The sequence below is a fragment of the Bacteroidota bacterium genome (assembly GCA_018816945.1).
Classification (GTDB): Bacteria; Bacteroidota; Bacteroidia; order Bacteroidales.
Window position 1 is genome coordinate 1 of the sequence record JAHIVC010000011.1, and the last position, 92,036, is coordinate 92,036.

At 35.2% G+C, this 92,036-nt stretch carries 82 protein-coding genes and 2 tRNA genes; 59 read left to right on the top strand and 25 right to left on the bottom strand.

The genetic code is table 11. From position 1 onward, the window contains the following. The 15 genes from KKG99_01970 to KKG99_02040 all read right to left on the bottom strand — a co-directional run. On the bottom strand, positions 1–1,176 hold a 1,176-nt coding region (locus KKG99_01970; protein ID MBU1011748.1), incomplete at its 3' end, for a hypothetical protein. Continuing rightward, on the bottom strand, positions 1,173–2,549 hold the full coding sequence (locus tag KKG99_01975) for a sigma-54 dependent transcriptional regulator (protein ID MBU1011749.1): 1,377 nt from the start codon (positions 2,547–2,549) through the stop codon (positions 1,173–1,175). The genes KKG99_01970 and KKG99_01975, both read right to left, overlap by 4 nt. A 9-nt stretch (positions 2,550–2,558) precedes the next feature. Beyond that, positions 2,559–4,103 carry a hypothetical protein gene (locus KKG99_01980; GenBank protein ID MBU1011750.1) on the bottom strand — a complete coding sequence of 515 codons (1,545 nt, stop codon included), beginning with the start codon at positions 4,101–4,103 and terminating at the stop codon, positions 2,559–2,561. A 60-nt stretch (positions 4,104–4,163) separates the two neighbouring features. After that, positions 4,164–5,144, bottom strand: coding sequence for an aspartate/glutamate racemase family protein (locus tag KKG99_01985; GenBank protein ID MBU1011751.1), 981 nt, complete (start codon positions 5,142–5,144; stop codon positions 4,164–4,166). Between the two features lie 225 nt (positions 5,145–5,369). Continuing rightward, a complete protein-coding gene (locus tag KKG99_01990) occupies positions 5,370–6,740 on the bottom strand; it encodes a SusD/RagB family nutrient-binding outer membrane lipoprotein (protein MBU1011752.1) in 1,371 nt (456 codons plus the stop codon). A gap of 32 nt (positions 6,741–6,772) precedes the next feature. Next, a complete protein-coding gene (locus KKG99_01995; protein ID MBU1011753.1) occupies positions 6,773–9,955 on the bottom strand; it encodes a SusC/RagA family TonB-linked outer membrane protein in 3,183 nt (1,060 codons plus the stop codon). Positions 9,956–10,021: 66 nt separating this feature from the next. Continuing rightward, the gene (gene pgsW / locus KKG99_02000; GenBank protein MBU1011754.1) at positions 10,022–11,080 is read right to left on the bottom strand and encodes a poly-gamma-glutamate system protein; all 1,059 of its coding nucleotides are present in this window, start codon (positions 11,078–11,080) and stop codon (positions 10,022–10,024) included. Then, positions 11,077–11,502, bottom strand: coding sequence for a poly-gamma-glutamate biosynthesis protein PgsC (pgsC, locus tag KKG99_02005; GenBank protein MBU1011755.1), 426 nt, complete (start codon positions 11,500–11,502; stop codon positions 11,077–11,079). Before pgsC ends, pgsW begins: the two co-directional genes overlap by 4 nt. Further along, positions 11,499–12,647, bottom strand: a complete 1,149-nt coding sequence (pgsB, locus tag KKG99_02010) for a poly-gamma-glutamate synthase PgsB (protein MBU1011756.1) — start codon at positions 12,645–12,647, stop codon at positions 11,499–11,501. The genes pgsC and pgsB overlap by 4 nt, the downstream gene beginning before the upstream one ends. Positions 12,648–12,662: 15 nt before the next feature. Beyond that, on the bottom strand, positions 12,663–14,354 hold the full coding sequence (gene ggt, locus KKG99_02015) for a gamma-glutamyltransferase (GenBank protein ID MBU1011757.1): 1,692 nt from the start codon (positions 14,352–14,354) through the stop codon (positions 12,663–12,665). Positions 14,355–14,395: 41 nt separating this feature from the next. After that, positions 14,396–14,932: a hypothetical protein gene (locus KKG99_02020; protein MBU1011758.1), complete on the bottom strand. Its 537-nt coding sequence runs from the start codon at positions 14,930–14,932 to the stop codon at positions 14,396–14,398. Between the two features lie 5 nt (positions 14,933–14,937). Further along, positions 14,938–16,053, bottom strand: a complete 1,116-nt coding sequence (locus tag KKG99_02025; protein ID MBU1011759.1) for a succinylglutamate desuccinylase/aspartoacylase family protein — start codon at positions 16,051–16,053, stop codon at positions 14,938–14,940. A gap of 170 nt (positions 16,054–16,223) precedes the next feature. Next, positions 16,224–17,489: a TRAP transporter large permease subunit gene (locus tag KKG99_02030; GenBank protein MBU1011760.1), complete on the bottom strand. Its 1,266-nt coding sequence runs from the start codon at positions 17,487–17,489 to the stop codon at positions 16,224–16,226. Between the two features lie 447 nt (positions 17,490–17,936). Then, on the bottom strand, positions 17,937–18,725 hold the full coding sequence (locus KKG99_02035) for a LamG domain-containing protein (GenBank protein ID MBU1011761.1): 789 nt from the start codon (positions 18,723–18,725) through the stop codon (positions 17,937–17,939). Positions 18,726–18,951: 226 nt separating this feature from the next. After that, positions 18,952–19,278, bottom strand: coding sequence for an ORF6N domain-containing protein (locus tag KKG99_02040; GenBank protein ID MBU1011762.1), 327 nt, complete (start codon positions 19,276–19,278; stop codon positions 18,952–18,954). Between the two features lie 637 nt (positions 19,279–19,915). Here KKG99_02040 and KKG99_02045 point away from each other — a divergent pair. Continuing rightward, complete coding sequence (locus KKG99_02045) at positions 19,916–21,040, top strand: Fic family protein (GenBank protein MBU1011763.1); 1,125 nt, start codon at positions 19,916–19,918, stop codon at positions 21,038–21,040. Positions 21,041–21,282: 242 nt separating this feature from the next. On the opposite strand, the gene KKG99_02050 is transcribed toward KKG99_02045, so the two are convergent. From KKG99_02050 to KKG99_02075, 6 genes are all read right to left on the bottom strand, one after another. Further along, a tRNA-Glu gene (locus tag KKG99_02050) sits at positions 21,283–21,354 on the bottom strand. A 54-nt stretch (positions 21,355–21,408) separates the two neighbouring features. After that, a complete protein-coding gene (locus KKG99_02055) occupies positions 21,409–22,122 on the bottom strand; it encodes a hypothetical protein (GenBank protein MBU1011764.1) in 714 nt (237 codons plus the stop codon). A 15-nt stretch (positions 22,123–22,137) separates the two neighbouring features. Then, a complete protein-coding gene (locus KKG99_02060; protein MBU1011765.1) occupies positions 22,138–22,914 on the bottom strand; it encodes a PorT family protein in 777 nt (258 codons plus the stop codon). A 62-nt stretch (positions 22,915–22,976) separates the two neighbouring features. Next, positions 22,977–23,690 (bottom strand): bifunctional demethylmenaquinone methyltransferase/2-methoxy-6-polyprenyl-1,4-benzoquinol methylase UbiE, encoded by a 714-nt coding sequence (gene ubiE, locus KKG99_02065; protein ID MBU1011766.1) that lies wholly within the window; start codon positions 23,688–23,690, stop codon positions 22,977–22,979. A gap of 7 nt (positions 23,691–23,697) precedes the next feature. Continuing rightward, positions 23,698–24,702 (bottom strand): D-glycero-beta-D-manno-heptose-7-phosphate kinase, encoded by a 1,005-nt coding sequence (locus tag KKG99_02070; GenBank protein ID MBU1011767.1) that lies wholly within the window; start codon positions 24,700–24,702, stop codon positions 23,698–23,700. A 93-nt stretch (positions 24,703–24,795) separates the two neighbouring features. Continuing rightward, a complete protein-coding gene (locus KKG99_02075) occupies positions 24,796–26,004 on the bottom strand; it encodes a pyridoxal phosphate-dependent aminotransferase (GenBank protein ID MBU1011768.1) in 1,209 nt (402 codons plus the stop codon). 197 nt (positions 26,005–26,201) lie between these two features. Here KKG99_02075 and KKG99_02080 point away from each other — a divergent pair, with 197 nt between their 5' ends. From KKG99_02080 to KKG99_02110, 7 genes are all read left to right on the top strand, one after another. Continuing rightward, complete coding sequence (locus tag KKG99_02080; GenBank protein ID MBU1011769.1) at positions 26,202–26,990, top strand: DUF2520 domain-containing protein; 789 nt, start codon at positions 26,202–26,204, stop codon at positions 26,988–26,990. Then, positions 26,987–27,508 carry an HAD-IIIA family hydrolase gene (locus tag KKG99_02085; protein ID MBU1011770.1) on the top strand — a complete coding sequence of 174 codons (522 nt, stop codon included), beginning with the start codon at positions 26,987–26,989 and terminating at the stop codon, positions 27,506–27,508. The genes KKG99_02080 and KKG99_02085 overlap by 4 nt, the downstream gene beginning before the upstream one ends. Before the next feature lie 23 nt (positions 27,509–27,531). Next, complete coding sequence (maf, locus tag KKG99_02090) at positions 27,532–28,116, top strand: septum formation protein Maf (GenBank protein MBU1011771.1); 585 nt, start codon at positions 27,532–27,534, stop codon at positions 28,114–28,116. 80 nt (positions 28,117–28,196) lie between these two features. After that, a complete protein-coding gene (surE, locus tag KKG99_02095; GenBank protein MBU1011772.1) occupies positions 28,197–28,979 on the top strand; it encodes a 5'/3'-nucleotidase SurE in 783 nt (260 codons plus the stop codon). Next, positions 28,960–29,241: a hypothetical protein gene (locus KKG99_02100; protein MBU1011773.1), complete on the top strand. Its 282-nt coding sequence runs from the start codon at positions 28,960–28,962 to the stop codon at positions 29,239–29,241. The genes surE and KKG99_02100 overlap by 20 nt, the downstream gene beginning before the upstream one ends. Positions 29,242–29,248: 7 nt before the next feature. Continuing rightward, a complete protein-coding gene (lpxB, locus tag KKG99_02105; protein ID MBU1011774.1) occupies positions 29,249–30,361 on the top strand; it encodes a lipid-A-disaccharide synthase in 1,113 nt (370 codons plus the stop codon). Between the two features lie 56 nt (positions 30,362–30,417). Then, positions 30,418–32,511 (top strand): ComEC family competence protein, encoded by a 2,094-nt coding sequence (locus tag KKG99_02110; protein ID MBU1011775.1) that lies wholly within the window; start codon positions 30,418–30,420, stop codon positions 32,509–32,511. Between the two features lie 145 nt (positions 32,512–32,656). On the opposite strand, the gene KKG99_02115 is transcribed toward KKG99_02110, so the two are convergent. Beyond that, complete coding sequence (locus tag KKG99_02115) at positions 32,657–33,415, bottom strand: N(G),N(G)-dimethylarginine dimethylaminohydrolase (GenBank protein MBU1011776.1); 759 nt, start codon at positions 33,413–33,415, stop codon at positions 32,657–32,659. Between the two features lie 277 nt (positions 33,416–33,692). Between KKG99_02115 and KKG99_02120 the strand changes: the two genes are divergently transcribed. The 40 genes from KKG99_02120 (at position 33,693) to KKG99_02315 (ending at position 78,896) form a co-directional block, all read left to right on the top strand. Beyond that, positions 33,693–33,766: transfer RNA gene (locus tag KKG99_02120), tRNA-Asp, on the top strand. Positions 33,767–33,999: 233 nt separating this feature from the next. After that, positions 34,000–35,220: a site-specific integrase gene (locus KKG99_02125; GenBank protein ID MBU1011777.1), complete on the top strand. Its 1,221-nt coding sequence runs from the start codon at positions 34,000–34,002 to the stop codon at positions 35,218–35,220. Between the two features lie 400 nt (positions 35,221–35,620). Further along, on the top strand, positions 35,621–36,373 hold the full coding sequence (locus tag KKG99_02130; protein ID MBU1011778.1) for a hypothetical protein: 753 nt from the start codon (positions 35,621–35,623) through the stop codon (positions 36,371–36,373). Between the two features lie 25 nt (positions 36,374–36,398). Further along, positions 36,399–37,463 carry a nucleotidyl transferase AbiEii/AbiGii toxin family protein gene (locus KKG99_02135; GenBank protein MBU1011779.1) on the top strand — a complete coding sequence of 355 codons (1,065 nt, stop codon included), beginning with the start codon at positions 36,399–36,401 and terminating at the stop codon, positions 37,461–37,463. Positions 37,464–39,191: 1,728 nt separating this feature from the next. Beyond that, a complete protein-coding gene (locus tag KKG99_02140; protein MBU1011780.1) occupies positions 39,192–40,214 on the top strand; it encodes a histidine kinase in 1,023 nt (340 codons plus the stop codon). After that, the gene (locus KKG99_02145) at positions 40,211–40,936 is read left to right on the top strand and encodes a LytTR family DNA-binding domain-containing protein (protein MBU1011781.1); all 726 of its coding nucleotides are present in this window, start codon (positions 40,211–40,213) and stop codon (positions 40,934–40,936) included. The genes KKG99_02140 and KKG99_02145 overlap by 4 nt, the downstream gene beginning before the upstream one ends. A gap of 172 nt (positions 40,937–41,108) precedes the next feature. Then, positions 41,109–41,417, top strand: coding sequence for a hypothetical protein (locus KKG99_02150; GenBank protein ID MBU1011782.1), 309 nt, complete (start codon positions 41,109–41,111; stop codon positions 41,415–41,417). After that, positions 41,418–41,798, top strand: a complete 381-nt coding sequence (locus KKG99_02155; protein MBU1011783.1) for an isochorismatase family protein — start codon at positions 41,418–41,420, stop codon at positions 41,796–41,798. Positions 41,799–42,045: 247 nt separating this feature from the next. After that, on the top strand, positions 42,046–42,795 hold the full coding sequence (locus KKG99_02160) for a hypothetical protein (GenBank protein ID MBU1011784.1): 750 nt from the start codon (positions 42,046–42,048) through the stop codon (positions 42,793–42,795). Between the two features lie 315 nt (positions 42,796–43,110). After that, positions 43,111–45,030, top strand: coding sequence for a hypothetical protein (locus tag KKG99_02165; protein ID MBU1011785.1), 1,920 nt, complete (start codon positions 43,111–43,113; stop codon positions 45,028–45,030). 79 nt (positions 45,031–45,109) lie between these two features. Then, positions 45,110–46,993: a hypothetical protein gene (locus tag KKG99_02170; GenBank protein ID MBU1011786.1), complete on the top strand. Its 1,884-nt coding sequence runs from the start codon at positions 45,110–45,112 to the stop codon at positions 46,991–46,993. A 65-nt stretch (positions 46,994–47,058) separates the two neighbouring features. Continuing rightward, a complete protein-coding gene (locus tag KKG99_02175; protein MBU1011787.1) occupies positions 47,059–47,865 on the top strand; it encodes a hypothetical protein in 807 nt (268 codons plus the stop codon). Between the two features lie 4 nt (positions 47,866–47,869). Continuing rightward, on the top strand, positions 47,870–48,895 hold the full coding sequence (locus KKG99_02180) for a hypothetical protein (GenBank protein MBU1011788.1): 1,026 nt from the start codon (positions 47,870–47,872) through the stop codon (positions 48,893–48,895). 144 nt (positions 48,896–49,039) lie between these two features. Further along, positions 49,040–50,875 (top strand): beta-lactamase family protein, encoded by a 1,836-nt coding sequence (locus tag KKG99_02185; protein MBU1011789.1) that lies wholly within the window; start codon positions 49,040–49,042, stop codon positions 50,873–50,875. A 9-nt stretch (positions 50,876–50,884) separates the two neighbouring features. Next, the gene (locus KKG99_02190) at positions 50,885–51,769 is read left to right on the top strand and encodes a carboxypeptidase-like regulatory domain-containing protein (protein ID MBU1011790.1); all 885 of its coding nucleotides are present in this window, start codon (positions 50,885–50,887) and stop codon (positions 51,767–51,769) included. Positions 51,770–51,865: 96 nt separating this feature from the next. Then, positions 51,866–52,777, top strand: coding sequence for an alpha/beta hydrolase (locus KKG99_02195; protein MBU1011791.1), 912 nt, complete (start codon positions 51,866–51,868; stop codon positions 52,775–52,777). 109 nt (positions 52,778–52,886) lie between these two features. After that, positions 52,887–53,399 carry a DUF4440 domain-containing protein gene (locus KKG99_02200; GenBank protein ID MBU1011792.1) on the top strand — a complete coding sequence of 171 codons (513 nt, stop codon included), beginning with the start codon at positions 52,887–52,889 and terminating at the stop codon, positions 53,397–53,399. Positions 53,400–53,583: 184 nt separating this feature from the next. Then, positions 53,584–53,733 carry a hypothetical protein gene (locus KKG99_02205; GenBank protein MBU1011793.1) on the top strand — a complete coding sequence of 50 codons (150 nt, stop codon included), beginning with the start codon at positions 53,584–53,586 and terminating at the stop codon, positions 53,731–53,733. A gap of 116 nt (positions 53,734–53,849) precedes the next feature. Further along, positions 53,850–54,086, top strand: a complete 237-nt coding sequence (locus KKG99_02210; protein ID MBU1011794.1) for a hypothetical protein — start codon at positions 53,850–53,852, stop codon at positions 54,084–54,086. An 18-nt stretch (positions 54,087–54,104) separates the two neighbouring features. Next, positions 54,105–54,500, top strand: coding sequence for a TlpA family protein disulfide reductase (locus KKG99_02215; protein MBU1011795.1), 396 nt, complete (start codon positions 54,105–54,107; stop codon positions 54,498–54,500). A gap of 221 nt (positions 54,501–54,721) precedes the next feature. Next, the gene (locus tag KKG99_02220; GenBank protein ID MBU1011796.1) at positions 54,722–57,169 is read left to right on the top strand and encodes a carboxypeptidase-like regulatory domain-containing protein; all 2,448 of its coding nucleotides are present in this window, start codon (positions 54,722–54,724) and stop codon (positions 57,167–57,169) included. A 69-nt stretch (positions 57,170–57,238) separates the two neighbouring features. Then, a complete protein-coding gene (locus tag KKG99_02225; protein ID MBU1011797.1) occupies positions 57,239–58,588 on the top strand; it encodes a hypothetical protein in 1,350 nt (449 codons plus the stop codon). Positions 58,589–58,793: 205 nt separating this feature from the next. Next, entirely contained in the window at positions 58,794–60,539 is a 1,746-nt protein-coding gene (locus KKG99_02230; protein ID MBU1011798.1) for an MBL fold metallo-hydrolase, read from the top strand. A gap of 195 nt (positions 60,540–60,734) precedes the next feature. Beyond that, complete coding sequence (locus KKG99_02235) at positions 60,735–61,274, top strand: isochorismatase family protein (GenBank protein ID MBU1011799.1); 540 nt, start codon at positions 60,735–60,737, stop codon at positions 61,272–61,274. A 119-nt stretch (positions 61,275–61,393) separates the two neighbouring features. Further along, positions 61,394–62,776: a tetratricopeptide repeat protein gene (locus tag KKG99_02240; protein ID MBU1011800.1), complete on the top strand. Its 1,383-nt coding sequence runs from the start codon at positions 61,394–61,396 to the stop codon at positions 62,774–62,776. Positions 62,777–62,796: 20 nt separating this feature from the next. After that, the gene (locus KKG99_02245; protein MBU1011801.1) at positions 62,797–65,505 is read left to right on the top strand and encodes a M20/M25/M40 family metallo-hydrolase; all 2,709 of its coding nucleotides are present in this window, start codon (positions 62,797–62,799) and stop codon (positions 65,503–65,505) included. A 158-nt stretch (positions 65,506–65,663) separates the two neighbouring features. Next, on the top strand, positions 65,664–66,563 hold the full coding sequence (locus KKG99_02250; protein ID MBU1011802.1) for a hypothetical protein: 900 nt from the start codon (positions 65,664–65,666) through the stop codon (positions 66,561–66,563). A gap of 29 nt (positions 66,564–66,592) precedes the next feature. After that, positions 66,593–67,507, top strand: coding sequence for a hypothetical protein (locus KKG99_02255; protein MBU1011803.1), 915 nt, complete (start codon positions 66,593–66,595; stop codon positions 67,505–67,507). Between the two features lie 32 nt (positions 67,508–67,539). Then, the gene (locus KKG99_02260; GenBank protein MBU1011804.1) at positions 67,540–68,394 is read left to right on the top strand and encodes a gluconolaconase; all 855 of its coding nucleotides are present in this window, start codon (positions 67,540–67,542) and stop codon (positions 68,392–68,394) included. A gap of 246 nt (positions 68,395–68,640) precedes the next feature. Then, positions 68,641–69,408: a class I SAM-dependent methyltransferase gene (locus KKG99_02265; protein MBU1011805.1), complete on the top strand. Its 768-nt coding sequence runs from the start codon at positions 68,641–68,643 to the stop codon at positions 69,406–69,408. A 150-nt stretch (positions 69,409–69,558) separates the two neighbouring features. Further along, the gene (locus KKG99_02270) at positions 69,559–70,584 is read left to right on the top strand and encodes a hypothetical protein (protein ID MBU1011806.1); all 1,026 of its coding nucleotides are present in this window, start codon (positions 69,559–69,561) and stop codon (positions 70,582–70,584) included. A 186-nt stretch (positions 70,585–70,770) separates the two neighbouring features. Beyond that, on the top strand, positions 70,771–72,228 hold the full coding sequence (locus KKG99_02275) for a beta-lactamase family protein (protein MBU1011807.1): 1,458 nt from the start codon (positions 70,771–70,773) through the stop codon (positions 72,226–72,228). Between the two features lie 77 nt (positions 72,229–72,305). Next, on the top strand, positions 72,306–73,037 hold the full coding sequence (locus KKG99_02280) for an MBL fold metallo-hydrolase (protein ID MBU1011808.1): 732 nt from the start codon (positions 72,306–72,308) through the stop codon (positions 73,035–73,037). Positions 73,038–73,124: 87 nt separating this feature from the next. After that, positions 73,125–73,337 carry a hypothetical protein gene (locus KKG99_02285; GenBank protein ID MBU1011809.1) on the top strand — a complete coding sequence of 71 codons (213 nt, stop codon included), beginning with the start codon at positions 73,125–73,127 and terminating at the stop codon, positions 73,335–73,337. Between the two features lie 27 nt (positions 73,338–73,364). Then, entirely contained in the window at positions 73,365–74,015 is a 651-nt protein-coding gene (locus KKG99_02290; GenBank protein ID MBU1011810.1) for a hypothetical protein, read from the top strand. Positions 74,016–74,088: 73 nt separating this feature from the next. Next, complete coding sequence (locus tag KKG99_02295; protein ID MBU1011811.1) at positions 74,089–75,132, top strand: hypothetical protein; 1,044 nt, start codon at positions 74,089–74,091, stop codon at positions 75,130–75,132. Positions 75,133–75,176: 44 nt separating this feature from the next. Next, positions 75,177–75,845 carry a hypothetical protein gene (locus KKG99_02300; GenBank protein MBU1011812.1) on the top strand — a complete coding sequence of 223 codons (669 nt, stop codon included), beginning with the start codon at positions 75,177–75,179 and terminating at the stop codon, positions 75,843–75,845. Positions 75,846–75,908: 63 nt separating this feature from the next. Continuing rightward, the gene (locus tag KKG99_02305; GenBank protein MBU1011813.1) at positions 75,909–76,145 is read left to right on the top strand and encodes a hypothetical protein; all 237 of its coding nucleotides are present in this window, start codon (positions 75,909–75,911) and stop codon (positions 76,143–76,145) included. A gap of 1,082 nt (positions 76,146–77,227) precedes the next feature. Further along, on the top strand, positions 77,228–78,376 hold the full coding sequence (locus KKG99_02310) for an XRE family transcriptional regulator (protein ID MBU1011814.1): 1,149 nt from the start codon (positions 77,228–77,230) through the stop codon (positions 78,374–78,376). A gap of 1 nt (position 78,377) precedes the next feature. Beyond that, complete coding sequence (locus KKG99_02315; GenBank protein MBU1011815.1) at positions 78,378–78,896, top strand: DUF4411 family protein; 519 nt, start codon at positions 78,378–78,380, stop codon at positions 78,894–78,896. Positions 78,897–79,400: 504 nt separating this feature from the next. Here KKG99_02315 and KKG99_02320 read toward each other — a convergent pair. Continuing rightward, complete coding sequence (locus KKG99_02320; GenBank protein MBU1011816.1) at positions 79,401–79,598, bottom strand: hypothetical protein; 198 nt, start codon at positions 79,596–79,598, stop codon at positions 79,401–79,403. A gap of 29 nt (positions 79,599–79,627) precedes the next feature. On the opposite strand from KKG99_02320, the gene KKG99_02325 reads away from it, so the two are divergent. From KKG99_02325 to KKG99_02335, 3 genes are all read left to right on the top strand, one after another. Next, complete coding sequence (locus KKG99_02325; protein MBU1011817.1) at positions 79,628–80,275, top strand: hypothetical protein; 648 nt, start codon at positions 79,628–79,630, stop codon at positions 80,273–80,275. A 307-nt stretch (positions 80,276–80,582) separates the two neighbouring features. After that, positions 80,583–80,843, top strand: a complete 261-nt coding sequence (locus KKG99_02330; GenBank protein ID MBU1011818.1) for a GIY-YIG nuclease family protein — start codon at positions 80,583–80,585, stop codon at positions 80,841–80,843. Between the two features lie 223 nt (positions 80,844–81,066). Beyond that, on the top strand, positions 81,067–82,761 hold the full coding sequence (locus KKG99_02335; GenBank protein MBU1011819.1) for an ankyrin repeat domain-containing protein: 1,695 nt from the start codon (positions 81,067–81,069) through the stop codon (positions 82,759–82,761). A 39-nt stretch (positions 82,762–82,800) separates the two neighbouring features. On the opposite strand, the gene KKG99_02340 is transcribed toward KKG99_02335, so the two are convergent. Both KKG99_02340 and KKG99_02345 read right to left on the bottom strand, forming a co-directional pair. Beyond that, positions 82,801–84,156 (bottom strand): hypothetical protein, encoded by a 1,356-nt coding sequence (locus tag KKG99_02340; GenBank protein ID MBU1011820.1) that lies wholly within the window; start codon positions 84,154–84,156, stop codon positions 82,801–82,803. Then, a complete protein-coding gene (locus KKG99_02345) occupies positions 84,146–85,519 on the bottom strand; it encodes a sigma-54 dependent transcriptional regulator (GenBank protein MBU1011821.1) in 1,374 nt (457 codons plus the stop codon). Before KKG99_02345 ends, KKG99_02340 begins: the two co-directional genes overlap by 11 nt. A 169-nt stretch (positions 85,520–85,688) precedes the next feature. Between KKG99_02345 and KKG99_02350 the strand changes: the two genes are divergently transcribed. The 8 genes from KKG99_02350 to KKG99_02385 all read left to right on the top strand — a co-directional run bounded on the left by KKG99_02350 (position 85,689) and on the right by KKG99_02385 (position 91,678). After that, positions 85,689–88,076 (top strand): ABC transporter permease, encoded by a 2,388-nt coding sequence (locus KKG99_02350; protein ID MBU1011822.1) that lies wholly within the window; start codon positions 85,689–85,691, stop codon positions 88,074–88,076. A 113-nt stretch (positions 88,077–88,189) separates the two neighbouring features. Beyond that, the gene (gene rpsT, locus KKG99_02355; GenBank protein ID MBU1011823.1) at positions 88,190–88,441 is read left to right on the top strand and encodes a 30S ribosomal protein S20; all 252 of its coding nucleotides are present in this window, start codon (positions 88,190–88,192) and stop codon (positions 88,439–88,441) included. 96 nt (positions 88,442–88,537) lie between these two features. Next, entirely contained in the window at positions 88,538–89,233 is a 696-nt protein-coding gene (gene radC, locus KKG99_02360) for a DNA repair protein RadC (protein MBU1011824.1), read from the top strand. Between the two features lie 169 nt (positions 89,234–89,402). Then, on the top strand, positions 89,403–89,759 hold the full coding sequence (rpsF, locus tag KKG99_02365; protein ID MBU1011825.1) for a 30S ribosomal protein S6: 357 nt from the start codon (positions 89,403–89,405) through the stop codon (positions 89,757–89,759). A gap of 24 nt (positions 89,760–89,783) precedes the next feature. Next, complete coding sequence (gene rpsR, locus KKG99_02370) at positions 89,784–90,053, top strand: 30S ribosomal protein S18 (protein MBU1011826.1); 270 nt, start codon at positions 89,784–89,786, stop codon at positions 90,051–90,053. A 12-nt stretch (positions 90,054–90,065) separates the two neighbouring features. Next, positions 90,066–90,515 (top strand): 50S ribosomal protein L9, encoded by a 450-nt coding sequence (gene rplI / locus KKG99_02375; GenBank protein MBU1011827.1) that lies wholly within the window; start codon positions 90,066–90,068, stop codon positions 90,513–90,515. 71 nt (positions 90,516–90,586) lie between these two features. After that, positions 90,587–91,360: an RNA methyltransferase gene (locus KKG99_02380; protein ID MBU1011828.1), complete on the top strand. Its 774-nt coding sequence runs from the start codon at positions 90,587–90,589 to the stop codon at positions 91,358–91,360. Between the two features lie 132 nt (positions 91,361–91,492). Continuing rightward, positions 91,493–91,678 carry a membrane or secreted protein gene (locus tag KKG99_02385; protein MBU1011829.1) on the top strand — a complete coding sequence of 62 codons (186 nt, stop codon included), beginning with the start codon at positions 91,493–91,495 and terminating at the stop codon, positions 91,676–91,678. Positions 91,679–92,036: the final 358 nt, after the last annotated feature.

Here is a 92,036-nt window from a genome sequence, read left to right on the forward strand (position 1 = left end):
ATGATTTCTAAGATCAACATTCAATCTGTTGGATTCAGATATACTTCGGCTATAGATGATTGCACCCAGACAATTATATATTACGACTTTCGAATCTCTTTTCAGGTCGATCTGAAAATACCCATTACTTGGGTTTGGCGAAATCTTAATTTCGTCCTTTTCCGGATATTTTTTTATGCCCGTGGTGATAGTATCTATACTGAAAACACTTTTTAGAGCAGAATACATCTTATACCAACCTGTTGAGTCACTCCTGAACTTTGTACGCTCCTGTTCAATATGAATAAATCTTCCATCACAGGATGAGGCATTTTCATAACAAGGATCAGTGCTCTTGTTGATCAATCTTCCCTGGGTATTTGTGAAAGCTGTCAATCTTGTCCAGTCCAGATCAATATTTGCTAATTTAAACGTAATGGATGGATCATCCTGCAAGAATGCTTCTTCAATTAATGAAAGATAGTCGATGGAGGGAGTGATCCTCGTTCCATTACTCATAATCAGATCAGGATCACCCGAGTCTTGAGCAAATCCATGAAGTTGTAAAAAAATACTATTGTCAAATTCATTAAAAAACGCTTCGGTAGTTTTTTGAAAAACAGAGTTGCTATTGTGGGCATTGTCTGAGATTCGGTAAGGCGACGATGGGCCACAAGCTGTTGTTGTACCCGAACATTCCGAATATTCTGAATTATTACAACGATGGGTTCCGCTGATAAAAAGTGCCCTTGGAATTAATCTCTTAAAACAAAATATCGCCTGATATCCGGTTTGTGAATCATAAACAGGATGGGGTGCCTGAATAATCAAATTATTCCGTAATGGATTAATACTAATAACGTAAGTACCCCAATAATGGATCTGTGAACTATTTTCCTTTATGACATAAAACCGATTGTTCGATGCTATTGTTGTATCCTGAAAATCAATAATCTGATAATTTAATGAAGCAGCCAAACCATTCGCCGATTCAATATTCCCGTCAAAAATGGCATCCATCATATTGCCCCACGAATTTAATTGAGCCACAGTTGGAGCCTGATAATCATTACCGTTGCTACCCGGCAGACTTTCAACCATTTCATTCAAATAGACTTCAATATTGCCTTCAATGCTTTGTCCATATGAAAAGCTGAAAAGCAAACAAACCAAGAGTAGGACAAGAATCTTTTTCATTTTATGATGATTGAATGTTCATTAACCTTTGAATAAAGCAATCTTCTATTCATTTTTAAGTAGTCGGCAGTTTTTGATTGATTATAATTATTGATTTTTAATGCTTCGGTCAATAATTTCTTTTCAATATCTGCAATTATACTTTTAAACGAATATTTATCATTTAAGTATGATTGTAAAGTTGCATTGAGATTGGTACGTCTGTTTGTTTCGTGAGGTAGTTTATCAATTCTGATAATATTATCGGTTGTCATAATAGATGCCCTATGAATGGTATTTTCCAGTTCGCGCACATTTCCGGGCCAATGATAATCGAGTATGTTTTGCAAACTATCCTCCTGCAAAATCAGTTTTTGAGTGGGGCTATACTTTTGGAAAAAGTAGTCGATCAACACATGGATGTCATCCGGGCGATCCCTTAATGGAGGGATATTGATCCGGGCAACATTAAGCCGGTAATACAAATCTTCCCTGAATCTTCCTGCCTTAACTTCATCTTCAATATCCTTATTGGTGGCTGCTATAATCCTCACGTTTACCTTTAAAGGTGTAGTACCCCCGACTCTGAAAAAAGATTGTCCTTGTATTATTCTGAGCAGACGAACCTGCAATGACGGTGGCATACTATTCACCTCGTCTAGAAAGACCGTTCCTTCATTTGCCAATTCAAAAAGTCCCTTCCGTTGTGATTCGGCCCCTGAAAATGATCCTTTCTCATGACCAAAGATTTCACTCTCAAGCAATGATTCAGATAAGGCACCACAGTTAATTTTAACATAAGGTTTGTCGGTCAGATGAGAATGTCGTTGAATGGCATCGGCTATGAGTTCTTTACCGGTCCCGCTTTCGCCTTGTATAAGCACGGAAGCATCAGTTGCAGAAATCCGACCAATGGTTTTAAAAATCTCCTGCATTTTTGAATTCTTCGAAATGATCTTAGAACCCTCTTCTGACTTAGAACTGGAAACCTTAGAACGCAGTTGCTTTAACTCTTTAAGCAATTCACTATGCTTAAGCGCTCTTTCGATGATCATGATAAACTCTTCCAGCTCGAAAGGTTTTTCCATATAATCAAAAGCACCCAATTTCATCGCTTCAATTGCTTTTTCACTCGTTCCATAAGCGGTAAGCATGATACAAGGTAACTCAGGATAATTATTTTTCGTGAGCTTCAAAACCTCTAACCCGCTCATATTTGGCAGATTTATATCCAGAATTAAAATGTCCAATGTTGTACTTTCGATCATATCAATGGCTTCTTCACCTGTTTTCGCTTCTAACAGTGAATATCCTTTCATCGAAAGTAGGTCAACAATATTCCGACGCATGGAAGCCTCATCATCTACAATTAGTATTTTCTTCTCGTTATCCATAATTATTTTTTAAACCAATTGTTGCTTTATTGGAAATAAAATTGTGCATTTAACACCACCCTGATCAATGTTTTCAAAAAATATTTCTCCATTGTGGGCTTTTATGATTTCATAAGAGATGGGCAAGCCCAATCCAACACCGGAGGGTTTAGAGGTTACAAAGAGTTCAAACATTCGATCAAAAATATGTTCAGGAATACCTTCCCCTGTATCAATAAATTCAATCATTAAGCGATCGTTTTCAACCGATTTGATATTGATTGTTATTTTCCCTCCATTCGGCATAGCCTCCATCGAATTAGCAAGGATATTAATAAAAACCTGTTGAATAGAGTTTGGATCCGCTTCGATGAATGGATCATCATTATCATTGATGACAAATTCAATGTTTGAATTTTCTTTTTGTATTTGGAGTATATTGATCGTTTCTCTTATTTGATCAAGAAGATTTATATTAAACATTGTTTTATTGATAGGCTTTGAGAATATTAAAAGCCGCTTAATTAAATTTGACAAACGATTTGTTTCATTCACAACAAGTTCCATGGCATCTTCAGTGATCAGTTCTTGTTTGTTTCCCGAAAGTTTCTGCTCTTTCAATAGTTGTTGCCATATTTGAATTCTGGTTTTGATAATTGCCAGTGGCGTACGAACTTCATGTGCAACACCTGCCACAATGCGCCCAATGGATGCCATTTTTTCTCTTTGCAGGAGTTTAAGTTCCAAACTGCGTCGCTGATGGTTTCCAGATTCTAACTTTTCCAATGTTAAATTAATGGATGAAACAATTTCCCTAAATAACTTTTCTCTATTTTGTAATCGATAATTTGGATTTAAATGTATTTTTTCCAATTCATTGCGAATAGATTGAATATTTTCTCTCAGTTGATAAGTAAACCAAAGAACAAATAATAAACTAATGATTAAAATAACTGCGGCAATATTTACCACATTTTGTAATTTAATAAGCGGTAATTCCCTTTCAATATGAATCCGCACCCAAATGGTCCCAACTGTTTTATTTTGAAACTTAACGGGAATTGTCATTAATGGAAACACTGCCGGATCAAATCCATGTAACTCTAAAAGGTAACTATTCTGAGCAATGCTCTTTAAGCATTGTTCCCTGATGATATTGTATGATCGGGGAGGTGGGCCGTAAACGGGTATTGGTGGATTGCTAGTGGGATAAGCGTAACCCAGAAATTTATCAATACCATTAAAATAAAATCCACCTTCCAAGCCTATATGCTCTGACAAAATTTCTTCTGTTATTTTGGTAAGCGTAATATCCATTTCATCCTGTTGGGTTGGAGGTAATTCAGCCATCGAAAAATAGGAATTATTGCCAAAATCCTCAATGTTCTCTTTGGAAATCATTAATAATTCCCTAGCGGTTGCATTACATAAAACCGAATTTTTGGCTATGGTTTTTTTGTGCCAATTATTAATGACGTTATATGATATCAGAACCAGAGATACTAAAATTAGAGTGAACAGAACACTGTTTTTCTGATATTTTCTTTTGATTTTATTGTTCTCAATTTTCAACATTCGCTCCACCCTTTTTATGATTTGCAATTGTTTGATGAACAAAAATAATGCTTTTCAACTTTAAAACAGGTCTAATACTTTTTGATAATTAATCAGTGCTAAAGAAGCAGCGATTGATTGTTCTTTAAGAATACCGGAAATTGATTGTACGCTTTCGTCATTGATGTTTACTTTTGAAACCACATGAATATCAATCGCAGTATTGATAAATCTATTTTCGAATTTTTTATTTAATAGAATCTCGGCCATTTGCACATTGGGATTAATGATGGCCAGAGGTTCAATTTCTGAATAATTAAATGCTTCAGTCCATATTTTTTTCGAGTAGCCAAAATGGGTACAATTTAAACTCGCGTAAATGCTATCTTTTGGGTAAGTACCCTTTGCAAGCGCCTCATCTACGTATGACATGATAAGAATTTCTGTATCCTCCCCTAAAGGATTATTCTCTATGTAATTTTGCAATTGAGGGCAGGCTTGTGACACAATCCGTGCATTTGAAATACCTTGTTCAACCAGTTGAGAACGATAGCTGTCTTCTTCGATGGTAGTTTCGGTGCCAAAAATTAATACTTTTGAATTTGCATTTTGATCCAACTTCTTTTTGATTTCTAACACGCCAATATCAACAATCCCGATTATTGGGATGATGGCAGTTTTTGCAAAATTGGTTTCTTCATAAATTGTTGACAGCGTGTTGCAGGCAATTAGAATTAAATCAGGTTTATATTTTTTACTTATTCCATTCAAGACCATGTTGAATGTTTCGACTTTTTCATTTCGATTTGTAAGCGCATTGTAGCCTCCGGTTTCATTGAAAAGCGCATTTGCAAATACTAAGTTGATTTTTGCAAAATGCCCGGAATTTCGCATATTTTTTTCCATCTCTGCCAAAACAGAAAGTCCACCTAAACCTGAATCGGTTATTACGACGGTGATACTATCTTTTTCGAATAATGAGTTGACAGAAGTAGTTTGAGCCTTCGTATTTGAGCAAAGAAGAATTAAAAAAAGGGTACTGATTAAGAGATGCTTTTTCATTTCTTTAATGATAATGAGTTAGTGTGGATAAATACTTCTATTGGCTTAATAAGCCCTATGAGTCGTTCTAACTCATAGGGCTTTCTTAACCTTTTATTAATAAAAAATGATGCCACTGATTCTATTCAGGAATGATGGTCTGCCTTCAAATTAATTAAAGCTTAAACATCCTAAATACATAGCTCATTTGTCTTTGATCAAGATTAAATCCACTAAACACATTGTTTACTGAAAAATCCATAATTTCTGATTATTGTCAACGATTACAGGACAATTAGGGTTGTATGAAATTTCAGTTTGCGGATAAGGAAACCTTGCAGGAATCGGACCGGCACCGGCTACAGGTGTAAGTGCAGGGTATCCCGTTCTTCGATAATCATCGTAAGGCACCACGGTCGAGTACATTGCCAGATATTTCTGCTCGATAATTTTTTCGAGTGTAATAGTAGTGGCATCCTCAATATTGATATTTGTATTCAGCCAAGTGGTATTAGCGTTTCCGGTAACTGCAAGTACCGATGAAGCGACTGCGGCTTTATAGGCAGCGGCAGCTCCTGCAGCATCAGGAGAGGCTTGCTTAAATAAACATTCTGCTTTTATAAACTGCATTTCGGCATATGAACTTAACACAACCGGTGCTGATGCACTGTTATTATAGGTTCCGAGTGTTGATGCGCTTGTAATTTCCGAACCTGCCGGACTTCCTACATATTTTCCACTTAGTGCTTTAGCATAGAATGATAATCTGGGGTCAGAAGTTGCTGCAAGTTTATCAATAAATGTTTTACACATTTTTATGTCATTTTTATATGAAGATACAGTTGCATACTGATACATCGGCCCTGCTTCTGTATTTGCTGTCCCAAAGTTCATTACAAACTTATCAGAAGAGCCAAAGGAACTGTTGACATAAGCAATTGCATTAGTGTAGTCCTTTTTGTTAAGTGCATATCTTGCCCTGATTGCATTGGCCGCTTTTATCCATGATGTTTTATTATTACTGTAAATAATATCCCCGGCAAGTGCAGTGGTGTTTGTTGTTGAACCAAGGTCCGTGATTGCTTGTGCCAGGAGATCATCAATTGTAGCATAGATTTCTTGTTGCGTGTTATAAACAGGTGTTATTAATCCCTCATCACCTTGAAATGCTTCAGTATATGGCAAATCTCCAAATAAATTCGTTAGTGTTCCAAGGCTCAAAGCCATACATACTTTTGCAACACCTGCATAATGTGGCGAATTTGCTTCTGCTGCTTTTTGAATGATCTTAGTTGCATCCATCATTGATTGGTAATACAATCTCCTCCATAAGTCATCAACATCAGTAGGTCCCAAAATATAATTTGCTTCCCCGGCTGATTGTCTTGCAACACCATTCAGTTGCTGCATAAAAATATTGGTGGTTTTAACAGCCCTGATCCCTCCAAGTTGATAGGACATTGAGAGCTCCATCGTTGGAACCAACAAATCCATGGGCACATCTGATGGAACATCCGGATTAATATTCATTTTCGGATCTATCCATTTTTCACATCCGGTAATAAACAAAGTGAATATTACCAGAAATGCTATATTTAATTTATATAAACTTTTCATGTTTTTATTTTTATAGGTTACAATTGATTATTTTAGAATGTAAGTTTTATACCGAAAAGATACGATTTAGCTGCCGGGCTTGCGAAATAATCAAAACCTTGTCCGTTTGTAGCTCCATAAACACTGACTTCAGGATCACCCCCTTTATAAGGAGTTGATACAATTAAATTGTTTCCGGTAGCATAAACTTCAAGTCCTTGTAATTTCAATTTTGAAAGCATTGCTTTATTAAAGGTATAAGACAAGGTAAGCTCTCTCAACTTAACCCAACTTGCATCTTCAACTGCCTGTGATGCGGCACCTCCACTCGTGAAACTATTTTCGCCTCTGTACCAGCTTTGATCTTTTATTACTTCGGTTGTGTTAACTACACCGGTGGATACAACATTACCGTTTGCATCTAAATGCCCGTAAACACCTTCGAAAACGGTAGGAGTTGATCGGTCAAGCGTTTCAATGGTTTGTCCGTAATAGTTCAAATTGAATCTGGTTCCGTTGTTCACATATCCACCACTTTTGATATCAATCAATGCAGTTAACTCAAAACCTTTATAAGTCAAGGTATTATATATATTCATGGTCCAATCAGGATTTACTTTACCCAGAGGTACAGTGGAGGTCTTATTTGTCCATGGGAATCCATCAGGATGGGTATCCGTCGGATCATCATTAATTAGAATATTGCCGTTAGCATCGCGATACCAATCGAATCCGTAAATAGTAGCATAATCCTGTCCAACAGCAGCATTAATCTGTGCTTTGGTATCGCCGTTAAGTGTTACATAGCTAACATCTTTGGCTAAACCTGTTACAGGGTTTTTCATTTTTGTGAAATTTAATCTTATATCCCACTGAAATTCCTTGATTTTTACCGGAACTGCATAAATACTGAGTTCAATTCCTTTGCTTTCCATTGATGCAGCATTTAGATACATATTTGTATAACCTGAAGCGGCAGCAATGGTAACCGGAAGAAGCAGGTCGATGTTTTCATTAAAGAAATATGACACATCCAATCCAATTCTATTTTCCAAAAATTTCAGTTCGGTCCCGATTTCAAAAGAAGTCTGGGTTTCATGTCTTAAATTTGGATTGCCAACTGTGTTTCCTACTGTATATCCTGCTGTTCCTAAGAAAGGGAAAGAAATTCCGGCGGTATAATAATCATCCGCGCTTCCGGAACCATAATAAGAAGAAGTCCTGTAAGGATCAGCTATATTAGCGGTTTTCGCCCATGAAGCCCTTAATTTTCCAAAAGTAAGTATTTTGTTATCCTTCAGTTGAGGTAATTCAGAAAACAGGAAAGATCCACTAAAGGATGGGAAAAGTGCTGAAAGATTATCTTCAGGCATGGTTGTTGACCATTCGTTACGCAGTGTAGCTCCGAAGTAGAGCATATTCTTATAATCAATACTCAGATCAGCAAATATTGCAGCGGTCCTATATTCGGTTGTACCATTTCCTGCAGTCTGTTTGCTTGTGTTATCCAGATTATATAAACCCGGTATGGAAAGATCGGCGGTATAAGCAGTAAGGTACCTATAACTTTGTTGGTACATGTTCTGTCCAAGATTTAAATTAAATCCCAAGTCTTCATTGATTTTCTTCTTAATACTTAAGATCAAGTCCGAATTAAACATCATATGATGTTCTGACCGCTCCCTCAAATAACCTTTCAACCTGCCCTGACTGTTCCAATTTGAAATTTCCTGAAATCTTCTTTGGTACCAATCAACCCCTACATTGTAGGATAAAGACATCCAGTCGTTAAATTTTGCTTTTAGAAAAGTATTACCGACAAACCTGTCGTTAATATCTTTAAAAAATTGTTCATATACGGACCAGTAGGGATTATTATAGGTTCCATTAACTCCGGTATATGTTCTTTGAGTACCATCTTCAAGCTTATAACCAGCAGCATTATTAAATGTTGCTGGTGTTCTGTACAGGCCTATTCCTATACCTGAACTGGTTCCACCTTCTCTGATTAGGTTATTGATCGTGTGTGAGTACATCACATTAGCGCCCGTACTGACTTTTTCGGTCAGTTTTGTTTCAGCATTTAGCCTGATGGTCGTTCTGTCAAAATCATTATTTGGGGCAATCCCTTCTTCATTCAAATTTCCAATGGAGAAGTAATAGGATGAATTATTATTGCCTGCCTCTATACTAATATTGTTATTGTACGAAACACCTGTTCGGAAAAATTCATATTGGTCAAATGTTTTTACAGGCTCACCGGTTGCATTCGGATGATTTTTACTTACAATAGCACCATCAACATCAAGCAAAGGATTTGCCCAATCGACTGTTTCTCTCGAATAGCTAGTGGTATCCAATAATGGACCCCAAGCACCGTTGTATTTACTACGCCAGCTTCCATTTAATCCTTGTCCGTATTTATCTTGCAATTCGATATGCTTCCCAAGTTGCTTAAATCCCACTGAAGAGTGAAGTTTAACTTTCATTTTTTGGTCAAGGGCTCCCTTTTTGGTTGTTATTACAATAACCCCATTGGAAGCCAGCAGTCCATAAAGCGCTGTTGCAGCACCCCCTTTTAGTACGCTTAAAGATGCAATATCGTCGGGGTTAAGGTCAATACTTCTCGATGATGTATAATAACCCGACTGACCCGTACCACCCCGATAAGAAGGTTCTGTGCTTATTGGCATCCCATCGATGACAAATAAGGGTTGGTTGTTTCCGGTAAGTGAAGCAGCACCCCGAATAGTCATATAAGATGCAGCTCCTGCATTACTGGATGAACTGGTAACCTGGAGCCCTGCAGCCTTTGCCGCGAGTGAGGATACAATATCACTATTGCCCCTTTTATCTAACTCCGACCCACTCACTTCCTGGACTGTATATCCTAGTGCCTTTTTTTCACGTGAAATACCAAGTGCCGTGACAACAACCTCATCAAGATTGATGTCACTCGGTTCCATAACTACATTTAGAACTCCACCTGTAATTGTAATTTCCTGTGTTTTCATCCCAATAAAAGAGAAAACCAGGACAGTAGATCCAACCGGGACATTCACAGTGTATGAACCATCCTGGTTGGTTGTCGTTCCTTGCGCTGTTCCTTTTACAGATACGTTAACACCAGGAATTGTTCCTTCCTTGTCGCTAACTGTACCGGTAACGATTGTTTGAGCGTAAGCCTGCATTCCGAAGAGCGAAAAGAATGCCAGAAATAAGATTAAATTTTTCATAAGCTTCCAGTTTTAATTTGTTTTAAGGTAAAGGTTATATTCATTAATTTAAAGTTGGTTTATCGGTTAAGTTTTCATTTTCCGTGGTACTGATACAATTAAACAAAATAGGCTAACCAGTAAGGTGATTGAAAGTATGGTTTTATTGGTACGTTTTTCATTGAAAAGCTTGTTTGAGGCTGAATATTGAATCCCGGGAGAAATATCCATTTCGTATCTATTAGCCAATTCTTTAATATTTAAAAGATTAATGACCGGAATGCCCATCGCATTGATTTCCTGAATTACACCCCTATCCTTATCATCGCATAACGTGATATTTTTGTTAAACCCATTCGGAATGGAAACAGCATGGGTACAACTTCCTAATGCAGCCTGATTACCCCCAATATTTATGAGTAATGAAATATTATTTGATACAAACAGATCAACCCGATCCGTTATGGCCTGAGTTAGATTTTGAGGCGAGTATAGTGTTCGGTCATTTCTTTTCGCTGCATCTTCCAAAAACACATTCCCTTCTTCACTCAGCCCTGACCCGATATCATTTTCGGCTCCTTTTGAAACAATTTCAGAATGATATTTCAAGCCACCATCATCAATTAACCAGTTTTCCATATCAATCCATGTGGCTGTCTCCTGATTGGCACCATACGATGAAGCACCCAGAGAACTTGTAATGACCGCCCCAAGGTTTAAAGTCTGCAAAGCTGCCAACGCAGCAATAGATAGTGAAGGAAAAGATCCGGATAAAATGACACCTACTTTAGCGCTTTCTTTAATACCCGCTTTCTTTATCAATCGTACAATTAAAGCAGAAAAGTCAGGGTTCGTTGAAATCTCTTTGGCATTCAACGAACCTAATGTGGTTGTGATCGTTGTGAAATCGTTACCCAATAAAAAGCTGTAAGGAATGTTTGAAACTGCGTCCGAATGAATCCCTCTGTTCTCCTTTTGATTCTTTATGATACCGAACCATTTTTTGGTAAGATCGACTGCCTGATGCATTTCTTTTTCATACACACTGTTCTTGTTTGTGGTAAACAAAAAATTTGAAATCATGAATCCTATCAGCAAAGTGCTGAAAACAATCAATAACCTAATATTTAGAGAAAGGTTTCTCATAAAAATTGGGATATTTGATAGGTTAACAAACAAACAATGCCAAGCGAAAGCAAGGTTGGCACTATTCTTTGACGGGTCATTTCGCTGGCAATTAACCCTGGAATGATATAGCCGATTGATTGCAGATCGAACTTAATTGCACTTATTGGCTGAATGTAGCTATCGATTAATAATTTGAGTGCAAAACTTAAAAGCAAGGCAAGCAGTAATTTTCTCCTGCCATAAATAATGAGATGTTTGGAAAGGGTTCTAATAACAATTAAAATAATTAATGACAACAAAATGGTCATTGCGATTTTTTCGGGCTGATAAATGTAAAGTGCCAGGTAGGCAGGCGCAACAACTCCACCCGGAGATATTCCTACCAATTCATAAAAGAGGAAACCAACTACTAACCCGATTAAAAATATCTCAGTGATCATGATGCTTCAGCAAATTCATTTATAATTTGATAACCAAGTCCTTTAATGTTTCCAACTCCAACTATTAAACTTGAATTTACAATACTTTCAAGAATTAAATCTTTAATGGAGCTTTGGTAATTGTTTGGAATATTTTTGATTTTGAATTTTGTTTCTGATTTGGAAAGTAAACGATTTGCCATCATTTTATGATCACCGGTGAGAATCACAGTGTCAATATTCTCATGATTGGATTTTATCCATTCAACAAATAAACCCGTACGTAAAGGGCGATCAGATCTTGTATTAAAAACAACGGAAATTTTATTTGTGATGCTTAATTCTGAAGTCCAGTGCTTTAGATAATCCTTAAAGGATGGGATATCATTTACTGAAAAAGCATTCAGAAAATATCGCTTTTGCTGACCATTTGTAATTGGGCATAGCGGAGATTTGGTTTTTTCAATTTGTTTTAAAATACCTTTAAATGCTATTTGCCTGGGAATTCCAGATTCAATACAAGCGGTAAGGGCTAATTGTACATTAATTTCGAGAGCTAATTGAGGAATGTTTTTTTTCTCTTCATCGGTTAAGTTGATGGCTTGTATAAATTGAGAATTGCGAACTATGGCGACCCTTTTTATTATATCAATATATGCACTTTCGCCGGCTATAATTTTACTATCTGAAGGAATTGCGTCACAAATTGATTTAATCTGATCATCTAGCGAATTTCCCATTTTCTCGCGATGATCATCTCTGATATTACTAATAATATAAATGTCAGGCCTAAAGAAGAAACTTTCAAGGTTTTGAAGGATTGGATCAATTGACATACACTCCAGGATCAATACATCAACTTTTTCCTTTTTTGCTTTGCGGATGATATTGAATTGCTCCTGAACTCTTGCCGTCCCTCTTCGTTTTATTTCTTTATGAGAGCCATCTGGGAATAAAAGTGTTGGTATTTCTCCTGTTACTTTTCCTAGCACTTTTAAACCATCCTCTTTTAACCCTGAAAATATGTATTTTGTAATTGTTGATTTACCGCGAGTTCCATTTATATGAATTCTAACTGCTATCTTTTTAACACAATTATTGATGACCAGCGATTCGCCAATCATCAATAAAAGAATTAAAACTATTATTGCAACAGTTATAATCATTTGATGAGTTAGGTTTTAATATCCAATAGCCAAGCCTCCTCTTCTTACATCAGCTGATCCGGTATATATCCCTGTTTGGGGGTCAATTGTGATAAGCTGAACTCCACCAAAAAATAAATCAACGCCATCATAAACTCTTAACGAGTGTCCCATTTTTGTTAATTGATCAATTATATCTTGCCCTACCCCTGATTCCACATGTAAGTAATCTTCAAATTTTTGAGTATAAAATCGAGGGGCAGTATTTGCTTCTTCAGCGTTCATATTAAAATCGAGTATATTTACCATTACTTCCAGAACCGTTGAAATAATTCGATTTGCACCTGGCGTTCCAATAACCAAAAATGGTTTGTTGTCTTTTAAAACTATGCTTGGGGCAATAGAACTTCTGGGTTGTTTTTGGCTTTGCAATGAATTTGGATTGTTAGCACCTGAGAAGTTAGTTATCGCACAATTAAACAGCACCCCATTTACGATTTGCCCTGCTCCGAAGAAGGTGCCTAAAGTCTGGGTTAATGAAACAGCATTCCCATCCTTATCAATAACGCATAAATGAGTGGTTTCTCCATTAAGCTCCACATCAATCAAATTCTTATCGGTATCTTCGATATTTTGGTATTTAATTGGATTTCCGATTTCGGTATCACGGTATTTTGCAGGTACGGGAATTAAAGGATTAATTGCGTTAAAACGTTCCAATGCAAATTCTTTAGATAAGAGGCCTTTCATCGGAACATCAACAAAAGCAGGATCAGCAATAAAATAATATCGGTCGGTATATATTTTCCTAAATGTTTCAGCCAAAAGGTGAAGCGTTTTGGCATTTTTTGTATAATGCCCCATACGACTTAGGTCTGCATTTTCCAGAATATTTAATCCTTCAATGATTGAAACTCCGGATTGAGGATTGGCGGCACTTATAATTTCATAGCCCCTATAAATTCCTTTAACAGGTTCAGCTAGTTCAGCCTGATAATTTTTAAAATCTTCTAAAGTAAAATTGCCTCCTCCTTTATTAATTCCTTCAACCATATCCTTGGCAATAGATCCTTTATAAAAGCCTTTATATCCTTTTTTACTAATTTTTGTTAGTGTTTTTGCAAGGTCCTTTTGGATTAAAATCTGACCTTCCATTCTTGGAAATCCTTCATCTAAGTATACGGAAGCGGTTGCTTTGTTCAAGGCGAGTGCTTCTGTATTATCCAGGATGAGAGAACCCAGTGTGGCATCAATGGCAAATCCATCATTTGCATACCGGATTGCAGGGGCCAGTAATGTTGATAAAGGCAATGAACCAAATTCTTTATGAGCCAATGTAAGCCCTGCAACAGTTCCGGGTATGCAAATTGATTTTCCTGTAAGCCTATCGTTGGATGAATTGAAATTAGCAGGAATATTTTTTGGTGCCCGAGGATAAAAATTGATATAAAATGACTGATTCTTATCTTTCAAATAAATAAGCATTCCGCCACCACCACCAATACCGGACCCATCAGGTTCTACAACACCTATAACAAATGTGGCAGCAATTGCAGCATCAACCGCATTCCCACCTTTTTGTAGCATTTCAATAGCTGCCTGGGAGGCCAACGGATGGGCCGTAGCAGCCATCCCATTTTTCCCCTGAACTAAATTGCCAGTTTGTGCAATTAGTATAAACGGGAAAACCAGCGATATTAATAAAATTCTAAGTTTTAATGTGTTCATAAAATTTTAAATTAAGTGTGTCTTTTAAACTTTTATCTTCCCTATTTAAATAATTCTTTCAGTGGAACGGCTGCATCGCTGATTTTTTCAACTTCCATTATTTGAATGTTGTTCTTCTTTGCGATATCCGTGAAGAAACCATCCTCATTTCCTTGTTTAACAACAATCATGGATTTACAGTTTTCAGCAATAATTTCACAAAACCCATCCGATTGTCCTCCTCTTCGTGATTTTCCTCCGATATGCATCAATACTATAGGTATATTTTTTCTCTGCGCAGTTTTCACCAATTCTTTTACTCTGTTCATTTCATCTTCCTGGCTAATCCCTGCTGAACCTAATCCTTTTGAGCTAAATCCAGGAACAATGATGAGTGTTTTAACCCCGGCCATATCAGTTTCCTTTGCCATTACTTTTGTTTCGCCTTCTATAGCTTGTCTTTTAGCCAATAGTTGTACCAGTTTCACATCTGCACTTTGTCCGGCTGAGGTAATCAGAACAGGCTGTTCAAATTTGTTTTGTGAAAATGCGGCAAGTGCGAATAACAATATTGCTGCAATACTCAATGTTTTCTTCATAATTCTTAGTTTAAATATTTACCAATTTTATTTTCTTTTAAATCATTATACGTAGGTAACCCTGATATTTTAATTGCTCTTTCAGGATATTCGCTGTTATATGCATTCAGGATTGCAACAAATCCATTGATGTGCCTGCCAACTCTGCTTTCCAGACTTTCACCTTCATCATCATAAGCAATTTTTAAAGCACCTGTTTCCTTCGCAATTTTATAATTTGGGCAGTACCCAGTCAAAATTAAATCTGCATTTGTTTTGCCTCTCAATCTGCCTTGAATGGGATTTGCTGTTTCCATCAAGATGGGCAATACATCCGTATTATCACCCCACTCGCGATGACTTAATCCATGAAAATTAGGAGGCGAAAGCTCCGGTGTATATGACAATCCATCCATTTCCAAGTCGAGAATAGCGTTCATTGCCAATCCTTCTGACTTGGCATGATAAACAATTGCTTTTACTATCGGAATTTCAGGAGCCGCTTCATGTAAATCAAAAGCAAGGTCAATCTTTTCTTGTGTTAATAACTGAATGATCGAAAATGCAACTTGTTCAGTGTGTGTTCCGTTTTCTTTACCCGGGTAGCAACGATTCAAATTTCGTGAATCTGCACCTGAATATTTTTGTCCCGAAGGATATTGGGAATATACCAATGGATCAGGCCATTGATGAAGTGGATTTGATGCACGAGAGCCTGAACGAAATTTACGGACTCCTTTTTCTGTTTTTATTTCGAAAAAGTCAGGCAAGGCTTCCATTGGATCGGTACAAGTAAATGCACTCTGGTTCAACATAGGAATGATGATGATCCTGCCACTTTCGATTTTTAAATTTTCCAGCATAACAACTGCAGCCATATATCCCGCCGATTCATTCGGATGCGTTCCTCCGGCTAATAATACGGTGGCACCTTCCTTTCCACTATCGTAAAAATACACATCCGAGTCTCCTTCCGAACCTTTAAGTCCTTTATGATAATCGCTAAGTTTAGCAATTTTTGTTAAGTCTTTACTTGGGAAAAGCGGCTCCATCCGATGCATTGAATTGAATTCAAAAGCAGCAATCGTGCCTACCACTGCCATCACCAAAATGATTATTATTTTCAATATATATTTACGCAATAACATCCTTATTTAATTTGCAGTATTCGGAGAATAAACACTAATAATACCATTGAAATAGCTATTAAATTTTTCCAATTTTTCTCATGGTAGAATTCGATCGAAAGGATCCCCGTGAGATAAATTAAAATAATCGTATAAATTATATATAATAACATCTTAATTCATATTTATAAAAAAATGCCAGCTAAATCCTTAGCAAAAATCAACACCAGTAGACCTATTAACATTGAAAAAATTATTGGCACTATACTTTGCTTTAATATCTTAAAATGATTTTTAACTTCGACTGTTTGAGCGGCATAAGCGCACAATAAACTTGGTGGTGGCATCAAATCTCCCAAGGCAGCCATCATTACCAGTGAAGCTGTAACCATAATGGCACTTTTGCCAATAAATACATAAACCAACGGAACCCCTATGACACTAGCTGAAGCATAAGCAGACCCCATAAAAGGCATGATAGCAGCAGTCAGATATTTGAAAGCATCAGGCATTTGAAGTGCTGACACAGCCATATATCCTCTTACTCCGGTAAGGGTAAGTATTTGAAGGAACATTCCAACACCCACCAGAATAATTATTACAGGTAACGCCATGCGCAAGGCATTTCTGGACACCATAATAATTTTAATTTTAGGAGATATCATAATTCCTATAATCGAACCAATTGCAAAAATGAGAGGTACTCCTAAATGCGGTATAAAATCTGAAAAAGTAATTTCTCCGACCATGTATACTATTACGAATATAAGCGGAATATAGATTTTAAATCCCTGATCTGACGGTTTTAAATTTTCAAGCTTTTTAAGAACCTCTTCAATATTGAATGGTTTCACATATCTGATTCGATAATAGATTGCTGTAAACAAAGCCGGTGGTATCGTAACTAATAGCAATGGAATGGTAAACCCTATATAGGGCATGTCAACCCCACCACCGATAATCATAACCGGAATGCTGATTGGAGGAGCCACTTCTCCATAAACTGCTGCCATTGCAATTAAAGAACCGGCCACAATTCTTGGAATTCCTATCGCCAATAATATGGGTGCAACCAACATTCCTGTGGTCAATACACAAGTTGAAGATAAACCGGTAAGCATTCCAGGAAACATGACAAATAAAACAATTACGATCAGTAGTATGGTGGGTGACTTATGAAATGTTTTTATGATCCCGAGACTAATTTGAGCCAGAACTCCACTGGCCTCCATTACTTTCATAAATATCATGGCTGTTGCAATAATTAATATTGCTTCGAAAAACCCAAATCCGCCTTCAACAAGATGCCTGACAGGAAGTCCATGACCATCGAGCAAAGCACCAATAATTGCTGCTAAAATTAAAGATACCCCTGCCGGCATTTTCAAGATAAAGACACTTAATGCAAAAGTGGCCAGCATGGTGATTAATATGATCAATTCAAAACTCATAATTCCAGGCTATTGTTTTATAATGACTTATATTTTCTATGAACAATCAATTGTAATTCTTTTCTTAAAGCTTGAACTATCCGCATCAGTAAAATGCACAACGATAAACCTGAAAGGCAAAAGACATGCCACGTATAATAACATTCAGTTTGTCAACTTATTGATGTATTTATGGATTTTTTTCAGCATAATAAGTGAGCTATAACAGCCCGCATTATGAATTTATTAGGTTCTTTTTAACTCACTTATTATTCAGTCAATCAGAGGCTTTAAACACCATTTAAATAAAGTGTTTTACTAATTGTGCTTTTTCTGATTAGATTTAAAAATATTGGAAGTACTTTAATTGATTGCGCTCTTAAAATTAAAAATGAATTTCTTCCGGAAGTGGATGTCAAATCAATTAACTTGTAAGTTATGCATATCATAAGACCTGATTTGGCTTTACTATAGCTTTGTATATATCTTCTGAACCTCTTCCCTGCTGAGCACTTCTTTATAAACCCGAAAATCGCTAATGAATCCATCAAAGAAATAAAAATCGTTACTTAGGCCATATCGACCATAGCCCAAAGTAAATATTTCTTTGGTTGGTACCGACAAAAAGAAATCAGTATAGCTTGCGTTTGATCCTAAATTATAGTGTCTATGTGTTAACTCAACCCCATTTAGGTATCCTGTATTACCTTCGGGTCCTACCACTGCAACGAAATGATACCAAGTGTTTTCGTCAAGATCTTCATTACTGTCAAAACAAAAACTTGCATTTACGATGGTAAAATATAGTTTTCGGTTATTCAAATTATTACCATGCCCGACTTCAATAATCAGGCTATTGTGTGGTACCCCAATTGATGACTCCCCAAAATAAACAATGGGCTGAATTTTTCCGTTAAAATTCCTGAATTTAAATTGAATCGAAATACTCCCGTGTTCAAGGGTGTTAAATTTTGATGCAGAAGTTATGGGGATGTCAATATAATCATTCCCATCAAAAGCGATAGTTGGTTTATTATCTTCAATCCACCATTGCCCCCCAATTAAATTACCATGGTTTTGGTTCGTTGTTGCATCGAAAACCTTTATCCCTGTCGGGGTTTCAAAATTATAATGAATGATTGGAACCGGATCCTTGTTTTCGTCAACCATTACATCATCATCCGCACTACTTTTACCACAGCCCATCACAATCAATACAAGTATGATGAGCGAGAAAAAATTTCTTTTTGCAATCATATAACATCAGTTAATTATGGTTGTTCAAAAATAATTCGTTTTTCTAATTTTGTAAAGAAGAATCTGTAAATAGATTAAAAAATGAGAAAGGTGTTTTGCATAAAACAAAAAAGCTTCCCGGATGAGAAGCCTGATGTAGTCCGTTTATCACCTGTTTTTTAATTTGATGCCGTTGGCATCGATGTTTAACCTCCGCCGAACTCTTATTTGTTTTATTCTCACAACCTTAGCTCAACTGGGTCCTTGATATTATCGATACTACCCTGCAGGACTTTAAAACCAGGCAGGCATACGGAAGTTTTCTTGTGCCTCCCCAACTTGATGTCACAATTTGTGATATCAAGATTTCGAACTCTGTTTGGGTCAGTCGGAACATAAAAACTTCCGGAAAGCGTTCAAGGTTTCTGCTTACAGCTTGGTTTAGCGCCCGTGTTTCAACTTCGTATAATTCTGCTAAGTCTTTGTCAAGCATTACACGCTTGCCCCTTATTAAATATATTTTAGTTGCAACCAGATTCTCAGATAAGCTTACTTGTTGATTTTTATTTTCCATTGTTATTCCCTATTTAAAGTTTCCAAAATGAATGATTTCTAAATTGGGTCTCACAGATTGTAATCCCTAAGTTTGTTGCAAAGGATGATATATTTCAAGCTTACTTTGCAGGTTTTTCAGGTTGTTCATTTGGTAACGTTTAGTTGAACTTACGTGTTAATGGCCGGCAAAACATTGGACCTGTCTGACATTTAGTCTTTATACCAAACCGATTAAAATGTCGTCGCTTAACAGAATTCCTGACTGCTGACGAGGGGGCTTAATGGTGATCGTATTGAATCACAATCTGGCCTGCCCTGTCTGCCTACAGCAGTAGGTCGTAGAATTCGCAAAACCAAAAACCCTTAGCCATTTTTCAAAATCGCTAATATAATTTTCAAACTCATTGGACTTAATAGCTAAATTTCTGAGCGTTGTTTGTTTTTGATTATTCACAATTGACATCTGTTTTATCATAATATCAAGTTTTAAGATGAATGCATTACATATAATTATATCAACAAATTTTATGAATAGTTTAATATTTATGAACAAACTCCAATACTATGTTCATTTTAGAGTGTATTTATGAACATAGTATTTGGATTCTCTGAAAAATGGACATACTTTTGCACTATGTCCAATAATTATATATAAAATGAACGTTTATACTTTTGATCGAAATAAGCCTTTCAATAATTTACCATTGCTGCCACCTGAAATAGATTTAGAAAATGATCCTGATATTCTTAAAAAACTACTTTCAGCTTCCCGGGCATTGTCTGCAATAAATAGTGAGATAACAAAGCTTCCAAATCCTTTAATGCTGGTTAATACCATTGCTATTCAGGAAGCTAGATCTTCATCAGAAATAGAGAATATTTATACTACAGACGATGAATTGTATAAAGCTATCTCCGATTCTAAAAAAGAAGAATATGCAGACCCGTCAACAAGAGAGGTTCTTAGGTACAGAGAGGCAATGTGGTCAGGTTATAAAGCTATCATTGAGAGAGACTATATTAAAACAGATTCAATCATTGAAATAGCTCAGCAGATTAACGGGAACATTACCGGTATCAGACCTCCACAGGCAAGGGTTGTAATCAGAAGAGGAAATAGTGAATTACGTCCGGGAGAAGTTGTATACACGCCACCCAGAGGGGAAGCTGTTATTGAAGCATTTTTGAATAATCTGATTGATTATCTCAATAATCAAGCGTTTTCTAAAACAGATCCCTTGCTAAAAATGTGTATCGCACATTATCAATTTGAAGCCATACACCCATTTCAGGATGGCAATGGAAGAACGGGCAGGATTTTGAATCTGCTATACTTGGTTCATGCAGGCTTACTAACACAGCCGGTACTTTATTTATCCAAATATATTATTAGGAATAAAGATGATTACTATCATCATCTGGCTGGGGTTACACAAAGGCAGCACTGGAAAAACTGGATAATCTATATGCTTGATGCCGTTGAAACAACCGCTATCCATACCCGGAATTTAATAACAGATATCTCTGAGCAGATGAATGAAACCTATACTTATGCAAAGTCAAAATTCAAATGGTATACTAGAGAGCTTAACGAATCCATTTATAGCCAACCCTATATTAAGGCCAAAACCATTGGTGAAATCCTTAATAAAACATCAAGGACAACCATTACCAAGTATATGGCTGAACTAACGGAAGCTGGTATATTATCGCCAAAGAAGGAAGGCCTTGAGGTATACTATTTAAATAACGATCTGCTTAGGATATTAGGCGGGAATTAGTTAGTTGTAAAACCAAACAAGCATATACTCTATAAAACAAAGCCCAGCCTTGTAAGCTGGGTTTGCTTTTTGTTCTACTCTCGGATGTGGAGGCTTGCCTGCCGCAGGCAAGTCCGGGCTTTTGCTGCTTTAAAAGAAAAGGCACGGACAACATGTCCAGCGGGAGAATAATCTGTAAATTGTATAAATGAGAAAGGTGTATTGCTTAAACCAAAAAAGCTTCCCGGATGAGAAGCCTGATGTAGTCCGTAGGGGAATCGAACCCCTGTTACCAGGATGAAAACCTGGCGTCCTAACCCCTAGACGAACGGACCTTTTGTTTTGTGGGTGCAAAAATAATACTTTTTTGATTCCGCCAAAGTGTTTTTTTATAATTCTTTGGTTTTTTTCATATTATTTACTTCTTCCTTATCGGCTTGAAACTGAAACCCCAGTCGCTTCCCTGTTTTCAGCGACATTGCATCCCTTTTACTCAGGAAATCAAATACGTTAACTTCTTTCACGTTTTCGTAAGGAGGTGTCAATAAATCAAAATTCATGGTATATCTGATTGCCGATTCAACTATCGTACAAGCTAATTCCTGATTCATTTGGGAAGTAACGAAATTATTATAGATCATTCCGATTTCGCGCTTTCCTTCAATAAAATAATGCATATCCTTATTAACAAAGACCCTACCTATAAGGTAACCACTATCATTAACACGATTGTACTTAAATGAGTCGGCAAGGAAATTGTAAATATTTATAATCCCGCAATATGACCGTGAAGTATCTTCTTTTACGTAAGACGAACGCATGATAAAATGATCTCTCGGAATTTCGAAAATATTGGTATGCATCATAAAAATCAAAATATCACCAGCGAATTTCATTTCAATATCGAAATCCCCTCTTTTTTTAAATTCAAAAGGGATTTCATGTTTTCCACTCACGGATCTTTCACGAAGGCTATCAAGGGTATTTTTGACCCCCTCTTTAAACATATTAAAGACCTTTAAGGTATTTTGATAAACGTCTTGTTTGAGGTTGGCTTTTGCAATTAAATCTTCAAATAATTTCTCATTTTGTTGCTCAGTCATGATAGTAAATTTTATTTACTCAAAGGTAAAAGAAATTTGAAATAATTTTGATTTTAAGCTTTCGATTCCATCCACATAAATATTGTTTTGGGACTTTAGCAAATTATTAAACCCATACGACATTTTGAGTTCAACTCCGAATTTGAAATAAGGCATATAATAATCGAAACCAGCACCAGCCTCAAAAAGCCAATCCTGATTTCCCAACTGGAGCAACTCGTCATTTCTTTCCTTATTCTTTTTTGAGTTTGCTGAAAGATCGTAAGTGTACTTAATTCCACTCAACACATAAGCCCTAAAGTTATGTGCCCTTTTTGATTTAAACTTGATATAGAGCGGAAGATCGATGTGGGTTGATTGAATACTCTTATGGATATCCACATTTAGAGGATCTTCATCATCCTTAAAACTCGTAAATGCATAATTAAGCTTACGCTCACCAAAAGATAAGGAGGGGATAAAACGCAAATCGAGCAATGGGGTTAATTTCAGGTTCGACACAATTCCAACAGTAAAACCAATAACAGGTTCATTATTCACACCCAAAAATCTTACTGAATCGATCCCGGGAAATTCTGCAACACTATTTGTAGCCATCATTTTACCCAAAACATCTTCATTTGGTTTAAGCGAGAAATTCATTTGATTGAACGAAAGTATGAATCCGAAATGATAAGGATCATAATCGCGCTTTACCAGATTTTCAATGCGATTGCCTTGGGCTTTAACATTCACAGAAGCTGCTATCAGGCTAATCAGGAGACCAAAAATAATTTTCTTATAAAATTTCAAGGCAAGTATTTTTAATTTATTGAATAACGATCGATATTATTTTTTATTTCTCAGGCAAAAAATTACGATTTCTCCCCTACATAAATACTGGCTATCCCGAATGACAATTTTAACTGTGTTGAATTTTTAAATCCTACTTTATTTAATCTGCTCAAAAATGCTTCTCCCGAAGGAAATTCCTGAACAGAATCGTGAAGATAAGTATAAGCACCGCGATCTTTAGAAACAATCCGACCTATCAAAGGCAATATATTTTTAAAATAGAAATGATATAATTGCCGGACCGGAAATTTTTCAGGCATCGAAAATTCGAGAATATAAACTTTTGATTTTTCCCTCAATACACGGTACATTTCAGCCAATCCTTTATCCAAATTTTCAAAATTACGAACGCCAAAAGCAACCATTGCGGCGTCAAATGTTCCGGTTTCAAAAGGCAAATTCTCACTGTCACCAATGCTTAGTACGATTTTATGAGTCAGCTTTTTATGTTCAATTTTTTTTTGTCCTACGGCCAACATTTTTTCTGCAATGTCAACCCCAACAATTTTAATTGCCTCGATCCGAGATGCCGTTATGGCAAGGTCACCTGTCCCTGTTGCTATATCAAGCACATATTTTGGATGCTGTTTTTTCAGCAGGCTTACCAACTTCTTCCTCCACAAAATATCAATTCCCATTGATAAAAAATGATTCAAAAAGTCGTATCGATAAGAGATCTCATTAAACATCTTCCTTACCGATTCCTTCTTGCCTTTTTTATTATCAACAGCCATGATCTATTTATATCGTTAGTTTATTAATTGCTTCCTCTAAAAATTTTGCTTTATTGATTGGAACTACACCAACTTCTTCACATACAATACCTCCTGCCAAATTCGATAAGGAAACTATTTGAAGTGCCGATAGTTGTAATGCCAGACAAAGGGTGGCAACACCGATTACCGTATCCCCTGCTCCTGAAACATCGGTAATGGGTCTTTTGTGCGCAGGAACAAGAATTGGATCTTGCCCTTTTTCACAAATAAATGCGCCATGCTCCGATAAAGTGGTCATCACCATTTTTGCCTTCAGGGTTTCATTCAATTTATTTGTAAGATTCAGAAGGTTTTCTTTGGAAATTTCGTCGAGTGTAAAGCCTAAACCTTCTTGTAATTCTTTTAAATTTGGTTTGAATAGGCTTACATTTTTAAACTCGAAGAAATTTTTATTTTTTGGGTCAGCAGCGGTAACAATCTTAAACCTATTTGCAAGTTCAATAATTTTTGTGATTACGCTCTTACTCAAATTTCCCTTATTGTAATCCTGAAAGATGATGGCATCGATTCTTTGAGTATCCAATAAATTGTGAATAAGATCAACCAGTTTCTTTTCTTCATGTCCATTCAAATCATAGGTCACTTCTTCATCCAGGCGCAACATTTGGGTCTTATTGCCGAAAATCCTGAATTTAGTTGTGGTGATCCGATCTTTACTCTTAATAATTCCTTTTGAATTGAGCGACTCGTTGTTAATTACTGTTAGCAAATCTTCCCCTGTCTGGTCATCGCCAATAACTGAACAAATGATTGGCTCGGCACCCAGCGATCTGAGATTCAAAGCAACATTGGCAGCACCTCCCATACGGTTCATCCGTTTTTGTATGGCAACGATTGGTACGGGTGCTTCGGGCGAAATACGGTCAACTTTACCCCAAACATAAGCATCAAGCATAATATCGCCAACAACAATAACCTTTAGCTTGCTAAAAGCATCAAATAGTTGATTTAAATTTTCTTTTGAAAACATGAGGCCATTAATAAATAGTTAAACAAAAATAGTTAAATAGGTGGGATAAAAAATAAAAAATCCCGGCTGAACCGGGATTTAAAAAATTCGTGATTATTTCAATTTGCTGAGTGCCCGCTTTATTCTTGTGATTGCTTCAGTCAAAATATCGGATGAAGTGGCATAGGAAATCCGAATACACTTATCGTTACCAAAAGCACCTCCGGAAACCAAACCTACATATTCTGTTTCTAAGATGTACATACATAGGTCATCAGAGTTTTTAATATGATAGTTTCCATCCGATTTTCCAAAATATGAATCCACTTCCGGAAAAACATAAAAGGCACCATCCGGGATATTGGTTTTAACACCGGGGATTTCTTTTAATAAATCAATGACTAAATCCCTTCTTTCTTTGAAAGCTTTTACCATCGTTTGTATCGATTCTGATGTACTTGGGTCCTCTAAAGTAGCTTCAAGAGCAGCGGCTTGCGCAATCGAAGAAGCACCTGAAGTATATTGTCCCTGTAACTTAATACATGCTTTTGCAATAAATAAAGGAGCTGCCATATAACCAATTCTCCAGCCGGTCATTGCAAAACCTTTCGATACCCCGTTAATGGTAATAACCTGATCAAATATTTCGTCAAATTGGGCAAGGCTTTCGTGTTTTCCTTTAAAGTTGATAAATTCATATATTTCATCGGCGATGACGAATAACTGCTTATGTTTTGCCACCACCTTTGCAATGGCATGCAATTCTTCTTTTGAATAAACAGAACCCGTGGGATTACAAGGCGAAGAAAATAACAAAACCTTGCTTTTTTCGGTAATAACATCTTCCAATTGCTTGGCAGTGATTTTAAAATCCGTATCAACATTGGTTTTAATATCAATCACCTTACCTTCTGCAAGCTTAACGATTTCGGGATAGGAAACCCAGTATGGCGATGGCACTATGACCTCATCACCCGGGTTTACCAGGCAAAGTATAGTATTTGTTATGGATTGTTTTGCTCCATTTGAAACAACAATTTGCTCGGCTGTATAATTCAGATTATTATCTCTTTTAAACTTTTTAACAACCGCTTCACGCAATTCCTGATAACCGGGTACCGGAGTGTAACGGGTCATGTTATTCTCAACAGCCTTGATAGCTGCATTTTTCACATTTTGCGGTGTGTTAAAATCAGGTTCTCCAAGAGTCAAGGCAATTACATCATTTCCTTTGGCTTTAAGTTCACGACTCTTCTGAGTCATTTTCAAGGTTTCCGACTCTGATAAATTATTCACCCTGTCTGATAAAAATTCTTTATTCATGTCCATAGTATTAATTCGAATCTGGTTAACTAAGTGTACACAAAGTTAGTAATTTAAACATATACAACAGACTGCACTATTAAGAAACAAAAAATATTAAAGTTGTTTAGATACTTTAATTTTGATTCATAAAACTGAATAGATTTATGAATATCATATTGGTTATATTTTCGTATTTTCGCTACTAAATTAACAAAATGGATTTGGCCGAAATACATCAAATTGTCGTACTTGGTTCAGGTAATTTGGCTACCCGATTATCCATTGCATTGCAATTGGCCGGATTGGAGATCATACAAATTTATGGGCGCAACATCCGGCATGCTGAAACGCTTGCAATTCATTTGGGTACGAAGTGGACCAACGACCTAAAAGCCGTTATTCCTTCGGCCGACCTTTATTTGTTATGTTTAAGCGATGATGCTTTAACAGAAGTCATCGGAGCTTTTCCATTCAAAGACAAGCTATTAGTTCACACTTCCGGCACTATTTCAATGGATGTATTTCAAAACTTCCAAAATAATTATGGCATTTTTTATCCCCTGCAAACTTTTTCAAAAAACAAAGAAATCGAATTTGAAGATATTCCGATTTGTATTGAAGCCAATACAAAAACTAATGAATCAAAATTGGTGAGGCTGGCAGAAAAAATTTCTAATAATATACACCTCATCAGTTCGGACCAAAGAAAAACTTTGCATATTGCTGCTGTTTTTGCTTCTAACTTTACCAATTATTTTTATTCCGTATCGAAAGATATTTTGGAATCGAATCAACTTTCTTTCAACCTGCTAAAACCGCTTATTATTGAAACTGTAGAAAAGGCAATGTCTCAAAATCCGGATGAAACACAAACAGGCCCGGCCCGACGAGGAGATAAAAAAATCATTTCGACCCATTTGGATTTCTTAAATTCACGACCCGAATTCAAGGAAATGTACGAGTTAATTTCCAAACACATCATGAATAAATACTCAAAGCAATGATAAATTACAAAGAAGCGCTTATCCACATCAATACTTTTATTTTCGATTACGACGGTGTTTTTACCAATGGAACCGTTATATTAATGAATACCGGAGAACCCTTACGCACCGCAAATGTTAAAGATGGCTATGCACTTCAGCTTGCCGTAAAAATGGGTTATAATATTGTGATTATTTCAGGTGGAAAATCTCAATCGATTACCAATCGCTTTGATGCATTAAATGTGACTGATGTTTTTTTAAGTGTGGATAATAAGATTGAAGTTTATCATAAATACCTAAAGGATCATAAACTGGAGCCCCAAAATGTGCTTTATATGGGCGATGACATTCCCGATTATAAAATTATGCAGGAAGTAGGAGTAGCTACCTGCCCTGCCGATGCATCGGAAGAAATTAAATCAATTTCGAACTATATTTCACATTTAAATGGCGGTGAAGGTTGTGTACGGGATGTCATCGAACAGGTAATGAAAGTTCAGGGAAAATGGATGACCGATGATGCTTTTCACTGGTAATTTCAGCTTTTAAAAATTTCAAAATGCCTGAACTAAATTCACTCAAATATAAAATCATTCTTGCATCCGGCTCACCCCGACGTCAATCGCTGTTGAAAGAACTGGGTCTTGATTTCAGTGTTGAGCTTAGAGAAATTGACGAAGTTTACCCGCCAAATCTGAAGGGAAAAGAAATTGCTGAATATCTGGCAGGACTTAAAGCTGCTGCATTTAAACCGAATGAGATCCCGGATGATCAACTTCTGGTTACAGCGGATACCATTGTTTGTGTGGATGACAAAATGCTTGCTAAACCTGAAGATTTTGCACATGCAAAAGAGATGCTCCAATTGCTATCGGGCAGATGGCACGAAGTGATTACCGGTGTTTGTTTGAAATCAAATAAAAAAGAGAAAATATTTTCCGCTTCCACAAAAGTTCGATTCAAGACCTTAACTTCAGCGGAAATTAATTATTATATAGAAAATTACAAACCCTACGATAAGGCCGGTGCTTATGGCATTCAGGAATGGATCGGTTTTATCGGGATAAGTGAAATATCAGGATCGTTCCACAATGTGATGGGCCTGCCTGTTCAGAAGCTTTATGAAGAACTACTAAAATTCTGATCCAAACAAAGCTCATAAGCTAAAACTTAAAGGTTCCATAAATTTATTCTATTTTTGTCACTCAAATAAATAATGACTTTATGAGCAAGCCTACAATTTTAATCACCAATGATGATGGCATAAACGCCAAGGGTTTGAGATATTTAATTTCCGTTATGAGAAAACTTGGAGATGTTACAGTTGTGGCTTCAGAATTCCCAATGTCGGCAACCAGCCATTCGATAACGGTAAGATCGCCTCTTAGGCTTGAAAAAATTATAGAAGAAGATGGATACCGTGAATATCAATGCAATGGAACTCCTGTTGATTGCATGAAGTTGGGCGAGCAAGTGGTTTTAAGGAAAAAACCTGATTTGTTGGTTTCGGGTGTAAATCATGGATCGAATGCTTCGGTAAACGTGGTTTATTCGGGTACAATGGCAGCTGTCATCGAAGGTTGTATCTCCGGAATTCCCAGCATTGGGTTTTCATTATTGGATTACAGCAGTAAAGCTGACTTTAGCGCCTGCGGCAACTTTATTAATGAAATTACCGGAAAGGTTTTAAAAGAAGGCCTCCCGCAAGGAGTTTGTTTAAATGTAAATATTCCCGCCATAAAAGCGGAAGAAATAAATGGGATTAAAATTTGTCGACAGTCAAAGGCCCGATGGGTTGAAGAGTTTGACGTACGTAAAGATCCTCGGGAGAAAGATTACTTTTGGCTAACCGGATATTTTGAAAAATTGGATAATGAGCCTGATACAGATCAATGGGCTTTGGAAAATCATTATGTATCGGTAGTTCCAACCCAATTTGATTTTACTGCCCACAAAGAAATCGCAACGATTAAAAAATGGCAACTTAATGGGAAATCTATTAAATAAAAACAGTCATGTATTTGGTGGGGTAATCGGTTTAATTCTACCGGTTATGGGATTTTTATTGGTCTATGGAATCATCACCTTGGTTGAAATGTTTACAGGTTATATTGTAATTCAAGATCTCTCAAAATTAAAAATACTCGGAATTGCATTCAACCTTTGGCCGATCAGGTACTATTTCATCAATAAAAAATATGAACTTACAGGTCGTGGAATTTTACTTGTGACGTTCATTTATGTAATTGCTTATTTTTGGCTTCAATAGTCTCATTATGCGGTATTATATCATAGCAGGAGAAGCATCGGGTGATTTGCATTCATCAAATTTGATGAAGGAAATTAATCTTCTGGATCAGGAAGCAAATTTCAGGTGCTGGGGTGGGGATTTGATGGAAACCCAAGGGGGCGTTTTGGTAAAACATTATCGCGAACTGGCCTTTATGGGCTTCAAGGACGTGGTTGCCAATCTTAATACCATCCGTAAAAACCTTGAGCTGTGTAAAAACGACCTATTAGCATTCAACCCTGATGTACTTATTTTGGTCGATTATCCGGGCTTCAACTTGAGAATTGCAGAATTTGCGAAAAATAACAATATCAGAACGGTTTATTATATTTCTCCTCAGGTTTGGGCCTGGAAAAAATCGAGGGTTAAAAAAATAAAACGTGATGTTGATCAAATGTTTGTTATCCTGCCTTTCGAGAAAGGATTTTATCAGGATTTAAATTATGATGTCGAATTTGTGGGCCATCCATTGCTTGATGTTATCAAAAATAGGGAAATCAGCAACAAGCAGGATTTCCAAAAGCACAACCAGCTTGATGAGAGACCAATTATTGCTGTTTTACCGGGCAGCCGTAAACAGGAAATTTCACGCATGTTGAAAATCATGTTATCAGTCATTCCTCACTTTCCTGATTCGCAGTTTGTGGTTGCCGGAGCTCCCGGACTTACTCCTGACTTTTATTTTTCGGTACTTGGTAAAAGTGATATAAAAGTAATTCACGCACAAACCTATAATTTATTGGATCATGCAAAGGCAGCCATCGTTTCATCAGGTACAGCCACACTCGAAACCGCATTATTCAATGTGCCGGAAGTTGTTTGCTATAAAGGGGATGCTGTTTCGGTATTTATCGCACGTCAATTAATCAAAATCAAATACATTTCTTTGGTTAATTTAATTATGGATAAAGCTGTGGTAAAGGAGCTTATTCAATCGGATTTTAATACTGAAAGCATCCGGACAGAACTGAATGAATTGTTGAACAACTCACAATATCGCGATAAAATGCAGCTTGATTTTATTGAGCTCAAAAAACTATTGGGCGAAGAAGGGGCTTCCAAGAGGGCTGCAAATAAAATTTTCTCTTTCCTACAATAATTTTACAGGACAAAATCATAAAAATGGAATAAAAAGAAAAACATCTTTTTCTTTTTATGATTTTCTGGCATAAATTTCCTTACGTACGTATACTCTTATTTTATCTCCTTGGGGTTTTCATCGCTTATTTTACAAATACCGAGATACTGTATCCTTCATTATTCTTCATTATCATTGTTCTTATCAGCTCATTTCTACTGCCCTTTACCAAGTTTTTAAATTATCGGTTCCGATTGATCCCCGGGTTTTTTATTGGAATCATTTTTATGTTATTGGGAATTCTCTTAACTACAATGCAAAAATCAAAAGGCCCTCTAGCTGTTTCATCCAATCAAAAACAGGATTATTTTTTTATGATTACTGAAGAGCCTTCCGAATCGGCAAAATCAATAAAAATTTTAGGTGATGTTTTTGGGGGGGAAATAAATAAAAATTCAATTCCGACTTCCATAAAATGCCTGATTTACCTCGCTAAAGATAGTTTAGCAAAAATGCTGGTTTACGGAGATGTTCTAAAAATCAACACTCGTTTGTCGGAAATAAATCCTCCACAGAACCCACATGAATTTAACTATCGGAAATATTTAAAAAACCGCAATATCTATCATCAAGCTTACTTAAATAAAGATGCGTGGCAAATCATTGATCATAAACAAGCTAACCCTATTAAATATTATGCCTTAAAAATCAGACAACATTTACTAAGCACCCTAAAGAGTTCAAATCTATCAGAATCGGAATTCGCGGTAGCAGCAGCAATCCTGCTTGGACAGGATGAAATTCTTGATGATGAAACCCGCCAAGACTATTCAGGTTCAGGAGCGATACATGTACTTTGCGTATCGGGTTTACATGTAGGAATTATCTTTTTAGCATTCAACCTCATATTATCATTTTTAAAGAAAAAGGGGGCCCAAAAACTGATAAAAACCCTGTTGCTAATACTTTTTATTTGGAGTTATGCTCTGATTACCGGTATTTCACCTTCTGTTTTGCGAGCTTCGGTCATGCTTAGTTTTATTATTGTGGGCGAAGCATTCAATAAAAAAGGGAATATTTATAATTCCATTGCAACTTCTGCCTTTCTGCTACTTTTAATTAATCCATTGATGATTATGGAAGTTGGGTTTCAACTTTCATATGCAGCCGTGATTGGAATCGTATCTCTTTATCCGCTGATTAAAAAACAACTTTATCATCCAAACCATATCATCGACAAAATACTTTCCATCTTAATAGTGTCGGTTGCGGCACAGTTGGGGACATTCCCCATAGCGATTTATTATTTCCATCAATTCCCGGTTTATTTTTTATTTACCAATTTAGTGGTCATTTTATTAGCTACTCTTATCATCAATATTGGATTTCTCTACTTGCTGCTATCATCCATTCCATTGATTTCTTTCTGCTTTCAATTTATTTTTAAAATGACCATCAGTTTTATGAATAAATACGTTGCTTTCATCGAATCTTTACCCGGCTCAACCATGAAAGGCTTGGTTTTGAGCTTTTTGATGATGCTCATCATCTATCTTTTAATTATCGGTATCACACAATCAATCCTACAGAAATCAAAATCATGGTTTGTTTTAGGTTTACTTTCAATTATCATTTTAGGATTTGGATTCAGTTACAAAAATATTTCACAATTATGGCAGCATAAAATGATTGTTTATAAAATTCAGGGTTATTCTGCAATTGAGTTTCAACAAGGCAAAAAGAATTTTGTAATGTTGGATTCAGCGCTGATCATCGACCAACAGAAAATCAATTACCACTTAACAACCAATTGGTGGTACTCGGGTATCAGTCAGCCTCAAATTGTGTCCTTTGATGAAAATAAAGATCCTTCAATCCAATTAATAAAGCATGGAGATTTGTTTTTCTTTCAGAATCATACTTTTTTAAGAATTAGCAAAGACAACGATGACGCTCTAAAAAAGCTCCAGATTCCGGTCGATTACTTGATTATCTCAAATAACCCAAATATTTCGATGGAAAAATTGCAATCTAATTTCTCTCCAAAACTTATTATTCTGGATTCTTCAAACTCAAACTATTTTACACAAAAATTGGTACAGGAAGCAGAAAAAATTGGAGTTTCACTTTATGCCGTGAACAATTCGGGTGCTTATATTATCAACCTGTGAATAAATGGTATTAAACCCCAAGACAAGCCCTAGACCCTTTCTTCCGGAGAAAACTCAGGGAAATTAAACCGATGAGATCCCTCGACACTTGCTCGGGATCAGTTCGGCTAAATGATTTTGAGAATCAAAATCATAGTCTCACTGATTAAAATCGTAATGAAAGGCAGCTCAGTCCTCCGTCCAGCTTCATGTATTCACTCATTTCCAACTCAATAATTTTAAATCCTGCATTTACAAAAGTTTTTTTGGCCCTTTCAAAACCTTTGGCAACCAATAAATAATCATTGATCAATAAACAATTTGCCGCATAACTTTCTTCATCCGGAATGGAAATCTTCTTATAGTCATCAAATCCTTTCATCGACAATAAGCTGTCAATCATCACGAGGGTTTGATTACCCACATAGTTAATCCCGGTTTTTAAATGAAGCATTTTATCGATCTCTATCATTGAGGAAGTATAGCCATATTTTGCAAGAAGTTTCATCAGTTGCTCCGCCCCTTCTTTGTTTGTCCGATCCGACAATCCGATAAAAAAGTGGTTTTCTGCGCGCATGATATCCCCACCATCCAGTGTTCCGGGATATGTAATGTATTCTAATGTCCTAAATTCCTCAAGTTTTGAAGCAACGCTTAGTTCTTCACCCCTCCTGTTTATGTGACCCGGAAAAGTTATTATGGCACATTTTTCGGTGACAATGGCAGTGTCTTCTACAAAAACACTATCTGGAAATTGAGGTTCTTCGGCAATCTCAACAATAGTCAACCCGCACTTTTTAAGCGCCTTACAATATTCACTGTGCTGATTTAATGCCTTTTGAAATTCAGGCTTACCTATATTCATACTGGTAATGCCATGAATCATCGATTCAGCAGGCTTGCGAACTAAAGCGTATTTAAACATCCTTTTATTTTTATTTCAAAAATAGTTAAAGTAAGGATAAGTGATTTTTATTTTTTTTGATAATTTATTTTGTGGAACAAAAAATTGAATTATCTTTGCCCGCTCTAAGCAGCGATGTTTAGATGTTCATTAAAACAAATATTGGTTCGGTAGTTCAGTTGGTTACCAGCCTGCGGCAGGCAGGGAATGCCGCCCTGGTATCTCGCGACAAGCGAGACAGGTTCGGAATCTTACAACTATCGAATAAAAAGTTGAAATAATAGTTCTTAAAAATATTGGTTCGGTAGTTCAGTTGGTTAGAATGCCGCCCTGTCACGGCGGAGGTCGCGGGTTCGAGTCCCGTCCGGACCGCTTAAATGGATAGCATAAAGATGCAAAGCCCTGTAAATCATAAACTTACAGGGCTTTTCCGTTTATCCATTTCTGCGTTTTTATCCCCTTTTCTGTACATTTCTATTGGACTAACTATTGGACTTAAATTTTTTCAAAAAAGTCCAATAGTGATAACCCTTAAATGCTGATAATCATTGCTTTATTTTGCTTAAACTTTCTTGTTTTAATCAAATAATTAAACAATTTTTATCATGAGCCGTTGGACATCTTACAACCTGCTGTTTTTCATCAAAAGAAAAAAACTTCTTAAGTCTGGTAAAGCATCATTATTTGCAAAAATCACCGTTAACAAAGATCATACTGAATTTGTATTAAACTGCAGCGTTACACCTGAACTTTGGAGTAAAGAAAATGGCGGTGCTATTGGAAATTCTCAGGAAGCTAAGTTGGTAAATGAATTTATAGATTCTGTTAAATTCAAGTTTCAATCCATTATCAACAGAATGAATAATGCCGGCATTGAAATCACACCCGAACATCTCAAAAATAAATATCTTGGTGTCGAACCCTCGATCCAAACTATATTAGGTATATTTAATGATCATACTTTGAAAATCAAAGCTTTATTAGGCATCGAATATTCAAAAGGCACTTATACCAAATATCGATCTTGCTACAAACATGTAAAGGACTTTATTTTATTCAAATACAAAAAGGCGGATCTGGCAATCCTTAAGGTTGATCATGAATTTATTTCTAATCTCGAATTCTATATAAGAAGCGAAAAACGATGCAGTCATAATACCACAATGAAATACTTGAATATTTTCAAAAGGATAACAAGAATAGCTTTGCATAATGATTGGTTAAAAAAGGATCCCTATTCAAACTATAAATTATCCTGGAAGAAAGTAGATCGTGATTACTTGTCTGAAGAAGAAATATCCAGGATAATCAAAAAAGAATTTTCAATCGAAAGACTCCAAATGGTGAAAGATTGTTTTTTATTTGCTTGTTATACTGGCCTGGCACATTCCGATCTTCAAAGACTGACACCTGAAAATCTTATTGTCGGATTTGATAACAAGCAATGGATAAGCATTAAAAGAAAAAAGACGAATGTCCTGAGTAACATCCCTCTTTTACCGGTAGCGATAGCAATCATTGAAAAGTATAAAGATCATCCGGTGGTAATCGAAAAAAATGTATTGCTGCCTGTTAACTCAAACCAAAAAATGAATGCCTATCTGAAAGAAATTGCTGACATCTGTGGAATCACAAAAACACTTACCAGCCATGTAGCACGTCATACTTTTGCAACCACAATTACACTCAATAATGATGTACCGATCGAAAGCGTTTCAAAAATGCTTGGCCATAGTTCATTGGAGATGACAAAAATCTATGCAAGGCTATTAGATAAAAAAGTAGGGAGGGATATGGAACATATTGCTGAAAAGTACTCAGAATAGAAATCAAGTAAACTTTTTTCAGGACGAGACAACGAGACAAATAGAATAAAACAACATTTCCCACTAGCCAAAAAGTGTGTGCGTTGTGTGCGCATTTTATATATATTATTAATAGTCAATAAAATATAGCGCACACACTATCGCGACACACTCAAATAATGATAAATGTGTGTGCACTCAGTGTGCGCATAAAAACGCGCACACACTCAAACTGTGTGCGCATCACTGTGCGCCATAACAAATACATAATCAGCAACATACACACATCGCACACAAACACCCCCTTTCAAATTCATTATTTTATATTATAAGATTTACTTTACATTATATAATACTATATTTTGGCAATTAATTTAATTTGCTGCCGTAATATAGTTTTTGTATATTTGCTCAAACAATAATGATTACTATCGCAACAAACAAACTAAATATCGACAAATTAAAATCGCAATTTAAGAACCAAACCGTTATTACGACTAAGGAAATTGCGGATTGCTATAGGTTGTTTGAGCCTAATGTCAAACAAACGACTATCAATTGGCGGGTGTATAACCTTGTTCAAACGGGGATTCTTAGCCGGATAGGAAGAGGAAAATTCAATTTTGGAAAAGGAATCCTTTATGTCCCTGAGATCACATCTAAAATGAAATCCATATACAATAAGCTTAAAAAGGAATTTCCCTATCTCAAAATTTGTATTTGGAATACTTCGGCTGTGAATGAATTTATGCGTCATCAACCAGGTCTTTTTTATCTCATGATTGAAGTTGAAAAAGAAGCAACCCAATCAGTGTTCTATTTTCTAAAAGAAATGAATTATCCTGTTTTTTTAGAACCTAAAAGCGATATTTTAGAAAAATATGTACCGATCGATAAAGAAGCATTAATTATTAAACCATTGATATCTGAAGCCCCAACTCAAAACAGTAATGGATTTGAAACCATCTCATTGGAAAAACTACTGGTGGATATCTATTGTGATGAGGTGGTTTTTTCTGCTCAACAGGGCGCGGAAATGCGAACAATTTTCAAAGAAGCATTCGGGAAGTATGTTATTAATCAAAATAGGATGACACGATATGCTAGCCGACGACGGAAAAAAGAAAGTTTTAACAAATATCTGCATTCAATAATAAATAAAGAACAGCAGTAAAAATGCTGCTATCAATTTTCATAGCATGATCAATAAAGATGAAATAACTATTGCTTGGATTAACAAAATCTCTAAGGGAAACCGTCAAGCGGATAAAATTCTTATCGAAAAACTAATTCACGCATTGCTTTTATTGGAAGGACTTGCGATATATAAACTCCCATTTGTATTTAAAGGGGGCACAGCATTAATGCTTCACCTCAATTCAACAAAAAGACTCTCCATCGACATTGATATTATAATCCCTGAAAAAGTAGATAAATTAGAAGAAATCCTAGATGATATTGCTGTGGAACAAGGATTCTCGCGAAAAGAGTTACAACACAGAGATACCATCTCAAAGATTAAAAAGAATCATTATAAATTTTTCTATGCTCCAATTCATAAGTCAAATAAAGAGGAGGAATATATTTTACTTGATATCTTATATGAAAACATTAACTATTCAAAGATTGAAAAAATCCCTGTACAATCATCTTTTGTGCCATTGAAAGGTGAAAATGTTTTTGTTGATATTCCCTGTTTGGAAGATTTGCTTGGTGATAAATTGACTGCCTTTGCTCCAAATACAACTGGTATTCCATACTTTAAAAAGGAAGATAGCATGAGTATGGAAATCATTAAACAACTCTACGATATTGGAATCTTAATGGAGGTGGTAAACGATGTGCAAATGATTAAATCGACCTTTTATCGTTTCGCGGCAGCTGAATTATCTTATCGAAATAATGAAGTTATCAATGAAGATGATGTATTAGAAGACATCTTCCAAACCTCCTTATGCATAGCAACTAGAGGAGCAGACGGCATGGGAGATTTTAAACATTTACAACAAGGTATCCAGAGAGTAAGCAGATTCATTTTTTCCGAGAGCTATCACTTGGAAAAAGCGATAATCCATGCTTCAAAAGCTGCATATATGGCCTCTTTAATAAAGCATGGTGCCAAAAAAATAGAAAAATTTAAAAATCCTGCGCAAATAAAGGATTGGATTATTGGAGAGCCACTAAATAACAAATTAAGCAAATTTAAAAAATCAAATCCCGAAGCTTTTTTTTATTGGTATAAAATTAACCAACTTATAACATAAATAAACTAGATGGGACGTTCAGCAGTAGACGACATGAACAATAAAACCAATAATGCTTTAAAACAATTGATGCAAAAAAATCACTTCGGCCATTATTTCAGATGTTTGTGAAAATATATTAATATCCACACCTCAGCCAGACCTGGGATGATGGCCTGCTGGTTGAAAAGATTACTTACATCAAAAACTAGGGCCAGCCATTCCAATTCAAACGCGAATTCTTCATCAATCCCGATGAAGAACAAAACACCCTATTCTAATCCATCCTTTTATTTGATCTTTTAAAGTTTATTGTACGATAAAGCGCTGGCCCGAAAAAACGGCGAGGTTTAGGTAGGCCATATGCGTTGGGAGAATCGTTTTTTCTGTCCTTTCTTTTGGGGAGCCTGTCCCGAATCATTTCGGGATTTCTTTGGACAAGCAAAGAAAATGAACAATATTTCACCAATTCACTAATTTACCAATTCCCCAACAGCCAAAAACTGTGTGCGCAGTGTGTGTTTTTTATATATATTATTAATAATCAATCAAATATAGCGAACACATTAAACGAACATAGTTCAAATCAGATCTTTCATTGTTCGCCTGCTGTGCGCTCCAAAACATGCATTACGAAAATATGTGTGCGCAATCCTGTACATTATAACCCGCTCTATATCTGCAACATATACCAAGCGCACACAAACACCCCCTTCCAAATTCATTATTTTCTATGTTTTTTAAGACAAGACAATCTTCCCCCTTCGGGGGAATTAAAGGGGGCACCATATTGAGATTGAAATGTATTGCAATCTACTCCCTTTCATAGACCTATACTGCCATTTGCAGTAAATTACCACCATTTGAAAATCCATTTTGCTAATGATTATTAATACATGCAAATTTACTCGATTCTGTAAAATTAATCAATCTTGGTTTATGGGACTGATGTGGCGAAGCCGTTTAAAAAACAATTACATTTGAGGATAAATAGTATCACATATATACACGCATAAATCACAAAAAAGCAATATAATCTTCTTTTTATGAGATGATTATAGAGGATTCCCTCCCTAAAAGGAAAATATTACGTAAGTAGTTGGATCGAAAGAAATAGTTAGTGGAACCTATCTTTAGCCTCTATGTGTTTGTTCATATCAGAAGTAAAAAGTTCTTTACAGTTTTAAATACCTCTTCAGTATATAGCTTTGTATGTTTTGGTAAATAGCAGCTTCAATCCCTGATAATCAGATAGAATTTATCAAGAAAGTAGTCAATAAGAATCTATTTTTGAGGCTATCAATAGTATTTTAAATGTCAATCCAAAGGTTGTAGTATTACACGGCCCATTAGGATATAAAGGAGAAGTGCTCGCCTTAAAGGGTAAAAATCATTTACTTGTGAGAATTGAGTATTTAGACGGCATGATTTTGGTTGAAATTAATGGTAAATGCTTGAATTCTTTTTAATATTTTAGTTCATATTTTAAGATAAGATTAGTTATATGTTTTAAAAAATAATCAAGAACCCAATTTTTGGTTTTTCAAATTAAAGGATAGATGTTGTTAGTGGCTTTTGACCACTACAGAAGTACGGAATATATAAAAGAACACTGATATTAATGGGAAATTCAGTTGATTATGCTAATACTCCGCGCTTGTTTATTACATTTTATTAGATATTTATTGAATGACAAGAAACAATTTTTATAATAAAAGCCTTTTATATAATAAAAGTCAGTTATTTTGGATGCTAAATTTAATTGGGTGGTTACTATTTCATTTGCTCTGCCTTTTATTATATTTTGATCCAAAATCTGGTTTAATTGAGTATGGGCTTTACATAACATACGCAATATCAGGATTCATAACTACATTATTCTTACGATATGTCTACAAAAAATTATTGTTTAAAAATGACAAAAAATCTGTTGTTCGATTATTATTGGTCATTTTCTCAACATCAATCCTTTCGTTAATCTTGTATAAAGGGTTGGAAATTCTTACTTCCATTGCTTTTACTCCAATAAATTATTGGATCCTGAATATTATTAAACCAACCGTTTTCTCATTCATTAGGGACAACCTATTAGGTTTTCTTACCTTGATTATTTGGAGCATTCTCTATTATATGATAAATATGTGGATTGAGTTTATAGTGAATGAAGAAAGAATAGTTAAAGCAGAAATTCATTCGAAGAAGTCTCAATTACAAATGTTACGCTATCAGCTTAACCCACATTTTCTATTCAATTCTTTGAATTCAATTAAAGCATTAACTATTGAAAATCCGCAGAAAGCAGGGTTTATGATTACTGAATTATCTGAATTTTTAAGGGCTACATTAAACTATAATGATAGGATATTTATAACAATCAGAGAGGAAATTGATATTATTGAAAAGTATTTATCTATTGAGAAGATTAGATTTGAGGAAAGGCTTGAACATAGAATCACCTTTAGCGAAGGCCTCTTAGATAAGGAGATACCATGTTTTATTACACAACCATTAGTGGAAAATGCAATAATACATGGACTTACATCAAATCCAGGGGGAATAAACTTATGGATAAATTTTTCGATTAATGATGAATTTCTTATCATTGAAGTAGAAAACAGTGGTGTGTTGAATAAGAATAAAATTACTTCCGGAACAGGGATAAAAAATATTATTGAACGACTTGAAAATTCTTATCCTGGTCAATTTAAACTGGATATTACGCAAATAAACAATTTTGTAAATGTTCAACTCATAATACCATCAAAACAATGAAATATACTGCAATTGTCATCGACGATGAAAGGTTGGCCAGATTGACTTTATTAAAAGACTTAGAGTCATTCCCCGAAATAGTGATATTGGGTGAGGCATCAAGTATTTATAATGCCAAGCTTTTAATTGAAAAATTGAATCCTGATCTTTTATTTCTGGACATACAGCTTGTAGATGGAACCGGATTTGACCTGATTAACAACATCGAATTCTCGGGAAAAATCATTTTTATTACTGCTTTTGATGAATATGCCATCAGGGCCTTTGAAATAAATGCCGTCGACTATTTATTGAAGCCTATATCTATAAAGCGATTAAAAAATGCCATTGATAAGCTATCAGTAACAGATAAACAAAATACTGTCTCTACTTCTTTTAAGCTAAATTATAAAGACCGACTAATGGTGATGCATAAAAAGTCAATTAATTTCATTAAAATTGATACCATCGATTCAATTTATGCTTCCCGTGAATACAGTTATATACATACCATTAATGGGAAGGAATATCTTACATCAAAATCTCTTGGTGAATGGGATGCTCGATTACCTGATGAACATTTTTGCCGTATTCACCGTTCAGCTATAATAAATTTCGATTTCATTATTAAAATTGAACACCACATGACAGGTACTGCAAGTGTTTTCATACAGGGATTAACTGAACCATTGAATATTTCCCGTAACTATTTCCGGAAATTGAAAGACAGATATTGTTTATAAGGCCATTGGCTAAAATGATAATTAACGCTATGGTTGTTTAAAGTTTTTATTTGTATCGATTTTCTAACATTCGATAGTTTAGAGCTGGATACAGAAATTCTTTAAATGATTGGGCTAATCCTCATGATAGAACAATCATCGAAGATTTCAAACTTAAATAAATAAAATCATCATGAAAGCAATAATAAAAAAAATCGTATTTGGGATTATTGGAGCAATAATTCTTTTTGTTGTAGTTGTAATTGTCAACCTTATAGTATTAGAGAAAAATGCATCCATTGTATCCAAGGGGAAGCCAATTGTAAATTATAATGAATACAATCGTGCACTTTTGGTTATTGATATCCAAGAAGCTACAACGGGAGAAATTTCAACTGACTTTTACTATAAATTAAATTCTGACGATTTGATAGAAAGCATTAATCAATTAGCAGAATATTTTAATGCTCAAAATAACCTTGTTGTTTACATCAGGAGTTAAATAACAAACCCTTTTATAAATTTACTAAATGATTCGTTTGCAAAAGGTAGCTTAGGGGCAAGGTTTGATAAACGGCTCAAAATCGTTTCAGGTGTAGAGATTGTAAAGAACAGAAATGATGCGTTTAGAAATACAAATCTCGATGATGTTCTAACCAGTAATAAAATAAGTGATTTGTACATAGTGGGGCTCGATGCAGCTCAATGCATTAAAGCAACAGTTGAAGCCGCACAATACAGAAATTACAAGGTTGATCTTATCGAAGAAGCTATTTTATCGAAATCAAAGGAAATGAAAGATAGCATGATGGTAAATTTTAATGCAAGAGGCGTTTACGTTATACATAGAGATAGTTTAGATATATTAGATATAATTGAATAATATATAAAACAAGAATATACCAGCCCAGGATACTATTTTATCCTTACTTAATTGTTATTAATCAGTAGCTTGTTTTAAAACAGATGAGATATTTCTCGGGATTAATTACAACAGGTCTCTGTATCGTAAATCGAAGGGTAAAAACTTAATATTTAACAAACTTAACTTTGATTAAATCCTGCCCTGGAAATGGTGTACATCATATTAAGACATAAAAATTGTTTAATCTAAATAATGAGTTTATAACATGAAAGTAAATAGAATCTTTAATTATTTCATTGTTTTATTTACACTTTGCTTAAACCTTTTATGTTTAGGACAAAGCAATATAGAAAAGCACCGTATCAGATCAATTGCAGTCAATTCAGATTATTTGATTGAGATTGTTTTACCAAAAGAGTATTCAAAAGAAGAGAAATATCCAATAGTTTATTGTACAGATTGGTTTCATACATCAGGATTTCTCAAGTCCATTTATAGCTGGCTTGAATATGGCAGATCTGTGAAGAATGTTATTCTTGTCGGTATTTCAGTTGAAAAGAATGCGCAAGAATGGTCAGTCAACAGGTACAGGGATTTTACACCCACTCACCCTCATGATAATTATTCCATCGGTTATACCTATGCCCCGGCATTAGAATTAACAGGAGGAGCCAACAATTTTGTAAAATTCATTAAACATGAGTTGATCCCCTTTGCTGAGTCAAAATTCTCTTCAGATACATCGAAGAGAGGATTTATAGGCTATTCGCTAGGAGGCTTACTTTGTGCTTATATTCTTTATCACGACCCAGGTATTTTTCATTATTACTTAATTGGAAGCCCTTCCTTATGGTGGGATAATTTTTCATTAATCAATGAATTAAAAGATTCAAAGACAGAACCTATAAGGCAAGGTAAAATTTATCTGTCAATTGGTGAATACGAAGATGGTGAGATGTTGCAAGGATTTGGACAGTTAAGAGATTATATTGAAAAAACAGTACAGATTCACTAAAACTTAAAACAGAAATCATAGCTGATGAGAGGCATGCAAGTGCCTTACCCATATCCTTGTATAATGGTTTTAGATTTCTATATTTGAAATAATCTGAGTAAATCATTGTGAAGTAGTGACCGAATTACAAGTTTACAAATTCCCCGTTTAATAAATTCTCCAAATCAATCATCAATCAAATAATATTTTTAATTCACTTGTATTAAAGATCAACCATTCATCGATAATAACGACCATTCGTATAATATATTATATTGATTAGTAACATCTTCAAGAAATATTCCGTCTTATGCAAGTAATCAAAACACGTAGAGTATGAAAACAAAATTTACTTTAATTTTTGGGGCAATTCTCCTTTTTTGTTTTAACGTATTAGCGCAATCTTATATCGATTGGCAAAAGGATATTGATATTCTTATAGAAAAAATAGATAAATATCACCCTAGACCCTGGACTCAGATTTTCCGTAATGATTTTCTAAAACAAGCTAATATTATAAAATCAAACCAGAAAAGATGGGATAATGATAGAATTACCTTAGAGTTGATGAAACTGGTCGCGCTCCTTAAGGATGGTCATTCGCAAATTTGGCTAAACAATCAGGATAATTTTAATCTTTGGTACCCGGTAAGGATTGAGAATTTTAGTGATGGAATGTATGTAACGGGAGTATCAGAAAAATATAAAGATTTGCTCTATTGCAAGGTAATTGATTTTGACGGAAAAAATTGTGAAGAGGTATATAGAGCAGTTGGCTCCATCCTGGCTGTCGATCATGAAGTTGGTATTTCGCAACATATTACAAATTACCTATCGAATGCAACTGTTCTAAACCTTTTAGGGATAGTAAAAACCAGACACAAGATGAGTTTAAATGTGAAATTTCCTGATGGACGGATAGATAAATTAGTTATTGAGGCTTCTGAATGGACCGGACTATTTAATTGGGCTTGGGTACCAAGTCAAGTGCCCACCAACGATAAAACAGTTACAATGTATACTAATCACCTTGATTCTTTACCTCTATTTCTTCAAGGTATTGTTGACCGTGAGAGAGACTACTGGTATAGACTTTCCGATGATAACAAATACCTCTATTTTCAGTTTGGCAATTGTACAGCAGAATCAGGTGATGAGAGTTTTTCGGATTTTACAAAAAGAATGTTTGATGAATATGATAAAAACTCGAAGTCGATAGAAAAATTCATTGTAGATGTCAGGTATAATGAAGGTGGAGATGGGTCCATAGTAAATGAATTAGTAAAAGAATTTATCAAACGTAAAAATAATCTTAGTAGAGGAAAGTTATTCATAATTACTGGGAAATACACCTTTAGTACCGCAACAAATTTCATTGGACAAATGCTCGAATATACCCAGGCTATTACAGTTGGGGATATTGCAAGTGGAGGGCTCAACTGGTGTTCTGATACATATAAATTTGTTCTTCCAAATAGTCAATTAATAGTCGATATCTCTACTATGTACTGGCAAAAAGGGTTTGCTAATGATACAAGGGGGTACTATCCTCCTGATTATTATATTCCAGTTAAGTCAACATATTATTTTGCTTTTAAGGATATTACTTTGGAAGCTATCCTGGGTAATAGGGTTGCACCCTTAAAAGAAATCTTACTTAACGAAGGATCAGAAAGATTTTTAAATGAGTTAAAATCAAGAAAAAACAGTTTCCGTTTAAATAAATATTGGTTTCCTTACACTTCCTTTGATTTGACTTTGTTTGCATTTCAGAAACTTCTTTCTACTGGCAAGGTGGACGAAGCATTAACTATTTCCAAATTAAATATGGAATTATATCCAGAGGAAATAACACCATACTACATTTCTGCAATGGTTTACGATGAGCTTGGCAAGTATAAAGAAGCACTGGATTGTTTCGATAAACTAGTTAATATAGAAGCCAATCATGCTGAGGCTAATTGGGATAGAGAAAGAATTTATGCATTAGTACATCCTATCGTTCTGCAATCTGAATTAGTTGAAAAATATAAAGGAAATTTTGAAGGCGATAGAAAAATAATCGATGAAGAAGGTAATCTGTACTATCAATTAGGATCTGGGCAAAAACGCAAGTTAATTCCTTTATCATCAACAAGTTTTTTAATTGATGGAATTAATCAACATATAGAAATAAAAATGAATTGTGAAAAGCCGGAAGCTATTGTATTGACTAGATATAGTGGGCAAAGATCCAAGTTCAAAACTATTAATTAAGCCTGAACCAACTGTGCCGAGATAAAATCCAATACCGAAAATAAATAGCTTCTAGATTGATGATTTATTAAAAATATTTATGATAAACAGAACAATATTTTTGAACTTGATACTCATCGTAATGTCATTCCAATTTAGTTTAGCTCAAAAGGCTGAAACTGAAATGATAAGAAATGAAATACCTGAAAAATATAAGTGGAATCTTAATGATATTTATAAGGACTGGCGCGCCTGGGATATGGCAAAGAAAGAATTCACAAGTCTCTACAATATGTTGGATGCTGCAAAAGGAACTTTTAAAAATCCTGAGCAGTTATTACGAGTGCTCGACTTACAGGATAGTATGGTAGCTCTCTACTATCGACTTGAAGCATATCCAGGACTATTGCTGTATATTGACTATGACAACAAAGAAGCTCCAGAGAAATCGCAGGAACTATCACTATTAGTACAGGAATCAAAGAAAGCTATAGAATGGATTGATCCTGAATTGAAAAGGATACCACTATTAACACTACAAGAATGGGAGAAAAGTTACCCAAAGATTGCTGTGCATAGAATTACTGAAAAAATGTCTGGCGATGAGCAGACGAATATGGATGAAAAGGAAACAAATTGTAAATTAAAGTTGAAGACTTTGAAGAACATTCCATATTCTATCTATTTTAACCTTTCAAATAGGGATTTTAAGCCTGCCAATATAAAACTTTCAGGAGGAGATGACATTGTTTTAACAGATCAAAATTATTTTCAGATTCTTTCAATGGATACCAATCGGATCGATCGTCGTAAAGCATTTGAAGCTTACCACCAGGTTAATAAAAACAATATAAACACCTATGCCGCAATATATAATTCAGTGCTTAAAACTGATTGGGCTTTTGCCCAGGCTGACAATCAAAGTTCTTGTCTGGATGCAGCAGCAAAAGAATATAATATTACAACAAGGACTTATGAGAATTTGATAACCAATGCCAGAAAAGGAGTTTCTGCCTTGCTGAAATATCATAACCTTAGGGCAGGATACATGGGAATTGATCAATATGAACCCTTTGATATGTCTTTAAAACTCTTTAGGATTGATCACAAATTTACTTATGATGAGGCTAAAAGAATACTAATTAATGCGGTGAAACCTTTAGGTGAGGTATACATGCAAAAAATGCAGATGGTTCTTTCCGATGGGTGGGTTGATGTTTATCCTTCGGCAAAAAAAAGCAAATTGGCGGAACAATGGGCATTCTTTGGTACACATCCCTATATTCTCATTAACTTTGATGGAAGCGTAAGTAGTATGATTGATATGGCCCATGAAGCCGGGCATGCTGTTCATCACATGCTTAGTCAAGAGAATCAGCCTTTTACTTGTTGGGAACCCGATGTCCAAACAACAGAAATGGCGGCAATACTAACAGAAAATTTGCTTATCTATTACCTCTACGAATACTTATCGAACCCTGAAGATAAGTTAGCAATTTTGGAGGATAATATCAGAACCGCCATTCGGGATTTTTACTTTCAATCACAATTAGCCGATTTTGAATATCAAGCCCATCGAATAGTAGAAAATGGAGGATTAATAACTCCGGATACACTTAACTTTATAATGAAGGGAATTTACAAATCCTACTATGACGATATTTACAATGATAATTGGAGTGAAGTTACCTGGGCCAGGGTCCGCCATTTCTACCAGGTACCATTCTATATTCATCAATATGCCCTTGGTTATGCCGGAACCACTTCGATGCTTGAAAGGATAATTCAGGATTCGAGCAATGGTAAAAGCGACCCACAGGATCAATACCTGAATATCCTAAAATCAGGCAATAAGGAAACTCCTTCCGAATTACTTATGAAGGCAGGGATCGATCTGGAAAAACCGGAAACAATTTTACTTGCAATTCAATACTTCAGTAGATTGGTTTCTCTATTTGAAAAAGAAATTGCTAAGATCAAATAATTTCAAAACATACCATTAATAAACAGATGCCCCACTTAATTATTAATAATTTAAACACAAAGAATATGAAAAAAATTGGAAGATATTTAGTAATACTATATGCAATTATTCATTTTTATCAAATGAATGTTTTTGGTCAACAAACCGATTTAACTCATCGGGATATTTTCCCTAAAGGAATTAGTTTTGACTATGGAATTGGCAACTATTCGGTACAGGATGATTTCTTCTCAGGGGAAAAATACTCCGGATCACTTCCTTATATTAAATTAGGATGGTCGCGGTTTCACGACAAGAGAGCTTTTCAACTCTACCTAGAGTATCGAAGTTCGGATGAAATAAAAAGCGGTACATTTTCTGCAAGCGTAACGCAGTTTTCATTGGAATCAAACTACCTTTACCCCATTGGATCTTTCCAGCTCTTCTCCAAGAAAGTGTATGCATATCTTGGGCCTTATTCTGAATTCTATTTTTATTATAATAAGCAAAATTTTGCCAATGATGGCTTATTCTTCGATTTTACCTTTGCATCACTGATCTCTATTGGAGTACAACCTATGCTCATCATGCCTATTGATAAAAGATTGCAGGTTGAAAGTTCATTGCAAATTAATATCTTGTCAGTAAGTATGCGTATGATCGAGGTGGAAGATCTTAATGATGGGAGTGAGGAGGAGTCACCTTTAAAACTTGTAACACCTTTTGGAGGACTTAATACCCAATGGAATTTAGGAATACGATATTACCCATTCAAGTTTTTATCTCTTAAGCTTAGGTACGAGGCTGAAATTACCCGGACAACACACCAGAGGTATATGATCTCAGCCAGCGATAATCTGGTTTTTGGTATAAGTTTTCATTTAAATAAGTAAAGCCATGCGAAGAATTATTGCTTTTTTCACTATTATTATTTTACTGAATGTTGCATGCAGCAAAATAATTGTTCAACCACCTCAATCTAATCAAAATCTGGAAGATTTTGAGATGACATGGAACACTATCAATGATGTTTACCCAATGTTGGATAACAAGAACATTGACTGGGATAGCATCTATACAATTTATCGATCACGAACTGAGAAAGCAGTGGGTGACGAGTTTAGTCAGGTGCTGATTGATCTCCTATGTGAGCTAAAGGATATGCATGTTTATTACGTTAACAAGGGCAGAGGATTGGTTTTTCCGTACATAAGTCCTCGGCATCAACGAGACTGGAAAGCCTTTTCACCGCTGGTAGTGCGCCGGTACTTCAATACTCCACTCAAGCTAGCTTGCAGTGAAAAGGTTGAGTTCGGGATCAGCGTGGATAATATTGGTTATATATACATTGCAACATTTAACGAGGAGGGACTATTAGCTGGATTTGATGATGTATTGAATCAGTTGATGGATACCAAGGGCTTAATTATTGATGTGCGTCATAACTCTGGTGGTTTGATGGAGAATATAAGATGGGTTGTAGGGCGATTTATCACTGAGTCAATGCCAGTTTTAAAGATACAAAATAAAGGTGGCACTGATATCCTGTATGATCCATTTGAACCTACGGTTGGAAAAGTACCATATACTAAACCTGTTGTAGTACTTATTAATGGAGTTGCCCGAAGTGGAGGAGATATAATTGCGGATGTATTAAGGCAGATCAATAATGTAACACTGGTAGGCGATACAACCGCTGGTGCGGGATGTTATGATATAGAGGAGCAGAATCAAATCAGAGGAAATCGCATCCTGCCGAGCGGACGGTATATCAATATACCGAACACTTGTGGCTTTCGATACGACGGCATCCCTATAGAGTGGAATGGTGTACCACCCGATGTTTATATTAAGCAAACCGAGAATGACATAAACGCTGGTAGAGATCTGCAATTGGAATATGCTATAAACAGGTTGAAATAATAAACATTTGAAGCGCTGTCTAAATGATAAAAGATTTGAGGCCGAAAGAATAAAAACAAAAGTGAAAGCAAAATGAAAAAACTAATTTTTATCATCCACTTACTGTTGACTACGGCAATATGCCTTTACGCTCAAGAAAGCTTTGTGGAAAAGGAAAATGAAACTAAAATTTCAAATACTTTAAGTAAAACATCTTTCGATCTGAAAAAACTCGATGCCTGTATGGATGATTTCTTTAAACAAAAAATGGAGAAATATCACATCCCTGGCGTTGTCTTTGTAATGGTAAAAGATGGTGAGATCATCTTTCAAAAAGGTTATGGCTATTCAGATGTAGAAAAACAGATAATAGTAAAGCCTGATGAGACTATTTTCAGGGTTGGTTCAGTGTCGAAGTTATTTACTGCAACAGCAGTTATGCAACTAAGCGAAAAAGGTAAAATTGATATAAACACAGATGTCAATAAGTATTTAACACTGTTTAAATTGGAAAACAATTATCCAGCACCGGTTACCATGGCCAATCTTTTATCTCATACGGCGGGTTTCAGGGGAAGATCAATTGGAAGTATGACCCGCAACGAATCCGATAGAATTCCGTTAGTGAAATTTCTTGCTACCAATATGCCACGCATAAAATTGCCACCAGGGACTGTCATCAGTTATTCCAATCATGGTTTTTATCTTGCTGGCTATCTAGTTGAAATAACATCAGGCGTTCCCTTCGCTCAGTATATGGAGGAGAATATTCTGCACCCGTTGGGAATGAATAACAGCAGTTTCCTACCGCTACCTCGACTGTTACCGAACATGGCTAAAGGTTATTCATACATTTCAGGAGATTATCAAGTTGTACCAAAAGATTATTCTCTTTCCGTCATCTCACCAGCAGGTTCATTGCTTTCAACTGCCGATGATATTGCACGGTTTATGATTACCCAACTGCAAGGGGGATACTATAATGATCAACGAATATTGAAAGAAAATACCTGCAAGGAAATGCAGCGGCAGCAGTTTACAAATGATCCGCGATTACCGGGTACATGCTTTGGCTTATACGAATATCAAGGGTATAATCAGCAAGCGGTTTTCCTTGACGGCGATGTAACGGGTTTTTCAAGTCGTTTGTTTCTTTTGCCCGATCAGAATACCGGATTCTTCGTTTGCAATAACAGTGGAAATTCAATTCTGCGAATGCAACTGACAGATACTCTAATGAGTCAATTTTTCTCCGTACCTGGAAAATCAATTTCAACAGCACCTATCGCTAAGCAGAAATCGAACGTTGCACAACTTGCCGGCAGCTATAGAAATTTGCGGATCGGACTGGATTATTTTGATAAATTCGAAGCAGCGTCCGCATTATTAACTTTATCCAATGAAGATATAAATAATTGGATTGAACTGGAGCCTTTCTTTTTTCAAATACCCAACAGCAAAACACGTTTAGTATTTCATAAAAACAGTAATGGAAAGGTTTCCAATTTATTTATTGATTCGCAACAAATGCCCATATCTTACGAAGTAGTACCATGGTATGACACTTCGGAATTTATTTGGATTCCTTTGGGATTCATATTTTTAGTTTTCCTATCAGCATGTGTAATCTGGCTTATTATTTATTATAAACACCGTAAACAAAAACCGCTGACTGAAAACAACAGATTGGCTCGGCAAGCATGTTTGCTGGCAATTTTCACAGCCGTCTTGAATCTCGCATTCCTCGTATCTTTTGTTCCAGCAGTATTTCTATTAAGTGATGATCTTGAATTTGGTATGCCTATAGTTATTAAAATTATTCTTGTTATCCCAATCGTTACAACTTTTCTCACTTTTGGTTTGTCTGTATATACTTTGCTGGCATGGAAACAGCGGTTCTGGAATCTGATAATGCGGTTGTATTTTTCATTCCTAACCTTAACCTGCATCGGTTTTATTTTTTGGCTGTATCACTGGAATTGGCTTGGCTTCAAATATTAATAATTTTTAATGCTAACTTTATTAATAGGCAGAAAAATCATGAAAGTGTTTTTAATTATTGTATTATTTTGTTTTTACAAGAATATTTGCATTGCACAAATTTACTCGGGACAAATAACAGATGCAAAAGGATTTCACCCAATATCATATGCAAATATTGGTATTATTGGGAAGAATATTGGTACTACTTCAGATGAAGATGGTCACTTTAAAATAGAATTAAGCAGTGAATTCGATAATGATACAATTTGTATTTCATGCATAGGATATAAAAGTAAAAAGTATTTAATTAAAAATTTTAAACAAGGTACCAATAATGTTAATGAAATTAGAATTGAACTTCTACCAAGAACATTCCTGCTCCCCGAGATAGTTATTGAATCAATCAAGACAACAATGCATTTGTTGGGAAACTTGTGTGATTCATCCTCAACATACGGCAATGCTTTTTATTCCAAACAGCTAGGAACAGAAATTGGTGTTCTAATAAAACTTCCCAAAAAAACTACAAAAGCTTATTTAAAGAACTTCAGATTCTATGTTGGGGAGTTTACGTTAGGTAGTTTCCCCGTAAGATTAAATATTTATAATCTGAAAAATGGTTTGCCATATGAAAACATTTTAAAAGAACCAATTCTTTTAGAGATCAAATCAACTGGTGAAAATATTATTGATTTAAATGAAAAGAATATTATTGTTGAGAATGATTTTTTTATTTCATTGGAGTATTATAGAATTGCTGATAAGGCGGATGGAAAATTAATTTTCTGTGCTGTTCATCCGAAAAGTATAAAACAAGGCAATGGGTTTTATCGTTTAACAAGCCATGGATACTGGATACCCGAATATAATGATAATATAGGTTTTTCAGTTCAAATCGAATGCGAATATTAATCCCGAATTGTATTTTACTTAACGTCCTCCTTATTGTCAGATTTTTGAATTAACCTCCACTCCTTAGATTAATTTAATTTGATTAAAAACAATAACATGAATGCCGTTAGAAAATTTGTTTTAGTACTAATATTTACAACGATTAGTTTTTACACTTTTTCACAATATGAAAAGGTTGAAAGCAATGGGTTAGATATTTACTATCGAATAATTGGAACAGGTGAACCAATATTAATTCTTGGTGGTGGCCCTGGTGATAATTCAAACCGATATGTTAGCCTTTGCGAAATACTCTCTATTGAATTTCAATGCATTTTGGTTGATCAGCGGGGAACAGGGAAATCAACACCTACAGTGCAAGATTCAACCACAATATCAATTGAGCTGACTTTTTCGGATTTTGAAGCAATTAGAAAAAATTTAAATTTAGAGAGTTGGAATGTACTCGGATTTTCCTATGGTGGGTATCTTGCATCTTTATATGCGCATTTTTACCCCTCATCCGTATCCAAACTTATATTGCTTGGGTCAATTGGGTTAAATGCTAATGTATTCAGTTATTTCAACGATAACATCAATGCAAAGCTTTGCCCAACAGATATTGAGCAATTTGAATACTGGAGTGATTCTACAAGAAATGCAAAAGATCCGCACCATGCACTGGTAGAAAGAATTCGTGCACGAATGCCCGGTTATTTTTATGATAAAGAAAAATCAAAAATCATTAGTAAAGCAATGCAAGATGCCGATTTTAACTTTTCGATTGGGCAATTGATTTGGAGCGATGTAATTAAAAGAAAGTTAAACCTATCCAAAATTGAAACTCTTTATAACAATCCTGTATTAATACTGCACGGACGACAAGATCCTGTCGGAGAATTTATCCCTTGTGAGTTGTCACGATATTATAAAAGTACTAAGCTTATATTTATTGAGAAATGCGGGCATTATTCATGGATTGAACAACCTGATAAAGTGTTTTCTTTGATTGAGTCTTTTATAAAATAACTGGCGACAATAACAGATATAAGCTCTACTGATTTTTTGAATAAATCTATCCTTTATCATCAAATAAAACATTTAATTCATTATTAATCTAATATTTAAACTGTAAAACATGAAAACAAAAACTATTTTATTCCAAGCTGCCATTATCTTAATAAATATAATGGTTATCCAGAGTTGTTGTAGTAATAACAAGACGAACAAAACAGAAATTGCACAGGAAATAATCAATATGGAAAAAACGGCACTCGATCGTTGGGGCAAGGGTGATCCCTATGGGTATCTTGATATTTTTTCAACCGAAGTAACCTATTTTAATCCATTTGAGGAGCACCGGATTGACAGTTTAATCGCAATGATGAAATACTATGGTGATCAGGCAGGTCAGATTTTTATTGATGAATACAAAATGATTGATCCAATTGTTCAGATTCATGGGAATACTGCCATACTAACTTACCATCTTTTTAACTATAAAAAGCAACCAAATGGTACAATGAAAGAAACTACCCGGTGGAACAGCACCAAAGTATATCTTTTAGAAAAAGATAAGTGGAAAATTATTCATAACCATTGGTCGTTTTTACAACCAGATATAAAAGCATCGGCATCTTTGCAGGACTAATATTGAACGATTAATATCTTGTATTAACAGTATTATTTGTTTCCACAAAAATCATCGAAAAGCTAAGGCTGAAGGAATAGCCAACCAACCCAAAGTTAGGTCTCTGCAAAAATCATCATAGAGTTGAGGCCCAAGTAATAACTACCGAAACAAAATTATTAAAAAAATAAAAGGAGAAATAAAAATGAAAAAGTACTATTTAGCTTATGTTATTTGCTTAGCGTTATTGGGTGGGACTCTCTCTGCACAAATCAATAGCGAAAAGCTGGAATCAGTGTTATCTAAAGCTGAAGAATTATTTAAAAAGAGAAATTTAGTGAATGCCTTAAGCTAATTAATCTTCGAATAGTTCAAAAACCAGATGAAAAGAAAACATTTTCAAAGCTTAGGTATGAAACCTTACTTAAGCTAGGCGATTATAATGAGGCAAAAAACCAATTATTTGAGGAAATGAATAATGGTGAAGTACCATCAATAAAAAAAGCATTGCAACTTGGCGGCTTATATATAAATCTTGAAAATTACGATAGCACTTTCATTTGGTTGAATAAAGCAGTCGACTCTGGATTTACTTATTATCCGCCTCTGGAAGGACTTGATGATTTTAAAGCTATTAGAAAAGATATTCGTTATGACAATCTAATTAAGAAAATGAAAGATAAACTTGGATTAGGTAAACCTATATAAGATTTTGCCGAATAAGATATTTCCGGCAAATTAATTTCACCTAGTTTATTCAACAATGCAGTATTAATAATTGATTTTTGGGCTACTTGGTGCAACCCTTGTCTGGAAGAAATGGAAAACCTAAAAAGTATCTATAATGATTTTTGTAAAAAAGGATTTTCTATTATATCTATTTGTTTAGATTCCGATAAAAAAGCATTGGAACGCCATATAAAAGATTTTAATCCACCTTGGCCGATTATTTTCAGTGGAAAAGGTTTCGAAGATAGTATTGCGCAACTTTATGATGTGAAAGATCTGCCTTCTTTATGGGTAGTAGATCGGAAAGGACACCTACGTCATTTATTTCTAAGAGGAGCAGAACTAAGAAAGGCAGTACAAGATTTAGTTAATAAATACGATTTAAATGGATAATGTATCAAGCCTGAGACATCTCTTATCAATAGAAAAAAATAAATCATTGGGAATAGCCAACCAATCAAAAATTGGGACTCCCTAAACGTCATCGACGTTTTAAAACTAAAAATTAATCAACCAACCCAAAGTTGTATCCGCATATGCATTTAGGTTCTCTCAATAATTTTATTTTGTGTAATAGATCATCAATAATTAAGAACAACTTAATTTATCATACAATGAAATCCAAGAAAATAGCTCTGGTTGTTTTATCAATTCTGCTTTCTGCATTAATTGTTCAACCGCAGGGAATAAAAAATTTACAGTCTAAGAAAAAGGTATATGGAACTGTCTTAGATCAGAATAGCCGTGAACCTTTGCCCTTTGCCAGCATAGCCGTTCTTGGGAAGAATTTGGGTACAATTTCTAATGAACAAGGTGAGTTTTCTTTAGAACTTTTACCTGGAACTTACCAATTTCGGGTAAGTTTTGTGGGATATAAAACAGAGACTTTTTCAGTTGATGTAACCGATAGTGATCTGTGTAAAAATCTTTTCCTGATACCAACCTCTCTGATGTTTCAGGAGGTATCGGTATATGCAAGTCGTAGTGTCCGGGAAGAATTAAGCACCACTACAATGCAAAGCAAACGGATTGAACAGATATCGAATGTTTTACCCGATGTGTTTAGATCTGTTCAAGCTTTACCAGGGATAACGGCAAATAATGAATTCAGCTCAAAGTTCAATGTCAGGGGGGGTAACTACGATGAGAATCTGGTATACGTAAATAATGTATATGTGAACGACCCTTTTCACCTTAAGTATGTTGAGAATGCAAGTGTTGGAATATTCAACATTAACATGATCAAAAAGGTGAATATGATGGTAGGTGGCTTCGGTGCAAAGTATGGGGACCGGCTGAGTTCCGTAATGGACATTGAGTACAGGACAGGGAAAAAGGATAAGATTGGAGGTTCTGCATCCATTAGTATGATTAGCTTAGATGCCTTACTTGAAGGACCATTAACTAAAAATGTTACTTTCATTTTTGGGGCAAGAAAAAGCTATTTGGAGTATGTTTTAGGCTTAATGGATATTGAAGGAAGTCCCAAACCATCCTATTTCGATCTGCAAGGTACAATAAATTATAACTACGCTAAATCTAACCATTTACAGCTTAATTTTTTGTACTCGGGCGATAAGTTTAACCAAGGGAAAGGTCTGGACAAAGACCTACCCTCTCATGGTAAACGAACTTATACAACTGGTGAAACTACAACGTATATTTTAACAGAGGAGCGATACGAAAACCGTAAGGCAAGCTATGAAACCTTTCTAATGAATTTACAGCATTCAACATACATTTTAAATAATCTTCAGGTAAACTCATCTTTATCATATTTCAATCAGGTCGATAGAAAGAACGAGTTAGAAACAAAAGATTATAATTTTGAGGAGAAGGTTACCACACTTACAGGTTCAACTTATGATTTTGTATTTCTGATGGATGAATACGATGAAATCGTAAACAAACTTAATTTGGGCAATTTAGAAGTTAAATCTGATCTTAAGTATAAGGTTAACCCTATTCTTGATATCAATTCGGGATTATCCTATTCAACCGACATTTGTGATGGATATTTTCTAGACAAGGATCTGGAAATTATTAGTGAATACAGATCTTTATATCCAGATACTTCGAAATGGATTATCGACAGAAGTGAAGCCGCAACCCCAAAACAGTCAAAATTCAATTCTTTTAAAATTTCCGGCTATGCCGAAGGTATCTTTCAATTAAAAAACAGAATGTTTTTTAATCTTGGGGGAAGAGTCGATTATTTTGATTTGAACAGCTCGTTAACATTTAGCCCCAGGTTAAGTGCATCGTTCAGGTTATGGAATGGATCGATGTTAAGAACTGCCTGGGGGCACTATTTCCAAAATCCGACCTATAAACAGATTGACTTTTTAGACGAAACAATTCCTGCACCTGAGCCTCAGAAGGCAGTTCACTATATTGCAGGGTTCGAACAAAAAATAAATTTAACCGAGAAGAGTTTGCTCACTTTAAAAGTGGAAGCTTACTATAAAGATTATTCCAATCTGATTTCAGCGATTCGTTCCCCAGCAGGATATGTGAGGTATAGCGGAAAGAATGATTCAAAAGGCTATGCTAAAGGGTTGGATCTGTTTTTAGTGTTTCAAAACAAATGGTACTACGGCTGGATTAGCTATGGCTGGTTAAAGGCCGAGGAGGAACTTGAAGGGTATTTGTATAATCCTTTTCCACGTTACGCCGATCAGCGTCACTCATATTCGTGGATCAACAGTTTTAATTTTCGCAGGGGATGGTCGATTAGCCTAAATTTCTGCTATGGAAGTGGGTTCGCATACACTCCTCAAAAAAAGGTATGGATACTTGAGAAATGGAATTATGAATGGATGGAAGGGAAAAAGAATTCTGCATACCTGCCATCGTACTTCAGATCAGACTTGAAGTTTAGCAAGGAGTTTAAGCTCAAACACATGTTAGTAAGTGCGTCAATTGATATTAATAACTTATTTGATAATAAGAATATTTACGGTTATGGGTATAGCTACAATCCTAGCGGCTATGTGCCGCTTAGAGAAGAACTTGAGCTTTGGCCATTAATTCCCTCCTTTGGAGTTAAAGTTACATTTTAAAACTTTGCTGGGAATATTTTAAAAGGTGTTTTTGATTCTTATAACAATACAAAAATAAAATATTTTGAAATGGAAAATAAACAATATTTTTACCGATTATCACAATATGTCTTAATCCTAAGTATTTTCATAATCCTTGTGGGCTGTGAAAAAGACGAGCCTAAAGATCAATTTGAAAGTTTAAACATTCTGGAAAAATTAAAAACTCTTGAGGGCGTTACAGTTACTGAAATCACACCAAGTAATGGGTACTTCAAGGAGTATCAGCTTGATATTGTCCAGCCGGTAGACCATAATAATCCAACGGGAGCAACGTTTACCCAAAGAGCTTATCTATCACATGTAGATGAATCGTTACCATTAGTTTTTGCCCCTTCTGGGATGTGGTGCGGCCCATCCTCAAGTCAGGAAATTGCCCTATTGCTTAACACGAACTGTTTGCATGTTACTCACCGTTACTATATTAATGCCAAGCCAAATCCTATCGAATGGAGCTATTTAACGGTTAAACAGTCTGCTGATGATTGTCATCGAATTGTTGAACTTTTCAAGAAAATCTATAAGGGAAAGTGGATCAGCAGCGGCAGAGGTAAGAGCGGTCTATCAGCTCTTATCCACCGAAGGTTCTACCCTGGCGATGTTGATGCTACCATAGCCTATTCAGTACCATTTTATTCTGGAGTAAAGGACACCCGATACCCTGAATATATTAAAAATATTGGTGGAACAGAATGTTATCCCAAACTTAGTCAGGTGCAGCAATACATACTTAGGCATCGCAGTGAAATGTTGGGTATACTAGATACATACATAAATTCAGGTAGCAGCACATTTTCAATTGACAGGGATTTACTCCTTGAGCTATGTACATTAGACTATCCATCATTTTTCTGGCAGTATTCGGGGTATGATTGTAGCTCAATTCCAGATACGACCCAAAAAACAGCAAGTGAGATATTCAACCATTTCTCAGATGTTGTAAGCATTTCGTTATACTCAGATGCTAATTTGGTATATTATGCTCCTGCAAAGTATCAGGCAGTTTCTGAATTAGGTGCCCCCGCTTTTGAAACCATTCATTTTAGTGATTTGCTTATTAGAATTGATCCATATTCTACTGGAAATCCAAATTATGAATTATTGGTACCTCCGGGTGTGTCATATACATTCAACCCAAATGCTATGAATGACATATACAGCTGGTTGCAGAGCAACGGCAGTAAGATAGTATACATTTATGGGAAAAACGATCCACAATCTGCAGGAGCAATTGAACTAGCGAATGGTTTAGATGCATTGTTGATAATGCAAGAAGGTGCAAATAGCAATATAACCATTGCAGATATTGATGATCCGGAGATTGTTTATAATGAGCTTGAGAGGTGGTTGAAATTTTATATAAACCCTACAATATGGTAGTGTTTAGAGTTAGAATAGTTGGAATATCTGTTACTCATAAAAAATACCTGATTCTATGTAATTGATTGGTGTTTAACTTGTCATTAAGTTGCAACAATAGGAATAGCCCACCTATACAAAGTTAGGTTTCTGCAAAAATCATAGAAGAGTTGAGGCCGAAAAACTAAATACTTCTTTAATTATAATAATCCCAAAACTTTCAAGTATGAAATACTTTTTAGTATTGCTAATCTTTTTGCTGGTTTCCTGTTCGGGAAATAAAAATAAATCTGTTGAGAGCATTGAGCTTGGAGTTGGCTTATACCGGCTTACCGTTGACGGTATAAACGCTGTTGCCCTGATCGATAGTGCGGGGAATACCTTGCTTGTCGATAACTTTAAGGGTTTTCATTCACCACTGCTGCTGAAAAGATTGAAAAAACTTGGTAGTAAAAGAATCGTTTACATGATCAACTCGCATATCCACGGTGACCACTGTGGGGGAAACAAAACAATAAATGAAGGAATTATAATTTCTCATGTAAACACAAGAAAATTGCTCGAGACCGACCATATCTCGGTTTTCTGGCAGGATACATCGAGAGCTTTCCCTTCAGGTGCACTTCCCCGAATAACTATAACCGATTTTACAACTATACATTTTGCCGGAGAGGAGATTGACCTTATACCTTTTACCGGTGGGCATACGAACAACGATATTGTTGTCTATTTTAAAAAGAGCAAAGTGATGCACCTAAGCGATTTGCTATTCTCCATAGGGTTTCCTGCCATCGATGCTGAAAGGGGTGGCAATGTCATCAGATTTGCAGAGAACCTGAAAACCATTTGTAACAGCTATCCTGATGATTTAACCTTTGTTGCTGGTCATGGATGCGAGATTTCAAAGCAAGAGCTAAAGGATTACCAACAAATGGTTGAGTCTTCAGCCAGAGTGGTTCAGAATGCATTGCAGGTAGGCTTAAATGTACAACAGATAAAGCAGGGAAAACTGCTGAATGAATGGAGGAACTACTCCAAAGGATATTTCTCCTGCGATGACTGGATTGAGATTGTCAATTACAGCTTGGCTTGGGCAGATTCGCTTGGAGACTTTTATCATCTCACAAGCAAAACAACATGGTACATCGACAGCATTATTCCAGAGAAGGAGCCCCTAATATTTGCTCCTGGAACAATTACAACTCAGGGGTACGAAGGTTGCTCCGGGTTTAACAGGGAGATGGACAGATTCTACTTTCAGCGCTGGTTGGGAAATACCCCAAATCTTTATGTAACAGGATATAAGCAAGGTGTTTGGTCAAAGCCCGAAAGGATTACAACTTCTTTTACCGCCCCTATTTACGATTTTGCTATAACCCCTGACGGGAGCAGGTTGGTCTTTGCATCACCCATGCAGATAGCTGAATTGGGCGACAATCAAACAGGTCATAATATCTTTCTTTTAGAGTTGAAAGGTAAGGAGTGGCAGCTAAACTCAGATTTTACTGGCTCTGGAATAAATACACCCTACCACGATAGTTATCCGTGCTTAGCAGCGAATGGAAACATGTATTTCTTTTCCAATCGACCAGGGGGATTCGGTAAAACCGATATCTACTTCTCTGAGTTCAGTAAAGGGCTGTATAGTATTCCGGTGAATTTGGGCGAAAAAGTAAATACCCAGTACGATGAATGGGATCCTTTTATCGCCCCTGATGAAAGTTATCTACTATTCTGCTCAAAGAAACTTTCAGGTCAGGGAGAGGATGATTTGTATATCTCTTTCAATGTAAATAGTCAATGGAGTGATCCGATTAGCCTAGGTGCTAATATCAATACCCGATTCAGCGAGAACAGACCCAATGTTACCCCCGATGATAAATTTCTTTTTTTTACCCGAAATATAAACGGGAATAGGGATATCTATTGGATTTCCGCAAAAATCATCGAAGAATTGAGACCGAAGAAATAGCTAACCAATCCAAAGTTGGCTCTCCTCAAAAATCATCGAAGACCTAAGACCAAAGGTATAGCCAACCAACCCAAAGTTTTGTCTCTGCAAAAATCATCGAAGAGTTAAAGCCAAAGTGAAAAAATAATTAACTTAAAAGAAAGCGAAAATATGATTAGAATTAAAATGCTGTTTATTATTCTTTTATGTTTAACCATGTTAGACATATTTGCACAGAATGAGGTTTCACCTGATCTTTTTAGTCCGGCACTTTTAATAATTGATATACAGAATCAGTATCTTCCAAAAATGTCGGAGCAGGAAAAAAAATATGCTTTAGAGGTAATTAATGGATCAATCTGGTATTTCCGAAAAATGGGATTTCCAATTATCCGTGTTTACCATAGCGATATAGGGAGAGGCCCTGAGGAGGGAACAAAAGCTTTTGATTATCCTGAGTCGATAATAATAAGAGATACTGATCCAAAGATACACAAGCACTTCCCGAATGCATTTAAAGCTACTGACCTGAATAAAATACTTAAAGAAAACGGTTGTAACAGAGTTTTTATCTGTGGACTAAGTGCAACAGCTTGTGTTTTAGCAACCTATTTCGGGAGTTTAGATAATGGGTACAGTACTTATTTAATAAGGGATGGAATTATGAGTCACGATCCAGACTATACCAATGTGATTAAAGATATCTGTGAATCAGTTAGTTTTCAGACTATGATTAATATGATTCAAACAAAATAATGGTTTTGGTTTGTACTCATTAAAATCATCGAAGAACTAAAACCGAAAGATTAAAAACAAAACAAATTATGAAAGGAAAAATCAAAATGAAAAAACAACTATTCCCAATTTTTATTTGGATGTTCACTATTTCCTTTGTGTACAACTGTAAAGTGTATTCACAAGGCTTTGAGATAAAAAAAGTTTCTGATAACGTATCCATTGTATCTAATCCTATCCTGGGGAGCAGCCAGGTAGTTGTTCAGTCAGACAAGGGGTTGGTCGTTTTCGACAGCTTTATGTCTGAAATAACTGCAAAAAAATTTAAGAATGAGATTTCAAGTGCTATAGGGAGAGATGATTTTTCCTTTGTGATAAACATAGCAGACCGGCTTGACATGATTGGTGGAAATGCGGCTTATAAAAAGGCAGTTATTGTTGGACATGATAATATTCTAAAAAAGTTTCACTCTGAAAAAATTGTTGAAGAGGAAATTAATAAGACAATTGAAATGTGGAAGGAAAAAGTAGAGTATTCAGTAAACCGTTTGAAAAACTATGAAGCAGGATCAGATAAAGCCCGAAAAGAAGAAATTTGGATGAACAAATGTAAAACAATGGTCAATGAACTAGAACAAGGCTTTTCACTTGTTTTACCGGATATTTCATATAATGATAAAATAATGCTGAATCTTGGAAATATCAAAATTAATCTTTTCTGGTTTGGCAATGCCGGAAATTACCAAGGTTTAACATTGGCTGTAATTCCTGAGAACAAATTAGCCATAATAAGCAAAGAAATATTTTATCCTAAGGCCCACATGGCTCCATATCCTTTTCCATATTATGGACTTTTAGATGTCCCTCGTTGGATTACTATTTTAGAGCAGGTAATAGAAGGAGATAATTCGGTAAATACTATCATTCTTAGTGATAGTTATGAGGTTTACTCAAGAGAACAGATAAAAAGCCACTTGAGGTATATAAAGGAGCTTTGGAACAGTGTTAAAGCTTTAGAGGCTAAGGGTATGTCACTTCAGGAGATACAAGATCAATTATCACTTGAAAATAACTTTGCTTATGCAAAAGAATGGGATGTATATAAAAATAATGGTGATAATTGGATTCGCATTCAACATGAAATGCATATAAGACTTTTCTTTTTACAGGGGAAAAATATATCCTCAGAAATATTAAAAAATGGGGGTCCAGAATTCTTGCAATCTTCACTTAGTAAAATAAAGAAACTTGGTAATGATGTTTATTTTGATGAAATCTCTATGGATTTCCTTGCATATCAATGGATGAGTAATGGGAATACTTCCGAAGCTATTGAGTTATATAAATTGAATGTTGAAACCTTTCCAAAGTCAAGCCAGGCATATGCCAGTCTAGGTGCAGGATATATGAAGATAGGAGATAATGAAAATGCAATAAAAAACTTTAAAAAATCCCTTGAACTAAATCCGGGTAATGATAACGCAAAGAAAATGTTGGAAGAGTTAATGAAAAAGCCAAGCTAATTTTTAAAGGAGAAATCAAAATGAAAAAACTAATTCTAATCAGTTGTTTGCTGGCAACAACTATAATAATCAATGCTCAGCAAATAGATAAAAATGTACAGTATGATTCTTTTATTAGCTCATTTATTAAATCAACTCATATTGCTGGCCTTTCGGTTGCTGTAATTGAAAATGGAAAGATCAGTTTTATGAAATCCTACGGTGTTAAAAGTTTAGTGACAAACGAACCCGTTACAAATGAATCAGTATTTCACACAGCATCAGTATCAAAATGTTTTGTTGCTGTTGCTATACATCAGCTTTGTGAAAGAGGAAAAGTAAATCTTGATGACCCAATTATAAAGTTTCTGACCTACTTTAAAATGGATGATCCGCGTTACAAGCAAATTACCCTGAAACAAATCCTAAATCATACCTCTGGTATTCCTGATTTGCCATCGAATACTAATATCTGGACAAATCCAGATACTGACGATGATGTTGCCGAGAGATATGTTAAAAGTCTTTCAGGATTGAGTTTGGTTGATGAACCTGGAAATGCATGGCATTATAGCAATATAGCTTATGATATTCTGGCAGATGTCATTTCTAAAGTGTCAGGAAAGACATTTGAAGACTACATGGTAGAAAATATTTTTAATCCTTTGGATATGAAGAATAGTGATTTTCTTTTATCGAGAATTAACCCAGAACTCCGTACATCACCCCATGTTTTAATGAGAGCTATCGTTCCGACCATACCTCAAATATATCCATACAGTAGGGAGCATGCACCAAGTTCGACCCTAACTTCAAATATCACGGATATGAGTAAATGGGCTTTAACTGTTTTACAGAAAGGTGAATACCAAGGTAAAAGAATATTTACCGAAGACACTTACTATAAAATGATTGAACCACAGGTGCCAATAAACGAAAATCAAAAAATGGCATTGGGTTGGTTCCTTGAATCGTACAAGGGGTTGAACATAATTTCTCATGCTGGTGGAGATGAGGGTTACCGAAGCTATCTAGCTATGGTGCCTGATAGGTCGCTTGGAATTATTCTGCTATGTAATTCGGATTACTTTAGCAGGAGCCAGTTATTAAACGGCTTATTTGATATATGGTTAGGAGAATCACCACAAGTACCAAATACACCCGTTTCACTAATTCTCGGGCAGATCTACATTAAAGATGGCCTTATTAAAGCTATTGAAAAATATAATGAGTTAAAATCATCGAATCAACAAGGATTTGATATGTCCAACAGGGAGATCAGAAGATTTGCATTCAGATTATTTAGCAATAACTATCTTGATGATGCGCTTACAGTAATGAAATGGTATTCGGAGATGTTCTCACATGATGCAAATAGTTATTGGCTATTAGGTGAAATTTATAGGACAAAGGGGGAAATAGACAAAGCCATAGAATACCATGAGAAAGCGGTGGCAATAGATCCCAACTCCAATGATTCGGCAAATATACTTAAAACTCTAAAGGAGCAGAAAGCAAAAAGAAATATTCTTGGAAACACTTTTGTTGAGAATGTTACCAAACATATTGAATATTTAACATCTTTTGATCATAGGCAGGCAGGTTCGAAGAATGAAAGACTTGCATCGAATTATATTACTGAGCAGTTTGCTCAAATTGGTATAAATCCAGAAATCCAACCGTTTGAATTTGAGTCATATGAATTTTCAAGAACTCACCTGGTAATAAGTGGCAAATCTTATCAGATATTGGGTTTAGGTATTGATCCATATAAATTGAAAAAGGTATATAAAGGGAATGCACTTTTAGTAGATTTCAATCAGAATCAAGTTCCGTTTACCCAACAGGAGGCTCAAGGTAAAGCAATAATTACTAATAACTGGAATAGTCATTTTAGACTGCTCAAATATAAACCGGAGCTTATAATATATCTTGATTCAATTGAATTTGAAAATATTAAAAATCAATCAAATATTAATTATGAACTTAAAATAAGGGGAAATTTTGGGAAATATAGTTCTGCTAATATAATTGGCACTATAGGTAACTCAAATCCAGGGTCAAAGGAAATAATAATCAGTGCTCATTATGATACCTATAGAACGGATAATCCGGGTGCAAGTGATAATGCTTCAGGAGTTGGTGTAATGTTAGAGTTAGCGCGTTATTTCAAGTTACATGAAAGTGATTTAAAATGTAATATAAAATTTATTGCCTTTGGAGCAGAGGAAATTGGCTTCACTGGATCAAGGAATTATATAGATAAAAATGCTTCAAGTCTTAGAAACTGTGAGTTAATATTCAATATTGATAATGTTGGTGGCAATGCACCAATTTATCTTGAGACAGATGGTGGTGTAAGTAATACAAAAGGAATAAAAGGAGAATTACAGTTGCCTTCAAATTATAAGCTCTGTTCGTGGGAAGGTATAAATAGCTGTTGGAAACTGATTTTAAATGATGAGCTTCGAATGATAATGTCACATTCAAATCACCCTAAATGGCTTGAATACATTGTTAAGTCGTCTTGCGAAAACTTAGGATATGATTATCAAACTACTCAAACGCTGGGTTCTGATCAACTTATGTTTGCTCAGGCTGGAATTGTTGCATCAGGTATAAGTATAAGGAGTTCAAATAGTCACACACAAACAGATAAATTTGATAATATTAATAAGATGAGTTTGAAAAAAGCAGGAGATATTGTTCTTCAGGTGATATTAGAAGCAGAGAAAAGTATTGTTAATTAAGCTAACTGGATATAAAATTTACTATGTCTCCACAAAAATCATTGAAGACCTGAGGCCAAAGAAATAACCGATTAGCCCAAAGTGGGATCACCGCAAAAATCATCGAAGAATTGAGGCCGAAAGATTTAAAGCAAAACTAATTTATAAGAGAAATAAAAATGAAAACATTAAAATCGATTTTAGTAATTATAGTTATTTTACTTGTAACTTTAACAACACAGGCTCAGGAAAAGGAATTTCCAAAACTTACCGGACCATACTTAGGCCAGAAACCGCCTGATAATAAGCCTATAATTTTTGCAGATGGAATTGTATCAAGTGATACAGATCATTGCAGTGCAACTTTTAGTACGGATGGCAAAGAAATTTATTGGGAAATTGGAACAAAAATTGGTTTCACAAAACTGGTTAATGGAATATGGTCCAAACCTGATATCTTACCATTTTGCAAAGAAGATTCCTACCAATATGGTAATCCATTTATTGCACCCGATAATAACAAAATGTTTTTTACCACATTTCGTTCGGGAGCCGTATCTGAGAAAAAGGAAAATATATGGTATGTGCAAAGGATTTCTACGGGATGGTCTGATCCTAAGCCGGTCAGTCCAGATGTAAACCAAATACCTTTACATTGGAGTATCTCTGTTTCCAATTCAGGAACACTTTTCTTTCAGGGTACAATGGACGACAGTTATGGAGGGGCTGGCGATATTTATTATTCCAATCTGGTTAATGGCGTGTACACAAAACCTGTCAATATGGGCCAGGAAATAAATACTGCGGGCACTGAGACTTGTCCATATATAGCACCGGATGAATCGTATATTATTTTTACAAGAATGGGCACCAGCCCAGAAAATTCGGGAATTTTTATAAGCTATCGCGATAATTCGGGCAAATGGCTGTCTGCTGTAATTCTCGAAGGAGGAAGTATTGAGCGCGGGGGACTTAGCCCAAAAGTAACTCCAGATGGAAAGTATTTGTTTTACGTCAATGGAGGTATGTTTTGGATGCCAATTATGGAACGAATTGAAGAGTTGAGGCCGAAGAAATAAAACCAAAATTTTTGAAAGAAAAAAACAAAATGAAAACATTAAAATCAATTTTAGTTACAATAGTATTACTACTTGTAACTGCAACAACCCAGGCACAGGAAAAGGAATTTCCAAAACTCACCGGCCCGTATCTTGGGCAGAAACCACCGGGAATGATACCCGAAATATTTGCTCCTGATTTAATCTCTTCAACCAACCATTCTGAGTGCTGTAGAGCTATTTCTAAGGATGGTAGAGAAATCTTCTTTGTTCGTAAACTTGAAAGTGAAGAAAAAATATTTATTATGAAAGATAACGGTAATGGTTGGTCTAAACCTGAACAAATATTATATACCAACAAAAGTTTTCAATATACACCTTTTATCTCTCCTAAAGGAGATAAGTTGATTTTCATGGCAGGTAATTCAAGACCTGGCAGGGGAAAAAATGATTCTTTACCGGAAGTCTATTTACTTAGTAGAAAAGACAAAGAATGGGAGATTTCCAATATATTGGGTGCTACAATAGGAGAAGCGCAGCCATTTTATATAACTATGGCTGAAAATGGTAATCTCTATTTTTCATGCATGGATAGGTATGGAATTTATAGATCAGAATACAGGGATGGTAATTATTTGAAGGCAGAGAAACTTCCTGATGAGATTAATCGCCTTAATAAACCATCACACCCATATATTGCACCGGATGAAAGTTATATTATGTTTCAATCCAGAGATGTGTTAACCAATAACGTCGATCTTTATATATGTTTCTTAAAAAAAGATGGCAATTGGTCGGGTGCAATAAATATGGGTGATAAAATTAATACATCCAAAAATGAAGTATGCCCAAGTGTCTCTAATGATGGGAAATATATGTTTTTTGGCCGTTTAATTCAAGGTGAAGATGCTGATATTTACTGGGTCTCTTCAAAAATCATCGAAGAGTTGAGGCCAAAAAACTAACAATAAAATTATTAAAAAAAAGGAGAAATATTATGAAAGCAATTTTGTTAATTCTAGTATTTTGTAATTCTTATTATTCATCATTACCTCAATCACGAATAGCAAATTTACCCATATTTGAACAACTTTGGGTTTCAGAAAAATCCTTTAAGTGTCCTGAGTCAGTCATTTACGATGAGGTGAATAATGTTGTTTATATCTCGAATATTAACGGGGATCCATCCGAGAAAGATGGCAACGGGTTTATTTCAAGACTCAATCCTTGTGGTACAATAGAAAAGCTTAAATGGATAACAGGATTGAATGCACCGAAAGGCATGGGTTTATATCAAAACAAACTTTACGTAGCGGATATTAATGAAGTAATTGAAATTTCTGTTAATGAGGGTAAAGTGGTAAGAAGATATAAAGCTAACACAGCAAGCTTCTTGAATGACGTAGCAATTAGTGAAAATGGGGATATTTATATCTCAGACACCAAAAATAATGTGGTTTTTTGCTTAAAAAATGGCAAAATGGAACAATGGTTATCATCAGGGCAACTTAATTCTCCGAATGGGTTATTGGCCGAGAAAGGTTTTTTATTAATCGGGTGTGACGGGTATCTTATAAAGGCAGAATACACCAATAAGAAAATCAGCAGATTTATCACTGACACTGATTATATCGATGGTATTGTTTCAATTGATAAAGGTTTCTATTTGGTTTCTGATTTTCTGGGGGTAGTAAATCTGGTTCATCCTGATATAAAAAGAGCAATGATTATTGACCTTAGTTCAAAAGGTATGATGGCGGCAGATATAGATTTGATTAAAAAGGATAATATTTTACTTATCCCCACCTTTGAAGATAACAGGGTGGTTGCATATAAAGTAAAAATTCCATAGCAAAGCACTTTTTAAAGAAACAGCTTCTAAATTAGAATTTCTATAACTATTATTATTCAGAAGATTATTGAAGATTTGAGGCCTAAAGAATATCCAACCAACCCAATGTTGGCTCTCCGCAAAAATCATCGAAGAGCTGAGGCCAAAGAAATAACTCACCAATCCCAAAGCTTGGTCTCTGTAAAATTATCGATGTGCTTAGAACAAAGTTAGAGCCGTCCACACCAACAATGAAACTCTGTAAAAATGATCATTAAGTGTAAAATCGAAGTAGAAAGCAAAATGTTTTTTATTTTCAATATGAAAAACTCCAATAGAAATCAAATTTTAAATATAAAAAAAGCATACGATGATACAGTCGTTCGTTATTATAATGGCATTGAAGATGTAGATCTACTGCCTGACGAGTTTAAAAATTCAATTCGTTATAGTAAGTTAAAAAAGCTTTTGGAATTAACCTCGTTTAATAGCAGTAATTCTGAAATTAAGGAATATTTATATCCACAGCAAGGCATGGCTTTTTTAGATGTTGGGTCTTGCGTTAACCTAATAGAAAACAAGTTATTTAAATGGCCATCAGTTTACTTCGGAATTGATATTAGCCCAAATCTAATCGAAATTTCCAAAAAATTTGTTGAAAGGAATAATATAAATATCGGTGGACTTTATGTTGAGGAGGTCGCTAGGATGCCGTTTGAAAATGATTTCTTCAATATTTGTGCAGTCATAGGAGTCCTAGAGTACTATGATATAAAATATATTAGAAATTCATTAAAGGAACTTTATCGAGTTTTGAAACCTGATTCAAGAATGGTTATTGATATGCCAAACCAAAATCACCCTGATGTAGATACTATGTTCGAGTTTGAAGAGTATTTAGGTAGACCAAGATATAAACTTCCTACGAATGGACAGTTTGAGTTAGAGTTAAAACAACTATTTATAATTGACAAAATTGATGATTCTACACTAATGAAAGTATATTTTGTTAGATCAAAAAAGAATTTTCATTAATAGATTATCATTCCCCTATAAGTTAAAAAATAAACAAAGAACTGATGCCAAAGGACTGGCAGACCAACCTAAAGTTGGTCTCCTCAAAAATCATCGAAGAGCTAAAACCGAAAGATTAAAAACAAAACAAATTATAAAGGAGAAATCAGGATGAAAAAAATTATTATTGCTTCAATTATTTTTCTATCGTTTAATTGTAATGCACAAACAAAAATGGGAGATTTACCGCAATTAGTAGATCCTTTTCCTGTTGTAATAAAAGGGAATGACCTTGTTTTCATAGATGATTATAGTATATATGTCTATTCATTAGAACCGTATGAGTTAAAAGCTAAATTTGCTAAACAAGGCGATGGTTCTTACGACTTGAAATATACACCTTACTTTACTATTCAAGACAATATAATTATTGCAACAGATTATTTGAAATCTATTTGGTTTACAAAAAATAGCGACGTTATTAAAGTGAAAGATTATAAAGATTTCCCGGATTTTAATACGAATATGGAAATGGTGTTAATACCAATAAAAGAAAATTATATTAGAATAACAGTAAGTCATGAGCTCAGTAAAAGGTATGTTGATCTATATAATTCCAAGTATGAAAAAATTAAAAGGTTATATGAAGGGTTGTATGATTGGAAGACTCCAAATGGTAAAATTAATACTTTACCCTATAGAATAGATGTAGCATGTTATCAAGATAAAATATTTGTAACCGATACTGAGAAAGGATTTTTTATTAAAGTATTTGATTCTAATGGAAATGAAATAAGAACTATTGATAAGAATTATGAGATTGAGGATGTTAAAATTACTGAAAATGATAAAAATGCAATTGCTGGATTTATTAAAACTTCTCAACCGGAATGGTTATACAATGCAATAAAAACAAATTCATATTATTACAAAAATTATCCAAAAATAAATTATGCTATGTTTTCGGATGAAAATATTTATATAACAACTTACAGAAAAAAAGATAATATGAACGAGATTATCAACCTGGATTTGAACGGAAATATTAAAAGAAAAGGATTTGCAGAGATTAAAGCTCTCAAGTTATATAGGGGGATTTTAAGATTTGATCCATATACAATAGATAATGGCTTTCTCTATGAAATTGCTAAAAATAACGATGGTAAATGGTTTCTTTACAGAACTAGTATCAATTAAAAATATTTTTCATGACCTGCTTTTCCAAATTGGTTGGGCATCTAGTATTAATAATATTATCAATAAAAATAGTGAAAAAAATGAAAACAAAGAAGTAGCCAACTCAAGTCGGGTCTTCGCAAAAATCATCGAAGAGCTGAGATCGAAAGAATAAGAACAAAACAAATTTATTTAAAAGAAATCAAAATGAAAAAAACATTACTCATGTGTTATTCACTTGTAATAATGGCAGTGAATGTATTCTCACAGCAAGACTCAACCCTTAGTCAATTAATTGACAAATACGTAAAGGCTGAGGCTGAAAACGATCTTTTTTCAGGTGCCATTTTAGTTGTTAAAGAAGGTGAAATTATTTACAAGGATGCGTATGGTTATGCCAACAAAGAAAATAAAATGCCTAATAAAATTAACACAAAATTCAATGTAGGTTCAGTCGGAAAAACTTTTACAGGTGTATTGATCATGCAACTTGTTGAACAGAGTAAAATTAAATTGTCTGATACTCTCGGGAAATATTTGCCTGATTTCCCATTTGAAGAAAAAAACAAAATTCAAATCCAGCATCTTTTAAATCATACCTCAGGATTGGGTAATTACTTTACACATAAAGATTATGATTCATTAATGCCGGTGCTCAGAAGGATTGATGATGCCCTTAAACTTGTTTACGACCAGAAACCACTGTTTGAACCCGGAACTGAATACCGATATTCGAACTCCGGCATGTTAGTGTTAGGTGCCATCATTGAGAAAGTTACAGGCATGAGTTATCAGGATTATATAAAAAAACAGATTCTGGATCCGCTGGGTATGGAAAACTCCGGTATTTACTATCCGGAGGATAATGTCTCTAACCGGGCTATAGGCTATAGTAAAGTAGATGAAGGGAACTATAAAATTGAAACTCAAAATGAATTTCCGGCTTTTTCAGATGGGGGTTTGTACTCTACGGTATTGGATATGTATAAATATGATGTGGCAATAAGAGAAAACCGATTGCTTACGCAGGCTTCTAAAGATATTATGTTAACCGTAATTCCTCCCGCTCAGAATTATGGCTTTGGTTGGGAAAGGGGTGTTTTCAATGAATCAGAATTCGTGGGTCATGTTGGTGGATGTCCCGGGTTTGCTGCAGATTACAAAAGTTTTCTAAAGGATCAAATGTTGATCATTGTCATTTCCAACTATGACGGGGGTGCAAATCTAATCGCTGCCAAAATCAATCATCTTCTTTTTGGTGCATCTGAAAAGAATATTCCGTTGGCCTCAAAATATGATTTCAACTTCGAGAAAGGCAGATATCTCTCAGAGGTAAAAAAGGATTATAAAGCGGCCCTTGAGTATCTGGACAAAAATATTTCTGGTTCCCAGCCCCATCTTCCTTCACTATTTTTAGCGGCGCGATCAAGAATACTTAGTGGTTTTGAAGTTGAAAAAGCTATTGGTTTGTTACAACGATATATTGAGCTCAATCCCCAGGCATCTAAACGCACCCAGTCTGCTCTTTGGTGGCTCTCAGGAAAGGGGTATGAGCAACTCGATTCGGAATTAAAAGCAATAGAATGCTATAAGAAAAGTTTAGAGATTTCCCCGGATTATAATCAGGCAAAAGAATCACTTATTCAACTCAATGAAAAGAAATAAAACTTAGTCGAACTTAACAATTATATGGTGTATCAAACTACATCTGAAAAAAACACAATGATAAAAATGCATGATTCATGAAAAAAATATTCATATTATTTCTGACTTTAGTAATTGAGATAAATTCAAATGCTCAAGTTTCAGTAGAAGCTTCAATCACATATTTTGGTCATTCCTGTTTCCAGATAATTACTTCGAATGGAACCAGAATTATAACCGACCCCGTCGAGTTTAAAGCTTATCATCTTCCAAAAGGAATTACTGCGGATATTGTAACAGTATCGCATAACCATGTTGATCATAACAGGGTGGATGCCATTTCCGGGAATCCCGAAGTGCTGAAAGGAACTACATCAAATATTCAGGAAGTAATACCCATCGATAAAAAAATAAATGAGGTAAGGATATACACCGTCCCTTCTTATCACAATCCCGGTAAACACGGCATGAACGCCATTTTTGTATTTGAATTTGATGGTATTAAAATGGTTCATTTGGGCGATCTTGGAACCACATTGTCAGAAGAACAAATTAAAGCTATTGGCGAGGTGGATATTATGTTAATTCCGGTCGGCGGAAAGCACACCATTTCAAAGGAAGAAGCAGATAGGGTGGTTGATCAGCTCAAGGTTCGAAGGGCTGTTTTACCCATGCATTTCAAAACCGAAGCATTTGCAGATTTACCTTATTCGGTAGATGATTATTTGAGGGGAAAGATAAATGTGAAGAGAATCTCCGGTAATCGATTTGTATTTAATTTGGAAGAGTTACCCCTAAAAAGAGAATACATAATTTTAGATTATAAATAAGTTACTGCAAACATATAAAACTATTGTACAGTAAAATTTATTAGGGGAAAAGCAGACATTGAAAGGAAAAACTAAGAAAAAATCAAAATGAAAAAATTAAAATCAATTTCTGTTATAACAGTACTGCTTGTAAATACATCTATATATGCACAGGAGAAAGATTTTCCCAATCTCACCGGCCCTTATCTTGGCCAGAAACTTCCAGGATTAACACCTGAACCATTTGCATCTGGAATTATCCCATCTGCTAGATATCATACTACTCCTGTTTTTACGCCTGATGGAACAGAAGTATATTGAAAGATGCAAGGTGTTAGTACAATTTGTATGATGAAGAGTGAAAATGGAATATGGACAGCACCAAGTGAAATAGCACTTTCATTAAAGTTAGATGATTTCCGGGATCCGGCCATTTCTGCAGATGGTAAAAAAATGTATTTTCTATCAAAAGGTAAGTTTGCTTACCAGTCGGAAGCAAAAGAGAATATCTGGTTTGTGGAAAGAACAAAAAGCGGATGGTCTGAACCACAACCATTAAACAAGGAAATAAACTCTCATGCATTACATTGGCAGGTTTCCGTTGCCTCAAATGGGAATTTGTATTTCACCTCGCGCAACACCGGACATGAAGATATCTATTGTTCAAAGTATATTAATGGTAATTATCAAAAGCCTGAAAAACTTCATAGTAATGTGAATACGGAAAACTTCTGCGAAACTACACCTTATATAGCACCTGACGAAAGTTACCTCATTTTCTCGAGGTGGAATTTTTTCGATCAAGATGGGGGGATGCATTTGTACATAAGTTTCCGTAATAATGGTGGAGGTTGGAGATCAGCCCAAAAACTTATAGGAGAAGCGAGATGCCCGCAGGTTTCAATTGACGGAAAGTATCTTTTTTATTTGGATTGGAGGAAATCCATACCATTTTGGGTTTCCGCAAAAATCATCGAAGATTTAAGACCGAAAGAATAGCTTTTAAATACATAAAAAGGATAAAAGTTACCCTTTCTATATAAAATTAAAACATATTTATAACATAAACTATATGACAAACAATAAGCAAAAATTTGTTTGGTTGGTAATTTCTTTCCTGATAACATGGAATTACACTTATTGCCAGCCTGTTACAGAATCGACTAAGGGAGACGAATCGATTACTGTTAACGAAATTCTATCAAGATACTTTGTTGCATCAGGTGGAGATTCCATATATCTGATTAACACAGAAATCAGAACAGGAAAATTAGTACGTGGTGGGGCAGGTGCAGTGCCGCTAAAAGTAGAAATAAAATATCCTGATAAATATTTGTATAACCAGAAGTTTGCATGGGGCGACCAGGTAAGCTATGGTTTTAACGGAAAAACCTCATGGATTCAAACAACAAAAGATGTAAATGAATTGCCACCAGGGTTTCTTCTTGATATGGAGATAGCCATAAACACACAATTACCGATTAAGATAAAAGAATATTTTACTGATTTACAAGTTGAAAGAACAGAAAAAACTTCTGAGCGAATGATTACTGTTTTATCAGGCAATTCAAAAGATGGTTTGAAAAAAGAACTTCACTTTGATAATAATTCAGGTCTGCTGATTCGGGCCGGTGACATTGTATTTGATAACTATATAACTCAGGATAATGTTAAGATCCCTGATAAAATCTTATTGGGGCTTCCTGCCGAAGACAATAAACAAATTAAAATGGAATTTTCAAAAATACAGTTAAACTCTGATATTGACGATCATATTTTTGACATACCCGTTTGTCCTTTATCGGTAATTGAGTCACCACTTTATAAAACCAGAACTCATTTTAAATCTACTATTGATGAACTGGAGAAATGTGTTGGAGTTTATACCGACCAGAAGAACGAAAGCTACAAATGGTTTGTATCCAGAGAGGATGGGCATCTTTTTATCTTCCTGAAAGGCTGGAGCCGGAAGCAGGAAATAATTCCTGAGTCATCGACGGATTATTACACCGAGTTTTTTGGATGGGAATTCCATTTTAAACCGGATAGCACAGGTAAAATTTGCGAATTAATAATAAATGCAAATTTTGAAATTAAGACCAAGCGCACAGACTAATTTGAATTTATAACGAATTATTTATTATTTAAAAGAAATATGTTATGGAACGAAAAGATTTTCTAAAAAAAGCAGCTTTAACATGTATGACTTGTTGCGGTTTTATTCCTTTAATGGCTAATAAACTATTGGAGGATGATAGCAATAAACGTTTAGGCAAACCTGATAATTGGATTAGCGATTTGGAGAAAAGAATGATTAAAGGTTCAGAATCTCCTGATTGGCATAAAGTTGAAAAAACAGGTAAATGGATAAAAGCTATGATGGATAACATGGACTCAATGCTTGATGATGATATTAAAATAAAGTTGATGCAATCATGTGGACGTTCGTGTTATATAGGTGCTTTCGGAGTAGCCTCTTCTGAAAAACCTAAAAAAGAGGAAGCCGATCGATATATTCAATTTCTCAAAGATGGTGGTAATGAAGTAAAAGAAGATGACAATAAAACAATTATAACATTCAATTGGGGAAAGGATCATCAAAATCCATGGGGTTTAATTATGAGTGATGGTTATTGCATGTGTCCCCTTGTTGAAAATGGCCCACCAGACCTATCACCAACTTATTGCTACTGTTCTTCCGGGTATGTAAAAGAGATTTTTGAAAGATATACGGGAAGGGTTGTAGAAAAAGTTGAAGTTTTGGATTCATTGAAAATGGGTGGAAACGATTGTGTTTTCAGAATTAGTCTTTTAAAAAATATTTTATAAACAATAGATACAGATTATAAATTTCCTGAAATATTAAATTATTAATCAATAAAAACTAAAACTATGAAAACGAAAAATTTATTTAAAATTATTTTATCATCAATTTGCATCATTATTTTAATGATAAGTTGCAGCGAAAAAGCTGTTGTTGTAAGTGAAAACGAAATAGCAAAAAAAATAATAGCTATGGAAAAAGCAGCACTTGATCGCTGGGGTAATAGGTGTTCGTGCGCTCCTCACTTATGCAGGTCGGCTCCGGGCTGCGCCTTCGCCTGCTGTTTAAAAAACAAGGCAATATAAATCATTCCGCTCCGCTTTAGCTCTGTAAAAAAACTCCAACCTGAACCCAAACAAACTCATAACTCACCTGTCCGCCGTGGCGGATAATTCATAATTGCGAAGCTTTGCTTCGCTCCATGGCCTTGTTTTTATTCAGCCCCTGCAAAGCGTTGCGGTGCTGCTCACCCGGTGCTACTCTTAGCCCCCAAACCCCAAAGAGGTTTCGCTTCGCTCAATACTAAATATTGGGGGCTAACCGCACCTTATCTTGTGTGCTCGCCTGCGGGTCGCAGCCCCAATTTCGTCACTACGCTTTTTCTTATTAACTCACCAACAACCTCAAGTCTCACTTGTCCGCCGTAGCAAATAACTCATAACTCATAACTTGCGAAGCTTCGTTCCTCATTTAACGCTTGCAATGGGCTCCGCTTTTTGCCTTCATCATTTATAAAGGCATCTCAAGTTTAACCTCACTCATGTAATCCGGTAAATACAATAATCCAAAACTTACAATTCAGCTTATAACTCATAACTCACAACTTATAATTTATAATTCAAAAACATTCGTTCGGTCAAAAACTTTCGTTGCTTCATAAAAGATCCCGCTTCAGCAGCTTCACTCCACTTGTTCCGTTCAGCCGCTTCATTTTGCCATCCCCGATAAAAAGCTCCGCCCTGCCCTTCCAAGCGGGGGCTGCTCCGCTCGCAACGGCTCGCGCTCTCTTTTCTTACCTTCAACACAAATAAAACACAATACAAAAGAAATACGACTTTATTAAAACAGCCTATAACTCTTAACAAATGCCTGTATGAGATATCAAAGCAGCAATAATCACTTATTTTAAATCCTCACACACCTTTATTATTTCATATATTTTCTTAAATTTACTTCACAACACAGATAAGCAGAATGAGTTTGTTTTTTGTACTCTCCCAAAAACAAATAACTGTTGCATGATATTTGAAATATAAACACATAAAAGTGGAACAATTCAATTTGATATGGGTTGGTATAGTTGACATAAATGCATATAAACTAGCATTACTACATTTTGAATATAGAAAATGAATCTAGATAAAAAATAGTTATTTTTACAAGTGAAATGAAAGACTCAGATACCATCAATATAAATCCGGAAGTTCTTGTTTGGGCAAGACAATCGTTGGTACTTTCAAAAAATCAAGCTAGCGAGAGGACAAAAATCAACCCCAAAAGGTTGAATCACTTGGAGTCCGGTGAAAAGCTTCCAACTCTTGATGAGCTACGTTCATTTTCGAAGGCGTACAAAAGAACAATTGCAACCTTATTACTTCAAAACACGCCAAAAGAAAAACCTTTGCCAAAAGACAGGCGTACTATTAATTCTTCCGAAATTGGTAGTTTTCATGAGAAAACTATAATGGCAGTTAGAAAGGCACGAGCTTTAGCACTGTCATATTTAGAATTAAGACAGGAAATGAATGTTAATTTCCCAAAGTTTGACCTTAAAGCTTCAATGACAGATAGTCCGCAAGTAGTTGCAGATAGTATAAGGAAAATATTAAAGTTAGATGAATTAAGAGGAATTTCGAATATAAATTTTGCTCTTGAAGGGTATATTGAAAAAGTCGAATCATTAGGAATTGCTATATTTCAATTGAGTTTAACACAAGATGATCTTAGAGGTTTTTCGATTACTGATGACATTATTCCAATCATTGGAATTAAAAGGGGAAGCGAACAAGCACATTCGAAAACCTTCACACTATTCCATGAGCTGGGTCATGTACTTTTAAATGAAGGTGGTTTATGTGATATGTCCTCACATTCCGACATTCAAATTGAAAAATGGTGCAATTCATTTTCAGCTGGGGTTTTGGTTCCTTCTACAGAATTTCTCCAAATGCATTCTATACTTGAGCACCAGAGACAAAATCAAAAAATCTGGGATAAAAAAGAACTAATAAAGCTCGCCTTATACTTTCATGTAGGTCCATTAACAATTCTTCGAAGTTTATTGGAACATAACTTGACAACTAAATCATTCTACTCTGAAAAACATAAAGCATGGAATAAACCGACTTTTGGCAGATCAAAAGAGCCTAAAGGAAGAGAAATGCACAAGGAATCCTTTAAAGAACGTGGGCGCACTTACATTTCTCTTGCTTTTAGCGCATACGACCAAAACAGGATAGATATGAAAGACTTATCTGATTTTCTCGGACTAAGATTTTCATATATACCAAAAACTAGAGCACTTTTAAAAGCATAGTATGGACTTGTTTAATTCCAATAAGAGAGTCTATATAATTGACACAAATGCTTTAATTCATTTAGACTTTACATTTAAAAAAGAGATTTCAGTCTTCACTGCAATTTGGGAAGAAATTGAAGAATTAATTTTATTAGGATGTTTTAAAACAATAGATTTTGTTGAGCAAGAAATCAATGACTACGAAGGCAAGGAAGAATTTCTTAAAAAATGGATTAAAACTTGGAAAAAGTATTTGGTTGTCAAAACAGATGCAACAAGCATTAATGCAACAATTCCAATAATTAATCAGGAATACAATACAGGTTTTTTAAAAGCTAGTAAACAAGCAGAAGGCAAAGAAGAAGCTGACCCATATTTGATTGGTTATTGTAAAATTCATAATTGTGTGTTGATTTCAAATGAAAGTAAAACAAAGCCAAATAAAATGCCGTCAATTGCCAGAAAAAATGGTGTAGAATGTTTAGATATCAATGACTTTTTAGTTGAAAGAGGTCTTAGAATTGAAAGAAAAAAATAAAAACGCGATATGACACTTTGTATAACTAATGAAAAGGTAAGTGATTTACATCAAGGCATGTAGCACGTAATAACTCCGTAGCGATTAGACAGAAAAGTTCCACTAAATCTGCCACTACTCATACAAATTATTATTCTGGTAATCATTAATAAAACCTTAAGCAAATTTATTTGCCATCCCCCTTGCAATATTTTTTATTATTTAGCCATACCCTCGTGCCATCGCGCCGTAAACCATAAAAAAAACTTGCAATTCAGCCCTCCCTCCTCATTTCTGATGCTTAAGGTTTGATTAATGATTGATTCTTTTCATTTCTTCCGGTGAAGATCGGCGCAATAAAATGCAATGCATTGCAAATTAACTGTTTACATAAAGTTTTCCTTCAAATAAATTGACTTAAGTACTTCAAATACATAATTTTGCCGCATATAAATATTCGATGAAGACAGTGTTTGATTTCTCGACCGGTTTTTTAAGCTCATACGGATTGTTCATTTCCGTGGATCAGCTCTGTTTCGTCGACTCTGGCCTGATCAACCAGATATTAGGTACAGTCATTGCTTTAATTGGCGGAATTATTTCCACTATCGTTTTGAATATTCTTAGGGCCAAATTCCCTAATCTGTTCAAGCCGGCCTCATCCAGTAAAAAGAATGATTCTTTGGAGTAAGTCCATAGCAAGGCCGTACCAAGTTCGTTCATATGTTTGTTTAATCTTAAATTTTAAAAAAATGGCTATCGTTCAAAATCCAATTACTGGAAGATCATCCGGCCAGTTTGCCAATGCAATCTTCCAAACCCTTTTAGGGAAAAATGTCTTACGTAGTAAACCTCTTTCCATTCAAAATCCAAGGACACTGGGTCAGCTTACCCAGAGAGCCAGATTCGCTTTAATTGTCCAGTTTTTAAGAGCCTTCCTGTCAATTATCAGGATTGGCTTTAAACTCAAGGCAATTGGTCAAAATGCTTTTAATGCTTGCATTTCTTATAATGTCTCAAAATCAATTTCTGGGACCTACCCGGATTATTCCATTGATTTTGCCAAAATAATGATTGCTCAGGGTGCATTGCTTAAAGCTGGTCATGCGCATATGGATGAGAATGTACCGCAGGCAGTCTCTATTGGAATCGATGAGAATTGTTTAATGATCGATCCGGAGTATAATGACCTGGCTTATGGATTATTCTATAACCTGACCAAAAACTCGTTTATGACCTCTATGGGTATCAATAAACGATCTGATTGGGGCGTCAACGTGGTCCCTGAATTATGGGAAGTCGGCGATGTCGTTCATGGATGGGTATTTTACACTTCACCGGACGGAAGTAAAGTATCTGATTCGGTTTATGCCGGTTCTACAACCCTTATTGGTGGTTAATCAAAAAGCCCTGCAAATTGCAGGGCTTTTTCTTTCATCCTTCCAGGATTAACCTCATAATTTTTCTCCTTCAGCTTTAAAATAATCGAAGAATTATCCAAATTATTACCTCCCTTTGCTTTCTTTTTCCCTCAATTATCCTTATCTTTATATAAATCTGATGGTAAAATTCCCGTTGGACTTACTATTGGACTTTCGTTTTTTACATCTTGTAATCGCTTAATAAAGTGATCGTTACAGTATAAGGTTCGAGTCCCGTCCGGACCGCAAAAGGAGGAAAGATAAAATCTTTTCTCCTTTTTTTATTATGGGCTATTTTGTTTACATCATCCATTCTTCAAAATATGACCTGTACTATAAAGGTTACTCTACAAATCCTTATCACAGGTTATTTGAACACAACTCGGGCTTGAGCAGGTACACCAAAGCTAAAAGGCCATGGGTATTGGTATATTTGGAAGAGCTACCTGATAAAAAAACTGCCTTGATCCGTGAAAAGCAAATCAAAAAATACAATCACACCTATATCAAAATCCTGATCGGGCAACCTCAAAACTTATTGAGATAATAGCATGCTCCTGTCATCTCGCCAAGAGCGAGACGGGTTCGAGGCCTCTCGCCGGAGGCGAGACAAAAGGAGTAAAGATAAAATCTTTTCTCCTTTTTTTATTATGGGTTATTTTGTTTACATAATTCATACTGCGAATAGTATCCTTTAAACTTAGATAGGGTATTTGCACAATGAAGTAATCAATTAATAATTTTGTTCAAATCCATAAAACGACACCGCCATGTTAAGTAGAAGTCTTAAACCAATTCTTATCACAATTTCAATTTTATTATCCTCTCTTGTGTTTTCACAAGAAATTTTTACTGCCATCATGCAAGGCAATCTGGATAAGACAAAACAATTAATTGAGGCTGACCCGGCTAATGCTACCATTAAAAATCCCCGTGGGTTTTCCCCAATTCATTTCGCGGCAAATTTTAAACAACTTGAAATTGCCAAACTCCTGGTTGAAAATGGTGCTGATCCATTTATTGTTGGCCCAAATAAGCGACAAGCCATTCATTGGGCTGCAGCAAACGGAAGCGCCGAAATACTAAGATGGCTCTCATCATTAGGTGCTGATTTAAACCTAAAAGATGAAACAAATAAAACACCATTGTATATGGCTGCGACCAGGGGACACACTGAAAGTGTAAATTTTTTATTGACACAAAATGTCGAAATTCAAACTGAAGGAGATGGTGCTTTTGAACTGTTATATTTCTCAACAATGTTTGGGTTTGAGGGTATTTTTGAAAAATTCCTGAACTCCGGTTTCGATCTAAAACAGTTAACCAAAGATGGATCAGGGCTAATGCTTGCCGCTGCGCTGAAAGGCAATATTGATTTTATTTCAAAACTATCTGATCGGGGATTAGATCTTAATCTTTTAAATGATTTTGGAGAATGTGCCCTTCATATTTCCATTATACATAAGAATTATGAAGCCATGAAAAAATTGATTGAATTAGGGGCAGATATCCATTTAAAAAACTTTGCCGGGCAAAATGCATTAAGCTTTGCACAAAAACTTGAGTCAACCTCTTTCACGGATCATCTCAAATTAAAAGGTGCGATTCAGCATGATGATCTAATTTTAAAAGATAAGTATCCCGGTTTTGACACTCCTGGATTAACTCCAAAACTTTTTGCACCGGGTTTGATTTCAACTTCCGATTTTGAAGAACGGGATGTGATGTTTTCACCAGATTTTAAAGAATTTTATTTTACCCGTTATTCTCGAATAACCCAAATGCCCATGACGGTTCAATTGATGAACTTTGAAAACGGTCAGTGGTCAAAACCTGTAGCCGCAGCATTCTCCGGAAAATTCAATGCAGCAGAGTGTTTTATCAGCCACGATAACAAGAACCTTTATTTTATCTCTCAACGCTCGCAGGATGGCACAGACATTCCATCTCCCTGGGAAATATGGATAGCTGACCGTATCAATGGTGACTGGGATAATTTTCGATTATTTGACACTACACAGTTAAAAGGTTGTTTTTATCCCAGCCTGACAAAGAATGGAGAATTGCTTTATACGGGAGTGGGTAATGATCTTTACCTTTCAAAAATAGAAAATGGGAAAGTAGTTGATCCTATAAAACTAGGGCCTGAAATAAATACAGCTGATGGTGAATACAATGCCATGATTTCACCCAATGGCGACTACATCATATTTACCTCACACGGATTCGAAGATCATTTTGGAGGTGGTGATTTGTACATCAGTTTCAGAAAAGACGACAATAGCTGGACACCATCAATCAATATGGGACCAGAAATAAATACTGCTGCAACTGAGTATTGTCCGAATGTTTCACCTGATGAGAAATATTTCTTCTTTACCAGCAATAAAAAAGGTACCGAAGATATTTATTGGGTAGATGCAGAAATTATTAATCAACTCAAAAAGGAAGCTTTCAGAAAATAGTATTTTTTAAAAGTCAATTCTCACGCTTGCTTTTTTTCACTAATCCCGAAATGTTAAAGTGATTGTGGTGCCTTTCGCCTCAACAGATCTGACTTCTATGGTACCATTATGCATTTTCATAATCTGTTTTGACAAACTTAATCCTATTCCTGATCCTTCTCTTTTGGTAGTATAAAAAGGGATAAAAATATTTTCGAGAATATCCTGATTCATCCCTGAGCCATTATCAGCTATTTCAACCATGGTTCTGTTTTCAAAATCAACGCTCTTTAAACTGATTTTCGCCAACCCGCTTTCAGATTTTTCTAAAGCATCCATCGAATTTTTAAGGATATTGATCAGCAATTGTTCGATCAGCTTAATATCCAAATCTAAATCCGCTATCCCGTCGTTTGCTTCTAAAACAATTTTAATGTTTTTATCTTCAAATCCTGGCCTCAGTAAGTCAATAACATTTTGGATTATCTGTTTAAGATTCGCTTTTTCGAACTTCGGAGCAGGCATATTAGTATAACTTTTGGTCGCTTTAACAAATTCAACGATTCCCTTGCTGCGCTTTTCTATGGTTTTCAGACTGTGTCTTAAGTCGCTTTGATCTTCCTGATTCAAAGAAGTCAAATCTTTTTCATTTCCTTTTTCATCCAGCAACAATTGATTTGTAACCCCTGCCAATGTTGAGATTGGAATCGCAGTATTCATTATTTCGTGGGTCAATACCCTCACCAATTTTCGCCACGAATCCAGTTCTTGCTCTTCCAATTCAAATCTCACATCCCTTATGGAGACTAATTTATAAGGTTTATCTTGCAATTTAAATTCTGTGGCATGAATTGAAACATTATAGATAGTACCCAATTTGCTGAATTTGTAAAGTTTTTTCTGTCCACCTCTTATTTCTTTAACAATCGACGAAAGAGGTTGATCAAACCGTTCAATCACATTTATTTTTTGAATATTGGAACGATTAAAAAACCGTTTTGCTGCTTCATTCAAAATCACGATGTTTTCCTCTTTGTCAAAACAAAGAAGAACAATATTTATGTGTTCAACAATGGTTTGTAAGTACGAATGATTGCGCTCTTTTTCAGTGCTTAAATTACGGTAAACACTGATCAGATCATCAAAAGCCTTTGCAAGATCATCATTCTTTCTACGCAATTTATAGGTGTTTTTAAACTCTCCGAAAGTTATAGCACTTATAAAATTGTAAAGTTCACGTTTGCTTCTTTCCGATTCGCGGATAAGTAAAACCGAGCTTAAAATCACCAGTAAAAAAGCCCAACCCGACAACAGCCAAAAGGGCGAAGCAATAGCAAAATAAAGGCTTGCAATACTGCTTGAAACAAGCAATACAATATAAACAATCAATTTTATCCTAAAAAGATTAAAGTTCATATTTTTTCATTTTCCGGTATAAAGTGCTTCGTCCATAGCCCAGTATTTTAGATGCTTCTGTCATATTCCAGTTCACTGCTTTTAAGGCTTTTTGTATTGCTTCTTTCTCCACATTTTCAATGTGAAAATTAACTACCTTATCTTGTTGTTCATTTGGGACATTTAACAGAATTGCATTTTCATCAATGAAAATGTCATTATTCATAATTACAGCCCGTTCAACCAAATGTTGCAGTTCACGGATATTTCCCGGCCAATAGTACAACTGCAATTTACGAATCGCTTTTTCGGTAAATTTTTGTCCAACTTTATCATATTTTTTGTTAAAGAGATGGAGAAAGTGATTTACCAAAAGTGGAATATCTTCAGTCCGCTGTCTCAAAGGTGGCAAATTTATTTCAACAGTATTGATACGATAGAGTAAATCCTGTCGGAATTCTTCTCTGGCAAGCATTTGATAAATGGGTTTATTGGTTGCACAAATTAATCGTATGTCAATATTTTGAGCTTGACTTGAACCCACTTTATAAACCGCTCTATTTTGAATAACCGAAAGCAGTTTCGATTGTAGATTCAAGTTCAGGTTTCCTATTTCGTCCAGAAAAAGAGTACCTCGATGTGCCATTTGAAATCGACCCATTCGATCTTCGCTTGCATCGGTAAAAGCTCCCTTGTTATGTCCGAATAATTCCGATTCAAAAAGGTTTTCCGGAATAGCACCTAAATCAACATTTATGAACATTTCCGAAGCACGTTTTGATTTTCGATGAATACTTCGGGCAACCAACTCTTTTCCTGTGCCATTCTCTCCAAGAATTAACACATCAGCGTCTGTTTTGGCTACTTTATTAATGGCTTCGAAAACAGGCAGCATGCTTTTAGCTTTACTGATAAGTTCGCCAAAGGGTTGGTCTAAATCAAAAGACAAGGCTTTTTTGATCTGGGTAAGGTTTTTATTTTCCTTTTTAGCCCGGCTCAGTTCGAAAACAGATTGCACGGTAGCAAGTAATCTTTCCTGCTCCCAGGGCTTAACTAAAAAGTCAATGGCCCCTTCTTTCATGGCTTCAACTGCTAACTGAATATCACCATAAGCCGTATTCATTAATACATGTGCTCCTGGATCAACGGAAAGGATTTTCCTTAACCAAAATAATCCTTCATTTCCGCTCGTCTGACCAAACGAGAAATTCATATCCAATATGATGACATCAAAATGATGCTCGAGTAAAAGATCAGGGATTTTATCAGGCTCAGTAAGGGTAATTACTTCAGAAAAATGAAGCTTTAATATCAAGCGGGCGGTATGCAAAACATCCACATCATCATCTACAAACAAAATTTTACCTGAAATTTTGGCGGCCATTGATGTATTTTTTTACAAATGTACGAAACGTATCAACATGATACAATATTGCGTATCATTTTGACACACCCCTTTGTTGAAATTGCAAACAATTATTTATATTGCATTATATTACAATACTTTAACAAAATTGGCATGTTTAATGCAAATATAAAATAAATAAATAACTATGATACAATATTATTTAAAATTGGCCATTAGAAATATCCTTAGACAAAAGATATATTCTATCATAAACATTTTAGGACTTGCCATTGGGCTATTTGTTTTTTTAATTATTGCACTTTATGTAAAAAACGAATACAGTTACGACAGATTTAATCCAAATTATAAACGTATTTACAGGATGGAATTGGGTGATTGGTGTGTGATTCCGCCTGGAATAGCAAAGAATGTGGATGGTAAAATTCCAGAAATTGATAAAATTTGTCGATTTCGAAATCTGGACAGTGGCTCATTAAAATTTACCTCCGAAAATAATGTAGAGAAAGCAATTACTGCAGACATAATCGGGGCTGTAGATTCAACATTTTTCGACATTTTTAAATTAACATTGATTTCAGGTGACCCCCAAAAAGCACTAACAGAACCGAATTCTATTGTAATTACTGAGAAAATTGCTAAAGCACTATTCGGAAATGAAGATCCATTAAATAAAGTAATTAATTATGCTAACCGGGCAAATATGAAAATTACTGGTGTAATTGAAGACCCAAAAAATTTTCATATTCAGTGCGATGCATATTTATCTATGACAACTTTGTACGCTGCTATGGGTCAAAAAAGTATGGAAACACTTGGTTATCGCAATTATCTCACCTACTTTCTTTTTTATGATGATTACAATGCTGAAACAGTACGTGATAAAATCTTTACATTCTTAAAAGAATTTGACGACCAAAAAACCTTAATAAAAGAAAATTGGACCCCATCAAATATTATTTTAAGGCCTTTAAAAAATATTTACTTTTTTAAGGATGCTAAGTATGAATTTGCCGTAAAACATGGCAACAAACCAATAGTTAATGCATTTATTATCATTGCAATCTTTATACTGGTTATAGCCATGATAAACTTCATCAATTTAACAACGGCAAGAGCATTAAATCGAGCCCGCGAAGTTGGAGTCAAAAAAGTACTTGGTTCTTCAAAACAAAAACTGATTTTACAATTTCTTACAGAATCAATATTTATAAGTTTTATTGCTATAATTCTTGCCATCACCATGCTTCAAGTTCTTTTACCCGAATTCAACAATTTAACTTTGACAAATCTTAATTTGCATGATACTATTTTCACTACTCCTGGTATAATTCTAATTTTATTGACTTCGATTGTAGTTGGGTTACTTGCAGGATTATATCCTGCAATATATATGTCTTTATTTAAACCATTAATTGTATTGAGGGGCATTTTAAATGTTGGGGGGAAAATAGGTTATTTTCGTAAAGTGTTGATTATACTACAGTTTATTATTGCATCCATTTTGATTTCCGGTACTTTATCAATATACAAACAGATTTCTTATCTCAAAAACAAGGATTTAGGATTTGACAAAGAAAATATTGTCAATTTGCAATTAAGTGGCCCAACACGTTTATCAACTGAAACTTTTAAAAAAGAACTACTCCAAAATCCGAATATTTCGAAGGTGTCATTTTCAGAAGGAATTCCTGGTAATACAAATACGACCATGAGTATTAAATGGAAAGATGAACCGTTAGGCATGAGAATATCCTCTGCAGATCCGGATTTTTTCGAAACATTAAATATTAAAATTAAAGAAGGAAGGGGATTTTCCTGGGATTTAACTACCGACAGGAGAAACACCTGCTTAATAAATGAAACTGCTGCTAAAATGATCGGATGGGACGATCCTGTGGGAAAAACTGTGCAGTTGCCAAGCTCAAACTATTTGTTGCCTCAGCACTTTACAGTAATTGGATTATTTGAAGATTATCACCTGGAATCTTTACATGTACCTGTTGTACCTTTGGTAATTTTTTGGGCAGACAGTACTTACCGGAAGGCGAGCATCAAAATTTCTTCTGCCAATATTCCCGAAACAATTGACTATATCGAAAAAATTTGGAATAATAACAATCCTGGATTCCCATTTGAATATACTTTTCTTAACCAACAGTTTGACCAAATGTACAAATCGGAAGAACGTATGCAAAAAATTGCTATCTATTTTTCAATTCTGGCAATTCTTATTGCTTGTCTTGGATTGTTAGGGTTATCAGCTTTTATGACTCAATTAAGATTTAAAGAAATCGGTATCCGAAAAGTTTTGGGTTCATCAATTAAACAAATTGTCACCAAATTGTCCCATGAATTTGCTTTTCTTGTTATTATCGCTAATATTATTGCAATTCCATTGGGATGGTTGATCTTAAATACATGGCTTAAGGATTACCCATACCGTATATCCATTCAATGGTGGGTTTTCCCGGTTGCATTAATTACTACTATGATCATAGCATTGCTAACGGTGAGTTTCCATTCATTGAAAGCAGCCTTAAGCAATCCGGTAGATGCTATCAGGCATGAATAAATAATAAGAGATCAGGAAATTAAAATTTAGCAAAAATTTTGTTGAATAATAAATTTATGTATCTTTGCAGCCCGAAAATGAAAGTAAAAATAGATATTTAATTTAAAGAACCTATGGCTAATCATAAATCATCAATCAAAAGGATCAGAACTAACGACCTAAAAAGATTACGTAATCGTTATTATGCTAAAACCATGAGAAATGCAGTACGTCAATTTAGGGCAATTACCGAAAAAAGCGAAGCAAGCGAAAAGCTTCCTAAGTTAGTATCAATGATTGATAAGCTTGTTAAGAAATCTATTATTCACAAGAACAAAGCCGGTAATTTAAAATCAAAATTAACCAAGCTTACAAATTCTTTGTAAATATTATCGAAAGCATCATATCCTCAAAGGTCTCTGTTTCAGGGGCCTTTTTTTTGTTTAAATAACTTATCTTTGTCATTGAAAAACCGTTTTCTTATGACAGATAAGAAATACTTCTCCATAAAACAATGGGCTGAAGATGACCGCCCAAGAGAAAAATTGCTCCTAAAAGGGAAAAGTGCCCTAAGCGATGCAGAACTTATTGCGATATTATTGCGTTCAGGGAATAGAGAAGCAACAGCCGTTGATTTATCAAAAGAAATTCTTGAAAAAGCCAAGAACAATCTCATCGAGCTTTCAAAATTTACGACCAACGATTTTCTTACTTTTAAAGGAATTGGTGAAGCAAAAGCCTTGTCTATCATCGCAGCCTTAGAGCTGGGGAGGCGAAGGCGAAGTGCTGAAGTTATTGAGAAATCATCCATCAGCGGTTCAAAAGATGTTTTCAACTATTTCATGGCTATTGTTGAAGATTATAAATATGAAGGATTTTGGGTGCTGCTATTAAATCGCGCCAACAAAATCATTAAACATATACAAATTAGTGACGGAGGAGTTTCAGGAACCATCGCTGATCCAAAAAAAATATTCAAACTAAGTATCGAAAACGGAGCAAGCGGAATCGTTCTTTGCCACAATCACCCTTCAGGCAACATCAAACCAAGCGAACAAGATTTGAAATTGACAAAAAAAATTGTTGAAGGGGGCCAATTGCTGGATATTAATGTACTGGATCATCTTATCATTGGCGACAATAATTTCTTTAGTTTTGCTGACGAGCATTTAATTTAGCCCATTTCGAAAAATAATTCCTCATTAAACCCGTGAAAATCAAATTTTCAATGTATTGGGGTTTGCATTATCAAATAATTTATCTATTTTTGCACTCCATTTATGGAAAAGGCTGAATGAGCCGGAAATAAATCAAAATCAAGTATAAACAAATTTAATCCTAGTAATGATGAATCAATACGAAACCGTTTTCATTATGACTCCCGTTTTGTCTGATGACCAGATGAAGGAAGCGGTAAAAAAGTATCAGGATTTCTTGAAAGAAAAAGGGGCAGAGATTGTTCACGAAGAGTATTGGGGCCTAAAAAAATTAGCTTACCCAATTCAAAAAAAATCAACCGGTTTTTATCACTTAATCGAGTATAAAGATGCAGGTCAGGTTGTTCGTGACTTTGAAGTTGCTTTTAAACGAGACGAGAGAATCTTACGCTTTTTAACCGTCAAACTCGACAAACATGCAGTTGCATACAATGAGAAAAAACGCAAAAAAGCAAAAGAAGAATCTGTTGAAAAAGAAAGCAAATAGTTATTAACCCTTTAAATCATCAAAATGGCACAGTCAAGTACAGATATTAAATATCTAACTCCCATAGCGGTTGATACTAAAAAGAAAAAGTATTGCCGATTTAAAAAGAGTGGAATAAAATACATCGATTATAAAGATGCTAATTTCCTTTTGAAATTTGTGAATGAGCAAGGTAAAATTTTACCTCGACGCCTTACAGGTACCTCAACAAAGTATCAGAAGAAAGTATCGCAGGCAATTAAACGCGCCCGTCACATTGCGTTAATGCCTTATGTTGCAGATTTACTAAAATAAGGAGAAAAAGTCATGAAAGTTATTTTAAAAGAAGATGTTCAAGGCTTAGGTTATACTAACGACCTTGTATCGGTAAAGAATGGTTATGGCAGAAATTTCCTTATCCCACAAGGGTTGGCAATTTTAGCTACCGAACCAAATAAAAAAGTCAGGGATGAAGATCTAAAACAAAAGGCCTATAAAGAGGACAAAATTAGAAAAGAAGCTGAAACCCTATTAAAAGCGCTTCAAGATGTTACTGTTAAAATTGGTGCCAAAGCCGGCACTTCCGGTAAGATTTTTGGTTCTGTAAATGCTTTACAGATTGCCGAAGCACTAAAAGCTCAATTCAAATTTGATATCGACCGTAAGAAAATTATTGTTGACGGCGACTCAATCAAAGAAATTGGAACTTATAAAGCTACGATCAAAATTCATAAAGAGATCACAGCCGAAATTAATTTCGAGGTTATTGCCGAGTAGGTTTTCAGTACAATATTTTATTATCTTTAAATCCCGGTTTCGATCGGGATTTATTTTTTTGCCGGAATCACATGATCTCAAAAGGCCAGATAAAACATATCAGTTCACTTAAGCTTTTAAAATTCAGGAAAGCGACCGGAGAATTTGTGGTTGAAGGTGAAAAAATGGTTCATGAGCTCATCATGAGCGATTACGAAATAAATGCTCTGTACGCGCTCCCTGCATGGCTGGAAGCCAATCAGGAACTGATCAGACAGAATCAATTAAATGCAGAAAAAATATCTCCAAAAGAACTTGAACGGATAAGCTCGTTTAAAACTCCAAATCAGGTACTGGCAAACGCACAAATTCCTGCCAGGATTGACCAAGAAATCAGTTTTGATGATTTGATCCTTGTTTTGGATGACATCCGTGATCCGGGCAATTTAGGAACCATTATCCGCACGGCTGACTGGTTCGCGATCAGAACGATTGTATGCTCTGTGAACACGGTTGATTTATACAATCCAAAAGTACTCCAATCAAGTATGGGATCTTTTATGCGAGTAAATGTTATTTATCAAGATCTAAAAGCTTTTATTCAAAAAGCTCGAACTGAAAAAGTGACTGTTTATGGCACCTTTCTGAATGGAATGAATATTTATGACGAAAAACTTGCTGAAAAAGGATTAATTATTATTGGCAATGAATCACAAGGCATCTCTCCTGAAATCGAAAAAATGATTGATAAGCGAATTAATATCCCATCCTATCCGCAAAATTTAACAAATCAAGCTGAATCTTTAAATGCATCCGTTGCAACCGCAATTATTTGCGCAGAATTTCGCAGGTCCTTTAATCCCTGAAACTGCATTCTGAATTCTTTATTCTGTCTTCTGTATTCTTCTTCACCAAATCACAATTTATAATTATATTTAAATTACATCTGGCAGTCGGCAATTAAATGAATGATCGTATCTTTGTAAAAAATCTAAATTATGTTGCTCAAATTAATCCTTATAACCGTTATACTGATGGCTCTGGCCTTCGCTTTTATTGGCATTAAAATGTTTTTAAAAAAAGACGGGAAATTCACCAAACAATGCAGTACTGTTGATCCCCGAACCGGCCAACGCATGGGCTGTACTTGTGGCTCAGAAGAGAGCACTTGCCATAACGATTAGATTTCAAGACATTAGACGTTAGAAAAGAATCCTTAAATCTAACGTCTTTTATATTTATATCCATAATCTTACTTACTTGTTAAGCTTTTTTTAAAATAACCTTAACCTCCGCAAATTAACCCTTAATGCAACTGATATAGAATCAGTAAAAGGGACTTCCTTCATCAGAAAAATTTGAGGTGCCCAAAATACAAAATTTCATCTGCACAACTTTGACTCAAACCAAAAGTCCGATACGGCAATACCTGCTAAACAGCCAGATGTTGAACAATGCTAAATAAATTATTAAGCAGACATTACATATATCGAAAATGTGTATATTTAAACAATGTAATTTGGATAAATATAAATTATAAAA

Bases quoted from the DNA above. Each gene is read 5' to 3' on its own strand.
- KKG99_01975 (MBU1011749.1), bottom strand. From the start codon at position 2,549: ATGGATAACGAGAAGAAAATACTAATTGTAGATGATGAGGCTTCCATG.
- KKG99_01980 (MBU1011750.1), bottom strand. From the start codon at position 4,103: ATGTTGAAAATTGAGAACAATAAAATCAAAAGAAAATATCAGAAAAAC.
- KKG99_01985 (MBU1011751.1), bottom strand. From the start codon at position 5,144: ATGAAAAAGCATCTCTTAATCAGTACCCTTTTTTTAATTCTTCTTTGC.
- KKG99_01990 (MBU1011752.1), bottom strand. From the start codon at position 6,740: ATGAAAAGTTTATATAAATTAAATATAGCATTTCTGGTAATATTCACT.
- KKG99_01995 (MBU1011753.1), bottom strand. From the start codon at position 9,955: ATGAAAAATTTAATCTTATTTCTGGCATTCTTTTCGCTCTTCGGAATG.
- pgsW (MBU1011754.1), bottom strand. From the start codon at position 11,080: ATGAGAAACCTTTCTCTAAATATTAGGTTATTGATTGTTTTCAGCACT.
- pgsC (MBU1011755.1), bottom strand. From the start codon at position 11,502: ATGATCACTGAGATATTTTTAATCGGGTTAGTAGTTGGTTTCCTCTTT.
- pgsB (MBU1011756.1), bottom strand. From the start codon at position 12,647: ATGATTATAACTGTTGCAATAATAGTTTTAATTCTTTTATTGATGATT.
- ggt (MBU1011757.1), bottom strand. From the start codon at position 14,354: ATGAACACATTAAAACTTAGAATTTTATTAATATCGCTGGTTTTCCCG.
- KKG99_02020 (MBU1011758.1), bottom strand. From the start codon at position 14,932: ATGAAGAAAACATTGAGTATTGCAGCAATATTGTTATTCGCACTTGCC.
- KKG99_02030 (MBU1011760.1), bottom strand. From the start codon at position 17,489: ATGAGTTTTGAATTGATCATATTAATCACCATGCTGGCCACTTTTGCA.
- KKG99_02035 (MBU1011761.1), bottom strand. From the start codon at position 18,725: ATGATTGCAAAAAGAAATTTTTTCTCGCTCATCATACTTGTATTGATT.
- KKG99_02040 (MBU1011762.1), bottom strand. From the start codon at position 19,278: ATGGAAAATAAAAATCAACAAGTAAGCTTATCTGAGAATCTGGTTGCA.
- KKG99_02045 (MBU1011763.1), top strand. From the start codon at position 19,916: ATGAACGTTTATACTTTTGATCGAAATAAGCCTTTCAATAATTTACCA.
- KKG99_02055 (MBU1011764.1), bottom strand. From the start codon at position 22,122: ATGACTGAGCAACAAAATGAGAAATTATTTGAAGATTTAATTGCAAAA.
- ubiE (MBU1011766.1), bottom strand. From the start codon at position 23,690: ATGGCTGTTGATAATAAAAAAGGCAAGAAGGAATCGGTAAGGAAGATG.
- KKG99_02070 (MBU1011767.1), bottom strand. From the start codon at position 24,702: ATGTTTTCAAAAGAAAATTTAAATCAACTATTTGATGCTTTTAGCAAG.
- KKG99_02075 (MBU1011768.1), bottom strand. From the start codon at position 26,004: ATGAATAAAGAATTTTTATCAGACAGGGTGAATAATTTATCAGAGTCG.
- KKG99_02080 (MBU1011769.1), top strand. From the start codon at position 26,202: ATGGATTTGGCCGAAATACATCAAATTGTCGTACTTGGTTCAGGTAAT.
- KKG99_02085 (MBU1011770.1), top strand. From the start codon at position 26,987: ATGATAAATTACAAAGAAGCGCTTATCCACATCAATACTTTTATTTTC.
- maf (MBU1011771.1), top strand. From the start codon at position 27,532: ATGCCTGAACTAAATTCACTCAAATATAAAATCATTCTTGCATCCGGC.
- surE (MBU1011772.1), top strand. From the start codon at position 28,197: ATGAGCAAGCCTACAATTTTAATCACCAATGATGATGGCATAAACGCC.
- KKG99_02100 (MBU1011773.1), top strand. From the start codon at position 28,960: ATGGGAAATCTATTAAATAAAAACAGTCATGTATTTGGTGGGGTAATC.
- lpxB (MBU1011774.1), top strand. From the start codon at position 29,249: ATGCGGTATTATATCATAGCAGGAGAAGCATCGGGTGATTTGCATTCA.
- KKG99_02110 (MBU1011775.1), top strand. From the start codon at position 30,418: ATGATTTTCTGGCATAAATTTCCTTACGTACGTATACTCTTATTTTAT.
- KKG99_02115 (MBU1011776.1), bottom strand. From the start codon at position 33,415: ATGTTTAAATACGCTTTAGTTCGCAAGCCTGCTGAATCGATGATTCAT.
- KKG99_02125 (MBU1011777.1), top strand. From the start codon at position 34,000: ATGAGCCGTTGGACATCTTACAACCTGCTGTTTTTCATCAAAAGAAAA.
- KKG99_02130 (MBU1011778.1), top strand. From the start codon at position 35,621: ATGATTACTATCGCAACAAACAAACTAAATATCGACAAATTAAAATCG.
- KKG99_02135 (MBU1011779.1), top strand. From the start codon at position 36,399: ATGATCAATAAAGATGAAATAACTATTGCTTGGATTAACAAAATCTCT.
- KKG99_02140 (MBU1011780.1), top strand. From the start codon at position 39,192: ATGCTAAATTTAATTGGGTGGTTACTATTTCATTTGCTCTGCCTTTTA.
- KKG99_02145 (MBU1011781.1), top strand. From the start codon at position 40,211: ATGAAATATACTGCAATTGTCATCGACGATGAAAGGTTGGCCAGATTG.
- KKG99_02150 (MBU1011782.1), top strand. From the start codon at position 41,109: ATGAAAGCAATAATAAAAAAAATCGTATTTGGGATTATTGGAGCAATA.
- KKG99_02160 (MBU1011784.1), top strand. From the start codon at position 42,046: ATGAAAGTAAATAGAATCTTTAATTATTTCATTGTTTTATTTACACTT.
- KKG99_02165 (MBU1011785.1), top strand. From the start codon at position 43,111: ATGAAAACAAAATTTACTTTAATTTTTGGGGCAATTCTCCTTTTTTGT.
- KKG99_02170 (MBU1011786.1), top strand. From the start codon at position 45,110: ATGATAAACAGAACAATATTTTTGAACTTGATACTCATCGTAATGTCA.
- KKG99_02175 (MBU1011787.1), top strand. From the start codon at position 47,059: ATGAAAAAAATTGGAAGATATTTAGTAATACTATATGCAATTATTCAT.
- KKG99_02180 (MBU1011788.1), top strand. From the start codon at position 47,870: ATGCGAAGAATTATTGCTTTTTTCACTATTATTATTTTACTGAATGTT.
- KKG99_02190 (MBU1011790.1), top strand. From the start codon at position 50,885: ATGCTAACTTTATTAATAGGCAGAAAAATCATGAAAGTGTTTTTAATT.
- KKG99_02195 (MBU1011791.1), top strand. From the start codon at position 51,866: ATGAATGCCGTTAGAAAATTTGTTTTAGTACTAATATTTACAACGATT.
- KKG99_02200 (MBU1011792.1), top strand. From the start codon at position 52,887: ATGAAAACAAAAACTATTTTATTCCAAGCTGCCATTATCTTAATAAAT.
- KKG99_02205 (MBU1011793.1), top strand. From the start codon at position 53,584: ATGAAAAAGTACTATTTAGCTTATGTTATTTGCTTAGCGTTATTGGGT.
- KKG99_02210 (MBU1011794.1), top strand. From the start codon at position 53,850: ATGAATAATGGTGAAGTACCATCAATAAAAAAAGCATTGCAACTTGGC.
- KKG99_02220 (MBU1011796.1), top strand. From the start codon at position 54,722: ATGAAATCCAAGAAAATAGCTCTGGTTGTTTTATCAATTCTGCTTTCT.
- KKG99_02225 (MBU1011797.1), top strand. From the start codon at position 57,239: ATGGAAAATAAACAATATTTTTACCGATTATCACAATATGTCTTAATC.
- KKG99_02230 (MBU1011798.1), top strand. From the start codon at position 58,794: ATGAAATACTTTTTAGTATTGCTAATCTTTTTGCTGGTTTCCTGTTCG.
- KKG99_02235 (MBU1011799.1), top strand. From the start codon at position 60,735: ATGTTAGACATATTTGCACAGAATGAGGTTTCACCTGATCTTTTTAGT.
- KKG99_02240 (MBU1011800.1), top strand. From the start codon at position 61,394: ATGTTCACTATTTCCTTTGTGTACAACTGTAAAGTGTATTCACAAGGC.
- KKG99_02245 (MBU1011801.1), top strand. From the start codon at position 62,797: ATGAAAAAACTAATTCTAATCAGTTGTTTGCTGGCAACAACTATAATA.
- KKG99_02250 (MBU1011802.1), top strand. From the start codon at position 65,664: ATGAAAACATTAAAATCGATTTTAGTAATTATAGTTATTTTACTTGTA.
- KKG99_02255 (MBU1011803.1), top strand. From the start codon at position 66,593: ATGAAAACATTAAAATCAATTTTAGTTACAATAGTATTACTACTTGTA.
- KKG99_02260 (MBU1011804.1), top strand. From the start codon at position 67,540: ATGAAAGCAATTTTGTTAATTCTAGTATTTTGTAATTCTTATTATTCA.
- KKG99_02265 (MBU1011805.1), top strand. From the start codon at position 68,641: ATGATCATTAAGTGTAAAATCGAAGTAGAAAGCAAAATGTTTTTTATT.
- KKG99_02270 (MBU1011806.1), top strand. From the start codon at position 69,559: ATGAAAAAAATTATTATTGCTTCAATTATTTTTCTATCGTTTAATTGT.
- KKG99_02275 (MBU1011807.1), top strand. From the start codon at position 70,771: ATGAAAAAAACATTACTCATGTGTTATTCACTTGTAATAATGGCAGTG.
- KKG99_02280 (MBU1011808.1), top strand. From the start codon at position 72,306: ATGAAAAAAATATTCATATTATTTCTGACTTTAGTAATTGAGATAAAT.
- KKG99_02285 (MBU1011809.1), top strand. From the start codon at position 73,125: ATGAAAAAATTAAAATCAATTTCTGTTATAACAGTACTGCTTGTAAAT.
- KKG99_02290 (MBU1011810.1), top strand. From the start codon at position 73,365: ATGATGAAGAGTGAAAATGGAATATGGACAGCACCAAGTGAAATAGCA.
- KKG99_02295 (MBU1011811.1), top strand. From the start codon at position 74,089: ATGACAAACAATAAGCAAAAATTTGTTTGGTTGGTAATTTCTTTCCTG.
- KKG99_02300 (MBU1011812.1), top strand. From the start codon at position 75,177: ATGGAACGAAAAGATTTTCTAAAAAAAGCAGCTTTAACATGTATGACT.
- KKG99_02305 (MBU1011813.1), top strand. From the start codon at position 75,909: ATGAAAACGAAAAATTTATTTAAAATTATTTTATCATCAATTTGCATC.
- KKG99_02310 (MBU1011814.1), top strand. From the start codon at position 77,228: ATGAAAGACTCAGATACCATCAATATAAATCCGGAAGTTCTTGTTTGG.
- KKG99_02315 (MBU1011815.1), top strand. From the start codon at position 78,378: ATGGACTTGTTTAATTCCAATAAGAGAGTCTATATAATTGACACAAAT.
- KKG99_02320 (MBU1011816.1), bottom strand. From the start codon at position 79,598: ATGAACGAACTTGGTACGGCCTTGCTATGGACTTACTCCAAAGAATCA.
- KKG99_02325 (MBU1011817.1), top strand. From the start codon at position 79,628: ATGGCTATCGTTCAAAATCCAATTACTGGAAGATCATCCGGCCAGTTT.
- KKG99_02330 (MBU1011818.1), top strand. From the start codon at position 80,583: ATGGGCTATTTTGTTTACATCATCCATTCTTCAAAATATGACCTGTAC.
- KKG99_02335 (MBU1011819.1), top strand. From the start codon at position 81,067: ATGTTAAGTAGAAGTCTTAAACCAATTCTTATCACAATTTCAATTTTA.
- KKG99_02340 (MBU1011820.1), bottom strand. From the start codon at position 84,156: ATGAACTTTAATCTTTTTAGGATAAAATTGATTGTTTATATTGTATTG.
- KKG99_02345 (MBU1011821.1), bottom strand. From the start codon at position 85,519: ATGGCCGCCAAAATTTCAGGTAAAATTTTGTTTGTAGATGATGATGTG.
- KKG99_02350 (MBU1011822.1), top strand. From the start codon at position 85,689: ATGATACAATATTATTTAAAATTGGCCATTAGAAATATCCTTAGACAA.
- rpsT (MBU1011823.1), top strand. From the start codon at position 88,190: ATGGCTAATCATAAATCATCAATCAAAAGGATCAGAACTAACGACCTA.
- radC (MBU1011824.1), top strand. From the start codon at position 88,538: ATGACAGATAAGAAATACTTCTCCATAAAACAATGGGCTGAAGATGAC.
- rpsF (MBU1011825.1), top strand. From the start codon at position 89,403: ATGAATCAATACGAAACCGTTTTCATTATGACTCCCGTTTTGTCTGAT.
- rpsR (MBU1011826.1), top strand. From the start codon at position 89,784: ATGGCACAGTCAAGTACAGATATTAAATATCTAACTCCCATAGCGGTT.
- rplI (MBU1011827.1), top strand. From the start codon at position 90,066: ATGAAAGTTATTTTAAAAGAAGATGTTCAAGGCTTAGGTTATACTAAC.
- KKG99_02380 (MBU1011828.1), top strand. From the start codon at position 90,587: ATGATCTCAAAAGGCCAGATAAAACATATCAGTTCACTTAAGCTTTTA.
- KKG99_02385 (MBU1011829.1), top strand. From the start codon at position 91,493: ATGTTGCTCAAATTAATCCTTATAACCGTTATACTGATGGCTCTGGCC.